The sequence below is a fragment of the Mesorhizobium sp. WSM3873 genome, assembly GCF_001672445.1.
In the GTDB taxonomy this organism is placed as follows: Bacteria; Pseudomonadota; Alphaproteobacteria; order Rhizobiales; family Rhizobiaceae; genus Mesorhizobium.
Genome location: NZ_LYTM01000045.1, coordinates 1 through 111,587, shown reverse-complemented (window position 1 = coordinate 111,587; position 111,587 = coordinate 1). Strand labels below are relative to the sequence as shown.

The window sequence follows — 111,587 nt, the reverse complement described above, 5'->3', positions numbered from 1 at the left end:
CGCCGATGATGGCGATATCTTTCCCTTCTCCCCGGTCACGGGGAGAAGGCGCCCGACGGGCGGATGAAGGGCGGCGCCCCTCTTCGGTCGGCTTGGCATTTCCTTGCACGCTGGCGCTGTCCCTCGTCTGTCTGCCGCCATCTGCTCCGCGTGAACGGGAGCAGAAAGCTATCAGAACGCCGGCAGTTCCGGCCGCGCGGCCAGCGCATCCCTGACGATCTTTTCCACCGCCTTCCGGCGCTCGCCCGACAGCGGCTGGCGCGGCATGCGGACGCGGTCATTGGTACCGATCGCCAGCACTTCGGCAAGCTTGATGTTTTGGACCAGGTAGGTCGAGACATCGAGGTCGAGCAGTGGCCTGAACCAGCGGTAAATCTTCAGCGCTTCCTCGCGGCGGCCTTTTCTCATCAGCTGGGAGATGGCGACGGTCTCACGCGGGAAGGCCGTGACAAGGCCCGCCACCCAGCCGATGGCGCCGACCGACAGCGCCTCGAAGGCGAGGTTGTCGACGCCGGTGAAGAGGTCGTAGCGGTCGCCGAGGCGATTGATGATCTCGGTCGAGCGGCGGATGTCGTCCGACGATTCCTTGATCGCGACGAAGCGCTTGTCGGACGCCAGCTCCTCCATCAGGTCGACAGTGACGTCGACGCGATAGGCGAGCCGGTTGGAGTAGATCATGACAGGCAGGTCGCCGGCCTCCGCGACGGCGCGAAGTGCGGCGACCGTCTCTTCGGCATTGGTGTGGTAGATCGGGCTCGGCACCACCATCAGGCCGTTGGCGCCTTCCTTGGCTGCGCGGCGTGCGATGCTTGCCGCCTCGCGGGTGCCGGGTTCGTTGACCGTCAGAAGCACCGGCTTTGTCCCGGCGACCTTCTGCGCCGTTTTCAAGACTTCGATCTTCTCGTCATGCGACAGCATTGGCCCTTCGCCGAGCGAACCGCAGACGATGATGCCGTCGCAGCCGGCCTCCATCTGCAAGGAGAAGCAACGCTCCATCTCGGCATGATCCAGGCGGTCGTCGGTGGTGAACTTGGTCGTGACTGCAGGGAAAACTCCGGCCCACATGGCTATCTCTCCATCTGATATATCAGCGGTATATTTATTAAGACGCGGGCTGTCAATGCTGAATCCGCTATGATATATGAAAAATATATCAGGAGCTGCCCATTGATATCCGCATTGATATCCAACGACACGAGCGCAGCCTTCGAGCCGGTTGCGACCAGGGCCTATCGTGTGCTGGAGCACATGATCGTCACTCTTGAACTGGCGCCTTCAAGCTTCGTCACCGAAGGCGGGCTGATCGAGCGGCTCGGCTTCGGCCGTACCCCGGTGCGCGAGGCGATCCAGAGGCTGGCCTGGGAAGGCTTACTCGACGTCAGACCACGCGCCGGCATCGCGGTCGCTCCGCTCCACCCCGGCGACTGGCTGCGCGTTATCGATGCCAGGCGCGGCATCGAGGTAGTGCTTGCCCGCTCGGCCGCCCGCTTCGTCACCCGCGAGGCGGCCGACCTGTTTCACGAGGCAGCCCTTGCCATGCAGAAGGCAGTGATCTCAGGCAACGTGCTTTCCTTCATTCAGGCCGACAAGCAACTTGACGAGGCGCTGGCGATCGCCGCCGACAATCCATTCGCGGCGCGCGTGGCGGCGCCCTTGCAGACCCACAGCCGGCGCTTCTGGTTCCGCTACAAGGCGGATACCGGACTCGCCGAATCGGCCGAGCACCACGTCGCGCTGATCCGCTCGATCCTCGACGGCGACGAGGAAGCCGCCGCCAAGGACGCCAAGAAATTGATGGCGCTGCTGCGCCACCACGCCGAGGCGGCCGCGACGCGCTGACCGGAGCGGTTCCGGCTTAACTGAACTGTCCGGTTACGCAGTTCACCCGCCCGGGTGCCGGACCGCGGTGGCCAGCGTGTCCTCCCATCCCTCGCCCGCCGCCAGGATGCAACTCTGGCCCTTAACGTCGGTCATCAGGATGGTCCAGGTTCCGCTCGCCGACACAAACACCTCGAAGATGGCGACGTCTCCACCCACGCCGTAGCCCAGCCGCTTCTCTTCGAACGTCTCTGCCAGCCCCGCGACCAGATCGTCATGACCCCCGCAGAGGACTTGCGCCTGCACCGGGACTGCCGGCAAAGCCATGACGGCGCCGGCGACTGCCGCCTTCACCACTCGGAACGAAAATCTGCGTGCCATGGGCACCTCCTTCGCCGTGGCATTCCGGCAAAAGAGGCACATTCGGCCGCCTCAGTGTGCCGGAACGCTCCAGGCCGGACTCGACGTCGCCATCACGTCACTCCTTCTGGTTTCCGGTCTGTCGCAGGGAGATTTATCACTCCCTGCATTCGATATGGTGAAGCTGCGCCCGGTAGACAAGCGGGCGTTGATGCGGGCGCCGGCGCGGCTTCACTGAACGAGCCGTGGCGCCAGTGAGTGTTAGGCTCCCGGCACGGCTGCCGTGATCGTCGGGCTGTCCCAGCCTTCGCCAACGGACAGAATGCAGCTCTGCCCCTTGGTATCGGAGGCAAGAACGGTCCAACTGCCTTGGTCGGAGACAAAGATCTCGAGCACGACGTTCGGATTGATCAGCCCGCGCCCTGCCTCGCTTTCGTGGAACTTGTCGCCGAGCGCCTTGATGATGTCGGCGCGTGGTGCGCATTGTGCCGCCGCATTGGCCTGGCCGACCGACAGCGCTGCCGCCGCAAGGCACATCGTCGCCATAAGAAATCGTGTCATCCGACACCTCCTCGCGCCAGACGAGAACCCCGGCTGCCACCGGCGCTGTTTGATTGGCCTGCACGCATGGCAGGAATACAGCCTAAGGCGAATGGCGGCCTGTTGGTTCCATCACACGGCGATGGAATCATTAGGAGGTGCGGATGCAGCCTCGACGTGTCTCGTCTGAAATCATGCATCTGAAGTTGCAAGCGACGACCGGGCGAGACGACAAGCTACGCCAAATATCGATGAGGTGAAGGACAACCAGCCTCCTCTGCAAGGCCCCAAACAGAAAGCGCGGGTGCAAACCGCGCTTTCTCACGAGGCTCTCGAAAAACCGTCCGGTCAGTTCATCGTCGGGATGACGAACTCGGCGCCGTCCTTGATGCCTGCCGCGCGCCCGCAGCCGCAACGCGGCAAGGACGCGCGACCGAAAAACCGTCCGGTCAGTTCATCGTCGGGATGACGAATTCGGCGCCGTCCTTGATGCCTGCCGCGCGCCCGCAGCCGCAACACGGCGAGGACGCGCAACCAAAAAACCGTCCGGTCAGTTCATCGTCGGGATGACGAACTCGGCGCCGTCCTTGATGCCGGACGGCCAGCGCGAGGTGACCGTCTTGGTCTTGGTGTAGAAGCGGAACGCGTCCGGGCCGTGCTGGTTGAGGTCGCCGAAGGACGACGCCTTCCAGCCGCCGAAGGTGTAGTAGGCGATCGGCACCGGGATCGGCACGTTGACGCCGACCATGCCGACCTGGACCCTGGAAGCAAAGTCACGCGCGGCGTCGCCGTCGCGGGTGAAGATGGCAACGCCGTTGCCCATCTCGTGGTCGTTGGCGAGATTGATGGCGTTCTCATAGGTCGGCGCGCGCACCACCGAAAGCACCGGCCCGAAGATCTCTTCCTTGTAGATGCGCATCTGCGGCGTCACGTTGTCGAACAGGCAGCCGCCCATGTAGTAGCCATCCTCGTAGCCCTGCATCTTGAAGCCGCGGCCATCGACGACCAGCTTGGCGCCTTCCTTGACACCGATATCGACATAACCCTTGACGCGTTCCAGGGCTTGGCGTGTCACCAGCGGGCCGAAATCGGCCGAGGAGTCGGTCGACGGACCGACCTTCAGGCTTTCGACGCGCGGCACCAGCTTTTCCATCAGCCGGTTCGCGGTGTCGTTGCCGACTGGCACGGCCACCGAGATCGCCATGCAGCGCTCGCCGGCCGAGCCGTAGCCGGCGCCGACCAGCGCGTCGACCGTCTGGTCCATGTCGGCGTCGGGCATGATGATCATGTGGTTCTTGGCGCCGCCGAAGCATTGCACGCGTTTTCCCGCCGCGCAGCCGCGCGCATAGATGTACTGCGCAATCGGCGTTGACCCGACGAAGCCGACGGCTTTGATGTCCGGATCGTCGAGGATGGCGTCGACCACTTCCTTGTCGCCGTTGACCACGTTCAGCACGCCTTCCGGCAGGCCGGCCTCGATGAACAGCTCGGCGATGCGGATCGGCACGCCAGGGTCGCGCTCCGAAGGCTTCAGGATGAAGGCGTTGCCGCAGGCGATCGCCGGCGCGATCTTCCACAGCGGGATCATCGCCGGGAAGTTGAACGGCGTGATGCCGGCGACGACGCCGAGCGGCTGGCGCATCGAATAGGTGTCGATGCCCGGACCGGCGCCGTCGGTGAACTCGCCCTTCATCATATGCGGCGCGCCGATGCAGACCTCGACCACTTCGAGGCCACGCTGGATGTCGCCGCGCGCGTCGGCGATGGTCTTGCCATGCTCGCGCGCCAGGATGTCGGCCAGCTCGTCATAGTCGCGCTGGACCAGTTCGAGAAACTTCATCAGCACGCGCACGCGGCGCTGCGGGTTGGTGGCGCCCCACTTGATCTGCGCGGCCTTGGCGTTCTCGACCGCGGCGCGCAGTTCCTGCGCTGAGGCCAGCGCCACCGTTGCGCGCACCGAGCCGTCCATCGGCTGCATGACGTCCTGCTTGCGGCCGCTGGTGCCGGCGACACGCTTGCCGCCAATGAAATGACCGTACTCGATCATGGGTTCTCTCCCTGTTTTGGTGATGAGGCATTGTCCGCCTTTGCGGCGGCAATGGCAACGCGAGCTAGAACGCAACCGTTGTGCGCGAAATAGACAGCGTCCGGAAGCTGTGCATTAAATGCCGCAAATAGCAGATTGCTGAAAAGGCCGCAGCTTGCGTTCCTTCACACCCCCCTCTGGCCGACCGGCCATCGCCCCCGCAAGGGAGGAGGTTAAGCTCTCATTTTTGCTTTCGCCAATAGCCAACGTCGCAACAAAAGAGCCGGCGACGGAACCGCTGATCTCCCCCCTTGTGGGGGAGATGTCCGGCAGGACAGAGGGGGGCGCGAAGGAACGCGGCTTTGATCGCTGTCACCAAGGTCATCCCCATGAACTGGGATGATGTCCGCATCTTCCTCGCCGTGGCTCGCGCCGGCCAGATCCTCGGCGCGGCAAAACGTCTGGAGCTCAACCACGCCACCGTCTCGCGACGGCTCGCGGCGCTCGAGGAAGCGCTGCGGACGAAACTCTTCCGTCGCCTGACCACCGGCAGCGAGCTGACGCCGGCCGGCGAGCGCTTCCTCGACATCGCCGAGCGCATGGAGAGCGACATGATCGCCGCGCGCTCGACCATCGCCGGCGAGGGCGACGACGTCTCCGGAACGGTGCGCATCGGCGCTCCCGACGGTTTCGGTGTCGCCTTCCTCGCCAAGCGTTTGGGCGAGCTGACGGCGCTCCACCGCGAGCTCACCATCCAGCTGGTGCCGGTGCCGCGCTCCTTCTCCCTGTCGCGGCGCGAGGCCGACATCGCGATTACCGTGGAGCGGCCGACCGAGGGCCGGTTGGTGGCGGGAAAGCTGGTCGACTATACGCTCGGCCTGTTCGCCTCCCGCACCTATGCGGAAGCCAACGGCCTGCCGAAGACAGCAGCCGAGCTCGATCGGCACACGCTGATCGGCTATGTGCCCGACCTCATCGTCAGCCCTTCGCTCGACTATGCCGCGGAGTTCAGCCCGGACTGGCGCACCAGCTTCGCCATCTCGTCAGCACTTGGTCAGGCGGAGGCGGTGCGCTCGGGCGCCGGCATCGGCATCCTGCATACCTTCGTCGCCCGCTCGATGCCGGAGCTGGTGCCGGTAGACATCGTCGCGCCCATCCGCCGCGCCTACTGGTTGGTCTATCACGAATCGGTGAGGCCGCTGCGCCGGGTCCAGCTCGTCGCCAATTTCATCACCAGGGCGGTGGAGCGGGAAAAAGGGTTGTTCGTGTGATGCCGTCCAAAAAGGCCGATCCGCTTTGGAACCGCCATTGAGGCGCATCGAGGACGAAAGAATTCACAACCTCGTCGGCCTCAGCCGCGAACGCCGCCCACATCCCGGCCGGCTTCGTCGGCGCTGTTGCCCATCAGCCCGCAGGTGACGAAACCATAGTGGCCCTCGCGTATCGAAATCGCGATCCTGGCGTGGCCGTAGAAGCCGACTTCGCCGTCGCCGAGGTGGAAATCCATGTCAGCCATCCGCACGGGATAGCCGTCCGGGAATCGCGCCAGCCGGTCGTTGCTGGAACTGCCCGAAGCGCAGGCGGAGCCGACCCGCCTTGCGCTTGCCACAAAATCGGCCAGTGTGGCACCAGTGCTTCGCCATGCCATGGCAGGCGAGGGGAATCTTGGAAGCCGGCGCAGACATGCGAGCCATTCTTGCCATCCTGCCGCTGCTTTGCCTCTCCGGCTGCGCCAATCCGTGGGCCAGGGTTCCCGAAGCTGAACTGCCGAAGCCGATCCGCTATGCGATGGCCCGCCCCTCGCCTTTCGTCTTCGGCAATTATTGCGGTCCCGGAACGCGTACCGGCGATCTCTCGGCCACCCCGGTCGACCGGCTCGATGCCGCCTGCCGGATCCACGATGCCTGCTATATCGCCCGCCACAATCATTGCGATTGCGACGGCGCGCTGATCGCTTCGGCAAGGACGATCCGCGGCGACAAGACGGCGCCAAGGAAGATGCGCGGCGAGGCCGAGCTCTTGATAGCCACCTTCGCGCTTCCGGTCTGCAAGGTCTTTCCGCAGGGCTTCATGCCGCCGCGCGACCCCGCCCAGCTCAAGGTCATGAACGGGGCGACCGGGTGAGACCGGGAGCCGTCGTGACAAGGCTGCTGCTTGGCCTGGCGCTGACCGCGCTCGCCGGATGCGCCGGCATGCCGGGCCGTTCCGCCTGCGCCTTCTTTCCGGGAGACGAAGCCTGCGCGCGTCCGCCCATCTCGGCGGATCGAAGCGGCGCCGAGATCGCCAGCGCCCGCTACTTCGCGGACAATGGCAATGCCGCCTATGAAAAGCGATTCGAGGCGTTGCTGGCCCAAAGCCGAATCGATGCGCTCGACCGCACCAACGGCACCGGCCGCTTCGGCCGTGACTGGCGCGACGTCCACAGTGATCGTTTCCAGGCAACTTATCCGGCGCTGCAACGGTTGGCGAAGCCGCTCGACGGCACTGAGCAGCCGCTCGCACCAGGCAAACCGGGCGAAGGCTATTTCACCGGTCGCTGGCGCATGTCGCGCCAGACGCTTTATCTCGACGCCGCCGCCAGGCCGTCCGCACCCAAGACCTTCAGCTTCTCCGGTCTGCAGGCGCGCTCGGTCGAGATCGTGCTCCGCCAGGCCGGCCGACAGCCTGTCGTGATCGGCGGCAGCTGCGACGGACCGCTGGCGCTGCGCGTCTCGGGCCGGTCGCGCACAATTGCCAAAGGTGCCGCGTTCCATCTCAGCCTGCCGGCGGCCGAGACATCTGCCAGCCTGTTTCCGAGCGAAGCGCTCACCCGCTGCGACCTCACCGTCAGCTCCAGCCTCGCGCCGTCCGGCGCGAAGCTGACCATCCTGCGCGAGGAGGCCGCCGACCCATGGATCACGGCACTCGACAGCCGCTATGATCGTTGTCCGGTGCCAGATCCTGCCGGGCTCGAAGCGCTCGACCGCGCCTTTTATGTCGGTCGCTGGCTGTCGCAGACCTGCGCGCTGCCGCTCGGGTCGCCGACCCTGCTGCGCAAATCGCGCGACGGCTTCAACGCCAAGGTCGAGGCGCTGCTCGGCAAGAAACTGCCCGACAGCGCCTTCGACAAGGCCGATCCCGAACTGCCGCTCGATTTCTCCAACGCGCCGAGACTGAAGCTGATCTACCTGTCGTCGCTGGAGTTCAAGGCCGACTTCTCCGGCCGCATCATGGAGCGGCTGATCCGCCATCACGCGGCGCTCGGCACCAAGGTACGCATCCTGGTCACCGACGTGCTGGAGCGCGACAAGGACGACGCCCTGCTGCATCGGCTGGCGGCGGAGTTTCCCAATGTCCAATTGCAGGAATATCGCTGGCAGGCCGATCACGGCGCGCCGATCGACGAGCAGCTCTCACAGCTGCACAAGACCCATCACATCAAGATGCTGGCGACCCTGGCCGAGGAACCCGGCCGCTCGCGCGTCATCATCGGCGGCCGCAACATCCATGACGGGTTCCTGTTTCACAGGCCGATCGACCTGTCGCGCTACCCTCAGCTGCAGCAATACGGCAAGACCGACGGCTTCTCGCTCAACTACTATTCCAACTGGAGCGACTTCGACATCGAGATCGCCGACCCGGCGACGGTCGAAACGCTGGCCGCGCATTTCTCGACCGTCTGGCTGCGCGATGCCGACACCAACCTGTCACGGCCGTTTTCCATTCCGGTCCGTTCCGGTGGCCATCCGCAAGGCGTGGTGCGGCACTTCATTTCCGTGCCTTACGCGGACGGGCATGCACTGGAAAACTACTTCGTCGAACTGATCGACACCGCCGAGCACCGCATCGAGATCGTCAACCCTTATCTCAACCTGACGCCCAGTCTCGCGAGAGCGTTCGATCGGGCGCTGGCCCGCGGCGTCAAGATCGACGTCGTTGGGCGCATCGATCTCAAGGGCGACATAGGCGGCCGCTTCCTCACCGCGCTCAACAAGCTGTTCGTGGAGAAATATGGCGACCGCATCAGCATCCGCGAATTCAAGGCGCCCGACGTGGTGCTGCATTCCAAGATCATGATGATCGATCAGCGCCTGGTGACAATCTCCTCGGTCAACCTCAACAATCGCAGCTTCGTCCACGACTCGGAAAACGGCATGATGGTGCTCGATCCGGCCTTCTACCGCCGCATGAAGTCGGTCTATGACGACTATCTCGCCCATTCGCAGCCGGTCGCCACCAATGTCACGATCGGCTGGGCTTACCGGCTGCTGTTCAGCAATGGGTGGGTGAAACAGGCCTTTTAAATCAAGCCTTGATGTAGCGGTCCGGGCTGAGGTCGAGCGCGTTGATCTCCGGCACCCGGTTGGAAATGATATCGGCAAGCACTTTCGCCGAGCCGCAGGCCATGGTCCAGCCCAGCGTGCCGTGGCCGGTGTTGAGATAGAGGTTGGACAATTCGCTGCGCCCGACCAGCGGCGGCCCGTCCGGCGTCATCGGCCGCAAGCCGCACCAGAAACTCGCCGCCTTGAGATCGCCGCCGCCCGGAAACAAGTCGCCGACGGAGTGCTCAAGCGTGCGGCGGCGCGATTCATGCAGGCGAAGGTCGAAGCCCGAAATCTCCGCGGTGCCGCCGACGCGGATGCGGTCGCCGAGCCTGGTGATCGCCACCTTGTAAGTCTCGTCCATGATGGTCGATACCGGCGCCGCCGCCGCGTCCGTGATCGGCACCGTGATGGAATAGCCCTTGACCGGATAGACGGGGATCGGCCGTTTCATCTTGCGCATGAAGGGAGCCGAATAGCTGCCAAGCGCCATCACATAGGCGTCCGCCGTTCGCCAGCCCTTGTCGGTGCCGACCTGGACGACGCGGTTCCGGTTCCTGACGACGCGCCGGATGCTCGTGCCGTATTCGAAGGCGACGCCGCGCGCCACGCAAAGCTCGGCCAGCTTGTCGGTGAACATCTTGCAGTCGCCGGTCTCGTCGCCGGGCAGCCTCAGCCCGCCGACGAATTTTTCCCGTACACCGGCCAGCGCCGGCTCGGCCGCGATGCAGCCGTTCCGGTCGAGGAGCTCGTAGGGAACGCCGTATTTTTTCAGCACCTCGACATCGCCGCCGGTACCGTCGAGCTGCTTCTGCCTGCGGAAGAGCTGCAGCGTGCCCTTGGCTCGCTCGTCATAGCTGATGCCGATCGTAGCGCGAAGCGCCTTCAGCGTGTCGCGGCTGTACTCGGCCAAGGGCACCATGCGCGACTTGTTCAGCGCATAGCGCTCGGCCGTGCAGTTGCGCAGCATCTTCAAGAGCCATGTCCACATATGCGGATCGAAGGCTGGCCGCACCACCAGCGGTCCGTATTTCATCAACAGCCATTTGACGGCTTTCACGGGGATGCCGGGCCCGGCCCATGGCGAGGCATAGCCCGGCGACACTTCGCCGGCATTGGCGAAGCTGGTCTCCAGCGCCGGTCCCTGCTGCCGGTCGATCACCGTAACTTCATGGCCGGCCTCGACAAGGAAGTAGGCGGTGGTGATCCCGATCACGCCGCCGCCCAGCACCAGGACTTTCATTCTATGCTCCCTCAAACCGATCATGCCGCCGAAGGGCCGGGATCGTCGCCTTCTGTCTGCCGGATTTTGCCGCCCCCGCCAAGGGGCCAACGATCGCCTGCGGCGCTGTACACCAGCCTCGGGCCAAGGGGTCGCTGTGCGGCAGTCCGAGCCGCCTGGTGCTTGGCCTCCGGCTGGTAGGCCACATCCTCGAGAAGGATGCGCTCGCGGCTGCCGTCGGGGCGCTCGGCCACTACCGACTGGCCCGCCCTCATGCCGAGCAGGCAGAGGCCGCGCCAGGTGCCGAGCGGCAGGCCGAATCCGACAGGAGCGGAGGCGTCGCCCAGCATCAACGTCCTCGTCTCCGGGGTTCCGTCGTTGATCCGGAAGACTACCCGGCTGTTCAGTGTGGCGATGTCGGGCTCGACCATGCCGACCGGGATGATGTTGCTCTCGGCGAGCTTGCGTTCGAGCATCGGCACGATCGCGTCGGCAGAGGCGCGCCGGCGCATCAGCATCGCTTCGAGAACCGCGAGATCCTTCGGCGTGAGGCGATAGATGATCCTGGTCATGGCGCTCTCCGCGACACGGATTGCTCGACCGCGTGGATGGTCGCCGAAAGCACCCGGCCGTCGCGGCTTCGCCAGGAGACTGTGCGGCCGGCACGCGCGCCGATCAGCGCGGTTCCGAGCGGCGTCAGCACCGAGATGCGTTTTTCGGCGATGTCGGCCTCGGCGGGATAGACCAGCGTGACGCGCTGAACGCTTCCTTCCCCGTCGTGAAGCGTCACCGTCGTGCCCATCCGCACGACATCCGCTGGCATCGCCGCTTCGGCGGCGATCCGCGCGCGGTCCATCTCGGCGAGCAGGTCCTCGGCCATCTCGGGCGTCCGCTCGAGAAAGGCTCTGGCAAGGCCGCTGAGCCGGTCGTGGTCCGCGTCGCTGACGACGATCGTGTTTCGTGAACGCGATTGGGTTGTGGCATTCATGGCAAACCTCCTGGATTTGCACGTCGACGAACCGACGCGCGCTGCAGCCCGCTCAAAGGCGGCGACGAAGAGCCGACAGCCGCGAAAGGCTGGCTGGCTCGATGACGATGTCAGGAATTCAAATGCCCCGGCTCGGCGGTCGCCAACACGACCGCGCCGGGGCTACGCTCCCGCGATGGGGCAAACCCTGAAAAAGGTTCTGCTATGGGCGAGGTTGCTCATGCCTCGACCCTTGCCGAGATACACCGGCTTGTCAAGCAAGCCGCCCCTTTCACCCGCCGATGTAGCGGCGGTGAAAGCGCGCACCCAGGCTGGCCAGCACCTCGTAGCCGATGGTTCCGGCATGCGCGGCCGCGTCGTCGAGGCTTTGCGACGGCCCGATGAGCTCGACGAGGTCGCCCTCGCCCAGTTGATCGACCGGAAGCGCTGAAATGTCGAGGACAATGGAATCCATCGATACCCGCCCGACGAAAGGCAGCCGCACGCCCTCGAGCCAGGCGGCCGAGGCGGCGCGCCGGTGCCAGCCATCAGCATAGCCGAGCGAGATTGTCGCCAGCCTGAGCGGTCCGCGCGCCTGATGGGTATGGCCGTAGCCGATGCCGGCGCCGTCATCGACGTTGCGCGTCTGAGCCACCTTCGCCTGCAGCCGCACCACCGGCAGCATCGGGTTCGCCTCGCCCGGCGTCGGATTGATGCCGTAGAGCGCCGCGCCCGGCCGCGCGAGGTCGTGGTGGTAGGCCGATCCGAGAAAGATGCCGGACGAATTGGCAAGCGAGGCCGGCGCCTTGGGCAGCATCCCGCGCAGCCGCTCAAACGCGAGCCGCTGCGCTTCGTTGGCAGGATTGAGCGGCTCGTCGGCGCAGGCGAGATGGCTCATCACCAGGCGGATGTCGATGCCGCCGAAAGCATCCGCCGCGAGCGCCTCGACGTCAGCCGGCGGCATGCCGAGCCGTGACATGCCGCTGTCGACCTGAACAGCGGCCGGCAGCTTTCGGCCGGCGGCAAGCGCCGCTTCACGCCACGCTCTCAACTGAGCGGTGCTGTTGATGACAGGATGAAGCCCAGTCGCGATCGCTTCCGGCTCGGAGCCCGGCGGCAGGCCGTTGAGCACAAAGATCTCATGTCCGGGTCCAAGCGCCTTGCGCAGCGCGATGCCCTCGCCGAGCAGCGCGACGAAGAAGATCTCGCAGCCTTCCTTCATCAGCGCCGATGCCACGCGCGCCGCGCCGAGGCCATAGCCGTCGGCCTTGAGCACGCCGGCGCAGCGCACGCCCGCCAGCCGCGCCTTCAGCCGCCGGTAGTTCTCGCGGATGGCGCCAAGATCGATGGTCAGGATCGCGCCGGCTGCAGTTTCGCCGGACATAAAGCCGCCGGTGGCGGTCGTTTGCGGCAAAGACGTTTTGGTGCCGGTCATCGGGGCAATTGCGTCGGACAAAAACGGGTCACACTTGTTGCGGAGCTGCGTGCTTCTCGACGCCGCCAAAGTGCGCTTGTCGCGCGTCGTTCATGTTTGCCTCTTTGCCTGCGGCGCATCTGCATCAACAAAGCATGATCTCGACTACGGTGCCAACCTCTTCGCTAACCGAACTTAGTTGGAAGCACGCCTGCCAACGCCTAGCGAGCAAGATCCTGGAACGCGGCCACCACCTGCTCGTAGACCTTGCGCTTGAACGGCACGATCAGGTCGGGCAGCTCCCGCATCGGCCGCCACGCCCATTGATCGAACTCGGCCTTGTGGCCGCCGGGCGGCGGATTGATCTCAATCTCGCTCTCGTCGCCCTCGAAGCGGTAGGCGAACCATTTCTGCGTTTGGCCGCGATAGCGGCCCTTGAAGGCGACGCCGACCAGATGCGGCGGCAGGTCGTAATTGATCCAGTGCGGCGCTTCGGCAAGCAGCGACACGCTGCGCATACCGGTCTCCTCGTAAAGCTCCCGCTCCGCCGCCGGGAGCGGCTCCTCGCCCTCGTCGATGCCGCCCTGCGGCATCTGCCAGAGTTTCGTGGTGCCGGAGAATTCGCTGTCCGGCTCGGCGATGCGATGACCGACCCAGACCAGCCCGGCCGGGTTGAGGATCATCAGCCCGACGCAGGGGCGATAGGGCAGCGTTTCAGGATCGATCTTTTTGGCCATCGTTGAGATTTCCAGCCGTTTTGCAGATGCATTCAGGCGAAAGGGTCGGCGTTAGCCTTTTTGCGGATCGATCGCCACCGCCGAAATCGGCACGATCTCGATGCCGCGCTTCTTCGCTTCTGCCACCCAGGACGCAACCGTGTCCACGGTGATATCGAAGGCCGAGCCGATGCCGACGGCGCTGCCCTTGGCGCGTGCCGTCGCCTCGAGGCTGTCCAGCTTCTTGAGGATTTCGCCGCGGTCCTGCACAGCATCGATCGCCATGTCGCCGGCGACGAAAGGAACGCCATCCTTCAGCGCGAGGTCGGGCGCCAGGCTTCGCGCGGAGGAGCCGTCGTCGACATAGGCAAGGCCGCGCTTGCCGAGCTCGGCCATGAACGGTCCCATCGCGTTTGCATCAGCCGAGAAACGCGCGCCCATATAGTTCATGACGCCGGTATAGTTGGTAGTCCTCGACAGCGCCCAGTGCAGGCTCTTCAGGTTCTCGTCCGGACTCGCATCGACCGTCAGCGTGTTGCGTCCCGGATTGACGCCCGGATAATCGAACGGCTCGAGCGGTATCTGCATGACGATCTCATGTCCGCTCTGGCGCGCCGCCTTCATCCAGCGGTCGATGCTGTTGCCCTGCGGCGCGAAAGCCAGCGTCACCTCGGCGGGCAATTTGGCGATCGCGGCCTGCGTGCCGGTCTGGGAGACGGCGAGCCCGCCGATGACGATAGCCACGCGCGCGCCGCGCGCTCCGGACCAGGGCCGCGCATAGACGTCGAACGGTCGCCGGCCATCGGCGGAGCGCACCGGCAGCGGGCCGCTGTCGCTCGCCTCGATCAGCGTCCTGTCGGGAATATGCGCGACCTTGAGATTCTGGCTGAGTGTGGAAGGATCGCGGATGACGATACCGGCCTTCGGCGGACCATCGCCCTCTTCAGACTCGACATGGATGATTTGCGGGCCATCGCTCTTCATCGGCGTGCTCGCATTGGGCTTCGCCGCCGCCACCTCGGCCGGTGCCGGCGTCGGCGCCGGTGCCGGCGCGGGAGCCGGCGCCACGATTACCTTCGGCGTCGAAACGGCCGTCTCTTGCGGTTTGCGGAAGGGTTTTTCACGCAACGCGATCGCACCGGAAATGCCCACTACAGTGAGGACGGCGACCGCCGCGCCAAGCGTGCCGGCGCCGAAGGTGCGCGAGGCAGGGCGCTCTGGCCGGAGCGTCTGTCCGAGCGGGCGTTCGATGTCCTTGCCGATGTCAGCCAAGCCGCATCCCCAGGCCCGTGACGCGGCTGATCGGATCAGCGCAGCTGATCGAATCGTCAGCGCTCACGCGCAAATTCAAAACCTTAGGCGACGCAGCGCCCGTTGCCGAACCACCCTGTCCGCGAATCAAACTGCCGGAACCTCGCGGTCCCGGCAGCATTGCATCGCTTCGGTCGGCCGGCCAGAGCGATCTGCCCCGGCCCTCCCCGTCTTTACTGGTTCAGCACAGCCTTGTCCGGGTTCGGCGGGAAGGCCGGATCGGTCTTTTGGCCGCGCAGCAGCTGTTCGGCATAGATCAGCTGCAGGTCGTCCTTCGGCTCCGGCGGCACATAGGCGGCCGAGCCCGAGCCGGTCGAGCTCTCGTCGGCCCCCTTGATGTGGCCCTTGAGGTCCGATTCGCCGCGGGTCAGATCCCTGCCCTGCAGGTCCGGCGGCAGCGGCTGCTCGACCTTGATGTCGGGCGTGATGCCCTTGCCCTGGATCGACTTGCCCGACGGCGTGTAATAGAGCGCGGTGGTGAGCCTGAGCGCGCCATTCTCGCCGAGCGGGATGATGGTCTGCACCGAACCCTTGCCGAAGGACTGCGTGCCGACGACGGTGGCGCGGCGCAGATCCTGCAGCGCGCCGGCGACGATCTCGGACGCGCTTGCCGAGCCGCCATTGACCAGCACGATCAGCGGCTTGCCGCCGATGTCGTCGTTCTGCTTCGGCTTGGCGTCGAAGCGGGTAACGTCCTTCGGATCGCGGCCGCGGGTCGAGACGATCTCGCCGCGCTTCAGGAAGGCGTCCGACACGCTCACCGCCTGGTCGAGCAGGCCGCCCGGATTGAGGCGCAGGTCGAGTACATAGCCCTTCAGCTTGTCGTTGGGCACCTGCTTCTTGATGTTCTCGATGGCGTTCTCGAGATCGTCATAGGTCTTCTCGGTGAAGGAGGTGATCTTCATGTAGCCGATGTCGTTCTCAACCCGGTATTTCACCGCCTTGACCTTGATGATGTCGCGCACGACCGTCAACTCGATCGGCTTGTCGGCGCCCTGGCGCAGGATGGTGAGCTTGATCGGCGTGTTGACCGGGCCGCGCATCTTCTCGACCGCGTCATTGAGGGTGAGGCCGCGCACCTCCTCGCCGTCGATCTTGGCGATATAGTCGCCGGCAAGCACGCCCGCCTTTGCGGCCGGCGTGTCGTCGATCGGCGTGATCACCTTGACCAGGTCGTTCTCCATCGTGACCTCGATGCCGAGGCCGCCGAACTCGCCCTTGGTCTGCACACGCATATCCTGCGCCTGCTCGGCATTCATGTAGGACGAGTGCGGGTCGAGCGAAGCCAGCATGCCGTTGATGGCGTTCTCGACCAGCGACTTGTCGTCCGGGGGCGTCACATATTGCGCGCGCACGCGCTCGAAGATGTCGCCGAAGATCGCCAGCTGCTTGTAGGTCTCGGAACCCGCAGCATTCGCCGCCGAGCCAGGTGCGCCGTAGACCAGGCTCATTGCCGATGCGCCCATCAGCGCGCCGGCAAACAGAAGCGACAATTTCCGCATCATTTCACGTCCTTCCAGAAAATCGGTCCGCCCACCAGGGGTTCGGATCGACGGGTTTTCCATCCTTGCGGAACTCAACATAGAGTTCCGGCGTCGCATTTCCATTCTGCGAGGCCGAGGTGCTTGCCACCCGGGCCTCTCCCATCGCGCCGATCGGCTCTCCTGCGAGCACCGACTGTCCGGTCGCGACGCTGATTCTGCTCATCCCCGCCAGGACGACATGATACCCGTCGCCCGCATTGAGGATCAAGAGTTGACCATAGGAGCGAAACGGCCCCGCATAAAGAACGTTTCCATCCGCCGGCGCGGTGACGATGGCCCCCGATTGTGTCGCAACCATGTCTCCCTGCATCATTGCGCCATTGCCGTCGTCGGTGCCGAAGCGCCGTTTGATCTTGCCGATGACCGGCAGCGCGATCTGGCCCTGGAGCGCCGCGAACGGGGCGGAAGCGGTTAAACGATTGCCCTCCGGCACCGGCGGCGCGGCGGGTTCCGCCGTCGATGCGGTCGTGTCGGCGTCCGCCGATTTCCGATCGGCCGCCTTGGCCTGGTCGGCCGCCTTGCGCGCCTTGTCGGCCTCGAGCGAGGCGATGAGGTCCTTGAGGCTGCTGGCCTTGTCCGCCAGCTGCTGCGAGCGCTGCCGCTCTGCTGCCAGGGCCGCTTCGGTATCGGCCTGCAGCTTCTGCTTGGCCTCGAGCAGCATGGTCAGTCGTTTCTTTTCCGCCGTCTGCTCGGTGACGGCAGCGGTAAGCCGCCCGCGTTCGGCCTCGATAGAGGCCGTCACCCGGGTCTGTTCCTTGAGATCGGCGAGCAGCCTGTCGGTCTGCTGGCGCAATTCCGGCACCACGGCGCCGAGCAGGATGGCGCTGCGCACCGACGACAACGCGTCCTCCGGCTTGACCAGGATCGCCGGTGGCGGATTGAGCCCCATGCGCTGCAGCGCGCCGAGCACCTCGGCGAGCACGTCGCGCCGCGCCACCAGCGAAGCGTGCAGCTTCTCTTGCTCGGCCTTCAGTCCTTCCAGTTTGGCGCCGATGTCCTCGATGTCCTGGCCGAGCTTCTGCTCGGTCATCGCCGACTGGATCAGCGCCGCACTGATCGAGGCATGGTCTTTCTTGACCGTCGCGACGTCGGCGGCAAGCTTGGCCAGCCGCTCGGAGGACAAGGAGATTTCCTTGGAGACCTGCTCGTATTCGACCCGGCTCTTGTCGGGGTCCGGCGGGACATCGAGCGAATTTTCCGCGGCCATAGCCGGCCCGAGCGCGATCAGCGCGGCGACAAGTGTCAAGCCGCAGCGGCTGCGCCAGGCGCGCGTTCTCGAATTCCAGCCTTCAGACATCAGGCCTCGACTCTATCCGCCGCTTCGTTAACGAACCATCAACCATGTTGGAGCACCCGCAACAACCGTGATGTCGGTTCATTGAGGCGGAAATCGGTGCAAGCGGACGTGATCCCCAGCTTTCGGGGTCACAGCGCGAACGATGACTCACGAGCGGTGATAGGGATGCCCGGCAAGGATGGTGGCGATGCGATAGAGCTGTTCGCCGAGCATGACGCGCACCAGCTGATGCGGCCAGGTCAGCGCTCCGAACGACAACACCAGATCGGCCTCTTCGCGCAAGGATTTGTGATGGCCGTCCGCGCCGCCGATCGCGATGACCAGCGCCTTGCGGCCGCTGTCGCGCAACTGGCCGATGCGGGCCGCCAGGTCCTCCGAGGACAGCGCCTTGCCGCGTTCGTCGAGCAGGAACAGCACGTTGCCTTGCTGCAGCTGACCCTGCAGCTTCTGGCCCTCCTCGCGGCGACGTTCGTCGGCGCTCTGGCCGCGGCTCTCGGATGTCTCGACAATGCCGGCAAATTCCAGCCCGACCGCGGGCCCGCTCTTGGCGAAGCGCTCGAAATAGCGGTCGGCGAGCTCTCTCTCGGGGCCGGTCTTCATCCGGCCCACGGCATGAACGGTGATCTTCATCCTCGCCTCGGCGAGCTCTCGATCGGCGCCGGACCGGAACGGTCACGGCCCGCGATACGGCTCAGTGCAAGGTCTCTTCCTCGAGATCCGGCGCCTGCCACATCTTTTCGAGATTGTAGAATTCGCGGACTTCGGGACGGAAGACATGGACGATGATGTCGCCGGAATCGATCAGGACCCAGTCGGCGCTGGCCAGCCCTTCGACACGCGCCATGCCGAGACCGGCATCCTTGAGCGCCTTGAGGAGATGGTCGGCGACAGCCGAGACATGGCGGTGCGATCGGCCCGATGCGACGACCATATAGTCGCCGAGGCTCGATTTACCCTGGATGTCGATTGAGACGATGTTTTCGGCCTTGGAGTCTTCCAGACTGGCAAGGACTGTCTTGATGGCGAGGGAGGCAGCATCGCTTCCGCTGATCCCGGCCGGCGAAGGCACGATATCGGCCTTCTTCCGCAGTGCTGTTCTCAGTGTGTTTCCTTTCCCAGTAAGAACAACCAAATCACCCGGCAAATCAGGTGACCCTGCTTAGATAGGCAGAGTTCCATTGCAGTTTCAAGACGGGCGCGCTCTCAGGGCGGCCTCGGCAGGCCGGACAGGCCCTCGGAAGGCTGAAAAGAGCGGAACCCCTGCGCGCCGCATGGGTTATCGGCACACCGGACAAAGGGGATTCCCAACCATGCCAATCGACCCGCAGAGCGCCCTCATCACGATTCAAGCCGGGCTTGCGCAGCTCAGCTCGCTGATAGTCTCCTATTCCTTCTCGGCAATCGGTGCTGTGATCCTTTTGGTTGTCGGCTACCTCGTTGCCGGCCTTGCCGAGCGATCGATCTATGCCGGGCTCGGTCATATTCACGGCTTTGACGAGACGCTGCGCCACTTCTTCTCCCAGGTCGTCCGCTACGGCATCCTGATCCTGGTCGTTATCATGGTGCTCGGCCAGTTTGGCGTGCAGACGGCTTCGATCATCGCCGCGATCGGCGCTGCCGGTCTGGCGATCGGCCTTGCACTGCAAGGTACGCTGCAGAACATCGCCGCCGGCATCATGCTGCTTGCGCTGAGGCCCTTCCGCATCGGCGAATATGTGGAGGTCGGTGCGATCGCCGGCACAATCGAGGAGATCGGCCTGTTCGCGACCAAGCTGCGCACTGTCGAAGGCATCTACATCCTGGCGCCCAACCAAACGCTGTGGAACCAGCCGGTGCGGAATTTCACCCGCAACGGCGTCAGACGCACCGATATCAGCTTGAGCATCGGTTCATGGAACGACATCGACCGCGGGCAGAAGACGCTGCTTGCCATCGCCAATGCCGAGAAGCGCATCCGGCGCGAGCCGGCGCCGATCGCCTTCATCGCAGGGCTTGGCGAGAGCACGGTTTCACTGACCCTGCGCTACTGGACTTCAGCGGCCGACTATTTCGCCACCCAGATCGACTTGACCAAACGCGCCAAGCTGGCCTTCGACAACGAGGGCATTTCGATCCCCCTGCCGCCGCCCGAGATACCGTCCCAGGAAGTCCGCAAGCAATAATCTCGTCAGTCCTTGGCCGGCTTTGCCGGCTCCTCCGGCGCGAAGGCGAGCTCCACCGGCAGGGGCGTCTGCGCCGACATCGGCGCGAAGCTGCCGGTTGCGGCAGCAGGCATTGGTCGCGCCGCAAACACCCGCCACAGCACGAACAGGCAGAACGCGGAAGCGATGGCGATGCCGACATAGATGAAGGTCCCGGTGCCGAAGACGGCGGAAAGCGCCGTCACGATGCCGGGTACGATGAAGCCGGACAGCGACCAGGCAAAGAGCAGCGAACTCGACAGCGCCAGCAGCTCTTCCTTCCTGGCGCGATCGGCGGCGTGGGCGCTGGACAGCGAATAGATCGATTCCGATGCACCGTCCCAGATCAGGTAGATCGCCACCAGGGCCATCAGCGCGCCGCCGTCGAAGGCGATGGCGAGCAGGCTCGCCGCCACCGCCAGCGCCGCCGTGCCCGCCAGCACATAGCGGCGGTCGGTACGGTCCGAGAGCCAGCCGAGCGGTATCTGCAGGATCAGCGTGCCGACCGGCATCGCCGACAAGAGCAGCGCCACCTCTGCCTGGCTGTAACCCTTGGCGGTGGCGTGGATCGGCGCAAAACCGGAAATGATCATCGACAGGCCGCCCACCGCCAGCATGCCGACGACGCCGACTGGCGAGATCCTCCACGCTTGGCCGAGCGCCACCGAAGCGGCCTGCGGCGCGGGCGGCTGGGCAAGCCGCGTCATGCCCACCGGCAGGATGGACAGCGCGGTGAAGGCGATGCCGATCAGCGGCGCCGCCGCCGTCTGGATGTCGATCGCGGCGAGCGTCGCATAACCGACGCCCAATCCGGCGATATAGGCGACGTAGAACACCGCCATCACCCGGCCGCGTATGGCGTTCGGCAGGGCGTCGTTGAGCCAGCTCTGCGCGACGATGAAAAGGCCGCATATGGCGAAGCCGTAGAGCGCCCGCGCCGCGATCCACAGCAGCGGCATCGGTCCGGCGCCGATCGCCACGTTGGAGAGCGCGATCAGCGCCGAAAGCACCATGAACGCGCGGGCATGGCCGACCCGGCGCACCAAGGGTCCGGTCAGGATGCAGCCGGCGAGCCCGCCGGCCGAAAGGCCGGTGACGATCAGTCCGGCCCAGGTCGGATCGAAACCATCGGCGCCGAGCCGCACCGGAATGAAGGCGAACATCAGGCCGTTGCCGATCGCGATCAGCGCCATCGACACGATGACGCTGGCAATGGCAATCAGCGGCGCCGATTGTCCGGGATCGGTTTGAGTTTGCTTCAGCATGCCCTCGCAGCTTGGCTGATCGGAATGCGATAGGCCGCCGTAAAAGCGACATCGCTCGGCCCCTTGTGAAAGAAGGGTGGCCTCAGCCCTTCGCCGCCTTGCGGATCGCGGTGGAGGAAAGCGACGAGCGCGGGCCGTGGATGAAGGTCCAGGCCGGCGCTCGCATGCGGGCGAGCAGCGGCGCGTCGCCTTCGTCGACGCGGGCATAGTCGAAGGTCTTGGCGACGACCGAGGACAGAAAGGAGAGCGTGGCGCCCGGTCGGTCGATGACCGCGATCGGGAAGGTCAGCACGATCTCGCGCCAGCGCTGCCAGCGATGGAAGTCGCGTAAGGAATCCGCGCCCATGATCCAGACGAAGTCGACGCCTGGATTGCGCGCCTTGACCAGCGCCAGCGTGTCCGCGGTATAGCGGACATGCTGCGCCGCCTCGAAGGCAGTGACCTTGATCTTCGGATTCCTGGCGATCTTTTCGGACAGCACGATGCGCTCGGCGAGCGGCGCCAGCTCGCGCGCGCTTTTCAGCGGATTGCCGGGCGTCACGATCCACCAGAGCTGGTCGAGGGCCAGCCTTCTCAGCGCAATCTCGGCGACCAGCGCGTGGCCCGCATGCGGCGGGTTGAACGAGCCGCCGAACAGGCCGACGGCCAGCCCTTTGCCGGCATGCGGCATGTGGAGATAGGGCGCGGGGACGGGCTGCTCGGGCTGGGAAAGCATGACGCTAGGCACCCCCCTCTGCCCTGCCGGGCATCCTCCCCGCAAGGGGGGAGATTGGCAGCTCCTTCGCAGTCGCAAATCTTGCAGTGTTGGCGACTGGCGAAACCGGGAAAATCAGCTGATCTCCCCCCTTGCGGGGAGGATGCCCGGCAGGCGGGAGGGGGGAGCCTAGGCGCAAGCTTCAGCCTCTTGGGGCAAGCGACATCAAGGCCTCACCTGCCCCGACCCGCGCACGCGGTACTTGAACGAGGTCAGTTGCTCGACGCCGACCGGTCCGCGCGCATGCATCTTGCCGGTGGCGATGCCGATCTCGGCGCCCATGCCGAACTCGCCGCCGTCGGCGAACTGTGTCGAGGCATTGTGCAACAAAATCGCCGAGTCGATCTCGCTGAAGAATGTTTCGACCGTTTGCGCATCCTCGGCGACGATCGCCTCGGTGTGATGCGAGGAGAAGGTCCCGATATGCTCGATCGCGCCGGCCACGCCGTCGACCAGCTTCACCGCGATGATCGCGTCGAGATATTCCGTCACCCAGTCGGCGTCGGTCGCCGGGCTGGCGTCGGCAAAGGCTTTCATCACCTCGACCTCTGCATGGACCTCACAGCCGGCGGCGCGCAGGGCCTCCAGGATCGGCACCAGATGCGTGGACGCGACCGCACGGTCGACGAGCAGCGTCTCGGCGGCGCCGCACACGCCGGTGCGCCGCATCTTGGCGTTGACGGCGATCTGGACCGCCATGTCGAGCTTCGCCGAACGATCGACATAGAGATGGCAGATGCCTTCGAGATGGGCAAAGACCGGCACGCGCGCCTCGGTCTGCACGCGCCCGACCAGGCTCTTGCCGCCGCGGGGGATGATGACGTCGAGATTGCCGGCTAGGCCCTTGAGCATCTCGCCGACCGCGGCGCGGTCGGTGGTCGGCACCAATTGGATGGCGTCTTGCGGCAGGCCGGCTGCCTTCAGCCCTTCGACCATGCAGGCATGGATAGCCGACGACGAATTGATCGAATCCGAGCCGCCGCGCAGGATCACGGGATTGCCGGCTTTCAGGCAGAGCGCGCCGGCATCGGCCGTCACGTTCGGGCGGCTTTCATAGATGACGCCGATGACGCCGAGCGGCGTGCGCACGCGCTCGATATGGAGGCCGTTCGGCCGGTCCCATTCGGCAATCACCTCGCCGACCGGATCCTTGAGCGCCGCGATCTCGCGAATGCCGTCGGCCATCCCCTTGATACGTGAGGGGTTGAGTTTCAGCCGGTCCATGAAGGAACCGGACAGCCCGGCTTCCTCGCCATTCGACATATCGATGGCGTTAGCCTCTAGGATCGCCTGCTCGTTGCGCAGAATGGCGGCGGCCATGGCGGCTAAGGCGTCGTTCTTGACCTTGGTCGATGCGACGGCCAACGGTCGGGCAGCAGCGCGCGCCTTGCCGCCTATCTGTGCCATCAAACTGGCTACATCTTGGCCTTGGTGTTTGTCCAACATTTGACCGCTCCGGTGAAGCTGGTGGATTTACACGCGGCTGGGCCTCGCGGCAATGGCTGCAAAGTTGGGGGAGGCAGCATGAAGGGCGCCATAATCCTCGTTGTTCTGGGCGCGATGTTCGTGCCGACCGGGCTGCGCGCGGCCGATTACTGCGACGACAAGATCGAACCCGGCGAAAGCCCCGATGGCAAGGCTATGACCATGATGAGTTCCATGTTCTCCATCGGACTCGCCGAGCGCTATTGCGGCGCACCACCGATGCCGCTTTCCCAAATCTTTGTCGTTGTTGAGGAGGCCCACGGGTGCGGTCCGCGCGCACGACTCGAGGCGAAATTCAAGAAAACGCTGGACGAAGGCGGGTCGAAGATAACGACAACCGCCGAACTCGTCCGCGAGATGCTATCAGAAGGCGGGAGCGATCTCCCTCAGGCCGAAGTAGATCGACAAGCCAAGGCTGCCATTGAAACCGAGATGGGCGGTTGCAGTGAGCTTGTGAAAATGCAGCGAGAATTTCAGGAGAGATACCGCAATCCACCCCAATGGCCACCGAAGCCCGAGAAGTAGCGACCATAAATCAATGGACCGCGTCTCAGTTGGCGGCGCCGCTTACCACAAGGTCGTCGCGGTGGATCATCGCCGAACGCGCCTCGTAGCCGAGCACGTTTTCGATCTCGGCCGTCTTCAAACCCGCGATCCTTACGGCATCGGCGGCATCATAGGCAACCAGCCCGCGCGCGATCTCGCGGCCCTCGGGCGACAGGATCGCGACCGTGTCGCCGCGCGAGAAATTGCCGCTGACGAGCTTGACGCCGGCCGGCAGCAGCGACTTGCCCGATTTCAGCGCGCCGACAGCGCCGGCATCGACGGTGAGCCTCCCGGCCGGCTCCAACTGTCCCGCGATCCAGGTCTTGTAGCCCTTCACCGGGTTGGCGCTGGGTTTGAAGAAGGTGGCGCGCTCGCCGCGCTCGATCGCCATCAGCGGCGACAGGCGCGTGCCGGCGGTGATGATCATCGCGGTGCCGGCGGCGTTGGCGATCTTGCCGGCGTCGAGTTTCGTCCGCATGCCGCCGCGCGAGAGTTCCGAAGCGGCGGCGCCCGCCATCGCCTCGATATCCGGCGTGATGCGCTCGACCACCGGAATGAACTTGGCTTGCGGGTCCTTGGCCGGCGGCGCCGTATAGAGCCCGTCGATGTCGGAAAGCAGCACCAGAAGATCGGCGCCCATCATCGTCGCCACCCGCGCCGCCAGCCGGTCGTTGTCGCCATAACGGATTTCGGAGGTCGCGACCGTGTCGTTCTCGTTGATGACCGGCACCGCCTTCATCTTGAGCAAGGTCGAGATCGTGGCGCGGGCGTTAAGGTAGCGGCGGCGCTCCTCGGTATCGCCGAGGGTCAACAGAATCTGCCCGGATTTGAGCCCGTCCCTGCCCAGCGCATCCGACCAGGCGCCCGCAAGTGCGATCTGGCCGACGGCCGCCGCCGCCTGGCTTTCCTCGAGCTTCAGCGCGCGTTTGCCGAGCCCGAGAATGGTGCGGCCGAGCGCGATGGCGCCCGAGGAGACGACGAGCACCTCCGCGCCGGCATTGGCGAGCACCGCGATGTCTGCGGCTAAAGAGGTCAGCCAATCGCGCTTCAGGCCGGTTGCGCGGTCGACGAGCAGCGCCGAGCCGATCTTCACGGTTATGCGCCGGTATGATTTCAGCGATTTCATGGGTTTTGCCGCCAGCGCGTATCGACTGGAGCGGGAACGGCATCGCGTGCCTCGGCGACCACCGCCATCAGCGCGCGCTGCACAGCCTCGACGCCTTCGCCGGTGACGGCTGACAACAGCATCGGCGCGCGGCCGGCGGCGCGTTTCAGAGAGGCAGCCTTCTTCTTGCGGGCGTCCGCGTCGAGGATGTCGACCTGGCTGAGGGCGATGATCTCAGGCTTGTCGGCCAGCCCATGGCCATAGGCTTCGAGCTCGGCGCGCACGGTCTTGTAGGCCTTGCCGGGATTTTCCTCCTGCGCCGAGACGAGATGGAGCAGGACGCGCGTGCGCTCGACATGGCCGAGGAAGCGGTCGCCGATGCCGACGCCCTCATGCGCGCCCTCGATCAGGCCGGGGATGTCGGCCAGCACGAATTCGCGACCGTCGATGCGGGCGACGCCGAGGCCGGGATAGAGCGTGGTGAAGGGATAGTCGGCGATCTTCGGCTTGGCGGCGGTGACGGCCGCAAGGAAGGTCGACTTGCCGGCGTTGGGCAGGCCGACAAGGCCGGCATCGGCGATCAGCTTGAGCCGCAGCCAGATGCTCAACTCCTCGCCCGGCTGGCCGGGATTGGCGCGGCGCGGCGCCTGGTTGGTCGAGGTCTTGAAATGCTGGTTGCCGAAGCCGCCATTGCCGCCCTTGGCGAGCAGAAAGCGTTGGCCGACCTCGGTCAAATCGCAGATCAGCGTCTCATTGTCCTCGGCGAATACCTGGGTGCCGGCCGGCACTTTCAGCGTCGCGTCGGCGCCCTTGGCGCCCGTCATGTTGCGGCCCATGCCGTGCATGCCGGTCTTGGCCTTGAAATGCTGCTGGTAGCGGTAGTCGATCAGTGTGTTCAAGCCATCGACGGCTTCGACCCAGACATCGCCGCCGCGGCCACCGTCGCCGCCGTCCGGACCGCCGAACTCGATGAATTTCTCGCGGCGGAACGACATCGATCCGGCACCACCGTCGCCGGACCGGATGTAAACTCGGGCTTGGTCGAGGAATTTCATCGGATTTTCAGGTTTCTGCTATTGCGCTTGCGGGATTGCTCTAAACCAAGGTGGAGCCAAGGGCGAGGCCCGTTTGCAACTAAAGCGCCGGATGCACTTTAGCCAGGGGCGCGGTAGCACTGTTCGCGGGCGAGACCGGGAGGCGCGAATGAAGCTTGTCACCTACAACATCCAGTATGGCATCGGCCTCGACGGCAAATACGATGTCGGCCGCATCGCCGACGCGGTGCGCGGCGCCGATGTCATCGCCCTGCAGGAAGTCACCCGCAACAACCCGCGCAACGGCGACCGCGACATGGTGGCCGAGATCGGCGAGGCGCTGCCGGACTATTTTGTCGCCTATGCCAGCAATTTCGAGGTCAATATCGGCTCGCGCCTGGATGCCGGCCGCGCCGTCACCCGCACCTTCCAGCTCGGCAATATGGTGCTGTCGAAGACGCCCATTCATCTGTCGCGTAATCTCCTTCTGCCGCGCAGCCGCAGCCTGGAGCGGATGAACTTCCAGCGCGGCGCGCTGGAGGCGCTAATCGAGACGCCGCTCGGCTTCATCCGCTTCTACTCCACCCATCTCGACCACCGCAGCCCCGTCGAGCGTCAGAGCCAAATCCGTTTCCTGCGCCAGCGCCTGCTCAACTACGCGCTGGAAGGCGGCGGCCTTTCCGGCATTCCCGAAATCGGCCTGCCGGACCTGCCCTATCCGGAAGCCTTCATCGTCATGGGCGACTTCAACATGCTGCCCGGATCGCCCGAATATGTCGAACTCGCCGGACGTCCGGACCATGAATTCGGCATGCCGCTCACCGCCGATCTCGCCGTCGATGTCGCCCAGCGCCTGGAGGTTTCCGGCCTCTTCACCTGGATCGACCCCAATCGACCCAATGATGCGGGCCGCCACAAATGCATCGACTACGTCTTCACCAGCGCTTCGCTCGCCGGCTCGCTGAAGCGCCTGTGGGCCGACCCGCAGGCGCGCGGATCGGACCACCTGCCGGTCTGGGTCGAATTGGGTTGAGTCGTCTTTGAGCGCCGACGCCTATGCGTGTTGCTATTCAGGTCAGGCTGAGCCGAAAATCACGGCTTCCGAGAACCGGAGCGGAGCGTACTGAAAGTACGCGAGCACCGGAAGCGCAGGAAACCGTCATTTGCGGGCCGGCCTCACCTGAATTTCAACATGCCTAGAAGTGCACCCAGTTGCGCAGGCTCGTCCAGGTCTTGCGGTCCAGCCGGTAGCGCTCGACCGGCACCTGGCCGGCGACGATCGAGTTCAGCATGCCCTGGCCGGCATACTGAAAGCCGCACTTGTGGATGACGCGGCGCGATGCCGGATTGATGACCCTGGTCGAGGCATGCAGCACCTGGATCGAGGTCTTCTGGAAGGCAAGGTCGACCAGCGCGTGCGCCGCCTCGGTCGCATAGCCGCGCTTCCAGTAAGGCTCGCCGATCCAGTAGCCCAGCTCCAGCCCGCGATCGGTGGTATTCAACCCCGCGCAGCCGACGAAAGTGCCGGTTCCGGCGAGCGTCAGCGCATAGGCGATGCCGGCGCGGCGCGACGAGGCCATGGCGAGGAAGGCGCGGGCCTCGGCTTCGCCGTAAGGATGCGGCATGCGGGCCAGCATTTCGGCGACGTGACGGTTGTCGGCCAGAGCGACGAGTTGCGCGAGATCGCTCTCGCGCGGAGCGCGCATGACCAGGCGCTCGGTGGCGAGCACCGGGCAATCGATCGCGTAACTTTCGTCTTCGGTGTCTTCCGCTTCGGCAACCATTTTAGTCCTCCAGGGCAAAGAAAAATGAAAAAGGAGAGATGGAAGCCCATCTCTCCTGATCCTTTTCCTGGCCTGGCCAGACACCGGTTCCCGAGATGGGCGCCGGTGTTATGGTGCGGAACCGGCTACTCCGCTGCTTTGGTGATCGGGTTTACCGAGACGTAGGTTCGGCCGTTGGCTTTTTTGTTGAAGGTGACTGCGCCGGCTTCGAGCGCAAAAAGGGTGTGGTCCGTGCCCATGCCAACGTTGGTGCCCGGATGCCATTGCGTGCCGCGCTGACGAATGATGATGTTGCCGGCGACGACGGCTTCGCCACCGAACTTTTTCACGCCGAGACGCTTGGAGTGCGAATCGCGACCGTTGCGCGACGAACCGCCAGCTTTCTTGTGTGCCATCTAACTAACTCCGATGCGCCCTGAGGCGCTTGAATGGTCTTATGAACGCGTTCGCGTTCCGTTTCAAGTGCGTACCGGCGACGATTATCGCCGACCGTCCTTACTTCTTTTTCGCCAGCTCCTTGGCCTGCTCGCGCCAATCCTTGATCTGGTCGGCGCTGAACGGCATGTGCTCGTCGATCTTGGCGACATCCTTCTCGGTCAGCTTGGCCAGCTGCGCAAAGGTGACGATGCCCTGCTCGGCGAGATCCTTCGCCGCGACGGGACCGATGCCCTTGATCACGGTCAAATCGTCCGGCTCGCCCTTCGGTGCCTTGAACAGCGGCGCGGCCTTGGCCTCTTCGCTGGCGGGAGCTTCCTTGGGGGCGGCCTCTGCCTTGGCTTCCTTCTTGGCCTTGGCCTCCTTCGGAGCGGCTTCGGCCTTCGCCTCGGCGGCGACGTCTGCCTTGGCTTCGGGCGCCTTGGCCTCAGCCTTGGCGGTGGCCTTCTTCGACGGCTTGGCGCCGCCCAGCAGGATCTCGGAGATCCGGACGGTGGTCAGAAGCTGGCGGTGGCCGATCTTGCGGCGCGAATTCTGGCGGCGGCGCTTCTTGAAAGCGATGACGGTGCGGTTCTTGCCCTGCTCGACGACTTCCGCCGTGACCAGAGCGCCATCGACGAACGGCGCGCCGAAGGTGACATTCTCACCCTCGCCATGCGCGAGAACAGTGCCGATCTCGACGATCTCGCCGACCTTGGCTTCGACTTTCTCGATCTTGAGCAGATCGTTGGCGGCGACGCGATACTGCTTGCCGCCCGTTTTGATGACTGCGAACATTTTTTGCCTTTCGCTGTTCGGTCGGCCTCGATGAACCGCTTCAGGCGGTTCGGCCGTCTTTTTGTCAGTCTGCGGGTTCAAAAAACAAGCGGCGCGGAGAAGCCCCACGCCGGATGCGGGCTGTCCCTAACCGAAGGTCGCAAGGAAGTCAAGGCAAGCGGCCCCTGCTCCTGGAGCATGCCGCGGGGCGCGCGCCGGTCCGTCGCCTCGCCGACGCTTTTTTCAACAAGCGGGAAATCGGTCGACCAGGGCCTTGTAACTGCGGCGGTCAGCCGTTATCTAGTGCGCCGCGCCGGCAAACGGCCGACCATGACCTCGCGGAGAGGTGGCAGAGTGGTCGAATGCACCGCACTCGAAATGCGGCATACTCGCAAGGGTATCGGGGGTTCGAATCCCTCCCTCTCCGCCACGACCTCCAACAACTATCTGAAACTCAGAACGGCGGCATTGCGGCCCTTAGCGACTTCTGCCCCGGTTAAACTGAACACGATGCGGAAGGGCACTAAGGCCGCGCGGGCTCTCCCGATGCAGCCTGGACGCGTAGACCGACCCCTCCCCCGGGCCTGCCCCGCCGGGCAGCTCGGGAGGCTTTCCGGGTCGGCTACAAAAGGCGTCGTTTTTCGAATCTTTGACGAAATGGACAAACGGATTCGGTTGACCGTTTTTCAGGGCCGATGGGCGACAAGCACTCAACTTGCAACGGCCGAAACCCCTTTAGGCTGCTCCGTAGCTTTGCGCCCCTGGGGCCGATCCCAAGTCCTGAGCCGCGAAATCTTGTAGACTGCGGCTGGCGGCACGTTCTGCAATGTCCGGCCTATGCGCGTGGCACGCAATTCCAATCCCTCCAGAATGGGACGCGGCACGGGACAGCGTGGACCATAGGTAAACTGATAGAAAGCGCTTCCGGGCCGCAGCAGTGAAAAGGCGCCACCCAGGATCGCGATGACCTTGTGGTCAGGCATGCTCAGAAGCGGTAGGCCGCTGATGACGGCTCCGGCTGCCCCTCTTTGAAGCGAGATGTCTCCGATGGCAGCCGCGTCCATCTGCAATACCCGCACCCGAGGAAAACGGGACTGGAGATGCTGTGCGAACTCCGCCCCGTACTCAACCAAGGTCAAGTCTTCTGGCCGCACGCCGCGCTCCAGCAGCCGCGAGGTGAAAACACCGGTGCCGGGTCCAAGTTCGACTACCAGCCCGGTCTCCGCGGTTATATCCTGCGTCATGATCCTCGCAAGCGCCTTGCCAGAAGGCGCGACTGCTGCCACGCGGAGCGGAGCGCTCAGCCAGGTTCTGAAGAACATCCAAAAATCGTGGCGCATCTTGCACACCTTTGGAAGCCGGAGCTTCGCTCACGTCGATGAATCCCTAGGCGGGTGTTAGCACTGGCGAAAAGGATGCTGATTAGCGCCAGGCGCCATTCGACTCGTGACTCGCGCCAATCCAAGCAAGTCGACAGATCACAGATGGGACAAATGCCTCCGGCCGTAGACCGCCAATCATCTCAGGCTAGTGCAAGCTGGTGCCACCAGGTCCCGACGCTCGACCCATATTCAGTTCGCGCCACCTATTGGGGGTAGTGCCTTCCCAGTCGCGGAAGGCACGATAGAATGAACTCGTGTCCTGGTAGCCGAGCAGGCAAGCGACCTCGTTGATGTCGGCAGAGGCATCGGCCAGAAGCTGGCGGCCCAGCTCGTGTCTTGCTTCCACCAGGAGTTCACGAAAGGTGGTGCCTTCCTCGGTGATACGGCGTTGCAGCGTTCGTTCGCTGAGGCCGAGATCGGTTGCAATGCCGGACAGTTCCGGCCGGCCGCTGGCCAGGTTCCTTTTCAGGACCATCTTCACCTGCTCGCGGATCGAACTGAGCGCCTGGAGTTCACCCAGGGCGGATGCAAGCGCCGGCGTGAGAATTTCCAAAAGCTCTGGATTGTGTCCCGGAAACGGACGGTTCAGATCGCTGCTTTTCAAGATCAGCACGTCACGCGGCGCGCCGTAGCGGATGGGACAGGAAAAGTAAGAGCTGAGAACGTCGCTGTTGGGATCGGCACGGGTGAGTTCGACCAGGACAGGCGCCAGGTTCTGCCCGGTTCCGCGCCGGCCCAGTTCGAGCAGAAACGCGAACGTAATGTCGACGGCAATGGCCGGCTCCGGCTCCGTCGCATAGAACCACTCGCTCGTGATCGCCACCTCGCCCCTTGTTTCGGAGATATGCAGCTGTTCGGGCGTGCAGAGTCTCTTGAACCTGGCGATCCTCGACAATCCGTCGCGGTAATCCCGCGCGTGGAATGCGGCCAAAGTAGACGGCGGATGGACGGCGGTATCGGCACTCTTGACCAACCTGATGCCGACCCCGGGGTCGGAGGTGAGTTCTTCCAGGGCCTTGAAAATCGCGAAGTACTGGTGCGTCGTCACCAGACTTTGTGGGTTCAAGTGCAGCGTCGCCGGCAGCCGCGCCTGCCTCAGCACGGCAGCGGCCGGAAGCCCGAGGCCTTCGATCGCCCGCCACAACGCCTGCGGGACCTTGCATTTGTCAGCAGGAGCTGCGCCCATGACCTGTTCTCCTGTACTCCACATCGTCGACGGGCCGCCGCCAAGCGGCCCATCCCGGTCTTGTTTATCGCATTTGGCTCATGATGATCCGGTCGAACATGCGGTCGCCGAACCATTTGCGGATAGCGATCATAGGCTTGGCGTATTTGCCGGCAGCGTAACGGGTCTTAGGCTTGCGCGCCCGGACGGCCTCCGAAACCACATCGGCAATAACGCCCGGGTTGGTGCCGCGGCCGTGGCCATAGGTGTCCCGCGTTGTCTTGGCGACCGCTTGGGAAACCTTGGCATAGGCGCTGCTTGCCGACCGCTTGACCAGGCCATCGGCGACGACATCGCCAAAGCCCGTCTCGATCAGGCCCGGCTCGACGACGACGACCTTGATGCCGAAGGGGGCTAGCTCGAGCCTCAGGCTGTCCGACCAGCCCTCAAGCGCATGTTTGGTGGCATGGTACCACGCGCCGAGAAGCGTATAGATCTTGCCGCCCATCGAGGTGATGTTGACGATGGTTCCAGCGCCCTTCTTGCGCATGGCCGGCAGCAGGAGCTGGGTCAGCCGGGCGGGACCGAAAACATTGACCTCGAACTGGTAGCGAGCCTCATCGATCGTCACGTCTTCCACCGGCCCGTAAAGACCAAAACCGGCGTTGTTGACGAGAACGTCGACACCGCCGGACTGGGCGAGTATCGTTTCCACGGCGGCCTCGATGTCGGCATTCACTGAAATGTCCATGCGCACCGGAATGGCGCCAAGCTTGGCAAGATCGGCCATTTTGTCGACGGTGCGGGCGGCGACATAGACCTTGAAGCCGTCCTTGATCAGACGCCGGGCGATTTCCTTGCCCATGCCAGAGGATGCGCCAGTGACGAGCGCGGTTCTGTTTGCTTTCTTAGCCATTTGATTTGTGCCTTTCCTATTTGATGTTGAATTCTGGGGCAAAAGGGGTCGGCACGCATTGGCGATCGCTGCCACGGTACTTGCAATTTCCGCCAACCTCTGGGCGGCAGCCGCCGTGGCTCACGAGGGTGCGGCGACGGGCAGCGACAACCCAAGCTCCGACAAGTGCGGGAGTTGGGCGGCCCGGCATTTTGCGGGGCCAGCCAACTCCCATCCACTGCCGTCAGACGCGATGGAAGGTGCGCGTCTGGCCGAGGGCCGGAAGGCCGATGTAGCCCCTGAGGTTCATCTTGCCGTTCTTGATCCGCACCTCGCAGTTGTAGGTGCGCCCCGAAGAGCCGTCATAGAGGGAGCCGCCCGTCCAGGCACCGTCATCCCAATGGAGGCCGGTGATGAAGACGGCATTCTTCATCGAGCGCGAACGCAGCGCCGGATTCGGGTTCTTGGTGTCGTTCTTGAAGGTCACGCCGTCGGCCTCGACCAGCTGGTTGCCATAGAGGAGACGGGCTTGGAATTCGGAGCCGGTCTTGAACGTCTCGAGCTTCACGCTGCCGTCGTCCGCCTGCCAGGTGCCAATGATTGCATCAGACGACGCCTGCTGGGCGTGAGCCGCAGGCGCGGCGGGCAGAAGTGTGGCGCCTACAAAAATGGCCAAGGCGCCGCGGCGGGAGAAATTGTTCAGATCCATCTATTTTTCCTTTGTGTGGGATTGGCGGTGCCGGCAGCCGGCACGGATCGGACGACCCGTTTGTCGACCGTTCGCGAGATCCAGTTTTCTCATCTTTGCGAGACTGGATGAGAGTAAGCTAAACCGGCGTTGCGCCTCGATCAGTCGCGGGCGGCGCCATTTTACTGACGCCTGGCGCCATGTTCGGTGGAAGAACGCTTGCCGCTACCGTTCGCAGAGCCGGCGATCGCTCGTCGGCGCTGCGCGCTTGGCGAAGGAGCGCGACAGTCGCCCTCAGCAATATCCGAAATAGGCCATCAGCTCCTGGCCCTCACCTGCCTCGAAACGCGAGGCGAATTCCGCAGGCAGCTTCGATCGCCAGCCGCCCCTGTAGTCGGTGATCGGTTGGTTGACCTGCGTCGAACGGCGAGCCGAATGCGCCGTGCGAACTCTTCTTGCCCTTCCCCAGACGACCGGATGCCGGTGATAGTCCAGGATGGCAGCATCGAAAGCCACACCCATGAAGCGGCATAGCCGTTCGATGGAAAGCGCAGGCGACTCGATAAAGTCCTCGTAGCGCCACAGCATGGCTCCGCCCCTCTCGACGCAGAGCATCGAGGCCCTGCTGTCCGCGACCCACCTTTGGAAAGCTCTGTCGAAATCGCCCTCGTAGCGCTGCCCGAGCGATGTCACGACATCGCGGCCGTCGCGCGTCACCACAATGAAACGGGCGTCCGGGATCGTCTCGCGTATCTGACGGGTGTAATGAATATGCCCGGGGGTTTTCTCGACCCAGACGCTCCGGCGCGAAATCGCCGCCTCAAGCAAAAGCAAGCTTAGCTTGGTCCATCTGGCGCCTTTGTCCGAGACAAAAGCGCTTGTCTCCCGCGGGACACTGAAGACATCCGGATGCGCTGCCAATATCCGAGCGAGCAAGGTCGACCCGGTATGACCGCAACCACAGATGAATATTGAGGCCCTCGGCTTTGGAATAAGCCGTACCACACCCTTGTTCACAATTCTTGTTCCCCCGGAAAGACTTTATTCGAACTGTTTGCCTCGAAGATTGCAACAGGAATGTTTCCACAGGAACGGCGTGGAACCACGATCGGCGCCGTTCACATTTCAGCGTGCGGCGTATCGGGTGTATCGATGAAGCGCACGCGCTTGCCGCCGCGGCCTGCCGGGACGTGCTCGGCCAAGGCCTCGACGGCAGCAGCGCGCGATGCTTCAGCTGGCGCTGAGCTTCTTCAGCTGGCGCACGCTGGTGCGCGAGGCCGGCTTGCAGCCCTTGGACGCTGTGAGAACCATGATCGGGGCCATCCAGGGCGCAACTTGAGAGCGGGCGTTGCGCGTCGGCTGCGGGCAATCATCGTTTGAATGCGTGATCCGGTTTGTAGGTTGGGCCGGACGAGCGTGATGCGCCGGCCGATGTGCCTCAACCTGATCCGCCGGATTGATGCGCTGCAATCGCGCTCAAGAAGACCTCGCCGAATTCCTTGAGCTTGGCTTCGCCGACGCCGTTCACCTCGGCGAAGGCAGCGAGGTCGCGCGGGCAGCGCTCGGCCATGTCGATCAGCGTGCGGTCGGAGAAAACGACATAGGCCGGGACCTGGCGTTCCTTCGCCAGGCGCAGCCGCAGCGCCTTGAGCGTGGCGAGCAGCGCGGCGTCCAGGTCTTCGGCGTCCGCCGCGGCCTGGGCCGAACGCGCCTTGTCGCGTAGGGAACGGTGCCGCGTCTCGACGCGATACTCGAAGGCGATCTCGCCGCGGCCGAGCGCGCGGCCGCTCTCGGAAATGGCAAGGCCGCCATAGCCGTCCGGGTCCGGCACCAGGTACCCGCCCGCCACAAGCTGGCGGATCAGCGACAGCCACGCGGGTCGCTTGTGCGCCGCGCCGGTGCCGAAGCTGGCAAGCCTTTGATGACCCCGGGCCAGCACTTTCTCGGTCTCGTGGCCGAGCAGGATGTCGACGATGTGCGAGGCCCCGAACCGCTCGCCGGTTTGCGCGACGGCCGAAAGAATGATGCGCGCCTCGACGCTGCCGTCTGCGCGCGGCGCCTGGCTGAGGCAGTTGTCGCAATTGCCGCAAGGCGAGGCGCCTTCGCCGAAATAGCCAAGCAGGACCTGGCGCCGGCATTGCGCCGTCTCACAATAGCCGATCAGCGTGTCCAGTCGGCCATGCGAGCGCCTCTTGTGCTCCGGCGAGGCATCCTCGTCGTCGATGAACAGGCGGCGCGTGCGGATGTCGCCGAGGCCGTAGAGCATATGCGCCTCGGCCGGCCGCCCGTCGCGGCCGGCACGGCCGATCTCCTGGTAATAGGCCTCGAGGCTCGCCGGCAGGTCGGTGTGGAAGACATAGGCAACGTCCGGCTTGTCGATGCCCATGCCGAAGGCGATGGTCGCCACCATGACCACGCCGGACAGCGTCATGAAAGCGTTTTGGTTCGCGTCCCGCGCCTCCTTGCTCATGCCGGCATGGTAAGCGAGCGCGGTGACGCCGTTCTTTTCGAGGAAGGCCGCCATCTCCTCTGTCTTCCTGCGCGACAGGCAATAGACGATGCCGCTCTGCCCCGCATGGCGTTCGACGAAACGCAGCAGCTGGCGCTTGCTGTCCTGCTTCGGCTCGATGGCAAGCTTGATGTTCGGCCGGTCGAAGCCCAGCACCAGCGTGTCGACACGGTCGGCAAACAGCCGCGCCGAAATGTCGGTGCGCGTCGTTTCGTCCGCGGTCGCGGTCAGCGCGATCATCGGCACTTTCGGAAAGAGGTCGCGCAGCCGCGCAAGGTCCTCATATTCGCGCCGAAAGGCTGGCCCCCATTGCGAGATGCAATGCGCCTCGTCGACGGCGATCAGCCGGATGTCGAGCCTGGCCAGCGCGTCGAGCATCCGCTCGGTCATCAGCCGCTCCGGCGCCAGATAGAGCAGACGCGTCTGGCCCGATGCGACGCGGCGCCACGCCGCGACATTGGCATCGCGATCCAGCGAGGAGTTGATCGTATCGGCGGCGACGCCGGCGAGCCGCAGCGCCGCGACCTGGTCCTGCATCAGCGCCACCAACGGCGAGACGACGATGGTGAGCCCGCCAAGGACCAGCGCCGGAACCTGGTAGCAGAGCGACTTGCCGGCGCCGGTCGGCATGACCGCCAGCACGTGGCGGCCGCACAGCAGCGCCTCTATCACGTCGGCCTGACCGGGCCGAAAATCGTCGAAGCCGAACACGTCCTTCAGCACGCGCCGCTTCGGATCGCGTCCCTCCGCCGCAATGCCCGCCACCGATGCCCGCCCCGCCATCGCGTTTTGCATTGAGAGTGATTCCCGGTTTCGGCTGAGGTCACGTTCTTAAGGCGCGGATCGCCCGAACGCCATCGCCACCCGTGCTGTCCGCCGTTTTTGCCTGCCGGCGCCGCCGTCTCTGCCGGAGGTGTCGGCTCCTTCCTGCGCCGCAACCCGGCGATACTGAGATGGCAGGGCAAGGCGGTCGGCAGTGTCCACTGAGCCGAGGTTAGCAAAGGCAGGGCGCGTTAGACTTCAAGCCGGCTCCATAGATCCGCAATCGATTTTCGCAGCCCGGCAGCCCGGAGTTCCCCCGGTCGGATTTCGGCCAGCGCGATGCCGCTCTCGCCCGCAATGGCATAGAGCAGCCAGGTCCGGCCATCCTCCTCGAAAATGGCCGGATCGCGCAGCCCGTTCTCCTTGCTTCTTGCCACGCCCGCCTTGCTGCGGCGAACCGGCAGGCCGGCGCCCTCGTAGTCGGTGCCGGGTCTCAGGAATTCGGTCCTGCCGCGCACGACCCAGCGCAGCCACTCCTTGGAAAGGTCGATGCTGCCGTAAATCACGCGCTCCGGCGCGTCGCCCTTGCGCGTATAATAGACAATCAGCAAATCCCCGTTCTTCTGCACTGCCACATGCCGTGGCCGGACCCGGCCCGAGCCCGGCAGCACGACCGGCCCTTCCTCGAAACCGGAAAGACCATCGATCGAACGGCGAAGCCTGATGCTGCCGGTGCCGAAAAGCCCATACCACCAGCCGTCGTGCCGAAATATCCGCGCATAGAACGGCCCTAGCGCCTGGGGACTGGGGTTGAAGTAAAGGCCGTCGACCGATGTCGCCGCAAAGGTCGTCTGCTCGCGGCCATGTCGCTCAGGGCCGTGAAAATACATGACGATGCGTCGGGTCTGCTCGTCGACATGCACGTCGGGAGAGGCGATGTGATCCCTCAGAAAAGGACACTCGCCAAGCGAAAGCACGCCGCCCGGGTGAACCCGCCAAGGGCCTTGCAGCGTATCTGAATAGGCTAGACGGATGTAGGTGCCGTTGTGATGCGCGAAATAGAGGTGATACGTTCCGAGCCGGCCGGTCGCCCAGGCCGGCATCCTCACCAGCGATGGGCCGTTTATGCTGGCTCCCTCATCGCCCGGCAGCATATCGGGCGTAATCAAAGGTCCGCGCCGTTCGGCTGAAAGACCGAGCATCGACGTCATGCGTTTGCCCACTCCGGCATGTCATAGCCGAACTCGTCACAGAACCCTCTCAGCCGGGCGAGGAAGGCGGGGGGCAGGGCTTTGAGATAGGCAAGGTATTCCTCGTTCCGTTCCCACTTCTTGAGCGATGTTGCCCGTATCGGGTTACCGGCATCCTCGCTGAAGCGGATACGCGGCCTGAGGTCGAATGCTCGCGCGATCCTCTCCTGGACCTCGTCCGGCCGAGCGATCATGTCCTCGTAACGGACATAGACGATCGCGCGCTCCGGCTGCGCCTTTCTCAGCCGCAGCAAGGCCTCGTACTCGGCCAGCCAGCGTTCGGAGGTGACATGGTATCGGCGCTCCGCCCTGCTTTCCGGATGCGAGCTGGTGAGCACGTCGAAAGGATGGCGAACGCAATAGATCAGGCCAATGGCGGCGGGCAATTTCGCCAGATGCATATGACCCCGATCCGTGCGCTTGACGACAAGGTTGGTTTCGGAGCGGTCCAACATATCCAGCTGGGTGTATTTCGCTTCGGCTCGATGGACGAAGGTGTCCTCGAAACACCCCATCAGGCGCTGGGTCAGCGTCGTTCCGCTGCGCGCGCAGCCGGCAATGAATATCTTCTTGTAAGGCGCCGAGCGTCCAGCAAACCAAAGCCGCCACAGCCGCTTCACATCCAGCGCCAAGCGCCGAACCTCTCTGATCGGCCGCCTGATGGCCTTGCGCAAAAAGGCTTCTGATTTTCGTGCGACGTCCATTTCCGACTTCCGCTCCCGCCGGCTTAGTTCATCCGTTGCCAAAGCTGCGGCGCGCCGTCTCTTTGGCCGATATGCCGGCAGAGTGCCAGTCCTCTTCGTTAAACCTATCTTCACCATGTTGCGGCACCGTTGTCGTCCTGCGGCAATGTTTGAGTACCGCGGCGGCGCCACGAGCGCCCAGGCAATAAACTCGCGCCTCACGGCGCCGGCTTCGCGCCGGGTTTTTCTTTGGCAACAGGAATATCGCTATAGGAAGTCGGCCCGATAAGGCGCAAAACTGTCGACCAGCCGCCCCGCTTCCAGCGCCCTGACGCCGTGCACCAGGTTGGACGGCACGATGAAGCTGCTTCCCGCTGCCAGGATCTCTGACTTGTCGTCGATGGTGACTTCGAAGCGGCCTTCGGCGACATAGCTTGCCTGGACGTGCGGATGCGAATGCAGCGCGCCGAGGCCGCCCTTGTTGAAGGCGAATTCGACCATCATCAGTTCGGCCGTGTGCACCAGCACGCGCCGTCTGTTGCCGTCGGGCGTCGGCTCCCAGGCTTTTTCGCCGGCATGTGAAAAGAGAGGCGTCATCGCTTAGCTTCCGTTCGAAATTGGCAGAATGGTCACCGCGCCAGCCAGCCGCCGTCCACCGGCATCACCGCGCCATGCATGTAGTCCGACGCGGGCGCGAGCAGGAAAACGGCCGCGTCGCCGATGTCGCCCGGCCGGCCCCAGCGCCCCGCGGGAATGCGTCCGAGGATGGCGGCGCTGCGGTCGGGGTCGGCGCGCAAGGCTTCGGTGTTGTTGGTTTCGATATAGCCCGGCGCGATGCCGTTGACGTTTATGCCTTTCGCCGCCCATTCGCAGGCGAGCAGCCTCGTGAGGCCAAGCACACCATGTTTCGAAGCGGTGTAGGAGGCGACGCGGATGCCGCCCTGGAAGCTCAGCACCGAGCCTATGTTGACGATCTTGCCGCGCCGCCCGGGCTCGGCCAGCACGCGTCTGGCAAAACTCTGGCAAAGCCGGAAGACCGTCTTCAAATTGATGTCCATCACCTCGTCCCAGTCGGCTTCGGTCAGATCGACCGCGTCGGCGCGTCGTATGATGCCGGCATTGTTGACCAAGCCGTCGAGCGGTCCCTTCTCGTCCCATATCCGGTCGAGCATGACGGCAGCCGCGGCAGGATCGCCGAGATCGGCGGCCACGGTTTCGAACTGGCCACCAATGGCCGCGATCTTCTCCACGGTTTCATCCATCGCCGAGCGGCCGACGCCGATGACGGCGCCGCCGGCGCGCGCGACCGACACTGCAATGCCTTGGCCGATGCCGGTGTTGGCGCCGGTGACGAGGATGCGTTTTCCCGCAAGGCTGAAGGCGAAAAGATCGCTCACTTGAGCTGGTCCATCGTCAGCTGGTCGACGTCGGTATAATCGACATTGTCGCCAGCCATGGCCCAGATGAAAGCGCCGGTGTGTGTCTGGTCCATCTCTACCTTGCTCGAATGATTATCCGGTCGACGCAGCCGCCACGGACTTTGCGTAATAGGCCTGCCGCGCCTGCAGGCGCTCGCGGTAGCGCTGCTGGCTCGAGGTGAGATGTGCCCGCATCGCCTCGCGCGCGGCTTCGGCGTCGCCCGCCGAAATCGCGTTGAGGATCACCAGATGCTCCCGTTGCAGGCCACGCTGGTACTCGTCGGACTGGACGAGCTCGGCCGACCAGGGCGAGGTTACGTCGCAGGGAATGGCGCGGCGGCCGAGCACGTCGAGCATCTCGACATAGAACGGGTTATTGGTGGCGCTGGCGATTGCCCTATGGAAGGCGAGATCCGCCGGACCGGTCGGCTGGCTGGCGAGCAGAAGCCGCTCGAACTCGAAGAAAGCCTCCTGGATCGCCGCCTCTTGCGCCGCGTTGCGGCGGATGGCGGCAAGGCCGGCCGATTCGATCTCGATCGCCAGCCGCACCTCGAGCACGTTGAGCGCGATCGAATCCTTGGCGCCCATGTCGGCGGCCAAAACGCCGAGCGTGGTGGAGATGTGTTCTGTGACGAAGACGCCGGCGCCCTGCCGCGCCTCGACGAGGCCGTCGGCGGCAAGCTTTGCCAGCGCCTCGCGAATGACGGTGCGGCTGACGCCGAAGGTTTCCGTGAGTTGCCCTTCGGTCGGCAGCTTGTGCCCGGGCGGGATCTCGCCCGCCAACAGCTGCTTGCGGATCGCCGCGACCACCGTTTCCGACAGCTTCGGCTTCCGTTCGACCCTGAAATCCGTCGTGGGCCCGGCCACGTCGCACTCCCCTATCTGAACGCCCTATTCGAGGACGCCTACTTGAAGACACTTGGCAACCACAGCGAGATCGCGGGAATATACGTCACCAGCGCCAGAACCACGATACCCGCGCCGTAGAACGGCCAGTTCGAGCGTATCGCTTCCCAGACCGTGATCTTGCCGAACTTCATGCCCTTCAAATCCTGGCGCCCGGCTCAGAGCCGGTACGCCTTCTTGGCAAGCGTGTAGGCAAGCTCGCGCGCCAGCTCATGCGCTTCCTCCTCGCGCAGCCGATGTTCGGCGACGAGCCGCGCCAGGAAGGCACAGTCGACACGCCGCGCGACGTCGTGGCGCGCCGGGATCGATGGAAAGGCGCGCGTGTCGTCGTTGAAGCCGACCGTATTGTAGAAGCCCGCCGTCTCGGTGGTCATCTCGCGGAAGCGGCGCATGCCTTCCGGGCTGTCGTGGAACCACCAGGCCGGCCCAAGCTTCAGCGCCGGATAGACGCCGGCGAGCGGCGCCAGCTCGCGCGCATAGCTCGTCTCGTCGAGCGTGAACAGAATGATCGTCAGGTCTCGCTCCAGCCCGACGCAGTCGAGCAGCGGCTTCAGCGCCGTCACATAGTCGGTCCGGGTCGGGATATCGAAACCCTTGTCGCGGCCGAATTTCTGGAAAACAGCCGGCGAATGATTGCGCCACGACCCGGGATGGATCTGCATTACCAGCCCATCGTCGCGACTCATCTTGGCCATCTCGGTCAGCATCTGGGCGCGGAACAGTTTTCGCTCGCGCTCGTCCTCCGAACCGCGGCGGATGCTGTCGAACAGCTCCTGCGCCGCCGTGTCGGAAAGATTGGCGGTGTCGGCGGTCGGATGGCCGTGATCGGACGAGGTGGCGCCGAATTCCTTGAAATAGGCGCGGCGCTTTCGGTGCGCCTCGAGATAGCCGGCCCATGTGCCGGTGTCGCATCCGGTGATTTCGCCCAGGCGATCGAGATTGGCTAGAAACCCTTCGAGGTCGGGATCGACCACGGCGTCCGGCCGGTAGGCGGTAACGACGCGGCCCTGCCAACCGCTGTCACGGATCATCCGATGCCATTTGAGATCGTCGAGCGCCCCTTCGGTGGTGGCGATCACCTCGATGTTGAAGCGCTCGAACAGCGCCCGCGGCCGATAGTCGGCGCGCTGAAGAAGCGCGGCGATCGTGTCGTAGCACCGATCAGCGGTGCTGGCGTTGAGCGGTTCGTCGATGCCGAACAGGTGCTCGAACACATGGTCGAGCCAGAGCCGGGTCGGCGTGCCGCGGAAGAGATAGTAATGCTCGGCAAAGCGCCGCCAGATCGTTCTGCCGTCGGTCTCGACCGGCACTCCGTCGAGCGTCGGCACGCCGAGCTTTTCCAGCGGCACGCCCTGGCTGAACAGCATGCGGAAAATGTAGTGGTCCGGGACGATCAGGAGCTGCGCGGGGTCGGGAAAGGGCTCGTTGAACGCATACCAGCGCGGGTCCGTGTGGCCATGCGGGCTGACGATCGGCAGGTCCTTGACGCCTGCATGAAGGGCGCGAGCCAGCGTTCGCGTTTCCGGCGCGAACAACAGGTCCGGATCAGTCAATGCAGCCACTTCGCTCCTCCCAGGCTGCCCCATTGGTGGATTAGCAAACAACATTGTCAACATACAAAAACCAGCCAGTTGTATGATGACTTTTGCATAAGGCCCGGCCATTGTACCGGGCAGCGGCGGGTGCTACGCCGCTGCCGCCATTCCTGCCAGGCTCGACGCGCCGATCGGAGACTTCAAACCAATGAACAGCCGTCTGTCGAACGCCTCGATCACGCAGCTGCCGGGCGCAATCGCCATACCCCGCTACGATCGCGGCGCCGTGACGCCCGGCATCGTCCATCTCGGCGTCGGCGCCTTCCATCGCGCTCATCAGGCGGCCTATGTCGACGCCTCCCTGGCTGATGGCGATACAGGTTGGGGCATCATTGGCGTCTCGCTGCGCAGTCCCGACACACGCGATGCGCTGTCGCCGCAGGACGGTCTCTACACGCTGGCGGTGAGGGAAAGCGCCGGCGAGCAGTTGCAGATCATCGGCTCGATCGTGTCGTTGCTGGTGGCGCCCGAAGATCCGGACGCCGTGCTTACCGCGCTCACCGATCCGCGCACCCGCATCGTCACGCTGACCATCACCGAAAAGGCCTATCTGAGGGCCGCCGACGGCAGCCTAGACGAAACTCATCCCGATATCGTCCACGATCTGGGAAACCCCGGATCGCCCAGGACGGCGCATGGTTTCCTGGCCGAGGCGCTTGCGCGCCGCCGCGCCGCCGGCACGCCGCCCTTCACGGTGCTGTGCTGCGACAACCTTCCGGCCAACGGCGCCACGCTGCACAAGCTGTTGCTCGAGTTTGCCAAGCTGCGCGACTTACGACTCGCTCGACAGGGCGATGCCGGGCTCGCTCGACAGGGCGATGCCGAACTCGCCCGCCATGTCGCCGGCGAAGTGGCCTTCCCGTCTTCCATGGTCGATCGCATCGTGCCGGCGACCACCGACGCCGACCGCGCCCGCATCGCCGGCGAGCTTGGCCTCCAGGATGCCTGGCCGGTGGTGACCGAGCCGTTCTGCCAATGGGTGATTGAGGACCGTTTCCCCACCGGGCGGCCGGCCTGGGAGAGATTCGGCGTCACCATGGTCGAGGATGTCGGTCCCTTCGAGGACATGAAGCTGAGGCTGCTCAACGGCGCGCATTCCGGCATCGCCTATCTTGGCCTGCTCAGCGGCCACACCACCGTCGACCGCGCCTTCGCCGACCCGTCGATCCGACGGTTTGTCGACGCATTGTGGGCCGAAGCCGTGCCGACGCTGCCTGAGGATGCAGGCCTCGATACGGCCGCCTATACGGCCGAGCTCGCCCAGCGCTTCTCCAACACCGCGCTTGCTCATCGCACCGCGCAGATCGCCAATGACGGCAGCCAGAAACTGCCGCAGCGCATCGTCGCGTCAGCCATCGAATGCCTCGAAGCCGGGACCGAGTTCGTACACCTGACGCTGGTGGTCACCGCCTGGATCGCCGCATGCGCCGCGCGCGGTGGCAGCTTGCCGGAGGGCCATTTCACCGATCCACTCGATACCGCCCTCAGCGACATCTTCGCCCGGATTCTGCCGACGGCGGAGATGACGGAGGCCGTGTTCGACCTCGCCGGCTTTGCCAAAGCTCATCCGGAGCGACAGAAGTTGATCGAGTCTGTCGCCACTCATCTCGTCCATTTCAAGCAGGGCGGTCCGAAGCTGGCGCTCGCGGCGATCGGCATCGGCAAAGAACCGCTCCAGCTGGCCGAATAGCGCGTCTGTACCGAGACTACTCGCCCGACCGTTCACGACCTGCCGTGTGGCATAGTCGGCCCCCGTTCGAGTTTCAGAACAGGCGCACTGCCTTGCCGACGAGATTAGAGCGGCTCGCCGTTTGCATGAAACGGCACGACACCCTGACAAGCAGGGCGGACCGTCTCCCAAACGAGAAAACGAGAAAACGGGGCAAACAAAAAAGCGGGGCAAGCCCCGGGGCAAGCCCGCTCTCTTTCAGTCCATCGTAAGAGGCCGCCGTCAGGCCGGCAGCAGCGCGCCTTCCAACGTGGTGAGCTGGCTGAGAAACTGCTCGGCCTTGCTGCGGGCCTCGTCGTCCTTGGCGTCGGCGGCGTCTTCCCTGGCTTCCTGGATGCGGCGGGCGAGATCAGCGCGGTCGATGTCGCCGACGGCGACCGCCGATTCGGCCAGCAGCGTGCAGCCGGAGGGCAGGATGTCGGCGAAGCCGCCGAACACGACGTAGCGCTCTTCCTTGCCTGCCGCGGTTTTCACCGTGACGACGCCGGGCTTGATCGTGGTCATGACCGGAGCGTGCTGCGCCATCACGGTCATCTCGCCTTCGGCGCCCGGGATGACGACGGACTCGACCTGCTCGGAAACGAGCAGCCGCTCCGGCGAGACCAGTTCGAACTTGAAAGCTTCAGCCATGCCAATCTAGCGAGTAGGGAATAGCGGGTAGCGAGTAGTGAAAAACTCGGCCGGCCCACTGATCCCTATTCGCTACTCCCTATTCGCTATTCGCTTCTTTACGCCGCTTCAGCCGCCAGGCGCTGCGCCTTCTCGACCGCTTCCTCGATGCCGCCGACCATGTAGAAGGCGGCTTCGGGCAGATGGTCGTAATCTCCGGCGCAAAGGCCCTTGAAGCCCTTGATGGTGTCGGCGAGGTCGACCAGCTTGCCCGGCGAGCCCGTGAACACTTCGGCGACGAAGAACGGCTGCGACAGGAAGCGCTCGATCTTGCGGGCGCGGGCAACGGTCTGCTTGTCCTCTTCCGACAGCTCGTCCATGCCAAGGATGGCGATGATGTCCTGCAGCGACTTGTAGCGCTGCAGGATCGACTGCACCTGGCGGGCGACCTGGTAGTGCTCCTCGCCGACGACCATCGGGTCGAGCATACGCGAGGTCGAGTCGAGCGGATCAACGGCCGGGTAGATGCCCTTTTCCGAGATCGCGCGGTTGAGCACGGTCGTGGCGTCGAGGTGGGCGAAGGACGTGGCCGGCGCCGGGTCGGTCAAGTCGTCGGCCGGAACGTAGATGGCCTGCACCGAGGTGATCGAACCCTTGGTCGTGGTCGTGATGCGCTCCTGCAGCGCGCCCATGTCGGTGGCGAGCGTCGGCTGATAGCCCACGGCCGAGGGGATGCGGCCGAGCAGCGCCGACACTTCCGATCCCGCCTGAGTGAAGCGGAAGATGTTGTCGACGAAGAACAGCACGTCCTGGCCCTGGTCGCGGAAATACTCGGCGACGGTGAGGCCGGTCAGGCCGACGCGGGCGCGCGCGCCCGGCGGCTCGTTCATCTGGCCGTACACCAGCGCGGCCTTCGAGCCCTGGCCGCCGCCCTTCTTGTTGACGCCCGATTCGATAAACTCGTGATAGAGGTCGTTGCCTTCGCGGGTGCGCTCGCCGACGCCGGCGAACACCGAGAAGCCGCCGTGGGCCTTGGCGACGTTGTTGATCAGCTCCTGGATCAGCACGGTCTTGCCGACGCCGGCGCCGCCGAACAGGCCGATCTTGCCGCCGCGGGCATAAGGCGCCAGCAGGTCGAGAACCTTGATGCCGGTGACCAGGATCTGCGCTTCGGTCGACTGGTCGACATAGGCCGGAGCCGGCTGGTGGATGGCGCGCATTTCGACGGCGTCGACGGGGCCGGCCTCGTCGACCGGCTCGCCGATGACGTTGATGATGCGGCCGAGCATGCCCGGGCCGACCGGCACCGAAATCGGTCCGCCGGTGTCATAGACATCCTGGCCGCGCACGAGACCTTCGGTCGAGTCCATGGCGATGCAGCGCACGGTGTTCTCGCCGAGATGCTGGGCGACTTCGAGGACCAGGCGGTTGCCGACATTGTCGGTTTCCAGCGCATTCAGAATGGCCGGCAAATGATCTTCGAACTGGACGTCGACGACGGCGCCGATGACCTGGCGCACCTTGCCGGCGGCGCCGACCCGCTTCGCCGCAACGCTGGCCGCCTTCGCCGGAGCCGCTGCCTTGGCCGGAGCGGCCGCCTTCTTGGCCGGAGCGGCATTCGCGGCTGCTGCCGGAGCCTTTGCCGCCTTGGGGGCCGGTGCCGCCTTGGCGGCGGTCTTCGGGGTAGCTGCTTTCGCCATCGTCTTTGCCCTTTTCGTCTGTCTGTTGCTCACGCCGTCTGCCGCGAGGTCGATGGCCTCGGCGGCGGGGCGCGCCTAGAGCGCCTCGGCGCCCGAAATGATTTCGATGAGTTCCTTGGTGATCTGCGCCTGCCGCTGGCGATTGTAGGTGATCGACAGCCTGTTGATCATGTCGCCGGCGTTGCGCGTCGCATTGTCCATCGCGCTCATCTTAGCGCCCATCTCGCCGGCCGCGTTTTCCAGCAGCGCGCGGAAGATCTGCACCGCGATGTTGCGCGGGATGAGGTCGGAGAGGATCTCGCCCGGCTCCGGCTCGTATTCGTAGACGGCCGTGGCGCCGTTGCTCGTCTCGGCAGCGGCGGAAGCCGGGGCCGCCGGGATGATCTGCTGCGCCGTCGGAATCTGGCTGATCACCGACTTGAACTGCGAATAGAACAGCGTGCAGACGTCGAAGCCGCCCTGGTTGAACAGGTTGATCACCTTGCGCGCGATCGCATCGGCATTGACGAAGCCGAGCGTCTTGACCTCGCGCAGGTCGACGCGCTCGAGGATCAGCGAGCCGTACTCGCGGCGCAGGATGTCAAAACCCTTCTTGCCGACGCAGATGATCTTGACCTGCTTGCCGTCGGCGAGAAGCTTACGAATATGCTCGCGGGCCAGGCGCGCGATCTGGGAATTGAAGCCGCCGCACAGGCCGCGCTCGGCGGTGCAGACGATGAGCAGATGCACGTCGTCCCTGCCGGTGCCCGTCATCAGCGCCGGGGCATCGCCGCCGCCGCCGATCGCCTGGGTGATGTTGGCCAGCACCGCCCCCATCCGCTCGGAATAGGGACGCGCCGCTTCGGCCGCTTCCTGCGCGCGACGCAGCTTCGCCGCGGCGACCATCTGCATCGCCTTGGTGATCTTCTGCGTCGCCTTGACCGAGGCGATACGGTTACGAAGGTCTTTTAATGAAGGCATGCTTCAAACCTGATCCCGTGCGTCCGGCTGCTCGTTAAGCGAAGGTCTTGGCGAAGGCGTCGATCTCGGCCTTGAGCTTGCCGCGCAGGTCGTCCGACAGCGCCTTCTCCTTGCGGATGCCGTCGAGCACGTCCTTGCCGGCCGAGCGCATGTGGCTGAGCAGGCCATGCTCGAACTTGCCGACCTGGTTCAGCGCCAGCTTGTCGAGATAGCCATTGACGCCGGCGAAGATCACCGCGACCTGCTCTTCGGTCTTGAGCGGCGAGAACTGCGGCTGCTTCAGGAGCTCCGTCAGGCGCGAACCGCGATTGAGCAGACGCTGGGTGGCGGCGTCGAGGTCGGAGCCGAACTGCGCGAAGGCCGCCATTTCGCGGTACTGCGCGAGCTCGCCCTTGATCGAGCCGGCGACCTGCTTCATCGCCTTGACCTGCGCCGAGGAGCCGACGCGCGACACCGACAGACCGACGTTCACCGCCGGGCGGATGCCCTGGAAGAAGAGGTTGGTCTCGAGGAAGATCTGGCCGTCGGTGATCGAGATCACGTTGGTCGGGATGTAGGCCGACACGTCGTTGGCCTGCGTCTCGATGATCGGCAGCGCGGTCAGCGAGCCGTTGCCATTATCGTCATTGAGCTTCGCGGCGCGCTCCAGCAGGCGCGAATGCAGATAGAACACGTCGCCCGGATAGGCTTCGCGACCCGGCGGGCGGCGCAGCAGCAGTGACATCTGGCGGTAGGCGACGGCCTGCTTCGACAGGTCGTCATAGCTGATGAGGGCATGCATGCCGTTGTCGCGGAAATATTCGCCCATGGTGCAGCCGGCGAACGGCGCCAGGAACTGCATCGGCGCCGGATCCGACGCAGTCGCGGCGATGATGATGGAGTAGTCGAGCGCGCCGCGCTCCTCCAGCACCTTGACGAACTGCGCGACGGTCGAGCGCTTCTGGCCGACGGCGACGTAGACGCAGTAGAGCTTCTCCTTCTCCGGGCCGTTGTCGTGCACCGACTTCTGGTTCAGCATCGTGTCGAGGATGATGGCGGTCTTACCGGTCTGACGGTCGCCGATGACCAGCTCGCGCTGACCGCGGCCGACCGGGATCAGCGCGTCGATGGCCTTGAGGCCGGTCGACATCGGCTCATGCACCGACTTGCGCGGAATGATGCCGGGCGCCTTGACGTCGACGCGGCGGCGTTCGGTCGCCTGGATCGGGCCCTTGCCGTCGATCGGATTGCCGAGCGCGTCGACCACGCGGCCGAGCAGGCCGGGACCGACCGGAACATCGACGATGGCGCCGGTGCGCTTGACGGTGTCGCCTTCCTTGATGTCACGGTCGTTGCCGAAGATGACGACGCCGACATTATCGGCTTCGAGGTTCAGCGCCATGCCGCGGATGCCGCCCGGGAATTCGACCATCTCGCCGGCCTGGACGTTGTCGAGCCCGTAGACGCGGGCAATGCCGTCACCGACGGACAGAACCTGGCCGACTTCGGAGACCTCGGCCTCCTTGCCGAAATTCTTGATCTGGTCTTTCAGAATTGCGGAAATTTCCGCGGCGCGGATGTCCATCAGCCGACCTCTTTCAGTGCAAGCTTGAGCGAATTGAGTTTGGTTTTGAGCGACGTATCGATCTGGCGCGAGCCCATCTTGACGATCAAGCCGCCGAGCAGCGACGGGTCGACGGTCATGGCGATGGCCACGTCCTTGCCGGCGATGCCCGTCAGCGTCGCCTTGAGTTCGGCCTGCTGCGCATCCGTCAGCGCATGCGCGGAGGTGACTTCGGCGGACGCCTCGCCGCGGTGGTCGGCGGCAATCTGGCGGAACGCCTTGATCATGCCGGGCACGGCGAACAGGCGGCGGTTGCGGGCGACGACGCGCAGGAAATTGCCGACGAGGCCGGTGATGTTGGCTCTAGAGATGATCGCGCCGATCGCCTTGGCCTGATCGTCGCTGGAGAACACCGGGCTGTTGATGAGCCGGGCAAGGACGGCGCTGCCGTTGAGCATCGCCTCGAAATCGTTGAGGTCGGCCTCGACCTGGGCGACCGAATTTTCCTGCAGCGCGAGCTCGAACAGCGAGCTTGCATAGCGCTCTGCGACAGCTGAGATTGGCGATGACGATTGGGCCACGGACCGTCTTTTCTCTTGTCTGACAGGCCGCAGATTGTTGGCGCGAGCGAAAACTCTGGCTAAATCTTTGACCTTACTGCGATTTTTCCAAGCACGGAGGGATGGCTTCCGCTATCCCCGGCCGAAAGTCGATTGCCGTCTAGCACAGGCCTTTTGAGACCGCAATGCATCGTCCGGCATGGTTTTCAGGCACTTTTGTCGCATCAGGCGGCGAAGGCCGAGCCTGAGCGGCGGATTAGTCACGAATTCACGGCACGAAGCCGAAGGCGAAGGCAAGCGGCAGCGCCGCCAGGGCCAATTCAACCACGATGGAAGCCCAGTTGAAAGGTGTGTTGGCGCCGTCCGACATCATCGACAAAAGCCGGCCGAAAGCGGTGAACAGCCATGAGAAGCCGAGCGCCATATAGAGCAGCGGCTGCGCGAGCAGGATGCAGCACAGGCTGACGCCGAGGTAGAAGCCCGACATGCGGCCGCGCCCTTCGGCGATCGCCGCCGCTTTCTCCGGCTTCGCTTGCAGGCGCAGGATGCGGAAGGCGAGGTTCGGCGCCAGGAACAGGACGAGGCCGATGAGCAGCGTCACGACGGCGCTCGACCATGCCAGCCACTCGCCCTGGCTCGCCGGCCACGAAAACGCGAACTCCATCTGATCCCCCTCGGAAAGTCTTGTTCTGAAATTGCCGGCATTCTAGCCGAGGAAAATCCGCGCGCCAGATGGCGGCCGGCACATTTGAAAAGACGCAAGAGAAGAAGCGTCAGAAGAGCGCCCGATCAGGACAATGCGAACTCGATCGCTGCCTCGGCATGGATGCGCGTGGTGTCGAACACCGGCATGTCGAAATCGCCCTGGCCGATCAGCATGGTGATCTCGGTGCAGCCCATGATGAGGCCGTCGATCTTTTCGTCGCGCCGCAGACGGCCGACTTCCTCGACATAAGCGGACTTCGAGTCGGCTTTGACGATACCCTGGCAGAGCTCATCATAGATAATCCGGTGCACCATGTCGCGGCCGGCCTGGCCGGGCACGACCGGCTGCAGGCCGTATTTGTCGGCGAGCCGTCCTTTGTAGAAATCCTGCTCCATGGTGAAGCGTGTCGCTAGCAGCGCCGACCGCTTCACGCCTGCGGCGACAACAGCGTGTCCGGTTGCGTCGGCGATATGGATGAGCGGAATCGAGATGGCCGCCTGCACCGTGTCGGCGAGTTTGTGCATGGTGTTGGTGCAGATCACCAGGCCCTCGGCGCCGCCGGCCTCCAGCTTTCGCGCGGCTTTCACCAGAAGGACGCCGGCGCCGTCCCAGTCGCCGGCATGCTGGCGTTCGGCGATCTCGGCGAAGTCGAACGACCACAGGAGCAGCTTCGCCGAATGCAGCCCGCCCAGCCGCTCGCGCACGATCTCGTTGAGCAGTCGGTAGTAGATCGCCGTCGATTCCCAGCTCATGCCGCCGATAAGGCCGAGGGTTTTCATAAAGCGAGCACTCCGTTGGGGCAGTCTTTCTCGCTTATAGGAAGCTCTGCGGGTCGATGTCGACCTGCACCCTGACGGAGCCGCGCAGCTTCGGCCCCTCCGCCAGCATGGCTCGAATAAAACCCTGCATGTCGGCGCGCCGCTCGCCCTGGACAAGCAAGCGGAAGCGGTGGCGGCCGCCGATCAGCGACAGCGGCGCCTCGGCCGGTCCGAGCACGAAGAGATCGGAGGCTGTAGGCGCCGCGCGCCGCAAGCCCCGCGCATGGCTTTCGGCCTCCCCTCGCGTCGCGGCACTGACGATGATGCCGGCGAGCCGGCCGAACGGTGGCAGTGCGGCCCGCTCGCGCTCGGCGATTTCGCGCTCGTAAAAAGCTTCCGAATCACCGGAGACGATCGCCCGCATCACCGGATGGTCGGGCTGGTAGGTCTGCAGCAGGCCGAGGCTCTTCTTGCCGGTGCGGCCGGCGCGCCCGGTCACCTGGCTGAGCAGCTGGAAGGTACGCTCTGCGGCGCGCGGATCGCCATTGGCGAGGCCGAGGTCGGCGTCGACCACGCCGACCAGCGTCATGCCGGGGAAGTTGTGACCCTTGGCGACGAGCTGCGTGCCGATCACGATATCGGCCTCGCCATTGGCGACGGCCTCGAGCTCGAGCCGCAGCCGGCGCACGCCGCCCAAGAGATCGGACGACAATACGATCGTGCGGGCTTCCGGGAAATGCGCCACCACTTCCTCGGCGATGCGCTCGACGCCCGGCCCGCAGGCGACCAGATGATCGAGCGTGCCGCATTCCGGGCAGGCTTCCGGCCGCCGCTCATTGTGGCCGCAATGATGGCAAACGAGCTGGCCGCGAAAGCGATGCTCGACCAGCCAGGCCGAGCAGACCGGGCAGCCGAAGCGATGGCCGCAGACGCGGCAGAGCGTCAGCGGCGCATAGCCGCGCCGGTTGAGAAAGAGCAGCGACTGCTCTCGTCTCTCCAGCGTGCGCTGCATCTGCTCCAGAAGGAGAGGCGACAGGAAACCGCCGCGCGCCGGCGGCGCGCGCCGCATGTCGATCGATTTCAGGTCGGGGAGCGCTGCCTCGGCAAAACGCGCCGACAGCACCGCGCGGTGATAGCGGCCCTGGCTGGCGTTGACCCGGCTCTCGACCGACGGCGTCGCCGAGGCGAGCACGACCGGGAAAGCGCCGATATGGCCGCGCACCACCGCCATGTCGCGCGCATTATAGAAGACGCGGTCTTCTTGCTTGTAAGCCGGGTCATGCTCCTCGTCGACAACAATCAGGCCTAGCTCCTTGAACGGCAAAAACAGCGCCGAACGCGCCCCGGCGACGACGCGCACGCCACCCTCCGCCACCTGCCGCCAGACGCGTTCGCGCATCCGGGGCGGCAGGTCCGAATGCCACTCCGCCGGTTTGGCGCCGAAGCGGTCCTGGAAGCGTTCGAGAAAAGCGTGCGTCAGCGCGATCTCCGGCAGCAGGATCAGCACCTGCTTGCCCTTGTCGAGCGCCGCCGCCACCGCCTCGAAATAGACTTCCGTCTTGCCCGATCCGGTGACGCCGTCGAGCAGGGTGACGTTGAAGGCGTCGGCGGCGATCGCCGCGCGCAGCTTCTCGGCCGCCGCCTTCTGGTCCGGCATCAAATCCGGCACGGCATGGCCCGGATCGGGTGCGGCGACCACCGGCCTTGGCGGGATCATCACCGTCTCGAACACGCCTTGTGCCCTCAAGCCATCGACGACGGTCGAGGAGACACCCGCCGCATGGGCGAGACCGGAGCGCGTCCAGGCAAGCCCGCCTTCGGCCGTCTCCAGCACGCGGCGTCGCGCGTCGGTCAATCGGTCGGGCTCGGCAAGCGTGCGCTGCAGGCCTTCGATCCACGGCTCCGGGTCGAAAGCTTCCGGCGCCCTCAACAACATCCGCGCCACCATGCCGGGCGCCGACAGCGTGTATTGGGCGATCCAGTCGACGAAACGGCGCATGGCCTTGTCGATCGGCGGGCAGTCGAAGACCTCCTCAATCGGCCGCAGCTTTTTCGGATCGACGGATTCGACGACGGCGTCCCAGACGATGCCGGCGACCTGCCGCGGCCCTAGCGGCACGCGCACGATCGAGCCCGGCACCACGCGCATGCCTGGCGGCACGGCATAAGTGTAGGGCCGTTCGGCCGGCATCGGCACCAGCACCGGCGCGGCCGCGACAAAGGGCGAATCTTCGATCATCGGGCGTGACCTTGCCCCGACTTTGCTCTAGATCAAAGGGGACCCCCGCATCTGCCTGGCCGGCGTCAGGCAATCCCCAAGGAGACAGCCATGAAGTTTTTTGTCGATACCGCTGACATCAAGGAAATTAAGGAGCTGCACGATCTGGGGCTGCTCGATGGCGTCACCACCAACCCGTCGCTGATCCTGAAATCGGGCGGCAAGATCGCCGAGGTCACCAAGCAGATCTGCGACATTGTCGAAGGCCCGGTCTCGGCCGAGGTCGTGGCGACCGAGTACAAGCAGATGATGGCCGAGGCCGAGGTGCTGGCCAAGATCGCACCGAATGTGGCCATCAAGGTGCCGCTGACGCTGGATGGTCTGAAGGCCTGCAAGACGATCCGCACCGAGATGAACCGCATGGTCAACGTCACGCTCTGCTTCTCGGCCAACCAGGCGCTGCTTGCCGCCAAGGCCGGCGCCTCCTTCATCTCGCCCTTCGTCGGCCGCATCGACGACACCGGCTCGGACGGCATGGAGCTGATCTCGGAAATCCGCACCATCTACGACAATTACGATTTCAAGACCGAGATCCTGACCGCTTCCGTGCGTACGGTGAACCACGTCAAGCAGGCGGCTTTGATCGGCGCCGATATCGTGACCGCGCCGCCGGCGACGTTGAAGGCGCTGGTCAACCATCCGCTCACCGACAAGGGCCTCGCCGCCTTCCTCGCAGACTGGGCCAAGACCGGCCAGAAGATTGGCTGAGGCCGGAGAGCAGACAACAAAAGGCCGGGGGTAACCTGGCCTTTTTTATTGCCTCGAATAGGGGAATAGCGCGGCGGCGCCCAGAGACCAGCTCAGGCCTTCTTGCCATTCTTGGCCAGGTCCTGGGCGATCGCCAGCCTGAGCAGATCGGCGAGCTCGCGGGCGGCGCGGTTCTCGGCGTCGATCTGCGCCCGGTAGGCCGCAAACTCCTGGCGCGGCCGGTCGAAGGAGGAAGGAATCGAGCGCTTGCCGAGCGCGACCACAGTGCCGGTCGCGGCGTCTCTGAGCACATAATTGGCGGTGAGGGTCACGGTGCCCGCCGTCGGCTCGTCCTCTTCGGTCTGCACCTGAACGATGGCCGCCGACTCGACAAGCTCGGTGACGCCGAGGTCGAGCGTATAGGCAGGCGATGCCGGCTCGCCCGAGCCCTGGCCGAAAGCGAAGATCAGGTTGTTGCGCACCTGCTGTGCAGGGCGGGTGCTGACCGGCTTGATCGAGATCGAGGCCAACTCGGCGGCGGCCCCGACCTGCGAGCCGGCGGTGAGCGGCGCGCTGGAATAGAGCGGCCGCACCGTGCAGGCGGAGACCAGTGCCAGCGAGGCGACCAGGCCGCTGAGAGCAGCGCGGCGCAGCAAACGCGCCGCCTGTGACTTTTCCGGATCAGGCAACGACATTGACGATCCTCTGCGGGACGATGATCACCTTGCGCGGGGCTTTACCATCGAGCGCTTTCTGCACGAAGTCGAGAGCCAGCACCGCTTTTTCGACGGCACCTTGATCCGCGTCGCGGGCAATTGTCAAATCCCCGCGCTTCTTGCCGTTGACCTGCACCGGCAGCATGATCTCGTTGTCGACGACCAAGGCCGGATCGTAGGCGGGCCACGGCCGTTCGGCGACCATCTCGGTGCCGCCCAACGCCTCCCAGCATTCCTCGGCCAGATGCGGCATCACCGGCGCGATCACATGCACCAGGATCTCGACGGCCTCGCGGCAGGCGCCCTTCAGCGCCGCGTCAGCCTTGCCTTCGGCGACGTCGTTGAGCGGCACGGCCAGCGCATTGGCAAGCTCGTAGATGCGGGCGATAGCCCGGTTGAAGCCGAGCTTCTCGATGTCCTCGCCGATCGCCTTAAGGATCTTGTGCGCGGCCTTGGAAACGGCACCTGCCTCGCCTTCGCTCGCCGCGGCCGGCTTCACGTCGGCAAGCTGTTCGGCCGCGATCTGCACCAGGCGCCAGACGCGCTGCACGAAGCGATGCGCGCCGGCGGCACCTTCGTCGGTCCATTCGACGTCGCGCTCCGGCGGCGAGTCCGACAGCATGAACCAGCGCGCGGTATCGGCCCCGTAGCCGTCGGTGATCTCCTCCGGACTCACCGTGTTCTTCTTCGATTTCGACATCTTCTCGAGCGCGCCGATCGTCGCTTCCTCGCCGGTCGCGATCTCGATGGCGCGGCGCTTGCCGCCGGCATCCTCGATCCTGACCTCGCTCGGCGACAGCCAGCGCCCATTTGTCGACGGACCGCCGACGCGGTAGGTCTCGTGCACCACCATGCCTTGCGTGAACAGGCCCTTGAACGGCTCGGCGAGGTTCAAATGGCCGGTCTCGCGCATGGCACGTGTGAAGAAGCGCGAATAGAGCAGATGCAGGATCGCGTGCTCGATGCCGCCGATATACTGGTCCACCGCCAGCCACTCGTCCGCCGCCTTCGGCTCGGTCGGCTCGTTTGCCCAGGGGGCGGTGAAGCGCGCGAAATACCACGACGAATCGACGAACGTATCCATCGTGTCGGTCTCGCGCCGCGCGTCGCGCCCGCATTGCGGGCATTTCACGTGACGCCATGTCGGATGCCGATCGAGCGGATTGCCCGGACGGTCGAACTCGATGTCGTCAGGCAGTTTCACCGGCAGATCGGCCTTCGGCACCGGCACCACGCCGCAGGCCTCGCAGTGGATCATCGGGATCGGGCAGCCCCAGTAGCGCTGGCGCGAGATGCCCCAATCGCGCAGGCGGAAATTCACCTTCCGCTCTGCCATCGGCCGGCCGCCGATCGTCCTCTGTTCGAGCAGCTTCGCCACCTCGTCGAACGCGCGCTGCGGCTTCATGCCGTCGAGGAAGCGCGAATTGATCATCACGCCGTCGTCGACATAGGCCTCCTCGATGATCTGGAAAGTCTTGGCGTCGCCGTCTTCCGGCATCACTACCGGGACTACGGGCAGGCCGTATTTGTTGGCGAAGTCGAGGTCGCGCTGATCGCCCGACGGGCAGCCGAAGATGGCGCCCGTGCCATACTCCATCAGCACGAAATTCGCGACATAGACAGGCAGCGTCCAGCTGTCGTCGAAAGGATGGACGACGCGGATGCCGGTATCGAAACCCTTTTTTTCCGCCGTCTCAAGCGCCGCCACCGAGGTGCCCATATGGCGGACCTCGTCGATGAACTTGGCCAGCGCCGGATTGTTCTCGGCGGCTTGTTTGGCCAGCGGATGATCCGCCGCGACCGCCATGAAGGAGGCGCCGAAGATGGTGTCCGGCCTGGTCGTGTAGACTTCCAGCTCGTGCATGTCGCCGCCGATCTTGGCAGAGCTTGCAGCCGCCAGCGGCCAGCGGATCAGCAGCCCTTCCGAGCGGCCGATCCAGTTATGCTGCATCAGCTTGACCTTTTCAGGCCATTCCTCCAGCAGGTTGAGCGACTCCAAGAGGTCCTGCGCGAAATCGGTGATCTTGAAGAACCACTGCGTCAACTCGCGCTGCTCGACCAGCGCGCCCGAGCGCCAGCCGCGGCCGTCGATGACCTGCTCGTTGGCGAGCACCGTCATGTCTGCCGGGTCCCAATTGACCTTGGAGGATTTGCGCGTCACCAGCCCCTTCTCGACGAAGTCGAGGAACAGCATCTGCTGGCGGTGGTAGTAGTCGACGTCGCAGGTCGCGAATTCGCGCGCCCAGTCGAGCGACAGGCCCATCATCTTGAGCTGCTCGCGCATGACGGCGATGTTTTCGTAGGTCCAGTCCTTGGGATGGACCTTGTTCTGCATCGCTGCGTTCTCGGCCGGCATGCCGAAGGCGTCCCAACCCATCGGGTGCAGCACGTTGAAGCCCCTGGCCCGCTTGTAGCGCGCGACGACGTCGCCCATCGTATAGTTGCGGGTGTGGCCGATATGGATCTTCCCCGAGGGATAAGGGAACATCTCGAGCACGTAGTATTTCGGCTTCGGGTCCTCGTTCCTGGCCTCGAACAGCTTCTTTTCGGCCCAGGCCTTCTGCCATTTGGGCTCTGACGTGCGCGGATTGTATCGTTCGGTTGCCATCGGATGTTTTTCACTTAAAAGCGGGTGCGCGGCGCTGGGCAAGCCGGCAGCCGAGACAATGTCGTCGCGGTGTTCACCATGGATTGCCAGACCCGTCAACTGTGGCGATCCGGCGTTGGTGCTAAAACTATGGGCAGGATATGGACATGACGAGCCCCGTCGAACAGCTTCGCGCGGTCAAGGCGAAGATCGCAAGCGCCGAACGCGAGGCAAAGCGTGAGCCCGGCGCCGTCATGCTCGTCGCGGTCTCGAAGACCTTCGCGGCCGAAGATATCCGCCCGGTCATCGAGGCGGGCCAGCGTGTTTTCGGCGAGAACCGCGTGCAGGAAGCTCAAGGTAAATGGCCGGCGCTGAAAGCGGCGTTTCCCGACATCGAGCTGCACCTGATCGGGCCGCTGCAATCCAACAAGACGAAGGAAGCGGTGGCGCTTTTCGATGTCATCGAGACCGTCGATCGCGAGAAGATCGCCGCCGAGCTTGCCAAGGAGACCGCCAGGCAAGGCCTGGCGCCGAAACTCTATGTCCAGGTCAACACCGGCTCCGAGCCGCAGAAGGCCGGCATCGAGCCGCGCGACGCGGTCGCCTTCGTCAAACGCTGCCGCGACGTGCACGGCCTCGCCATTGAGGGCCTGATGTGCATTCCGCCGGCGGACGAGAATCCGGGCCCGCATTTCGCGCTTTTGGAAAAGATCGCCCGCGAGGCCGGCGTCGCGAAGCTCTCGATGGGCATGTCCGGCGATTACGAGACCGGGATCGCCTTTGGCGCAACCGGCGTCAGGCTGGGCTCGGCGATCTTCGGCAGTCGCTAAGCGCCTCGACACCTCCGTAACGATCTTGTTACCGACCCGACAATGATAACGCTTTCGCCGGCGCTTGAAATGAAGCGGGCCGTTCCTATTCCCCCGTCGTCATTCAGCTTGGCGGAACACAATGCTCGGGGCCACGTCATTACGGCCGTCCCTATCAGGGCAAGCGTGAACGTTTGCGATTAGCTGCAGCTCCTTGCTCCGCCCGGGGATAACGAGTAATGGGCGTTTCCGCCAAACGTTCGACGTCCAGAGAACCTCTGCGCCGCTCAGTGCAGCACGAACTCCCCGTCCACTTTCCGCCACTCGTTCGGCGCGATCAGCTTCTGGTGCGTGTACGTCACCGAATGCAGCGGGCCGTCGAGCTTGGTCTTCCAGAATTCGATGAAGCGGATCAGCACCGGAAACTCCGGCGCGATGTCGTAATCCTGCCAGATATAGCTTTGCAGCAGATGTGGATGGTCTGGGAAGTGATAAAGGATCTTGGCCGTGGTCAGCCCATAGCCGCTGAGCATCAAGTCCATTTCGAGATGATGGCGCATTGCCGTCCTCAGTTGATTCTCCTTTCCTCCCAACGCGAAACTCTGCGCCTCGTTGCTTAACCGTCTATTGATTTTCGCACATCAGACCCAAGTTTTCCATCGGAAAAACAGACGGTTAGCAGCCCTAGGGCGAGAGTGCTGACAGGCGTTTGGACTTGCCCCTGCGTCATCCCGCCGCGCGAATCCAACGTCTAATATTGCCGTCACGGCGGAACTGTTAATAATGCCGCGAATTCACGGCTGCTTCGCCGTGATGCCGTCGGCACATCAAGCCGGCGGAGCGGTTTCGGAGGAAAGCTAGAAAATGTCCGATGTCCATGTCCACCGCGTCCAGCCGGCGTGGAAGAAAAACGCGCTGATCGACAACGACACCTATCTCAAATGGTATGCCGACAGCGTGAAGAACCCGGACAAGTTTTGGGGCAAGCACGGCAAGCGCATCGACTGGTTCAAGCCCTTCACCAAGGTCAAGAACACTTCCTTCGACGGCAAGGTCTCGATCAAGTGGTTCGAGGACGGCCAGACCAACGTTTCCTACAACTGCATCGACCGGCATCTGAAGAAGCGCGGCAACCAGACCGCCATCATCTGGGAAGGCGACAATCCCTACGATGACAGGAAGATCACCTATAGCGAGCTCTATGCGCATGTCTGCCGCTTCGCCAATGTGCTGAAGAAGCACGGCGTCAAGAAGGGCGACCGCGTCACCATCTACATGCCGATGATCCCGGAAACGGCTTACGCGATGCTTGCCTGCACGCGCATCGGGGCCATCCATTCGGTCGTCTTCGGCGGCTTCTCCCCGGACGCACTCGCCGGCCGCATCGACGACTGCAAGTCGACCATCGTCATCACCGCCGACGAGGGCCTGCGCGGCGGCAAGCCGATTGCGCTGAAGGACAACACCGACAAGGCCATCGACATCGCCGCCAAGGCCGGCACCAAGGTGGAAAAAGTGGTGGTGGTGCGACGCACCGGCGGCAAGACCGGCTGGGTGCCGGGCCGCGACGTCTGGTACCATGACGAGGCCGCGACCGTTAAAGCCGACTGCAAACCCGAGAAGATGAAGGCGGAGGACCCGTTGTTTATCCTCTATACCTCGGGCTCGACCGGCAAGCCGAAAGGCGTGCTGCACACCACCGCCGGCTATCTCGTCTATGTTTCGATGACGCACCAGTATGTCTTCGATTACCATGACGGCGACATCTACTGGTGCACCGCCGATGTCGGCTGGGTCACCGGCCACAGCTACATCGTCTATGGCCCTTTGGCCAACGGCGCCACGACGCTGATGTTCGAGGGCGTGCCGAACTACCCGTCGCAGTCGCGCTTCTGGGAAGTCGTCGACAAACACCAGGTCAACATCTTCTACACCGCGCCGACGGCGCTGCGCGCCCTGATGGGCGCCGGCGATTCCCATGTGAAGAAGACCTCGCGCAAGTCGCTGCGCGTGCTGGGCACGGTCGGCGAGCCGATCAATCCGGAAGCCTGGGAGTGGTATTTCAACGTCGTCGGCAACGCCAAGGTGCCGATCGTCGACACATGGTGGCAGACCGAGACCGGCGGCATCCTGATCACGCCGCTGCCGGGCGCCACCGACCTTAAGGCCGGCTCGGCGACACGGCCCTTCTTCGGCGTCAAGCCGCAGCTGGTCGATGGCGAAGGCAAGGTGCTGGAAGGCGCGGCCGACGGCAATCTCTGCATCACCGATTCCTGGCCCGGCCAGATGCGCACCGTCTATGGCGATCACGACCGTTTCGTGCAGACCTATTTCTCGACCTACAAGGGCAAATACTTCACCGGCGACGGCTGCCGCCGTGACGCCGACGGCTACTACTGGATCACCGGCCGCGTCGACGACGTCATCAACGTTTCAGGCCACCGCATGGGCACGGCGGAAGTTGAATCGGCGCTGGTCAGCCACGACAAGGTCTCGGAAGCCGCCGTCGTCGGCTATCCGCACGACATCAAGGGTCAGGGAATCTACTGCTACGTCACGCTGATGTCCGGCACGACGTCGAGCGAGGATCTGCGCAAGGAGCTTGTCGCCCATGTCCGCAAGGAGATCGGCGCCATCGCAACGCCCGACAAGATCCAGTTCGCGCCGGGCCTGCCCAAGACCCGTTCGGGCAAGATCATGCGGCGCATCCTGCGCAAGATCGCCGAGGACGATTACGGCGCGCTCGGCGACACCTCGACGCTCGCCGATCCGGCCGTGGTCGACGATCTCGTTGCCAACCGACAGAATAAAAGGGCCTGATGAACGCGCAGGCCGCACTCGGCACCATCAGCCAGCTCTGGCGCTATCCGGCGAGCTCGCTCGCCGGCGAGCGGCTGGACGCCATCTCCGTCGGCACGTCGACTGTCGACGGCGACCGGCTGTTCGGCCTGGTCGATGCGTCGGATGGCGAGATCGCCAGGCCGGACCGCGGACCGAAATGGCACAAGGTGCCGCTGATCCGCACCCGGCTGACCGAAGACCGCCGGCTCGAAGTGGCCTTGCCCGGCGGCGACTGGCTGCCGGCGCCCGACCCGGAAAGCGACCGGGTTCTTTCCGGATTTCTTGGCTTCGACGCCTCGATCCGGCCTTACTTCCGCGAGCACGCGCCGGGCTATGTCGGCCCGCTGACGGCCGAGCGATACAGCAGGACGCCGATCCATCTGCTCACCACCGCCTCGCTGGCGCGGCTGAAGGCGCTGCATCCGCAAGGCGTGCCAGATTCGCGCCGCTTCCGCCCCAACATCGTCGTCGACATGGAGCCGGTGGAAGGCTCCTTCCCGGAGACGGAATGGCTCGGCCGCAAGCTCGCGATCGGCGATCTGCTGCTCACGATCTCCGAGCCCTGCCGCCGCTGCGGCTTCACCATCATCGCCCAGGACGGCTTCGACAACGACCCCGGCATCCTGCGCAACCTGGTCCGCTACAACGCCCACAATATCGGCGTTTATTGCACCGTCGACCGGCCGGCACGCGTCGAGATCGGCGCGGAAGTGCGGTTCGCCTGACCTGCCTGTCCCTACCGGTACAAATCCTCACGCGTCGGCGGCAGGCCGCTTGGTCCGCGCGCGCGCTTGGTGGCGACCGTCTGGAAAATCTGCGCCGAGGCGCGTTCGAAGGCGATCGAGCAGCCGGTGAGATAGAGCAGCCATAGCCGAGCTTTCGCCTCGCCGACCTCGGCGATCGCCTCGTCGAAGCGCGCATGGAGACGCTCGGCCCACAGCCGGCAGGTGCGCTGATAATGCTCGCGAAGGTTCTCGACATCATGGACGAGGAAGCCACGCGCCTCGAGATTGCCGAGCGTCATGCCGATCGTGTCGAGCTCTCCGCCTGGGAAAATGTATTTGATCAGCGCCTTGTATTCCGGGCCCTTGCGCAACGTCTTGCGGATGTCGCCCTTGCTGCGCCTGGTGATGGCGTGGTGCAGATAGACGCCGCCGGGCTTGAGCAGACGATGGACGGCCGAAAAATAGGCGTCGTGATTGGCGATACCCAGATGCTCGAACATGCCGATGGACGATATCTTGTCGAACGCGCCGGAGAGCTCGGCGTAGGATTTGATCTCGATGGTGATGCGGTCCTCGAGACCCTCGGCGCGGATGCGCTCGCGGGCAAGCTGCGTCTGGGCCCGCGACAACGAGACGCCATGGCCGACGACGCCGTAATGCTTCGCCGCGTGGATCAGCATCGCGCCCCAGCCACAGCCGATATCGAGCAGCCTTTCGCCGGGCTTCAGCCTGAGCTTGCGGCAGATATGGTCCAGCTTGTCGACTTGCGCCTGGTCGATGCCGTTGGCGAAATCCTTGAAATACCCACAGCTATAGACCATGCGCTCGTCAAGGAAGAGCCGGTAGAAGGCATTCGAGATGTCGTAGTGATGCTGGATCGCTTCCTTGTTCGACCCGCTGACATAGGGGTTGCGGCCGGAGAGGTCGCTGCGCGCCGTCATCTGTTTTCGCGAGAACAGCACCACCGGCAGGTCGCGCAGGATCTCCAGCTTGGGCAATGATCTGAGCTTCGTCTTGAGCCTGCCCTGCGAGGGCACGGCGTAGAAGTCGAACAGCGTGCCCTCTTCGATGTCGACGGTCTTGGAAATCCACATCTCGACAAGCGTCGAGAAGGCAGGACGCCGCACCAGTTGCCAGACGATGTCCTGATCGTTGATGGCAAGCACCGGACCGCCGGCGGGCCCGATCCGCTCGCCGGTCCAAAGCCTGACCGCAAAACCCGGCTTCAACGTCTCGACGACCCTGCGTACGATCCGCGCGGCTCTGTCGGCGGCGTCCATTCCCACCTCCCAATAGGCGAACCCCGCCCTCGAGCGCCACTGTCGTCCACCGGCCCGTCGACCGCAATCCCGATCTGTTGCGCAAAAGCATCGCGCGAGGATGATCCTCACCAGATGCACGGCCATTCCGTAGCGTCATCTTGTGTTTTGCCGCGACGCACCCCATCATTTGGCTGTGTTCAACAAACCGAAAGGAGGTGATCCGATGTCGAGTGATTTCGTTTTCCATAACGTGAGCTCAGCGGATTGCACTTCCGGGAAGCAGTCTTCCCGTTAAGGCGCGAGACGCGCGGCAGGTGACCCGAAGGGGTCGCCGCCAGGAGCCGCGTCATGGACGGAAACACGGAAGGCCGCCTGCTTCGTCAAGAAGCGGCGGCCTTTTCCTTTTCTCGCGGCCTGCCCTGTGGGTCAGCGATTGATGGTGAGCTTCTCGATATTGCGGGTGATCTGATCGAAGGCATCTGACAGTTCGGCGCCCGTGGCGGCCTCGTAAAAATGCTTCAGCGACGACGTGTCGTCGGCCGCACAGTCCTTCAATACGGATCTCGCTTGATCCCTCTCCGTCGTCGTCATCGACGGATCGTTGAGATCGAAGCCGATGGTGAAAACCTCTATGCCGTCGTGCTTCATATTCTCGCAAATGGCTTCGGCATTGGCGCGCGATCTCCGGCCCTCGTCGTCGGACGCGGACGTGCCGCGCCCGCGGGCAAAGGCGGTGTTGAACTGGCCATCCGTCATCAGGATGGCGATCTTTGCCACTTTCTTCGGATCGAAATTCGCCGGACCGGCGCCCAGGCGGGCATCGGCGATGGCCGAACGCCAGGACGGCGAAAGCATGTAATAGCCCCATTGCGCGGCAATGCCACCTGCCGTCACGCCCGCAGCTTGGAAATGACCGATGGCCGTGAGCAGCGTGTTCTGATCGGCCGTCAGCGGAACCAGCGCCGCGGATGGACACACTTTCATGCGGTAGTCGCGGTTGACCTTGGCCTGATAGGTCCTGCCATTGTTGTCCTGCCGCAGCGTATACGGGCCGTCGGACGAATAATCGGCATAGCCGTCCTTGTCCTTGCGTTCAGTGGCGCATTTGTCAGGCGCGGTCGTCACGGAAACGGCAAGGGGCGCATCGATCGGCGGCGGCAGCTTCGGTCCGGTCGACGTCTCGACGAAGACGGTGTCGGCGAGGCCGCCAGTGTTGACGGCCTCGGCATAGGGGACGATCGCCACCCGGACCCGAGGCTCGCTGGGATCCCGGTTCTGTCCGAGGAGATCCTTGACCGTCTGCGACGCGGCCGCCTGCAGGTCGCCGATCTTATTGGTCTTGGCGCGCTTGTTGGCCGCCATGGAACCGGTGATGTCGAGCATCAGCGCCACCTCGATCTTCTTGTCCGAATAGAGCGCGGTGGTCGAGGCGGCGACACGCTGCATATCGCCAACGCTGAACAGCGGAAAATAGAGGCCGACATCGGCATGCGCATTCACCTGCACGGTCTTCGATGTCCTGTCGATGGTGAGCTTGTCGAGCACGATCTGGTCGGCCTGCAAGATGCCGGCCGCGCTGTTGGCGTCGAGAAATGCCTGTACCGATGCGTTGGCATCGGCTTCCTTGATGATGCCTAGGGTGAGATCGCGTGCCGTCGAAGTCACAGCGGCATCGACGACGCTCTGCAGACTCGATCTCGCATTGTAGACCTGCGCGATATTGACTGCGAATCCCACCCCCAGCGCCAGCACCGATGCGGCAGCCCCAAACAGAACCGCGAAATTGCCTCCGCGATCCCGCGCAAAGCCGTCCACCCCACGAGCGAGACCTTTCAACTGCCGCATCCTCACCCCCGCCTGCTGCGGCTTCGGTGCCGCTCAACGGAAGCGCTGCAGGATTTCGGCCAGACACGGCCACCCTTCTGTTCGAAGGCGCGGAGCGACAGTTAACTCATTGTTTTTGCTGGAACACGGCAGACAGGAAGGTGAATGGCGGGTAAAATGGAAACGCAATAGGGAAATGCCGTTCATAAAGCGCTTACCATGAGTGGCGGAGCGATTGCGGCCCTTCCCGCTTCGGCACAGCGCGCCCTGTGCCAAAGCGGGTCAGCGCTGGTGCTGGCGCCGCAGTGAAACAGCCGCCTGGCTTAGGCGAGCATCTGGGCGCTCGCGGTCCTGTCGATGCCGTGATGCGGCGGCTTGAACAGGTTGCCTTCCTGCTCATAGGTCCACACCTTGAACAGGGTAAGCCGATGCGGGCCGAAGCTGTGCAGCAGCGGCACGTCGGTGGCGTCGCGGCCGCGCGCGATCACGACGCGGCCGATCCTTGGACGATTGTGGCGCGGATCGAACGCGTACCATTTCCCGTCGAGGAACACTTCCATCCAGGCTGAGAAATCCATCGGCGCCGGATCGGCCGGCACGCCGATGTCGCCGAGATAGCCGTTCACATAGCGCGCTGGAATGTTCATCGCGCGGCAGAGCGCGATCGCGAGATGCGCGAAGTCGCGGCAAACGCCGACGCGCTCCTCATGCGCCTGCGCCGCCGTGCGGGTGGCGCGGGCATAGCCGTAGCCGAACGAAAGCCGGCTATGGACATAGTCGACGATCGCCTGCGCGCGCGCCCAGCCGGGCGGCAGGTGGCCGAACAGCTCCCAGGCGAGGTTGCTGAGGTGGTCGGTTTCGCAATAGCGGCTGCCGAGCAGGTAGACGAGCACCTCGTCCGGCAGCTCGGCCACCGGCATTTCGCGCGCCAGCGTGTTGATCTCGTCGGCCTCGCCGCTGTCCTCGACCACCCCATCAAAGAGGATGCGAAAACCGCCGGCCGGCGCCGTGAAGCGGCGGCAGATATTGCCATGGCTGTCGCGATAGGTGGTCGTCGGCACCGAAGGCGAGGTGAGAAAGCGCGTCTGCCGCTTAATGTCGGCATGGCGATCCGGGTGGATGTCGAGAAGCGCGATGATCGGCGTCGCGGCATCGCATTCGATGGCGATTTCGTAGCCGAGCCTGATCAGCATCACTTCCCCTTGTAGGTGGTCTTGCCCTTGTTGGTGGTCTTGCCCTTGTTGGTGGTCTTGCAAGACTGGTTGGAGAACGCCGCAATGAGGAGCGTTGTTCCGGCGGCGAGTCGAAATGCCGGCATGCGCCTTTGCAGGCTCCGCTTCGGAGGTTAGGATAGCGGCGCGTTTCGCGCTCCCCGAAAACGATTCCCCAGGATATCCGATGTACCCAGGCAGAAAGTTTGCCGCTTTCCTTTTCGACATGGACGGCACGGTCCTCAATTCGATCGCCGCGGCGGAACGCGTGTGGACCAAGTGGGCTCGCCGTCACGGCCTCGACGTCGCGAGCTTCCTGCCGACGATCCACGGCAAGCGCGCGATCGAGACCATCGCCGCGCTGAAGCTTCCCGGCGTCGATCCCGTCGTGGAAGCCGATGCGCTGCTCGAGGCCGAGGCGGCCGACCTCGAGGGCATCGTTCCGATTCCGGGTGCTGTGGCGTTTCTCAAGTCGCTGCCGCCGGAGCGCTGGGCGGTCGTCACCTCGGCGCCGCGGGAACTCGCGCTGCTGCGTATGGCGGCGGCCGGCATTCCGGTGCCGGCCATCATGGTCTCGGCCGAGGACGTCACCCGCGGCAAGCCGGCGCCCGACTGTTTTCTTTTGGCGGCAAAGCGTCTCGGCGTCGAGGCGCGCGATTGCCTCGTCTTCGAGGATGCCCCGGCCGGCATCGCCGCGGGCGAAGCCTCCGGCGCCTCGGTGATGGTGATCAGCGCCACGCATGTCCATCCGGTCGTGACGCAGCACGCCAGCATCGCCACCTACGATGCCCTCGGCGTCGCCACGGACGACAATGGCTGGATGATCATCGAGCCGCAGCGCGACGCGGCCTGACGTATGTCGCGGTGTGCAGCGGTTTTGCGAAGACGGCAGCACAAACAAGCACTTAAAGCGCGTCGCCTGAATCCGCTTCAGCGCGACGCGCATCGAGTGTCATTAGAAATCGGTGGCCAGGCCCTTCACCTCCCAGTCGCCGTAGCGCCCGGGTTCCTTGCCGCCGCGGCCGCCGAGCTCTTTCGGCAGGCGGGCTTCCGCCTCGCGGTATGCCTTCCGCCGGGCTTCGGCTTCCGCCAATGCGCGCTGCGCCTCAAGGGTCAGCGTCCTTTGCGGCTTGTCGCCTTCGGCGGCTTCGGTTTTGTTGGGTTGTTCGGTCATGCGATGCTTCCTGCCGATTGAAACGGGGACCGGCCTTTCCCATGATATAGCTATGACAATGGCAGGATCGACCCCTATTCGCCACCACGCCAGACGGAAGAGACGATGAATACGCTTCGCACCGCCATGCTCCTTGCCGCGATGACCGCGCTGTTCATGGGCGTCGGCTTTCTGATCGGCGGCACCGGCGGCATGGTGATCGCCTTGCTGTTCGCCGCCGGCATGAACCTGTTCAGCTACTGGAATGCCGACAAGATGGTGCTGTCGATGAACCGCGCCGTCGAGGTCGACGAGAGGAACGCTCCCGAATATTATGCGATCGTTGAGGCGCTGGCCAAGCAGGCGGGCCTGCCGATGCCGAAGACCTATCTGATCGACAGTCCGCAGCCGAACGCCTTCGCCACTGGCCGCAATCCCGAAAACGCCGCTGTGGCCGCATCGACCGGCCTGCTGGAGCGGCTCAGCCACGAAGAGGTAGCGGCGGTGATGGCGCATGAACTCGCCCATGTGCAGCATCGCGACACGCTCACCATGACGATTGTCGCCACGCTTGCCGGCGCGATCTCGATGCTCGGCAATTTCGCCTTCTTCTTCGGCGGCAGCCGCGAAAACAACAATCCGCTGGGCTTCGTCGGCGTGCTTGTCGCCATGCTCGTTGCGCCCTTTGCCGCCATGATCGTGCAAATGGCGGTGAGCCGCACCCGCGAATACGAGGCCGACCGGCGCGGCGCCGAAATTTGCGGAAATCCGTTGTGGCTCGCCTCGGCGCTCGACAAGATCGCGCGCGGCGCCGAGCGCATTCCCAATCCGGATGCCGAGCGCAATCCGGCGATGGCACATCTGTTCATCATCAATCCGTTGCACGGTGAGCGCATGGACAATCTGTTCTCGACCCACCCGAGCACAGAGAACCGCATCGCCGCCCTGCAGCAGATGGCGCGCGAGATGAGCGGTGCCGCCCAAGCCGCGCGGCGCGAAGCCCCTGCGCCAGGCCAGCCGGACGAGCCGCAGGCAGGGCCATGGAGCCAGCCGGCCGAGCCGGAGCGGCCGAAGCCCAATCCCTGGGGTCGCAACCCGACCGGCCCTCGCGGCGGAGGATCCAAAGGTCCGTGGTCGTGAGCGGAGCGAAGCGCCGACCGCAAACCCAAGGCAGAGGTGACGCAAGTGCGAGCGAAACGGTCGCCGGCCTCGCGGCGCGCAAGGCGGCCGCCCGCCTGCTTGCCGCCGTCATCGATGCCCATACCCCGCTCGACGGCCTGACCGACAACGAGCACGGCCACCCGCAATACAAGGCGCTCGACCAACGCGACCGCGCATTGGTGCGCGCCATTCTGGTCACGGCGCTGCGCCACCGCATGACCATTGCCGGACTGCTTGCAAGGCGTCTGGAAAGGCCGTTGCCGGCAAACGCCACCGTGCTCTCGCACATCCTGCACGTGGCCGCCGCGCAGATCCTGTTTCTCGACATCCCCGACAGCGCCGCCGTCGACCTCGCCGTCACCCACGCCAAGTCCGACCCACGCACGCTGCGTTTCTCCGGTCTCGTCAACGGCGTGCTGCGCTCGCTGGCGCGTGCCAAGGGCGCCGAGCTGGCGCCGACGCTCGCCGCGACGACCGAGGCGCCCCAGTGGTTCGCAGACCGACTGGCCACAGCCTATGGCGCCGCCAGGGCGGAGGCCATTCTTGCCGCCCATCGCCATGAGGCTCCGGTCGATTTCACCGTTAAAACCGACCCTTCGCTCTGGGCGGAGAAGCTGGGCGGCATCGTGCTGCCGACCGGCACGGTGCGCGTCGAGAAGCTGCAGACCGGCGTCACCGATCTGCCCGGCTTCGCCGAGGGCGCCTGGTGGGTGCAGGATGCGGCGGCAGCCCTGCCCGCGCGCCTTTTCGGCGCCATCGAGGGACAACGCATCGCCGATCTTTGCGCCGCGCCCGGCGGCAAGACGGCCCAGCTGATCCTCGCCGGCGCGAACGTCACCGCCGTCGACAGTTCAAAGAACCGGCTGGCCAGGCTGGGTGAGAACCTAAAACGCCTCGGCCTTTCGGCCGAACTGGCGCACACCGACCTGCTCGACTACCGGCCGGCGGAGCCGTTCGACGCCGTGCTGCTCGACGCGCCCTGCTCCTCGACCGGCACCGTGCGCCGGCATCCCGACGTGCCGTGGACCAAAACCATGGCCGATGTCGAGAAGCTCGCCACGCTGCAGCGGCGCCTGCTCGCTCACGCCGTCACTCTCGTCAAACCGGGCGGACGGCTCGTCTTTTCCAATTGCTCGCTCGACCCGATCGAGGGCGAGGAGCTTTATCGCGTCTTCCTTGCCGGAACTCGCGGCGTGATCGCCGATCCGATCCAAGCGGGTGAATTCGCCGGCTTCGATCCCTTCCTCACGCCCGATGGCACGCTGCGCACCACCCCCGCCGATTTGGTGCTGAATTCACCGGGGGTTTCGGGGCTCGACGGCTTCTTTGCCGCCCGGATGAGAAGGACGATTTAGGACGTTATTGCATAAATCTTGCCGACTTTTTTAGCGACGCCCAGGTCATGGCCGCGTGAAGGGGTTCACTTCGGCGAAATCCGCCTTCGCATAAGTTCTTGAATCATATAAGCTTGTGCTTAGGGGCTGACGACTATCAGGAGGGGTTTTGGCACTTGCTGCCGGCAGCACGACGCGTCTTTGGACGCTTGTCGCGAGGGAGTTCTGGCGCAAAACGCGCCGGCGCCTTCGTGCCGGTCCTATCTATCGCTGGCGTTATTCCGGCCGCACGCCCGAGCGCGTCCTCATCGCGCCGCCGGATCTGAGGCTCGCCGACCCGCAGATCGCGCTCGAAATCTACTATGGCCGCTATCCGCTGTCCGGCCACATGGTCGAGACCGGCGGCAAATCGCCTTTCCAGATCAATGTGCCCAATCGCGGCTGGCAAAAGTCGCTGCACGGCTTCCGCTGGCTGCGCCATATGCGCGCCGCAGGCACCGAGCTCGCCGCCGCCAATGCTCGCGCCCTGGTCTCGGACTGGATCGTCATGCACGGCAACCAGATATCGGGCGTCGCCTGGGAGCCTGGCACGACAGCCAAGCGGGTGATTGCCTGGCTGCAGCATTCCTCGGTCGTGCTGCAAGGCGCCGAATTCCCGTTCTACCGCGCCTTCCTCAAATCGCTCGCCATGCAGATCCGCTATCTCAGATCGATGGCGCGCGAGATGCCGGACGGCAAGGACAGGCTGCGCGCTCGCATCGCGCTCGCCTTCTCCACCCTGTCGCTACCCGCGCCGGCCTCGGCGCTGCGCGCCGCCACGCGCAACCTGGCCGAGGAGCTCGACCACCAGATCCTGCCGGACGGCGGTCACATCTCGCGCAACCCGATGACGGTGCTGGAATTGCTGGCCGACCTTCTGCCGTTGCGCCAGACCTATGCCAACCAGGCCGAGGCGCCGCCGCCGGCGCTGATCAACGCCATCGACCGCATGCTGCCGGCGCTGCGCTTCTTCCGCCACCAGGACGGCAGCCTTGCCCGCTTCAACGGCATGGGCGCCACCATCCACGATCGCATCGCCACCATCCTGCGTCATGACGACACGGTCGGCGCGCCGCTGCTGCACGCGCCCCATTCCGGCTATGAGCGCCTGTCGATGGGCGGCGTCACGGTGATCGCCGACACCGGCCTGCCGCCGCCTGTCGACATCTCCAACGCGGCGCATGCCGGCTGCCTCGCCTTCGAGCTTTCTTCCGGGCGCCAGCATTTCATCGTCAACGCAGGCATCGATACCTATGGCGCCGCCGAATTCCGGCCGCTCGCCCGCGCCACCGCCGCGCATTCGACAGCCACCGTCAACGACACGTCCTCGGCGCGCTTCAGTCACTCGTTGCGGGTCAGCGACCTGCTCGGCTCGCCGCTGATCGGCGGCCCGCAGCACCTGCCCTGCAAGCGCATCGACCAGAAGGGTGTGCAGGGCTTTGTCGCGCGCCACGACGGCTATGCCGCGCGCTTCGGCTTGCTGCACGAGCGGGAGCTGAAGCTGGCGGAGAACGGCAATGTGCTGACCGGCCGCGACCGCTTCCTTCGTCCCGGAGGTGCGGCGATCCGCAACAATGGCCGCGACTTCGTCACCGTGCGCTTCCATATCCATCCCGACATCGGCCTGCTGCACGACGAGCAGGACCGCCTGACCCTGGCGGCCGCCCAGGGCGACACCTGGGTGTTCACTTGTGCCGAAGTGGCGCCGGAAATCGAGGAATCGATCTATTTCGCCGGGCTCGGCGGACCGCGCCGCAGCCGGCAGATCGTGCTTGCCTTCAAGGCCTCGGAGATCGCCGAGGTGCACTGGCAGCTGACGCGCGCCGCCGTCGCCGGCTATCCCGAGAACAACTGATTCGCGGCCAAGGAACCCGAGTTGCGCGCTTGATTTCCGAGCCTCATATGCTACGGCCCGCGAACGTTCCCAACCAGCCTTGAAAGGCCGCCAGCCATGGCCGTCCCCGCCAAGAACATTCCGGCGCCCGACCTCGTTCCGATTCGCCGCGCGCTGCTTTCTGTTTTCGACAAGACCGGTTTGATCGACTTTGCCAAAGCCCTTGCCGCCGCCGGCGTCGAGCTGGTCTCCACCGGCGGCACCGCGAAGGAGATCGCCGGGGCCGGCCTGGCCGTACGCGATGTTTCGGAGCTGACCGGCTTTCCCGAGATCATGGACGGTCGCGTCAAGACCTTGCATCCCTCGGTGCATGGCGCCCTGCTCGGCGTGCGCGACGACCCCGAGCACGCGAAAGCGATGCACGACCACCACATCCAGCCGATCGACCTCGTCGTGTCCAACCTCTACCCGTTCGAGGAGGTCCGCCGCTCCGGCGCCGGCTACGCCTCGATCGTGGAAAACATCGACATCGGCGGCCCGGCGATGATCCGCGCCTCGGCCAAGAACCACGCCTATGTCGCCATCGTCACCGACCCTGCCGACTATGCATCGGTGCTCAACGCGCTCGAGATGAATCTCGGCTCGCTGTCGCTCGATTTCCGCAAGAAGCTGGCGGCGAAGGCCTTTGCCCGCACCGCGACCTACGATGCGGCGATCTCCGGCTGGTTTGCCGACACGCTCGAAATCGAGCATCCGACCTGGCGGGCTTTCGGCGGCCGTCTCGACCAGGTGATGCGCTATGGCGAGAACCCGCATCAAGGCGCCGGCTTCTATCTCTCCGGCGACAAGCGCCCGGGCGTCGCGACCGCCAGGCAGCTGCAGGGCAAGCAGCTTTCCTACAACAACATCAACGATACCGACGCCGCCTTCGAGCTGGTCGGTGAATTCGATCCGACCCGATCGGCGGCGATAGCCATCATCAAGCACGCCAACCCGTGTGGTGTTGCCGAGGGCGCGACGCTGAAAGCGGCTTACGCCAAGGCGCTGGCCTGCGATCCGGTCTCGGCCTTTGGCGGCATCGTCGCCATGAACCGCATGCTCGACGCCGAGGCAGCGGAAGAGATCGTGAAGACCTTCACCGAGGTCATCATCGCGCCCGACGCCACCGATGAGGCCGCGGCGATCGTAGCGGCGAAGAAGAACTTGCGCCTTCTGGTCACCGGCGGCCTGCCCGACCCGCGCGCCGCCGGCACGGTCGCCAAATCGGTCGCCGGCGGGCTGCTGGTGCAAAGCCGCGACGATGCGGTGGTCGACGACCTCGAGCTCAAGGTGGTGACGAAACGCGCGCCGACTCCGGCCGAGATGGCCGACCTTAAATTTGCCTTCCGCGTCGCCAAGCACGTCAAGTCGAACGCCATCGTCTACGTCAAGGACGGCTCGACCGTCGGCATCGGCGCCGGCCAGATGAGCCGCGTCGATTCCTCGCGCATCGCCGCCCGCAAGGCGCTCGACGCTGCCGAGGCGGCTGGCCTGGCCGAGCCGCTGACCAGGGGTTCGGTCGTCGCTTCCGACGCCTTCTTCCCCTTCGCCGACGGCCTGCTGTCGGCCATCGAGGCCGGCGCCACGGCCGTGATCCAGCCCGGCGGCTCGATGCGCGACGAGGACGTGATCGCCGCCGCCGACGAGCACGGCATCGCCATGGTGTTCACCGGCGTGCGGCACTTCAGGCATTGAGTGCCACTACCCTCCCCTCGATGGGGAGGGTCGGTGCGCTCGCCTGCGAGCGCACCGGGGCGGGGTGATGGCGCCGACCCCACCCCGCTCCGCTTCGCGGATCGACCCTCCCCACAAGGGGGAGGGTAAATCACTCCACCGGCTTGTCCGCCGGATATGGCGTCCTGACCAGGATTGCCATGCCGAGGCCGAGGAACAGCGCGATCACCGCCATGCCGAGCCGTGCCGAGCCGCTGGCCAGCGTGATCGTCGACACCAGGAACGGCGCCAGGAAGCTCGTTGCCCTGCCGGCCAGCGCGTAGATGCCGAAATAGCGGCCGGACTCGGCGGCCGTGACGCTGCGCGCCATGTAGGAGCGCGAGGAGGCCTGCACCGGCCCGAAGGCGAGCCCGATCAGCAGGCCGTAGAGGATGTAGGCCTTTTCGGCCGCGGTGCCGAAGAGGCCGCCGGAATCGGTGGTGGGCAGTTGTATTAGGCCGAGCAGCGTGAAGCCTGGCCCGGTCGACACGACGCCGATCGTAGCCAGCAAAAGCAGCATCAGCGCAAACATCACCACGGCCTTCGAGCCGAGCGCGGTGTCGAGGCGCGCGGCGATCCAGCAGCCGAAGATCGCGACGACGTTGAGGATGATGCCGAACATGCCGATCTCGGTGATCGACCAGTTGAACATGCCGGCGGCAAAGGTGCCGCCGAGCGCCAGGAGCGCGTTGACGCCGTCCTGATAGATCATGCGGGCGACGAGGAAGCGGAAGATGCCGACGCGCTTGCGCACCTCGAAGAGCGTGGACTTCAATTCCGACAGGCCCTCGCGCACCGCCGGGCCCATTGAAAGCCCTTTGATGGCGTCCGGCGTGAAGATGAACATCGGCAGGATGAACAGGAAGTACCATCCGGCCGACATCGGCCCGGTGAAGCGCGCGTCCTCCCCAAGCTTAGGATCGAGCCCGAACAGCGGGTCGAGGCCGATGATCGTCTTGCCGGTTTCCAGATTGCCGGCCAGGAACAGCACCACGAAGATCAAGGCCACCATGCCGCCGAGATAGCCGAGCCCCCAGGCGATGTTGGAGATCTTGCCGATATCCTCCTTCGGCACCAGGCGCGGCATCATGGAATCGTTGAAGACGGTGGAGAATTCCGCGGCCACGGAGGCGAGCGAGAAGAGCAGCACGATCAGGAACAGGCTGGAGCCGGGCGCGGCGAACCAAAGCAGCGTAAGGCTGACGATCTTGACCGCCGCGAAGGAGGCGATCCATGGCTTGCGCGGCCCGGTCTGGTCGGCAATCGAGCCGAGCACCGGCGAAAGCACCGCAATGACGAGACCCGCGGCAGCGATGCCGTAACCCCAGGCCGCCTGCCCGGTTGTGGGGTCGCTCGCCATGCGCGAGACGAAGTATGGCCCGAAGATGAAGGTGGTGACGACGGTGAAGAAAGGTTGCGCCGCCCAGTCGAAGAACATCCAGCCCCAGATGCCGCGCCCCGTTGCCCGCTGCACTGCTACTTCGGCCATGTCCCCTCCGGCATCGTCCGCTCGCCCCGCGATCCGCGCATGTCTGCATGTTTTCGGGCGGCGATGCAAATGAACAAGCACGGCGCCGCCGCTCATTGGCTTGCGCGTTCCACTCCGCGTCAGCGGGAAAAAGAGCGCCGGCCGCGACCTCTTCCTTCTGGGAAGTCGCACCTCAGGTCCGCATGGGGGTCGGCGCTGCCTCCCACCCCGCTGCTTCGCAGCGACCCTCCCCGCAAGGGGGAGGGTAAACCTACATCCCCGTCAGGTCGCTCATCAGGCCGGACGCCACTGACAGCCGAGACACGGTGATGTCGCCGCCTTCGGTCAGCGCCTGCAGCCTCTCGCGGATTCGCCCGACCTGCTCGCCGCCTGCTTCCAGCCAGGCCGCCACCGGATCCACCGCCTGGCCGTGGGCGGTGAGCGCCGCGACCGCGATGCCGCGTCTTGCGGCGCCGATCGTGTCGGTCGCGCGCGATAGCGCCAGCTGGTCGTAATAGTCCGGCGGCATGATCGAGCGCGCGGCCTCCTCGACGCGTGGAATGCGAAAAGCGTCGCTGACGGCGAAGAAGGCCCTGGCGGCGCTGACGATATCGGCATTGGCCGTGCGTGCGGTGAGCGCGATGTCCGGGATCAGGTCGCTCACCTCGGCCAGCGCCAGCTTTTCGGCAAGTTTGTCGGGCGCGCCGCCCTCAGTCAGGTCATGGCGCCGCGCCTCGATCCGCTCGCGCGAGAAGGCCGGCAGCAGCGAGATGAGCTTCGGCTCCAAAGCCTTGCGCGCTTCCTGCAAGTCGGCGATACGCTGGCCGAGCCGTGCGGAGGATAGGTCGTTCTTCAGGTACCAGCCGCTGGTCATGAAGATGAGCCGGCTGACTGCCTGGTAGAGATCGAGCTGCGTCTGGCCGTCGATTTGGTTGTCGAGGGCATCGATCTCCTTGTAGAGCCAAGGCAGCGCGAAACCGTCGCGCACCAGGGCGAAAGTGCGCACGACGGCGCCCGCGGTGCAGCCCGTGGCTTCCTGCAGCCGGTTGACGAAGGACGGCCCGCCGCGATTGACGAGATCGTTGGCGACGACGCGCGCGATGATCTCGCGCCGCAGCCGGTGGTCACGGATCTCGCCGGCGAATTTCTTCGCCATCCGCTCCGGGAAATAGCCCATCAGATCGCGGTCGAAATGCGGATCGTCCGGCACGTCGCTGGCGACGATGTCGGAGAAGAGCACGATCTTGGCATAGGCAAGCAGCACGCCGAGCTCGGCCCTGGTCAGCGGCTCGCCGCGAGCCTCGCGCTCGGCGAGCGCCGCCGGCGAAGGCAGCGTCTCGACGGCGCGGTCGAGCAGGCCGCGCGCTTCGAGCGCCGTCATGAAGCGCGCCTGGTGCGCGATGTCGGCCAGCCCGCGCTTGCGCGCCAGCGACAGCGCCAGCGTCTGTTGGTAGTTGTTGGAAAGCACCAGCGTGCTCACCTCGTCGGTCATCTCGGCAAGCAGCTTGTTGCGCGCCTGCCTCGCCAGCGAGCCTTTGCGCATGGCCGACGCCAGCGCGATCTTGATGTTGACCTCGACGTCCGAGCAGTTGACGCCGCCCGAATTGTCGATGGCATCGGAATTGCAGCGGCCGCCCTTAATGCCGAACTCGATACGCGCCCGCTGCGTGACGCCGAGATTGGCGCCCTCGCCGATGACCTTGGCGCGCACGTCGAGCGCGGTGACGCGGATGGCGTCGTTGGCGCGGTCGCCGACATCGGCATTGGTCTCGCCGGAGCCCCGGACATAGGTGCCGATGCCGCCGAACCACAAAAGATCGACGGGCGCCTTGAGGATGGCGTTCATGATCTCGACCGGCGTTGCCGTGGACTTGGCGAGGCCGATCGCGGCGGCCGCCGCTGGCGGCAGCGTTATCGACTTCAGGCTGCGCGAGACGATGACGCCGCCTTCCGACAGCTTTGACTTGTCATAGTCCTGCCACGACGAGCGCGGCAGCCCGAACATGCGCTGGCGCTCGGCCAGCGAGGCCGCCATGTCCGGGTCGGGGTCGATGAAGATGTCGCGGTGGTCGAAGGCGGCGATCAGCTTGGTTGCCGGTGACAGGAGCATGCCGTTGCCGAACACGTCGCCCGACATGTCGCCGACGCCGACGACCGTGAAGGGCTCGGTCTGGATGTCGCGGTTCATCTCGCGGAAATGCCGCTTCACCGCTTCCCAGGCGCCCTTGGCGGTGATGCCCATCTTCTTGTGGTCGTAGCCGGCCGAGCCGCCGCTGGCAAAGGCGTCGTCCAGCCAGAAATTGTGCGTCTCCGAAATGGCGTTGGCCGTATCGGAGAAGGTCGCCGTGCCCTTGTCGGCGGCAACGACGAAATAGGGATCGTCCTGGTCGCGCCGCACCACGCCGGCCGGCGGGATGATGCCGTCGACACCGATATTGTCGGTGATCGAAAGCAGGCTGGAGACGAAATTCTTGTAGGCCGAAGTGCCGGCCTCGAAGATGGCGTCGCGGCCGGCGCTCATTGGCAGTTTCTTCGGATAGAAGCCGCCCTTCGCGCCGACCGGCACGATGACCGCGTTCTTGACCTGCTGCGCCTTGACCAGACCCAGCACCTCGGTGCGGTAGTCCTGGGCGCGGTCGGACCAGCGCAAGCCGCCGCGCGCCACCGGGCCGAAGCGCAGGTGCACGCCCTCGACCTCCGAGCCGTAGACGAAGATCTCGCGCCAGGGCCGCGGCGCCGGCAGCCCGTCGACTGCCTGCGAATCCAGCTTGATCGCCAGCGACTGTCCTTTGTCTTTCGTATCGGTAACGAAATGATTTGTGCGCAGCGAGGCTTCGATCAGGTTGAGGTAACGACGGATGATGGTGTCGTCATCGATGTTGGGCACCTCTTCCAGCGCGTCCTTGATCTTGGCCTTGAGGTGCTTGGCGGCGACCACGCCCTCGGTCTCGGCCGTAGGGCCAAGGCGGGCAACGAACAGCTGATGCAGGCCGCGCGCGATCTCCGGATAGCGGTTGAGCGCGGCGGCGATGAAATCCTGGCTCTGCGGGATACCGGCCTGCTGCAAATAGCGGCCGTAGGCGCGCAGGATCGTGATTTCGCCCGACCAGAGACCCGCGGTCTGGGCAAGGCCGTTGTAGCCGTCATTGTCGACGTCGCCGCGCCAGACCGACAGGAAGGCATCCTCGAACAGCGCGCCGTCGCCGAGGTCGATCGGCTTGCCGTAGCTGTTCTCCAGCTCCATGTCGTGGATGAACACCATGCCGGAGGCTTCGTCGCCGACCTCGAAGGTGCGCTCGCTGATGACGCGGAAGCCGATATTCTCCAGCACCGGCACGCGCCGCGACAGCGCCACCGGACTGCCGTGGTGATAGATCTTCAGCGCCGCCTGGTGCGGCTTCTGGTCGGCATGGCGGTAATAGTCGATGGCGATCGGATTGGCCGCATCGATCCTGGCGATGCGACCTGCGTCGGCCAGCGCCACGGCCGGCGAGAACGAATCGCGATAGCTTTCCGAAAAGCGCGAGGCAATGGCCGTGAGCGTTGCATCCGCGCCGGATTCCGACACTGCTTCGCGCAGCGCATCGTCCCAGGTGCGCACGATGTCGCGGATCGCTGCCTCGATCGTTGTCGGCTCGACCTTTGGCGTCTTGCCGCCGGAACGGCCGATGATGAAATGCACACGCGCCAGCCCGCCTTCCGGGAAGGCCGGATAATATGCCGACAGCCGGCCCTGGAATACCGTCTTCAGGTAGGTGCCGATCTTCTCGCGCACGACGCTGTCGTAGCGGTCGCGCGGCACGAAGACGAGAATCGAGACGAACCGGTCGAACTGGTCGACCCGCACCAGCGCCCTGACGCGCGGCCGTTCGACCAGCCCCAGGATGGCTTCGGCGTGCTTCCTGAGGATCGGCACCGGAACCTGGAACAGCTCGTCGCGCGGATAGCTCTCCAGCACGTTGATCAGCGCCTTGCCGGAATGGTCATGTGGATTGAAGCCGGACTTGGCGATGACCGTCTCGGCCTTCGAGCGCAGATAGGGGATCTTCATCACCGAACGCGTGTAGGCGGTCGAGGTGAACAGGCCGACGATGCGCAGCTCGCCTGAAAGCACGCCCTTGGCGGTGTAGGTTTTGACCCCGATATAGTCGAGATAGATGCGCCGGTGCACCAGGGACTTGGCATTGGCCTTGGTGACGATCAGCGGTTCCGGCCCATGCAGGAAGGCGCGGATTTCCGGCGTTGTCGACACCGCCTCGGTGCCGCGCCTGAGAACCAGGACGTCGGGATCCGCGAGGATGCCGAGGCCGGGTTTGTCGGCGCGCTCCAGCATGCCGCTCTTCTCGCCGCCGGTGTAGTTGAACTCGCGCATGCCAAGGAAGGTGAAATTGTCGTCTCGCAGCCATTCGAGGAAGGCGATCGCCTCGGTGACATGCGCCTTGTCGAGCGGCACCGGCGCGTAGCGGAATTCCGAGATGGCCTGATCGAGCCGGGCAAGCATCGGCTTCCAATCGGCGACGGCGGCGCGCACCTGGTCCAGCAGCTTCTTCAGGCGGCCGGCCAGGGCTTCGGCCTGATCGGCCGAAAGGCGGCCGATATGGACGTGGACGACGCTCAGCCGGTCATGGCTGGTTTCGCCCTTGACGGAGCCGCCGTCACCGAGGATCTCCTCGATGCCGCTCTTGCCGTGCCGGACGACGATGACGGGATGGGTGACCAAAAGCGGCTCGCCGGCGCTCTCGGTGATCTCGCCGAGGATGGAATCGAACAGGAACGGCATGTTGTCGTTGACGACGGTGATGACCGTCATCGGCCGGCCCTGGCGCGTCACGCCGGAATCCACGTCTATGGCAATGATGCAATCGCCCTTTCTGTGCCTGGCGACCGCCCGGCCGGCGAGATCGGCGGCGCGTTCGAGGTCGGCGACGTCATAGGCGGCGATGTCTTCGGCCGGCGTGCGGGCGAGGAGATAGTCGGCGAGCCTGCCGGGCTTTTCGCCTGCCCTTGCCGCGCCTCCTTTTGCCGTGCTGGTCTTTTTCGGCTGGCTTGCGGTTTTCAGGCTGGCCATGATGTGAAGTCCCTCCCGTCACATGCTTTTGGGTCTATGGTAGCAGATGAGCGCTATTTGGCGACAAAGGTTTGACGACGCTTTAAGAAAATCGAACCGACGCTCACCCTGCGAGGAGAACGGATATGACCGACAGGATTACGGCGCTCGACCTGGCCCGGGCGGAGCTGAGCGAAGCGACGAAGGCTTATTTCGCCAAATGCGAGGAAAAGCTCGGCCTCGTGCCCAACGTGCTTCTGGCCTACGCCTTCGACGAGAAGAAGCTGCGCGCCTTCACCGACATGTACAACGAGCTGATGCTGGGCGAGTCCGGCCTGTCGAAGCTGGAGCGCGAGATGATCGCGGTCGCCGTTTCCTCGATCAACCAGTGCTACTACTGCCTGACCGCGCATGGCGCGGCGGTGCGCCAGCTTTCCGGTGAGCCCGCTCTTGGCGAGATGATGGTGATGAATTTCCGCGCCGCCGGCTTGCCCGAAAGGGAGACGGCGATGCTGGAATTCGCGGTCAAGCTGACGGAGGAGCCGGCCAAGATCGTCGAGGGCGACCGCGCCGCGTTGCGACAGGTGGGCTTCAGTGATCGCGACATCTGGGACATCGCCTCGACTGCCGCCTTCTTCAACATGTCGAACCGGGTGGCCGCTGCGGTCGACATGCGACCGAACCCCGAATACCACGCCATGGCAAGGTGAGGCTCACCGGCCTCACATTAGCAACGTCGAATTTCTCGTTGCCCGCCCCGCCGTTTGGGTCGATGATCAACGATTGCGGCGTAGCCGCATATCGGATTGCGGCGTAGCCGCATACCGCCAGGCGGCGCTGCCGCATCCCGGCTCGACGCTGCCGAAAAGGGAGGAGAACATGGCGAAATTTCTCTATGTCTATCACGGCTCCGGCAAGATGCCGACCGAGGAGGCCGAGCGCAAAGCTGCGATGGATGCCTGGACCGGCTGGTACGACAAGCTGGGTTCGGCCGTGATCGACGGCGGCAATCCTGTCGGCATGTCGAGAACGGTGCTGCCCGGCGGCGTGGTCGAGAACAATGGCGGCAGCAATCCAACCGCCGGCTACACGATCGTCGAAGCGAAGGATATCGACGATGCCGTCGCCAAGGCCAGGGATTGTCCGATCCTGATGAACCCGGCCTTCAGCGTCGAGGTCGCGCCGATCATCGAGATGATGTAGCGCCAAAGCGCCCGAAGGTCGTCACATTGAAACACGGCGGGCGGCATACTCTTGCCCGCCCGCCGTCGCACGGCTAGAAGAGCCGATCCTTTTCCGATTTCGAGTTTCACTTTGCCTCAGTAACCGCCGGTCTCGTCTACTCCCGAAAGCACCGCAGGCGCGCTTTGGCGGCACCTGCATTCATTTCATGTGTTCTTCAGGCGGCGGCGCGAGACCGGTTTGGCATTGCTGAGCCGCCGTCGCGCAATCGCGCGGGGCCTGATTTTCATCCGCTACAGCCTTTCGCCACACCGTGCCCGCATGGGCATCTCGGACATTGCCGCGCTGACGGACTTCCCGACGGGAAGGGCCTATCGGCATGTCTCGAACTTTGCGCATTCGCTGGGTGATCGCGCCCGCGGTCGCGCCTCGACCTCTCATCAACTGCAATCGCTGCGGCGGCGTCAAACCTTATCAATGCAGCGGAAAGTTCCGCGTCAACGCCAACGGCAAGCGCATCGATGCCTGGCTGATCTATCGCTGCACCGACTGCAACAATTCCTGGAACCGCACCATTTTTGAGCGATGCAACCGTCGCGACATCGCACCGGCGCTGCTGGCTGCACTGGAGCGCAACGATCCGACGCTGGTCCGCCACTATGGCTTCGATGCCGTGGCGCTCAGAAATCGGCTCGGGCGGATCGAAGAATCTCCCGAAGTCACGGTGCGAAAGGAGCTGCTGGATGGCAGGCCGGAAGGCGCGACGGCGCTTTGGCTTGAGCTTCGGCTCGACGCCGCAACGCCCTTGCGGCTTGACCGCTTGCTCGCCGGCGAGCTCGGCATCTCCCGGTCGAGGCTGCAGGCCTGGGAAGCGCGGCGGTTGCTCGCCATCGAACCGTGCGGCGCCAAAGCCCTGCGCAGGCCGGTGCGCGACGGCATGGTGGTACGCGTCGACCTCTCCGGCGAGACCGGCCGTGACGCTGTCGTTTCGGCCGCATGTGCATGAAGTGAAAAGAGAGGGAGCGCTGCCCCCTCCCTTGAGTAACTGCCTGGGCTAAAACCCTACGCCGCGCCCATCACCTTGGCCGACTTCTCGAAGCGCTTGCGCTCGTTCGGGTCGAGATAGAGCTTCCTGAGCCGAATGGTCTTCGGCGTCACCTCGACCAGCTCGTCGTCCTGGATCCAGGCCAGCGCGCGTTCCAGCGTCATGCGGACCGGCGGCGTCAGCTTCACCGCCTCGTCCTTGCCGGCGGCGCGGATGTTGGTGAGCTTCTTGCCCTTCAGCACGTTCACTTCCAGGTCATTGTCGCGGGAATGGATGCCGATGATCATGCCCTGGTAGACCTTGACGCCCGGATCGATGATCATCGGGCCGCGGTCCTCCAGGTTCCACATCGCATAGGCGACCGACTCACCCTGTTCGTTGGAGATCAGCACGCCATTGGTGCGGCCGGGCAGCTCGCCCTTGTACGGCTCATAGGCATGAAACAGCCGGTTCATCACGGCGGTGCCGCGCGTGTCGGTCAACAGCTCCGACTGATAGCCGATCAGGCCGCGGGTCGGCGCGTGGAAGACAAGGCGCTGGCGGTTGCCGCCGGAGGGGCGCAGCTCGACCATCTCGGCCTTGCGTTCCGACATCTTCTGCACGACCACGCCGGCGTGCTCCTCGTCGACGTCGATGACGACTTCCTCGACCGGCTCCAGCAACTGGCCGTCATCGCCCTTCTGCATGACGACCCGCGGGCGCGACACGGCGATCTCGAAGCCTTCGCGGCGCATCGTCTCGATCAGCACGGCAAGCTGCAACTCGCCGCGACCGGAGACGAAGAAGGAATCCTTCTCCGGCGATTCCTCGATCTTGAGCGCCACATTCCCTTCGGCCTCGCGCAGCAGCCGGTCGCGGATGACGCGGCTGGTCACCTTGTCGCCCTCGGTGCCGGCAAGCGGACTGTCGTTGACGAGGAAGGACATGGTCACCGTCGGCGGGTCGATCGGCTGCGCATGCAGCGGCTCGCTCACGCTCGGATCGCAGAAGGTGTCGGCGACGGTGCCCTTCGACAGGCCGGCGATGGCGACGATGTCCCCCGCCTGGGCTTCCTCGATCGGCTGGCGCTCGAGCCCGCGGAAGGCGAGGATTTTCGAGATCCGTCCGGTCTCGATCTGCGTGCCGTCATGGTGCAGCACCTTGACCGCCTGGTTTGGCTTCAGCGAGCCCGACTCGATGCGGCCGGTGATGATGCGGCCGAGGAACGGATTGGCCTCGAGGATGGTGCCGATCATGCGGAACGGACCGGGATGCACCGTCGGCGCCGGCACATGCTTGACGACGAGATCGAACAGTGGCGCAAGGCCCTGGTCCTTCGGGCCTTCCGGATTTTCCGACACCCAGCCGTCGCGGCCCGAGCCGTAGAGGATCGGGAAGTCGAGCTGTTCGTCGGTCGCATCGAGCGCCGCGAACAGGTCGAACACCTCGTTGACCACCTCGATGTGACGGGCGTCAGGCCGGTCGATCTTGTTGATGACGACGATCGGCCGCAGACCTACCTTCAGCGCCTTGCCGACGACGAACTTGGTCTGCGGCATCGGCCCTTCGGCGGCGTCGACGAGCACGATCGCCGAATCCACCATCGACAGGATGCGCTCGACCTCGCCGCCGAAGTCGGCGTGTCCGGGCGTGTCGACGATATTGATGCGGGTGCCCTTCCAGTCGACCGAGGTCGCCTTGGCCAGGATGGTGATGCCGCGTTCTTTTTCGAGGTCGTTGGAGTCCATGGCGCGCTCGGCGACGCGCTGGTTTTCGCGGAAGGCGCCGGACTGTTTCAGGAGTTGGTCGACGAGCGTGGTTTTCCCATGGTCGACATGCGCGATGATCGCGATATTGCGGAGGTTCATTGTCTGGTCTCGGGAGCGTTGCAGGCAGCAGGCCCGAAAGCGCCGCCTTTTTTGGTTGGGCGGCTCATACAAGGTTTTTCGCAATTGCGAAAGGGGAGGCCCCGCCCCAAATAAATGGTCACTGATTCTTAAACGTCTTGGTGTGAACTGATTCTGTTAACCAAGGCGGAACCTTTGAGGGGCCGGGCAATTTCATGTTCATGACCGATCAGATGTCCAGATTGCGTCCGGTTTTCGCGTGGGGAGCGCTTGGCGTGCTTGTCGCGGCTGGCGCCGCACAGTCGGCGGCTGCCCTGAGAGAAGCCGACCCCTCGGCCCCTGATGCCAAAACCGCGCAGCAGATGTTTGCCGACGCCCCGGACGGGGTCGACCCGATCGTCACCGGCCCGGTCAGCGCCGCCTTCAAGCAGCGCCAGAAGGCAGCCAACTGCGACACCGCCGTCTGGCCGAACATTCCCGCGACCTGCTATCCGGAATAATATTGCGACGGCTACCTAACAAAGGCGGCACTCCGGCACACCCCCTGTGCCCTGCCGGACTGTCCGGCAGGAAATAGGGGGGTGCCTCGTCCCGACCCTAAGCCGACCGCACCGGATCGAGCGTGACCTTGTAGAGCTCGTTGTCGTCGCGATCCATCAGCCGCACCGTTAGTTGCTCGGTGGCGCCGGAAATGTCGACCAGGCCGAAGAACTGCAGGCCCGCTGATGGCGGCAGGTTCTGGCCCTGCTCGGCGCTCGGCGCCTTGATGAACTTCAGCTCGGGCCCGAAGGTCATGTCGAGATCGTTGGGACCGAAGGTGCCGGCGTGGATCGGGCCGGAGACGAATTCCCAGAACGGGTTGAAATCCTGGAACTGCGCCTTGTCCGGATTGTAGTAATGCGCCGCCGTATAGTGGACGTCGGCGGTCAGCCACACCGTGTTGGTGATGCCGGCGTTCTTGATGTAGCGCAGCAGGTCGGCGAACTCGAGCTCGCGGCCTTTTGGCGTGCCATTGTCGCCGTTGCTGACCGCCTCGGCGCCGGCCTTTTTGGCCGCGTCGTTCCAGACGACGAGGCCGAGCGGCATGTCGGCGGCGATGATTTTCCAGGTCGCCTTGGAATTCGCCAGCTCGCGCTTCAGCCACTGCGTCTGCTGCTCGCCGAGCATGCGCGACTTCGGCGTCAGCGTGTCCTCCATGTCGGGGCCGTTCGGGCCGCGATAGGAGCGCATGTCGAGGAAGAACACGTCGAGCAGCGGCCCGTGGGCGATCTTGCGGTAGACGCGTCCCGGTTCCGAAGGCTCGTAGCGGATGGTCGTCATTTCATGGAAGGCGCGCGCCGCGCGGGCCGCCAGCACATGGATGGATTTTTCCGTGTAGCGGTTGTCGGCCGTCAGGTCCTTCGAATCCGACCAGTTGTTCACCACCTCGTGGTCGTCCCACTGGTAGAAGGTCGGGCAGATGGCGCTAAGCGCGAGCACGTGCTTGTCCATCATGTTGTACTTCCACTGGTCGCGATACTCGTCCAGCGTTTCGGCGACCTTGCGCTTGCCGTCGATCATGACGACGTTCTTCCACTTGCCGCCGCCGGGCAGGTCGACCTCGTCCTTCATGGCGCCGTCGGCATAGATCGTGTCGCCGGAATGGAGGAAGAAGTCAGGCGTGTGCTTGGCGATGGTGGAGTAGGTCTTCATGCCGGTCTCGTCGATGCCCCAGCCCTGGCCGGCGGTGTCGCCCGACCACGCGAAGCGCACGTCGCGCTTCGACGCCGGCGCGGTGCGGAAACGGCCGACGATCGGCTCGGAGACGGCGTTGATGTCGGAAAGATCGGCGGCCGTCATCCGGTAGAAAATGTCCTGGTCGGCGGCGAGGTCGGTGAGCAGCCGCTTCACCGTATAGTCGCTGGCGGGCGAGGTATCGAGCGGCGCCAGCCTGACGGCGTCGGCGAAGCTTTCGGTGGTCGACACTTCGTACATCACGCGCGCCGGCCTGTCGGTGCGGGTCCAGATCACGCCGGAGGTGGCGTCGATATCGCCGGACTGGACGCCGTGGGTGAAGGCCGGGCGCTGATTGGCGCGCGAATAGTAAGGCAACGCGAGACCGGAGGCGCCGACTAGGCCAAAGGCGCTGGCCGAGGTGACGAAAGCGCGGCGGGTTAACGAGAGCTTGTTCATGGCTGTCTCCGGATGGCGTTGAACGGGACCGCAACCCTCCGGCCTCAATGTTTCAGGCGCATATCGGAACCATGAAATTTTGATAACAGGTCACATCTCTCCCTTCTCCTCTTGCGGGAGAAGGGGAAGTCGCGCTTTAGGCCGCCTGCGGTTCCGGCTCAAAAGCCGGCTTGCTCGTGTTGATCAAGAGCGAAATACAGGCCGCGGCTATGCCGGTCATGCCGGCGATCAGGAAGGCAAGCTCGTAATTGCCCTGCAATTCGCGCATCGTGCCGCCGAAGGCCGCCGCCGCCGCGGCGCCCACCTGGTGGCCGGCGACGATCCAGCCGAACACGATCGGGCCGCTGCGGTCGCCGAAAGCTTCGTTGGCGAGCCTGAGCGTCGGCGGCACGGTGGCGATCCAGTCTAGCCCATAGAGCACGGCGAAGATGATCAGGCTGACGGCCGAGAACCCGGAATAGGGCAGATAGATCAGCGACAGGCCGCGCACGGCATAATAGACGCCAAGCAGCTTGCGCGGATCGAAACGGTCGGTGAGCCAGCCGGACAGCGTCGTGCCGATCAGGTCGAAAATGCCCATCATCGACAATAGCCCGGCTGCCTGCACCTCGCCGATGCCCATGTCGCCGCAAAAGGCGATGAGATGCGTGCCGACGAGGCCGTTTGTGGTGAAACCGCAGACAAAGAATGTGGCGAACAGGTACCAGAACACCCTGGTTCCCGCGGCACGGCGCAACGTGTTCAGCGTATGCGCCAGGAAATTGCCTTGCGCGGCCGGCGACACCGGCGGCACGTCGTCGGCATCGGCGCCATAACGCACCTGGCCGATGGAAGCCGGGCGCTCCGGCACCAGCAGAAAGACCAGCGGCACGAGAGCCGCCGTGGCAATGGCGATGGCAACGGCGACCGGCTTCCAACCTCCCGACTGAGCCAGCGAGGCGAGCAGCGGCAGGAACACCAGCAGGCCGGTCGCGCTGGAGGCGGACATCAGCCCCATCACCAGGCCGCGATTGGTCTTGAACCAGCGATTGACGATGGTGGCGCCGAGCACGGTCGCGACCGCGCCCGAGCCGATGCCCGAAAATACCCCCCATGTGATCAGCAGATGCCACGGCTTGGTCATCAGCAGGCTGAGCGCTGTGGAGCCCGACATGATCAGCAGCGCGGCAAGCAGTGTGCGGCGTAGCCCGATCCGCTCCATCAACGCCGCGGCAAATGGCCCGGTGAGGCCATAGAGGAAGATGCCGACCGCGGCGGCAAGCGAGACGACATCGCGCCGCCAGCCGAAGCTCTCTTCCAGCGGCAGCATCATGACCGCCGGCGCGGAACGGAGACCGGCGGCGATCAGCAGGCAGAAGAAGATGACTGCGACGACGACGAAGGCGTAGCGCTGGCCAAAGGGGCGGGAATGAGTTATCATGTTACTGACCGGTACGTTGCAATGGAGCGGCGCCATTCATACGTACCGGTCAGTAACATTGTCAAGCGAGTTTGTTGAATGCCATCGGACAAAAAAATTGAAGCGTCGATCAGCGGAGCCGGCACGGCGCCGGCGCCGAAGGCTGCCGACAAGATCCTCGACGTGGCGCGCGACCTGTTCTATCGCGAAGGCATCCGGGCGATCGGCGTCGATGAGATCGTCAGGCGCGCCGGCGTCACCAAGCCCAGCCTGTACCGGACCTTCCCGTCCAAGGACGAACTCGCCGCTTCCTATCTGCGCAAGTACGACCTCGAATTCTGGCAGCGGTTCGACGAGGCCGTGGACGCGCATCCTGGCAATGCGCGCGCGCAGATCATCGCTTTCCTCACTCGCGTCGGCAAACGCACGCAGAGGCCGGACTATCGCGGCTGCGGCATGACCAATGCGGCGGTCGAATATCCCGAGCACGGCCATCCTGCGCGGGTGGTGAGCGAGAACAACAAGCAGGAATTGCGCCGGCGCCTGCGCGCCATGGCGGCCGCGATGGGTGCGAGTGATTCCGAGACGCTCGGCGATGGGCTGCTGCTGCTGATCGAGGGCGCCTATATCAGCGGCCAATTGTTCGGCCTCGGCGGACCGGCGGCATCAGTCGCCCGCAACGCCGATCTGCTGATTGAAGCCAGCTTGAAGAAATAGTGGTCCGCACCGTCCGACTGCCCAGTTCCGGGCGTCGGTGGCCTAGACAATTGACCCTTCGCGCCAACCCAGCTTCCTAGGTTCACGCGGGTTTTAACGCTACGCTGCTGCACCAAACGGAGGTCTTCGGATGCGCGCCTGGCTTGCTCTTACTGCCTTTGTCATCCTTGGTGGCTCGGCCCATGCCGGCGACATTTCCAGTGCCTATACCGACCTCGACTGGAAGAAGGACTGCGTGACCTACGCGCAATCGGAAGAAGGCGACGGCGACTGGGCGAACCTCGCCTGCGCGGGCTATCGCGGCTATCCGGTGCTGATCGGCTATGACGACGCGCGCGAGTCCGTCTACTACGGTTTTCCCTCCGACGACATGACCGCCATCTGGGAGAGTTTCTCCGGGTTCAACACCGCTGGCCCGAAGATCGAGTGGCGCATCGAAACCAATGGCGACAAGGCGGTGCCCTTCGCCGTCATTCATCGGCGCGAGATCAGCAATCCCGAAAACGACAACAAGCCGACCGAGGTGCTGGTCGTCGCCAAGGTCGCGCAGCCGGAGGAGCATGAGGGCTGCACAATCGGCCTCGTGCTCGCCACCGGCAATCCTCAGGCCAACGATCAGGCGCGCAAGCTCGCCGATCAAAGGGCGAAGGGTTTTGCTTGCGGCAAGGACAAGCGCGAGGTGATCGGCAACGTGCCGGACTTTGGGCGAGTAGATAACTAGAAATTAGAGGGTGTTCGACGAGTGCGAGACGGCGAAGGTTGCGCATTCGTCATCCTTGGGCGGAGCAAGGAGCGAAGCGACGCGGCGCAGACCCAAGGATCCATGCCGTTACATCAAGGCGTTGCCACGGTGCAGTAATTCCGTTCCGTAACGATCTTTCGCGCGACCTCACGGCATGGATCCCAGGGTCTCCGCGACGGAGCTGCGCTCCTGCTTCGCCCTGGGATGACGACGTTGAGGGCTTCGCCCAAGCCCCATCGCCCAGGCGTTGGCTGCCGCTTACCTACTTGACCGCCTTCGCCCGTTCGATCGCCTCGACGATCATCTTCTTGGCATAGTTGGAATCGTGCCAGCCCTCGATCTTGACCCATTTGCCGGGCTCGAGATCCTTGTAGTGCTCGAAGAAGTGCTGCACCTGCTGGCGGGTGATTTCCGGCAGGTGCGTGTATTCGGTGACATTCTCGTAGCGCAGCGTCAGCTTCGGCGAGGGAACCGCGATCACCTTCTCGTCCTGGCCGGCATTGTCTTCCATGATCAAGACGCCGATCGGCCGCACATTGATGACGCAGCCCGGCACCAGCGCGCGCGTGTTGCAGACGAGCACGTCGATCGGGTCGCCGTCGCCGGAGAGAGTGTGCGGCACGAAGCCGTAATTGCCGGGATAGCGCATCGAGGTGTGCAGGAAGCGGTCGACGAACAGCGTGCCGGCCTCCTTGTCCATCTCGTACTTGATCGGCTCGCCGCCGATCGGCACCTCGATGATGACGTTGATGTCCTCTGGCGGATTCTTCCCCGTTGGTACGGCTTCGATGCGCATGCTCAAATCCCTCTCTCGATTTGTGAGATCGATAGCGGGCGGCGCTTCATGGTGCAATGCGGCGAATAGCACTGGACGCTAATGGAAGCGCACAGTTTGTGATGGATTGTAACCCAATGCATGTCGCCCAAGACTGCGCAGCGGTTTTGGGCGAACGATATGTATCAAACGAAGACTTGAAGCACGTCACCGCAAACGCGTTTTAAGTGGCGGCCATCATTCCCAGACGAAGGCAACCTTCTTCAGCGCCTTCTGCTCGAAGACCTCGACGCCTTCGGCGACGTCGCGGCCGCCATTGCCGGCATAAAAGGCCAGCGCATTGTAATTGTCTTCCAGCGCCCACACCACCAGGCCTCTGAGGCCGTGGTCGGCAAGGCGCGTCCGCGCCGCCTTGAACAGCCTGCTGCCAAGGCCGATGCCCTGATATTCCGGACGCAGGTAAAGCTCGTAGATCTCGCCTTGCTGCCTGAGCTCGCGGGCGCGGTTCCTGCCGATCGTGGCATAGCCGGCGATCGTGCCCCCGATCTCGACCACCAGCACGGTAGCTGCCTTGCGAATTGCGTTCGCCCACCAATCGGGGCCGCGGCGATTGATCATGGCCGTCAGCGTGCGATGCGGGATGATGCCGGAATAGGCGCCGCGCCATGCCTCCTGGTGCACGTCCGCGATAGCTGTTGCATCGCGAGGGTCGGCTTTCCGGATGTCGATCGTCAGCGTGTTCATGATTTGTTAATCATAAACCCGCTTGGCCCGACTGCAAAGAGTCCCGCGCTGTCGCGCCCGCGCTTTCTCACAAATGAGCTTGGCGGCATCGGAGGCACCGAAAACCAACCCTCACCCGGCCCCGGCAGAGCAGATTTTCAGCAAGTTCCGTCAGATCTCGACGAGATGGTCATCCAATTCATTGGTGTCGCCGGCGGTAACCGGGAAATGCTCGGCCAGCACCGCGCCGACCGCTTCGATCGCCTTGGCGAAACCGTCGGCGAGTCGATCGTCGCCCGCGTGCTTCGTCAGGTCCCGCACCACGCCATCCCAGACATGCTGGCCGACCTTGGCATCGATGCCGCTGTCGGCCACCACCTCGGCATAGCGCTCGGCGATGGAGACGAAGATCAGCACGCCCGTCCTCGCCTGGGTGCGGTGGACGTTGCGGGCGAGAAATTGCTTCATCGCATTGGCATGCGCCGCCTGGTAGCGCAGCCGTTTCGGCACGAGGTGAATGCGCAAGCCGGGCAGCGCCCAGAGGAGCGCGAGCATGCAGCCAAACGCCAGAAGCTGAGCAAGCACGAAATGCGGCAAACGGATGGTCAGCCACAAGGCTTCCAGCCCGTAGGCCACTGCGAGGCTGACGACAATCGTGGCGAGCGCCGCCGCGAACGCAGCCGGGAAGAAATAGCCGTCGCTGGACCCCGCGACGACGCAGTATATCTCGCCGTCGGTCCTTGCTTCCGCGGCACGGATGGCCTCGGCGATGCGGTCATGGTCCTCGGGACTGATCGGTCGCGTTGCCATGGTTTCTCACCAGCTTCCAGAGGAGCCGCCGCCGCCCGACGAACCGCCGCCGCCGGAAAACCCGCCACCGCCGCCACCGGAGGACCAGCCTCCACCGCCCGACGACCAGCCGCCGCCACCGGACGACCATCCGCCGGATGATCGCCGGCTGGGCTCGAAGGTCATGCCGAGCCAGCGGTAGCGGCCGGGCCCGATCTTCTGGCCGAAGATCGGCGGCAGCACCGTCAGCGCGATGCCGCCGAAGAAGATCAGCGCCCATATGGTGATGAAGATGGCGAAGAACAGGTCGTCGGAGTTGAACGGCGCCTGCTCGTTGCGCTTGCCGCGCGCCTCCAGCTCCTCCGGATTACCCTCCAGCACCATGATGATGTCGTCGACGGCCTTGCTGATGCCGCCGGAGAAGTCTCCGGCGCGGAAGGCCGGCACCATGTCGTTTTCGATGATCAGCTTGGTGTGCAGGTCGGTCAGCGTGCCTTCCAGCCCATAGCCGACCTCGATGCGCATCTTGCGATCGTTCGGCGCAACCAGGAGAAGAACACCATTGTTCTCTTTGGCCTGGCCGAGCTTCCAGAAGCGGAACAGCCGGTTGGCGTAGGGCTCGATCTCCTCGCCGCCGAGGGTGGGGATGGTCGCGACGACGATCTGGTCGGAGCCTTTCTTCTCGAAATCGGCGAGTCTCTGGGTCAGCGCCGCGCGCGTGCCGGCATCAATAATGCCGGCATTGTCGACCACGCGGCCGGTGAGCGGGGGCAGGTCGGCGGCAAGGGCGGCGATGGGGAAGAGGAGGCAGAAAAGAACGCCAAGGAAGCTGAGGTAAGCGTTCCTTCGCGCCCCCCTCTGTCCTGCCGGACATCTCCCCCACTTGGGGGGAGATTGGATATCGCGTCCACCCTCGCCACTCTCCAACGTTGGAAGCGGAGATACAGCGGTCGAGCTGCCAATCTCCCCCCTTGCGGGGGAGATATCCGGCAGGACAGAGGGGGGCGCGAAGGAACGCAAGGCCTGCAAGCTCGATTAAATTTCAGTCGCGCCGCTCACCCGCCCTGCTTGGTGCTCGTGCCGAAATCCACCTTCGGCACCTGCATCTTGTCTTCCTCTACGGTGAAGTTCGCAAACGGCTCATTGCCGCGGAACCAGAATGTCGCCCACAGCACCGACGGGAAGGTCCTCAGTGTCAGATTGTACTCCCTGACCGCCTGGATGTAGTCGCGACGCGCCACCGCGATGCGGTTCTCGGTCCCTTCGAGCTGCGCCTGCAGCGCGAGGAAATTCTGGTTGGCCTTGAGGTCGGGATAGTTTTCCGAGACCGCGATCAACCGCGACAGCGCGCCCGTCAGCCCGGCCTGGGCATCCTGAAATTTTTTGAGGGCTTCCGGATCCTTCAGCGTCTCCGGCGTCACCGTGATCTGCGTCGCCTTGGCGCGCGCCTGGACCACCGCGTCGAGCGTGTCCTTCTCGTGCGAGGCATAGCCCTTCACCGTCTCGACCAGGTTGGGGATCAGGTCGGCGCGGCGCTGATACTGATTGAGCACCTCGCTCCAGGCTGCCCTGGCATTCTCCTCCGCCGTCGGGATGGTATTGTAGCCGCAGCCGGCAAGCAGCGGCAGCACGAAGGCCATCATCAGCAAGGCCGGCAAATTGCGGAAAGCGGAGGGTAGAAGAAGGCGCTCGGCGAACATGATTGGTCCCCTCGACAGAAGTTGTGATGCGAAGCATTACCACAATCCGTGCGCAAGAAAACGACCCGGTGATGACGCAGCCTTGGTCCGGCCGCTCGCCCCCTGTGAATACGCGATCGAACAGGCTAAGCTCCGGGCCGGAAAGGACATTCTCCATGGCCGAGCGCCGGGACGACGAGAATGAATCGCGCCGCATCCTTGAGCGCGTGGCGCGCGAAACGACGCCGGGCGGCGCTTCCTTCGTCGCCCGCACCGCGAAGGACGCACGCGACCACGTGACCGCGGCCGATGCCGACCGCTCCGATCCGATCGAAGTTTGGGGCACCCGCATTGGCCGAACGCTCGGCCTCATCATCGCCATTGGGCTGTTGGTCTGGCTGGTGTATGCCGCCACGCAGGGTGGCTAGGAACCGAATTTCATGATTGCTGAAAAAACCGACGCGCCGCGCGCGGTCATCGTCATCTCCAGCCATGTCGCCCGCGGCTCGGTCGGCAACCGCGCCGCGGTCTTCGCGCTGGAGACGCTGGGTTTCCCGGTCTGGGCGGTGCCGACCGTGATCCTGCCCTGGCACCCAGGCCACAGCCGCGCCACCCGCATCGTGCCGCCGCTCGATCAGTTCAAGGCGCTGATGGCCGATCTCGAGCGCGCGCCGTGGTTGGGCGAGGTGAGCGCGGTGCTCTCGGGCTATCTCGGTGAGGCCGGCCAGGCGGAGGCCGTCGCTTCGCTGGTTGCGGCCGTCAAGGCGAGGACGCAGGATGCCCTTTATGTCTGCGACCCGGTGATGGGCGATTCGGGCGGGCTCTATGTGCCGGAGCCGACGGCCGTCGCGCTGCGAGACCGGCTGATGCCGATAGCCGACATCGCCACGCCCAACCGCTACGAGCTCGAATGGATGGCCGGCGCGCCGCTGCCCGACATCAAGTCGGTGACGGCGGCCGCCCTGCACGCCGGTCCCTACACCATGCTGGTCACCTCGGCACCCTCGATGATGGCGGGCGGCACCGGTAACTTCCTCCTCGACGACCGACAGGCGCTGCTTGCCGAGCACCGCCTGATCGAGAAGCCGCCGAACGGGTTGGGCGACCTGACGGCCGCCGTCTATCTCGCCCGCATCCTTTCCGGCCAGCCGGCGGCGAAGGCGCTGCAGTCGACCACGGCCGCCGTCTACGAGATCCTGGCGCGCACGGCGAAACGCGGCGGCGACGAGCTGCAGCTCGAGACGGACGCGCAGAGCCTGTCGCATCCGATGGCCATGGTGCAGCTTCGCCATCTCCTTCACCCCGGGCGGGACAAGCGGGCGTGACGCCAGGCGGCGGCGTGCTGGCCGGCGTCGACGGCTGCAAGGCCGGCTGGATCGCCGTCCATCGCGAACCTGGCGCGCCGCCATCGGCATCGGTCTTCGCGACTTTCGAGGCTCTGCTACACGCCCTGCCCGACGCCACGATCGCCGTTGACATGCCTATCGGCCTGCCTGATTTTTCCAGCCGCGGCGGTCGCGGGCCGGAGGCGCTGGTGCGGCCGCTGCTCGGAGCACGGCAGTCGAGCGTCTTTGCCATACCATCGCGCGCAGCGCTCTACGCCGATACCGGCAACTTCACCACGGTCGAAGCCTGGTATGCCGCGCACCGGCGGGCAAGCGAGGTGGCGATGACGACTTCCAATCCGCCGCGCGGCGTTTCCATCCAGGCCTTCGGCATTTTTTCGAAGATCCGCGAGATCGATCAGCTGTTGATCGCGCGACCGGATTTGCGCGGCCGCATCTTCGAATCGCACCCGGAAGTCGCCTTCTGCCGGCTAAACGACGGCACCGCGATGATCCTGCCCAAGAAGATCAAGGGCGCTATCAACCCGGCCGGCATGGAGGAGCGCAAGGCGCTGCTTTCCCGGCAAGGCTACGACAAGACCTTCCTCGACCAGGCCCCGCCGAAGGGTGCCGCCGGCGACGACTTCCTCGACGCGGCCGCCATGATGTTGATCGCAGGCCGCATCGCCAGCGGCGAGGCGCGGCCCTCGCCCGATCCGCCGCTTGCCGACCGCTTCGGCATTCAGATCGCCATCTGGGCATGACCGATCGGTGCGGCCGGCATGCGTTTGCGACGCCGCCATCCGCAATTCGGCATTGCCCGCGACCGGCTTTTGCCGCTAGAGGCTTTTGTCGATCGCAACGAGCTGCCGCCCCAAACCCTCGGAAAGGCTCTAGCCGCCAATGCCTCACCTTCCCGAACATCTGCTGACCGGCTATCGCAACTTCATGAGCGGCCGCTATCCCGCCGAAAGCGACCGCTACCGCTCGCTGGCGCGCGAGGGCCAGGCGCCCGAGACCATGATCGTCGCCTGCTGCGATTCCCGCTCGGCCCCCGAAGCGATCTTCGATGCCGGGCCGGGCGAGCTCTTCGTGCTGCGCAATGTCGGCAATCTCGTGCCGCCCTATGAGCCGGACGGCGAGTTCCACTCGACCTCTGCCGCGCTCGAGTTCGCCGTGCAGAGCCTGAAGGTTAAGAACATCGTGGTGATGGGCCATGGCCGCTGCGGCGGCATCCGCGCCGCGCTCGATACCAATTTTGCGCCGCTGTCGCCCGGCGATTTCATCGGCAAATGGATGAGCCTGATCGCGCCGGCTGCCGAGACCGTCTCGTCCAGCACCTTCATGACAGCGACCGAGCGCCAGACGGCGCTGGAGCGCATCTCGATCCGCTATTCGATCGCCAATCTCAGGACATTCCCTTGCGTTTCGATCCTCGAGGGCAAGGGCAAGCTTACCCTGCACGGCGCCTGGTTCGACATCTCGACCGGCGAGCTCTGGGTGATGAACAAGGAGACCGGCGATTTCGAGCGGCCGGAGCTTTGATAGAGGGCTGATGGAGCGGATCTGGTGTAGGTTTCTCCTTGCGGCAGCGCTGCTGCTGTCCGCGACGATCAGCGCCAGCGCCGATGACAGCGCCGTCATCGATCGTTGGTATTCGGCACTCCTGGTCGCCGACCGCACCGAACTGTCCGAATTGCTTTCTGAAGAGGTGCACATGAAGCTCGACGATGTCGGCGTCGTCCAGGACAAGCAGGAATTCCTCGCGTCGATCGACGAATGGCAAGGCGCGGTTGCCGGCGCCGCCATTCGCCATCGCATCGAGAAGAGCAAAAAGGGCGAGACCACGGTGCTCGCCTGCTACGATTTCCCCGAGAACGACACGCTGATGCGCGAGACCTTCACCGTCGTCGGCGGCCGCATCACCGCCAGCACCCAGACGGCGGTCGCGCAGGACTGCAGCGCCTACTGATCCTGTTGTTGCGCGGTGCCGAGCACCGCCCTACATCGGGATAACCCGCCTGCATTCAGCCCCACCAAAAGCGCCTATGGATTTGCCCATGTCAAAGACCGTCGACCTCGCCGCCCATCCGCTGACGCTTTGGCAAGGCCCGCTCGGCCTGCCCGATTTCACCCGCATCGGCGACAATGATTTCGGGCCGGTCTTCGACGCGGCGCTGGCAGCGCACCAGGCTGAGATCGACGCGATCGCCGGCAACAGCGAGGCGGCAACGATCGAAAACACGCTGGCTGCACTTGATCTCGCCGGCGAGCCGCTCGACCATGTCTCGTCGATCTTCTGGTGTCGTGCCGGCGCCCACACCAACGACACCATCCAGCAGCTGGAGCGCGAGATTTCGCCCAAGATGTCGCGGCACTTCTCCGCGATCTCGATGAACGAGAAGCTGTTTGCCCGCATCGACGACCTCTACCAGCGCCGCGACAGGCTGAGCCTCGATCCCGAGACGTTGCGTGTGCTGGAAAAGACCTGGAAAGGCTTCGTCCGCTCCGGTGCGAAGCTCGATGCGGAAGGCAAGAAGCGGCTGGCGGCAATCAACGAGGAACTCTCCTCGCTCGGCACCAAATTCGGCCAGAATGTGCTGGCCGACGAACGCGACTGGGCGCTGTTCCTCGACGAGGCTGATCTCGTCGGCCTGCCGGATTTCTTGAAGAGCTCGATGGCCGAGGCGGCCGAGATGCGTGGCCAGAAAGGTCGCTATGCGGTGACGCTGTCGCGCTCGATCTACGAGCCGTTCTCGACCTTCTCGGAGCGCCGCGACCTGCGCGAGATCGCCTTCCGCGCCTTCATCATGCGTGGCCAGAATGGCGGCGCAAGCGACAATACCGATGTGGTGCGCGACATGCTGAAGCTGCGCGCCGAGAAGGCGAGGCTGCTCGGCTATGAGTCTTTCGCGGCGCTTAAGCTCGACGACACGATGGCGAAGACGCCGAAGGCGGTGCACAACCTGCTCGATCCGGTCTGGGAAAAGGCGCTGGAAAAGGCGGCCGCCGATCAGAAGCAGCTGGAGCGGCTGGCCACCGAGGCCGGCAGCAACGAACAATTCGCGGCATGGGACTGGCGCTTCTACCAGGAGAAGCTGCGCGCCGAGAAATTCGCCTTCGACGAGGCCGAGCTGAAGCCCTACCTGCAGCTCGAGCGCGTCATCGACGCCTGCTTCGACGTCGCGACCAAGCTGTTCGGCATCAGCTTCGAAGAGAAGAAGGGCATTGCCGCCTGGCATCCCGACGCGCGCGTCTTCGTGGTCAAGAACGCGGACGGCAGCGAGCGCGGCCTGTTTCTGGCGGATTACTTCGCGCGACCCTCGAAACGCTCCGGCGCCTGGATGAGCGCGCTGAAATCCGGCTACAAACTTGGGAAAGGCGCGAAGCCCGTCATCTACAACATCATGAACTTCGCCAAGCCGCCGGCCGGCGAGCAGGCCCTTCTCTCCGTCGACGAAGCAAAGACGCTGTTTCACGAATTCGGTCACGCGCTGCACGGCATGCTGACCGACGTCACCTGGCCGTCGGTCTCCGGCACCTCGGTCAGCCGCGACTTCGTCGAACTGCCCTCGCAGCTCTATGAGCATTGGCTGACGGTGCCGGCGGTGCTGGAAAAGCATGCGCTGCACGTCAAGACCGGCAAGCCGATGCCGAAGGACCTGCTGGACAAGATGCTCGCCGCCCGCACCTTCGGCGCCGGCTTCGCCACGGTCGAGTTCACCGCCTCGGCGCTGATCGACATGGCTTATCACGCAAGGCCGGACGCGCCGGCCGAGCCGCTTCCGTTCGAGGCCGAAACGCTGGAAAAGCTGCATATGCCCGACACCATCGCCATGCGTCATCGCACCCCGCATTTCGGTCATATCTTCGCCGGCGAGGGCTATTCAGCCGGCTACTATTCCTACATGTGGTCGGAGGTGCTGGACGCCGACGCCTTTTCCGCCTTCGAGGAAACAGGCGATCCCTTCAACCCGGAACTGGCCGAGCGGCTGAGGAAGAACATCTACGCCGCCGGCGGCTCCAAGGACCCGGAAGAGCTTTACACGGCCTTCCGTGGGAAAATGCCTTCGCCCGAGGCGATGATGGTGAAAAGAGGGTTGGTGTAGCGCCAGCAAATCTCCCCCTTCAGGGGGAGATGTCGCCGAAGGCGACAGAGGGGGTCACCCGACCGCCGCGACGCCTTCAAAAGGTCGGCGCTTCACGCGCGGCAACCCCCTCTGGCCGCTTAGCGGCCATCTCGGGGGGAGATCATCGGCGCCACGGATCCTTCACCCTCGGCCATATCGGTCTCGTCAGCTTCCTGTAATCCGTCGCCGCCGGATTGCTGGGATAAGAACTCGGCGCCGCGACATAGATGATCTCGGCGGCGATCGGCGCGAAGCCGGCGTAGAAATGGTTGGTCGACTTGATCAGCAGGATGTCCTTTGACATCGGATCGACGCCGATATTGGAAAAGATGTCCGGCTCGAAGGTCTGGGTGCGGTTGGTGTTGAGGATGACGTCGACCTCGGTGTCCTCGATGCGAACCACCGCAGCCGGCCCAAGCGTCACCCGGCTCGGCCCGAAGCTTTGCCAGCCCTCGCTGACGGCCTTGAGCACCGTGACGCGCGCGTCGATCGGCTCGCCGGCCTGCGGCCCGGCCTTGCCGCCGAAGCGCAGGTCGATGACGGCGCCATCGCCGGCCGCCTGGCAGAAGGTCACCGCGATCGGATCCCAGATCGTGGCGACGCCGACACTGTCGATCCCGCGCGCCAGCAATTCGGAAAGCACGATGGTGCCGTCGCCCGGCACGCCTCCGCCCGGATTGTCCCAGATATCGGCGATCACCACCGGCTTGTCCTTCTGTGCCGCACGCACGGCAAGCGCCCGCTCGATGCCGGCGGAGGCGGAGAGCATCGTCATCGCCGTCTTTTCGCGCAGCGCATAGAGCTCGCGTCCCAGCGTCTCGGCGAGTTGGTCGCCTTTTTCCTTGTCGTTGTCGGTGACGACCAGGATGCGCGTTCCCATCTCCGGCACGTCGGCGGCCATGAAGCCGTGGATGACCGAGACCGACAGCACGCCGTCCTTGCCGTGCAGCGCTTTGATCTTATCGACGAAAGAGCGCATCGGCTCGCGGCTGGTCGGCAGCACCTGGATCATGCGGCAATCGAAGGTCGAGATCACCGGCTTGATTTCGCCCCGCGCCGCGGCAAGGCCGAGCTCGACCACATGCTCGCCGCGCTCATAGAAATCGGTGTGCGGGAATTCGAGGAAATAGGCCATGATGTCGGAGGCCGCGACGCGCTTGGGCGTCAGATGGCTGTGCGGATCGAATTCCGAGGCGATCACCACCTTCGGCCCGACGATTGCGCGCACACGCTCCAGCAGGTCGCCCTCGCAGTCGTCATAGCCCTGCGCCACCATCGCGCCGTGCAGGCCGAGGATCACCGCATCGACCGGCAGGGCGGCACTGAGCTGGTCGAGGATCTCGTCGCGCAGCGCCTCAAAAGTCTGCCGCTGCACCAGCCCGCCGGGTTCCGCCCAGGTGGCGGTGCCCTCGATGACCGTCAGGTCTTCGCTCGTCGCGCGCCGGCGCAGCGCCACGATCGGCGAGGAGCACAGCGTCGGCGTCTCCGGATGTTTTCCCGGGCCGGCATAGAAGGCCATCTCGAACGAGGCCCGGTCGGTCGGCACCGGCGAGAAGGTGTTGGTTTCCGTCGCCAGGGAGGCGGTGAAGATGCGCATCAAAACTCCGTGGACTGTTTGTTTTTGGCAATTCCCAAGGGAAAACCGCTGCACAGTTTTCCTGGAATTGCCGGGATTGCTATTTGACCGCTCCTAATGCCAGCCCGCGGACCAGGTAGCGCTGGAGCCAGATGAAGAGGATCGCCACCGGCAGCGTCGCCAGCAGCGTGGCCGCCATGACATGGTGCCATTCGATCGTGTAGCGCCCGGCGACCAGCGAGAAAACCTGGATCGGCAGCGTGTAGCTTTCCTGGCTGCGCAACATTGTGAGCGCCACGACGAACTCGTTCCAGGCGTTGATGAAGGTGAAGATCGCCGTCACAGCGATTGCCGGCAGGCAAAGCGGCAGGAACACTTTTCGCAGCGTCAGCCAGCGGCCGGCCCCTTCCATCCAGGCGGCCTCCTCGAGGTCGCGCGGAATGGTGTCGAAATAGCTCTGCAGCATCCAGACGGTGAAGGCGACGTTGAAGGCCATGTAGATGAAGCCGAGTGCCGTCGTGCTCTCGACCAGCCCCCAGGCGGCCATCAGCCTGAACAGGCCAAGCACCAGCACGATCGGCGAGATCATCTGCGAGATCAGAAGGAACTGGCGGAACGCGCCATAACCGGCAAAGCGGAAGCGCGACATGGCATAGGCCGCCGGCACCGAGATCAGGATGGCGCCGATCGTGGCGAGCGCCGAGACATAGAGCGAATTGAGAAGCGCCTGGCCGAAACCGGTCGCCACCCACATATCGGCGAAATTCGACCAGCGGAATTCGCTCGGCCACCATGTTGGCGTCAGCACTTCGGTCCGCGGCTTGACCGCGGTGAGGAACATCACCGCGAAGGGGAAGATCGTCACCACGATCAATGGCGCAAGCAGCAGCCAGGCGATGATCGAGCGTTTCAGCTTGCCGTTTCTCATGCGCGTTGCTCCCGCATGGCGAGCCGCACATAGATCATGGTGAAGATGAGCAGGATGACGAACATCACCAGCGACACCGCCGAAGCCTCGCCCAGCTTGCCGATGCGGAAGGCGAGCTTGTAGAGATGGGTGACCAATATGTCGGTGGAGTTCGCCGGTCCCCCTTGAGTCATCACCCAGATGATCGGGAAGGAGTTGAAGACGTAGATCGTGTTGAGCACGATCGCGATGTTGATGAACGGTTTTAGGAGCGGAAAGGTGATCTCGCGGAACTGCTGTAAGGGGGTCGCGCCCTCCAGCGCCGCGGCTTCGTAGAGATCGTCGGGGATCGACGACAGGCCGCCGAGGAAGATCGTGGTGGTGAACGGCACCGTCACCAGAATGCCGATCAGCACCTGCATCGGGAAGGCGGTCTCGGCGCTCGCCAGCCACTGGATGTTCTGGCTGATCAGGCCGAGCTTCATCAGCCCCGAGTTCAGCATGCCGCTTTCGCCGTTGAGGGCCCAGCGCCATACCACCGCCGTCATGGTGAGCGACACCGCCCAGGGCAGCATGATGATGACGCGGGCCAGCCCACGGCCGTAGAAGTCGGTATTGAGGATGATCGCCACCGGGATCGACAAGAGCAGCGCCCCGCCGACCACCAGCACGGTCCATAGGCCGGTGCGCCACAGGGCGGCGACAAAATCGGGATCGGCAGCAAGCGCCCGGAAATTGGCCAGTCCGCTGAAGTCGCGCAGCTGGCCAAAGCGATTCACGTCATGCGTCGAGATCTGCACGAGATCCCAGACGGGCCAGAAGATCACCACCGCCGCCAGCAAAAGGCTGGGAAGCGTCAGCAGATACGGCACGATACGGCTTTGCATCTGCTGGCTTGCACCGCGTTGCGGGTAGATGGCAGTGGCATTGGTGCTCAAGGCACGTCCCCGCATTCGAATTTCGCTGGCCTGCCGGCTTGGCTGTCGTTCTTCCTGGGCAATTGCTTCAGGATTTGCATTCCTCGCCGGCGTTTGAGCCGACATCGATGATTGTCCTTGCCTGAACCGATTGCCCGGTCGTTCTTAAACCGCGCCCATTCTCCTGGGATTGCCACACCGGACAGATGTGGCGCGCCCCGACGGGGTGGGGCGCGCCACGGGCGCAGGGAGATACGCCCTATTTCTTCAGTACGCCGTTGGCCTTGTCTGCCGCCTCCTTCAAAGCGGCCTCCGGCTCGGCGCTGCCGAGATAGATCTTCTGCATGGCGTCGGAAGTGATCTGGGCGATTTCTTCCCAGCCCGGGATGACCGGCGCGAAGCGAGCGTCGGGCAACAGCGCGGTGAAGGCGGCGAGGTCGGCGTTGTTGACGTAATAGTCCATCTTCGCCTCTTCCTTGTTCACGGGCAGGAAGCCTTCGCCTTGCGTGAACTTGGCGCGCTGCTCCTTGGTGAACAGGAAGTCGAGCAGCTTCCAGGCCTCGTCCTTGTTCTTGGAGTTCTTGAACATGATTATGGAATCGGTGACGCCATAGGTGCCGCGCGCGCCGGTCGGCCCGGCCGGAATGGCGGCGACGCCGTATTTCAGGCTCGGTGCCTCTTCCTTGATCTGGTTGGAGAGGAATGGCGCGGTGATCATCATGCCGACCTTGCCCTGCTTGAACAGGTTCTGCACGTCCTCGCGGTTGTTGGAGGTCACGCCAGGCTCGGTCAGGCCCTCGTCGATCATCGACTTGTAAAGCTTGGCCGCTTCAAGCGCGCCCGGCGTGCTCAGGCCCGACGTGCCGTCCTTGTTGAGGATCTCGGTGCCGAATGACCACATCGCGTAGTAGTAATAGACGTCCGTCTCGATCTCCTTGCCTTGCAGGCCGTAGCCGAAGGCGCCGACCGCCTTGATCTTGCGCGCGTCCTCCTGCAACTCGGTCCAGGTTGCCGGCGGCTTGGCTATGCCGGCCTTCTCGAACAACTCCTTGTTGTAATACATGGCACGCGCCGAGGCGGCGATCGGCAGGCCATAGGTATGGCCGTTCATGATCGAGGGCTGCAGGAAGGTGTCTATGAAGCGGTCCTTGAACTCGGGCTTAATGTAGCTATCGAGCGGCTCGGCGACGTCTTGCTGCACGAAGTCGATCAGCCAGCGCGTGCCGATGATCGACAGATCTGCATTGGTGCCGGCAGTGATGTCGGTGGTCAGCTTCTGCAGGAGCACGTCCCACGGCACCACTTCATATTTGATGGTGATGCCGGGATTGGCCGCCTCGAACTCCTTCTTCACCTCTTCGAAATAGGGGCCGGTCTTGGCGCTGTATTCGGCGACGGTGACGCGCACCTCGCCCGCATCGGCCGGCGCGGCAAGCGCCAGCATGCTCATTCCGGCCAACAGGCCGACAGTCCATTTCGCAAGGCTCATCTGATCTCCTCCCATGATGCGCATTCGCGCCTGGCCCGGTGGGCACAGGATTTATGTTACTTTCCTACATTATCGATGGTTTTCGGGGAAGCAAGCAGTTTATCATGTTGCTTAATTACATTTCGTTGAGTAGCGTTCTCTCCCTGTCTGAAGAGGCGAGGAGCACTGATCGTGGTGTCGCAGGGCGATTTCGAGGGCAAGACAATTGTCGTCACCGGCGCCGGCGGGGGTCTTGGCTCGGCGATCGTGGCGCTGATGGACGAGCGCGGCGGCCGCATCGTCGGCTGCGACCAGTCGGCCGAGGCGCTGACCAGCCCGTACATCGCCTCGTGCCACGTTTTCAACCTGCTCGACCGCACCTCGATCGAAGCGGCGATCTCAAGCCTGCTCGACAAGGACGGCGTGCCGGATATCCTTGTCAACAATGCCGGCTGGACGCGCGCCGAGACGCTGAAAGCGTTGACGCCGGACAGAATAGAACAGGAGCTCGACCTCAACCTCGCCGGCGTGATGAGTTTCGCCGATCCGCTGGTCAAGGCGATGGCCGCGCGCGGCTCGGGCAGCGTCGTCTTCATCTCCTCGGTCAACGCCATCGCGCATTTCGGCAATCCGGCCTATGCCGCCGCCAAGGCCGGCATCAACGCTTACGCCAAGTCGATCGCCGTCGAACTTGGCCGCAGCGGCGTGCGCGCCAACGTCGTCTGCCCTGGCTCGATCCGCACCGCCGCCTGGGATCATCGCCTGGCTAAGGATCCCGAGATCCTCGGCCGGCTGAAGCGGCTCTATCCGCTCGGCCGCATCGTGAATGCGTCGGAAGTGGCCGAGGCCGTGGCTTTCCTTGCTTCCGACCGCGCATCCGGCATAACGGGCGCCGTGGTGCCGGTGGACGCCGGACTGACAGCCGGCTACCTGCCTTTCATCGACGACATTTTGGGAGCGTGACCATGACCGATGTCCAGTTTCGCAACCTGTCGAAATCCTTCGGCCAGCATAAAATCCTCGAGGACATCAACCTCGAGATCAAGAGCGGCGAGTTCGTCGTGCTGGTTGGTCCGTCCGGCTGCGGCAAGTCCACGCTCCTGCGCATGCTGGCCGGGCTGGAGACGATCTCCTCCGGTGATCTCGTGATCAGCGGCACCCGTGCCAACGACCTGCCGCCGCAGAAGCGCAACATCGCCATGGTCTTCCAGTCCTATGCCCTGTTCCCGCATCTGAGGGCCGCCGACAATATCGGCTTCGGCCCGAAGATCCGCGGCGAGACGCGTGCCGCGATCGACGACAAGGTGAAGAAAGCGTCCGGCGTGCTCAACCTCTTCTCCTATCTCGACCGCTATCCCAGGCAGTTGTCCGGCGGCCAGCGTCAGCGCGTCGCCATGGGCCGCGCCATCGTGCGTGAGCCCTCCGTCTTTCTGTTCGATGAGCCGCTCTCCAATCTCGACGCGCAGTTGCGCGTGCAGATGCGCACCGAGATCAAGGCGCTGCACCAGCGGCTGAAATCGACCATCGTCTACGTCACCCACGACCAGATCGAGGCCATGACCATGGCCGACCGCATCGTCGTGATGGATCGTGGCCGCATCCAACAGGTCGGACAGCCGCTCGAACTCTACGACCGGCCGGCCAACAAGTTCGTCGCCGGCTTCATCGGCTCGCCGTCGATGAGTTTTGTTTCCGGCGCGCTGAAGACCGCCGACGCCAAGTCCTGGTTCGAGACCAAAGGCGGCGGCCGGCTGGCGCTTGCCGGCAAGACAGCGTCCGGCGGCGACACGGTCGAGGCGGGCATCCGCCCCGAGCATTTCATCATCGGCGCGCGTGACGATGCCATCGCCATCGACGTCGACGTGGTCGAGCCGACCGGCTCAGAGACCCATGTCTATGGCTCGATCGGCGACGATACGGTACGCGCCGTGTTCCGCGACCGGCTGCAGGTGAAGCCGGGTGACCGGCTGCCGGTGAGCGTCGACCCGCGCAACATCCATCTCTTCGACAAGGCGACGGGCCTGCCGCTGTGAGATGAAAGGATGAAGACCCCGGCCGACATCATCACCCGCCTGCAACTGATGTCGCAGGACGGCACCAAATCGGACCGCCGGCTGGCCGGCTTGGTGCTTTCCGATCTCGATTTCGCCTCCAAGGCAGCGATTTCGGAGATTGCCGCGCGTGTCGGCGTCAGCGAGCCGACCGTCACCCGCTTCTGCCGCAATCTCGGCTGCGAGGGCCTGCGCGATTTCAAATTCTATTTGGCGCAGGCGATCGCCATCGGCGGTCAGTACCTGTCGCCGGAACCGCTCAGCCGCGACGCGCGCGAGCAGCGCATCGCTTCCGCCATTACCGAGGCAGCGGTCGCCGCCATCCAGCGCGCCAGCGAAAATCTCGACATGACGACGCTGATGGCTGTCGGCGCCCGCATCGCCGGTTCCGGCAATGTGCTGTGCATCGGCTCCGGCGGCATCTCCTCGATGATGGCGACGGAGATGCAAAATCGGCTGTTCCGGCTGGGCCTCTCGGCGCTCGCCCAGGTCGACGGCCAGTTACAGCGCATGTATGCGGCGGTCGCGACACCGGAGACGACGCTGGTCGCCTTCTCGGTCTCGGGCTATGCCCGCTCGGTCATCGAGGCGGTCGAGGTCGCGCAGCAATATGGCGCAGCCACCGTCGCCATCACCGCGCCCGATTCGGCTTTGGCCAAGGTCGCCGACACGGTCATCCAGCTGCAGTCTTTCGAGGACGGCAATATCTACAAGCCGACCTCGTCGCGCTACGCGCTGCTTGCCATTCTCGACATGATCGCCACCACTGTGGCGGAATCGCGCGGGCCGAAGGTGCTGGAGAACCTGCGCCGCATCAAGCAGAGCGTGAACACGCTGAAGGTCGACGATCCGAAGCTGCCGCTGGGAGATTGAAGCGCCGGCGCTGAACTGCCGATCGCCACGAGTGGGAACCCAAGCAGAGGAAATGTCCGGCAGGACAAAGGCGGGCGCCGGCCCGCCTACCTCTCAAGTTTGGATTACCCGGAAAGCGCCTCGACGCTCTTCGCCAGTTCGGCCGCATCACCCCCTATCCGCAGCGTCTTCAGCCGGGACGTGCCCCCAGCCACTACCGAAACCGCCGATCCCGGCACGCCAAGCGCCTTCGCCACCATCCGCTCCAGCGCCGTATTGGCGGCGCCGTTCTCCGGCACCGCGCGCACACGGGCCTTGAGATGGCTGCGCCCGTCGGCGGCCATCTCAATGCCTTCGATCCGATCCACCGCCGCCTTCGGCGTCAGCCGCACGAAAAGGTCGATGCCGTCGTCGCGCGGACGGAACGGCGAGGCCATGGAACAGCCTTAAGCGACCCAGGAGAAGACGGTGGTGATCAAAAACTGGCGGATGAAGAAGATGATCAAAAGAAGAATGATCGGCGAGATGTCGATGCCGCCAAGATCGGGCATGTAGCGACGGATCGGCCGCAGCGCCGGCTCGGTCAGACGGTAAAGCATATTGCCGACGGTGCCGACGAACTGGTTGCGCGAGTTGACGACGTTGAAGGCATAGAGCCAGGAAAAGATCGCCGAGGCGATGATGATCCACCAGTAGATATCAAGCGCCATGACGATGGTTTGAATAAGGGCGATCATGCCGGTCTCCAAATTGTCGCCGACATGTAGCCATTGCGCGCGGAACCGGCAAGACCCGGCCGTTTCGGCGCTCGATGCCGGGCAGCCGTTTCGCCTTGACATCAAACCGCCGCGACCGATACAAGCCGATCCGCTGGAACGGGGCTGTAGCTCAGCTGGGAGAGCGCATCGTTCGCAATGATGAGGTCAGGGGTTCGATCCCCCTCAGCTCCACCAGCCGAAAGCAGGGGCGGGCTCTGGGCCCGCCAGTCGCTCAGTCATCCCAATCGTCCCAATTGTCTTCATCCTGCCGCGGATAGCTGGGGATGACGCGGACAATCGGCCGCCGGCGCTCGTAGCGCCAGTAATACTCGTCCGACGGCTGCGGCTCGTAGGTGCGATAGATCGGCCGGTAGTGCCGCTCGCGCTTCCAATGCTTGTGCTTCTTGTGCGGGCGCACGCAATAGCCGTCTTCGGTCAGGTACGCGCATGTCACATGCGCCTGCTGCACGAGGCCGTCTCCAGCCGGGATACCGATCATCGGCGCCGCCTGAACCGCGGGCGCCAGCGCCAGCATGGTGCCGGCAAGGGTAAGGACGGACAATTTCATCGACCTCTCCATCGTCTCGAATTGGGCGGCCGAAAGACCTTCGGATTCAGGACGATTTGCGGCGACCAGCATCACTTTTCTTTCCCGCCGCACATATGAGCGTCAGATCATGTTTCCACTAGCATCCTGCGTCCTGCACGCCGGCGGCTCTGTTTCCAGGTCACGAATTGGCAACGAGAAGCCATCTTCCGCGTCATTCCCACGAAACAGACGGGGCGCATTCGGTTGGGCGTCCCGCCGCCGACGTATCCGCCATCCCAACGGAGGAAGTATCAATGTCAGTGGTGGGAATCCTGCTCCATCTCGGCCGAGCCATCATCCATGCGCACAACAACGCCAAGGTCAGGAACCTGATGGACGCCTCGCCGCCCGAAACCCGCAGAGACATGGGCCGGCAAGTTTCACCCGGCGCCTCCGAAAAAGAGCACGGCGCCATTCATCCCGGCGGACGCTAAGGCACTTCCAGGACAAGTGCGAATTGGACGCTCCGCGTGGCCGGTATTGCCCGATCATCTGGAGACCGCCGTCGCTTTGCGATTGCGCTGTCGCGCATAGGCCACGCAGGCGTCCACCGTGCTGACGCAGAGCGCATCGATGCTGTTGGGCAAATTGTTGTCGCCGGCATAGGTCACTTCCGCGACACGGCCGCCGAGCATGCGAATCTGCGTGTTGCAATAGCCGCCGGGCGCGACGTTGACGGACCCTCCAACCGCGGGGATAGCGCCCAGGGCCATGGTCGGCACCGCGATGTTGAGGTTGCCGCGCTGCACGCTGCGCTGATAGGTCCAGATCTGGCCGGAAGGTCCCACATCGGCGGTCGCGGTCGGAAAGCCGGCGCACATGCGGACATCGGCCTCGCTGAGGCCGACCATTTCCCGGCGGGCGGCGGCCGTGGTGGCATCCTCTTTCGCGACCCGCGACGTATCGTCGGGGATGACGCAGGACGACAGGATGGAGATGCCTGCCGCAACAAGGGCAAGTTTTCGAATGCGCAAAGATGTCATGCCGTCGGTCGGAGTTGCGTGCCGCCCCAGCGCCTCTTGCCTACCTAGGCAAGCGGGCAAGGGCGTCAACCCGTCGAGGTCCGCGAATTCCGGGCAAAGGCGAGGGCGCCTATCGCTCCATGCGCTCACGTCACCCGCAAATAGCTCGTCATGCCCGTCTTCTGGTGCTCGATGATGTGGCAGTGGAGCAGCCAGTCGCCGGGGTTGTCGGCGACAAAGCCCAGCTGCACCTTCTCGTCGGGCTGGATCAGATAGGTGTCGGAGATAAGCGGCTGGACCGCGCGCGTCGAGGACGACAGCACCTTGAAGCTCATGCCGTGCAGGTGGATCGGGTGCGCGTGCGGCGTCAGGTTTTCCATGTCGATGATGTAGCTTTGGCCGAGTTTCAGCTCGGCCAGCGGCGCGGTCGGGTCCGGCGTGTCGCCCGGCCACGGCACTTTGTTGATCGCCCAGAAACTATAGCCGAGCGACCCACAGATGCTGTCGGCCGCGACATTTTCGGCCGTGGCGCTCAGCGCCAGCGGAATGCGCCTCGCGGCGGCGACGTCCACCTCCGCCACCGGATTGGGCTCGAGCGGGCCGAGATCGCGAAGATCGCGCTTGAGCGATTGGCCGACCGCACGCAGTGTCGCCAGAACCTTTGGCTTCGTGCCCCTGACATCCCGCAGGCTGACGATCGCGCCTTCGTCGTCGGGCATGCGGATGGCAAGCTCCAGCCGTTGTCCGGGCCCGAGCTGCAGGGCGTCGGGCGCAAAGCGCTGCGGCACCGGATTGCCGTCGAGCGCGATGACGGCGGCCTCGGCGCCGTCGACGCGGAAGCCATAGATGCGCGTGACGTCGGTGATGGCGGCCCGCAGCCGCACCAGCCCGCCGGCCGGCGCGTCATATTGCGGCTGGTCGAGCCAGTTGGCCGTGCGCACCGTGCCATAGGTGCCGCTGCGCGCCGCATCGCGCGGCCGGAACTGCGCGATGAACTGGCCGTCATCGCCGAGGCGCCAGTCGCGCAGATTGAGCGCCACTTCGGCATCGAAGGCAGGATCGTTCGGGTTTTCCACCACGATGACGCCGGTCAGCCCATGGCCCATCTGTTCCAGCGTGTTGCAATGCGGGTGATACCAGAAGGTGCCGGCGTCTGGCGGCGCGAAGGCGTAGTCGAAATGATCGCCCTGATACACATAGGGCTGGATCACGAACGGCACGCCGTCCATCTTGTTGGGAACGCGGATGCCATGCCAGTGGATGGTAGTCGGGTCGTCGATGCCGTTGACGAGCCGCGCAGCGAATGGCTTGCCTTTCTTCATCCTGATGACCGGCGGCGGGCCGGCCTCGCCATAGGTCAGGACATTCTTCGTTGGCGCGCCGGCCATCAGCTGCGCTGCAATGCCTGCAGTCTTCAAGATCAGCGGTTCGGGTTTCGCCCAGCCGGCTAACTTGCCGGCGGTCGAGAGGCCGATGCCGGCGGCGCCGGCCGCCGCGGCGCCCTGCAGGAGTCTGCGGCGTGTGAAGACCGACATTGAGAATCCGAAATGGGTGAGTGGCGGCTTCAGGCTCTACCACCATTCGCGCATATCCCGAAACGGACAGATCGCCGCTCCCGAAAGCCAAATCGAATCCCAGGCTGAATGCGGCAGGCAGTGATCCTGATCAATCTCCTACGGCGGCGAAATGTCCGCCGCCGCAATCCTTGAGCACCAGTTTCGGCACGCTCTCCCCGATCCGCCGCGTCGCGCTTGGAATTTCGCGCTCGAGACGGGCAAAGCGTGTCCGGCGCAATGACGGATCGGGAACAGGCACGGCCTCGATCAGCCGCCGCGTATAGGGATGGCGCGGATTGGAGAACACCTGGTCGCGACTGCCGATCTCGACGATCTGGCCGAGATACATGACGGCGACACGATCCGAGACGTTTTCGACCACCGCCATGTCGTGCGAGATGAACAGATAGGCGACGCCGAATTCGCGCTGCAGCTCCTTCAGGAGATCGAGCACGCGCGCTTGCACCGAAACGTCGAGCGCCGAAACGCTCTCGTCGGCGATGATCAGCTTCGGCCTCAGCGCGAGCGCCCGCGCGATGCAGATGCGTTGGCGCTGGCCGCCCGAGAATTCATGCGGATAAAGCTCCATCTGCTCAGACGACAGACCGACCCGCTCGAACAGCGCTGCCACGCGTTCCCGCCGTTCTTCCTTCGAGCCGATGCCGTGGATCAGCAACGGCTCCGCCACCAGTTCGCCGACGCGCATGCGCGGATCGAGCGAGGCATAAGGATCCTGAAAGACCATCTGCACGTCGCGCCGCACCGCCTTGCGCTCGTCGCGCCCGAGGCGGGACAATTCTCGTCCGCCGATCGTCACGCCGCCGCTATAAGGAACGAGGCCGGCCAGCGCCTTGGCGGTGGTCGACTTGCCGCAGCCGGATTCGCCGACCAGCGCCAGCGTCTCGTTCGGCGCGATCGAGAAGCTGATGCCCTCGACGGCATGCACCCTTCGGTTGACGCGGCCGAAGAAGCCGCCACGCAGATCGAAGCGGACATGCAGGTCTTTCACGACCGCCACCTTGTCTTGCATTGCCGCCATGTCGGACTCGCCGGAAGCCCGGCGTCGCGCGCCCGAGCCGATGCGCGGAACGGCGGCAAGAAGCTCGCGCGTATACGCGGCTTGCGGCCTCGCAAAAATAGCCGATGTCGTCCCCTCTTCGACCATGCGGCCGTTGCGCATGACGATCACCCGATCGGCCATTTCGGCGACGACGCCCATGTCGTGGGTGATCAGGATCACGCTGGTGCCGTGCTGGCGCTGCAGGTCGCGCAGCAGTTCAAGCACCTCGCCCTGCACGGTCACGTCGAGCGCCGTCGTCGGCTCGTCGGCGATCAGCACGGCGGGTTCGAGCGCCAGCGCCATCGCGATCATCACCCGCTGGCGCATGCCGCCGGACAGCTCGTGCGGAAATTGTTTCAGCCGGCTTTCGGCCTCGGAGATGCGCACCGCCTTCAGCGCCGCGACCGCGCGCAGCTTAGCCTCCGTGTGGGATACACCGGTATGCGCCTCGATCGATTCGGTGAGCTGCCGGCCGATCGACAGCACCGGATTGAGCGAGGTCATCGGCTCCTGGAAGATCATGGCGATGCGGTCGCCGCGAATGTCGCGCATGCGCCGTTCGTCGAGCACCGTCAGCTCGACGGCACTGCCATCCTTATCGCGAAGCCGGATCGTGCCGGCGGCGATGCGGCCGGCCGGCTGCGGCAGCAATTGCATGATTGCCAGCGCGGTCATCGACTTGCCGGAGCCGGACTCGCCGGCGATGCACAGCGTCTCGCCGCGTTTGAGAGACAGCGACAGGCCGGATACCACCTCGCGCTCGCCATCCTCGCCGCGCACGCTGACGCTGAGGCCGGCGATTTCCAGCACCGCCTCGCCGGCCAGCGCTGATGGAACTTCGCGAACGCTTTGAGTCATTGCTCTCCCCGAGCAAGTCGGAGCGCCGGTCCCCACCCGGACCTTTGGTCCGACCTCCCGACGACGGGGAGGTACGGCGCTGGCGTTTTACCCTCCCTCTTGTGGGGAGGGTCGCTGCGAAGC

General features: G+C 64.6%; 107 protein-coding genes and 2 tRNA genes (1 of these 109 running past the window's edge). 35 read left to right on the top strand and 74 right to left on the bottom strand.

The features are described 5' to 3' along the window. Together A9K71_RS23460 and A9K71_RS23455 are read right to left on the bottom strand one after the other, a co-directional pair. Positions 1 to 109 carry the start of an FAD-dependent oxidoreductase gene (locus A9K71_RS23460; RefSeq protein ID WP_067001663.1) on the bottom strand. Its footprint begins 1,208 nt before the window's first position, so 109 of the gene's 1,317 nt are visible here — the first part of the coding sequence; it begins with the start codon at positions 107 to 109; its stop codon lies off the left edge, out of view. 62 nt (positions 110 to 171) lie between these two features. Then, a complete protein-coding gene (locus A9K71_RS23455) occupies positions 172 to 1,065 on the bottom strand; it encodes a dihydrodipicolinate synthase family protein (RefSeq protein WP_067001660.1) in 894 nt (297 codons plus the stop codon). A 114-nt stretch (positions 1,066 to 1,179) separates the two neighbouring features. Between A9K71_RS23455 and A9K71_RS23450 the strand changes: the two genes are divergently transcribed. Next, positions 1,180 to 1,839: a GntR family transcriptional regulator gene (locus A9K71_RS23450; protein WP_067001657.1), complete on the top strand. Its 660-nt coding sequence runs from the start codon at positions 1,180 to 1,182 to the stop codon at positions 1,837 to 1,839. Positions 1,840 to 1,881: 42 nt separating this feature from the next. Here the strand turns inward: A9K71_RS23450 and A9K71_RS23445 are convergent, their stop codons facing one another. From A9K71_RS23445 to A9K71_RS23425, 4 genes are all read right to left on the bottom strand, one after another. Continuing rightward, on the bottom strand, positions 1,882 to 2,199 hold the full coding sequence (locus A9K71_RS23445; RefSeq protein WP_067001654.1) for a hypothetical protein: 318 nt from the start codon (positions 2,197 to 2,199) through the stop codon (positions 1,882 to 1,884). Between the two features lie 240 nt (positions 2,200 to 2,439). Beyond that, positions 2,440 to 2,739 (bottom strand): hypothetical protein, encoded by a 300-nt coding sequence (locus A9K71_RS23435; RefSeq protein WP_067001648.1) that lies wholly within the window; start codon positions 2,737 to 2,739, stop codon positions 2,440 to 2,442. Between the two features lie 327 nt (positions 2,740 to 3,066). Further along, a complete protein-coding gene (locus A9K71_RS23430; protein WP_067001645.1) occupies positions 3,067 to 3,252 on the bottom strand; it encodes a hypothetical protein in 186 nt (61 codons plus the stop codon). A gap of 16 nt (positions 3,253 to 3,268) precedes the next feature. Further along, positions 3,269 to 4,765: a CoA-acylating methylmalonate-semialdehyde dehydrogenase gene (locus tag A9K71_RS23425; protein WP_067001642.1), complete on the bottom strand. Its 1,497-nt coding sequence runs from the start codon at positions 4,763 to 4,765 to the stop codon at positions 3,269 to 3,271. Positions 4,766 to 5,133: 368 nt separating this feature from the next. On the opposite strand from A9K71_RS23425, the gene A9K71_RS23420 reads away from it, so the two are divergent. Continuing rightward, complete coding sequence (locus tag A9K71_RS23420; protein ID WP_067002181.1) at positions 5,134 to 6,015, top strand: LysR family transcriptional regulator; 882 nt, start codon at positions 5,134 to 5,136, stop codon at positions 6,013 to 6,015. 80 nt (positions 6,016 to 6,095) lie between these two features. On the opposite strand, the gene A9K71_RS31765 is transcribed toward A9K71_RS23420, so the two are convergent. Beyond that, entirely contained in the window at positions 6,096 to 6,251 is a 156-nt protein-coding gene (locus tag A9K71_RS31765; protein WP_156752754.1) for a hypothetical protein, read from the bottom strand. Between the two features lie 176 nt (positions 6,252 to 6,427). On the opposite strand from A9K71_RS31765, the gene A9K71_RS23410 reads away from it, so the two are divergent. Together A9K71_RS23410 and A9K71_RS23405 are read left to right on the top strand one after the other, a co-directional pair. Next, entirely contained in the window at positions 6,428 to 6,868 is a 441-nt protein-coding gene (locus tag A9K71_RS23410) for a hypothetical protein (protein WP_067002179.1), read from the top strand. 68 nt (positions 6,869 to 6,936) lie between these two features. After that, the gene (locus tag A9K71_RS23405) at positions 6,937 to 9,027 is read left to right on the top strand and encodes a phosphatidylserine/phosphatidylglycerophosphate/cardiolipin synthase family protein (protein ID WP_082980679.1); all 2,091 of its coding nucleotides are present in this window, start codon (positions 6,937 to 6,939) and stop codon (positions 9,025 to 9,027) included. A 1-nt stretch (position 9,028) separates the two neighbouring features. Here A9K71_RS23405 and A9K71_RS23400 read toward each other — a convergent pair whose 3' ends face one another. The 10 genes from A9K71_RS23400 to rsfS form a co-directional block, all read right to left on the bottom strand. Further along, complete coding sequence (locus A9K71_RS23400; protein WP_067001632.1) at positions 9,029 to 10,288, bottom strand: D-amino acid dehydrogenase; 1,260 nt, start codon at positions 10,286 to 10,288, stop codon at positions 9,029 to 9,031. A gap of 20 nt (positions 10,289 to 10,308) precedes the next feature. Next, positions 10,309 to 10,839, bottom strand: coding sequence for a hypothetical protein (locus tag A9K71_RS23395; RefSeq protein WP_067001627.1), 531 nt, complete (start codon positions 10,837 to 10,839; stop codon positions 10,309 to 10,311). Next, positions 10,836 to 11,255 (bottom strand): nucleoside diphosphate kinase regulator, encoded by a 420-nt coding sequence (gene rnk / locus A9K71_RS23390; RefSeq protein ID WP_067001623.1) that lies wholly within the window; start codon positions 11,253 to 11,255, stop codon positions 10,836 to 10,838. The genes A9K71_RS23395 and rnk overlap by 4 nt, the downstream gene beginning before the upstream one ends. Before the next feature lie 271 nt (positions 11,256 to 11,526). Further along, on the bottom strand, positions 11,527 to 12,618 hold the full coding sequence (gene alr / locus A9K71_RS23385) for an alanine racemase (RefSeq protein ID WP_156752757.1): 1,092 nt from the start codon (positions 12,616 to 12,618) through the stop codon (positions 11,527 to 11,529). A 251-nt stretch (positions 12,619 to 12,869) separates the two neighbouring features. Further along, a complete protein-coding gene (locus A9K71_RS23380; protein ID WP_067001616.1) occupies positions 12,870 to 13,385 on the bottom strand; it encodes an RNA pyrophosphohydrolase in 516 nt (171 codons plus the stop codon). Between the two features lie 51 nt (positions 13,386 to 13,436). Then, positions 13,437 to 14,636 (bottom strand): divergent polysaccharide deacetylase family protein, encoded by a 1,200-nt coding sequence (locus A9K71_RS23375; RefSeq protein ID WP_067001613.1) that lies wholly within the window; start codon positions 14,634 to 14,636, stop codon positions 13,437 to 13,439. Positions 14,637 to 14,848: 212 nt separating this feature from the next. Then, a complete protein-coding gene (locus A9K71_RS23370; protein WP_067001610.1) occupies positions 14,849 to 16,180 on the bottom strand; it encodes a S41 family peptidase in 1,332 nt (443 codons plus the stop codon). A 1-nt stretch (position 16,181) separates the two neighbouring features. After that, entirely contained in the window at positions 16,182 to 17,516 is a 1,335-nt protein-coding gene (locus A9K71_RS23365) for a murein hydrolase activator EnvC (RefSeq protein WP_067001607.1), read from the bottom strand. 147 nt (positions 17,517 to 17,663) lie between these two features. Further along, complete coding sequence (gene rlmH / locus A9K71_RS23360) at positions 17,664 to 18,146, bottom strand: 23S rRNA (pseudouridine(1915)-N(3))-methyltransferase RlmH (protein WP_067001603.1); 483 nt, start codon at positions 18,144 to 18,146, stop codon at positions 17,664 to 17,666. A gap of 61 nt (positions 18,147 to 18,207) precedes the next feature. Next, on the bottom strand, positions 18,208 to 18,585 hold the full coding sequence (gene rsfS / locus A9K71_RS23355) for a ribosome silencing factor (RefSeq protein ID WP_059189846.1): 378 nt from the start codon (positions 18,583 to 18,585) through the stop codon (positions 18,208 to 18,210). Positions 18,586 to 18,826: 241 nt separating this feature from the next. Between rsfS and A9K71_RS23350 the strand changes: the two genes are divergently transcribed. Beyond that, positions 18,827 to 19,678 carry a mechanosensitive ion channel domain-containing protein gene (locus tag A9K71_RS23350; RefSeq protein WP_067001600.1) on the top strand — a complete coding sequence of 284 codons (852 nt, stop codon included), beginning with the start codon at positions 18,827 to 18,829 and terminating at the stop codon, positions 19,676 to 19,678. A gap of 5 nt (positions 19,679 to 19,683) precedes the next feature. Here the strand turns inward: A9K71_RS23350 and A9K71_RS23345 are convergent, their stop codons facing one another. From A9K71_RS23345 to A9K71_RS23335, 3 genes are all read right to left on the bottom strand, one after another. Further along, the gene (locus A9K71_RS23345) at positions 19,684 to 20,961 is read right to left on the bottom strand and encodes an MFS transporter (RefSeq protein ID WP_067001597.1); all 1,278 of its coding nucleotides are present in this window, start codon (positions 20,959 to 20,961) and stop codon (positions 19,684 to 19,686) included. Positions 20,962 to 21,043: 82 nt separating this feature from the next. Further along, positions 21,044 to 21,631 (bottom strand): nicotinate-nucleotide adenylyltransferase, encoded by a 588-nt coding sequence (locus A9K71_RS23340; protein ID WP_067001594.1) that lies wholly within the window; start codon positions 21,629 to 21,631, stop codon positions 21,044 to 21,046. Between the two features lie 249 nt (positions 21,632 to 21,880). Then, positions 21,881 to 23,161: a glutamate-5-semialdehyde dehydrogenase gene (locus tag A9K71_RS23335; protein WP_067001591.1), complete on the bottom strand. Its 1,281-nt coding sequence runs from the start codon at positions 23,159 to 23,161 to the stop codon at positions 21,881 to 21,883. Between the two features lie 78 nt (positions 23,162 to 23,239). Here A9K71_RS23335 and A9K71_RS23330 point away from each other — a divergent pair, with 78 nt between their 5' ends. Further along, positions 23,240 to 23,725, top strand: coding sequence for a hypothetical protein (locus tag A9K71_RS23330; protein WP_067001588.1), 486 nt, complete (start codon positions 23,240 to 23,242; stop codon positions 23,723 to 23,725). Positions 23,726 to 23,750: 25 nt separating this feature from the next. Here the strand turns inward: A9K71_RS23330 and proB are convergent, their stop codons facing one another. Both proB and obgE read right to left on the bottom strand, forming a co-directional pair. Beyond that, positions 23,751 to 24,872, bottom strand: coding sequence for a glutamate 5-kinase (gene proB, locus A9K71_RS23325; protein WP_067001585.1), 1,122 nt, complete (start codon positions 24,870 to 24,872; stop codon positions 23,751 to 23,753). Next, entirely contained in the window at positions 24,869 to 25,906 is a 1,038-nt protein-coding gene (obgE, locus tag A9K71_RS23320) for a GTPase ObgE (protein ID WP_067001582.1), read from the bottom strand. The genes proB and obgE overlap by 4 nt, the downstream gene beginning before the upstream one ends. Positions 25,907 to 26,054: 148 nt before the next feature. On the opposite strand from obgE, the gene A9K71_RS23315 reads away from it, so the two are divergent. After that, positions 26,055 to 26,918, top strand: coding sequence for an endonuclease/exonuclease/phosphatase family protein (locus tag A9K71_RS23315; RefSeq protein ID WP_067001579.1), 864 nt, complete (start codon positions 26,055 to 26,057; stop codon positions 26,916 to 26,918). Positions 26,919 to 27,081: 163 nt separating this feature from the next. Here A9K71_RS23315 and A9K71_RS23310 read toward each other — a convergent pair whose 3' ends face one another. The 3 genes from A9K71_RS23310 to rplU all read right to left on the bottom strand — a co-directional run bounded on the left by A9K71_RS23310 (position 27,082) and on the right by rplU (position 28,881). After that, the gene (locus A9K71_RS23310; protein ID WP_067001577.1) at positions 27,082 to 27,669 is read right to left on the bottom strand and encodes a GNAT family protein; all 588 of its coding nucleotides are present in this window, start codon (positions 27,667 to 27,669) and stop codon (positions 27,082 to 27,084) included. A 125-nt stretch (positions 27,670 to 27,794) separates the two neighbouring features. After that, positions 27,795 to 28,064 (bottom strand): 50S ribosomal protein L27, encoded by a 270-nt coding sequence (rpmA, locus tag A9K71_RS23305; RefSeq protein ID WP_040991608.1) that lies wholly within the window; start codon positions 28,062 to 28,064, stop codon positions 27,795 to 27,797. Positions 28,065 to 28,164: 100 nt separating this feature from the next. Then, positions 28,165 to 28,881 carry a 50S ribosomal protein L21 gene (gene rplU / locus A9K71_RS23300; protein ID WP_067001574.1) on the bottom strand — a complete coding sequence of 239 codons (717 nt, stop codon included), beginning with the start codon at positions 28,879 to 28,881 and terminating at the stop codon, positions 28,165 to 28,167. 319 nt (positions 28,882 to 29,200) lie between these two features. Here rplU and A9K71_RS23295 point away from each other — a divergent pair. Further along, a tRNA-Ser gene (locus tag A9K71_RS23295) sits at positions 29,201 to 29,290 on the top strand. Positions 29,291 to 29,570: 280 nt separating this feature from the next. Here A9K71_RS23295 and A9K71_RS23290 read toward each other — a convergent pair. The 13 genes from A9K71_RS23290 to uxaC all read right to left on the bottom strand — a co-directional run bounded on the left by A9K71_RS23290 (position 29,571) and on the right by uxaC (position 42,080). Continuing rightward, complete coding sequence (locus A9K71_RS23290; protein WP_067001571.1) at positions 29,571 to 30,200, bottom strand: methyltransferase domain-containing protein; 630 nt, start codon at positions 30,198 to 30,200, stop codon at positions 29,571 to 29,573. Positions 30,201 to 30,387: 187 nt separating this feature from the next. Then, on the bottom strand, positions 30,388 to 31,428 hold the full coding sequence (locus tag A9K71_RS23285) for an AraC family transcriptional regulator (protein ID WP_067001568.1): 1,041 nt from the start codon (positions 31,426 to 31,428) through the stop codon (positions 30,388 to 30,390). A 64-nt stretch (positions 31,429 to 31,492) separates the two neighbouring features. After that, on the bottom strand, positions 31,493 to 32,323 hold the full coding sequence (locus tag A9K71_RS23280) for an oxidoreductase (protein WP_067001565.1): 831 nt from the start codon (positions 32,321 to 32,323) through the stop codon (positions 31,493 to 31,495). A 223-nt stretch (positions 32,324 to 32,546) separates the two neighbouring features. Next, positions 32,547 to 33,011 carry a DUF2147 domain-containing protein gene (locus A9K71_RS23275; RefSeq protein WP_067001562.1) on the bottom strand — a complete coding sequence of 155 codons (465 nt, stop codon included), beginning with the start codon at positions 33,009 to 33,011 and terminating at the stop codon, positions 32,547 to 32,549. A 273-nt stretch (positions 33,012 to 33,284) separates the two neighbouring features. After that, the gene (locus A9K71_RS23270; RefSeq protein ID WP_348627013.1) at positions 33,285 to 33,824 is read right to left on the bottom strand and encodes a sulfotransferase; all 540 of its coding nucleotides are present in this window, start codon (positions 33,822 to 33,824) and stop codon (positions 33,285 to 33,287) included. A gap of 604 nt (positions 33,825 to 34,428) precedes the next feature. Further along, entirely contained in the window at positions 34,429 to 36,294 is a 1,866-nt protein-coding gene (gene recQ, locus A9K71_RS23265) for a DNA helicase RecQ (RefSeq protein WP_245299746.1), read from the bottom strand. A gap of 218 nt (positions 36,295 to 36,512) precedes the next feature. Beyond that, positions 36,513 to 37,472, bottom strand: a complete 960-nt coding sequence (locus A9K71_RS23260; protein WP_067001554.1) for a hypothetical protein — start codon at positions 37,470 to 37,472, stop codon at positions 36,513 to 36,515. Continuing rightward, a complete protein-coding gene (locus A9K71_RS23255; protein ID WP_245299744.1) occupies positions 37,469 to 38,416 on the bottom strand; it encodes a sulfotransferase in 948 nt (315 codons plus the stop codon). The genes A9K71_RS23260 and A9K71_RS23255 overlap by 4 nt, the downstream gene beginning before the upstream one ends. Positions 38,417 to 38,461: 45 nt before the next feature. Next, positions 38,462 to 38,791, bottom strand: coding sequence for a cupin domain-containing protein (locus A9K71_RS23250; protein WP_067001548.1), 330 nt, complete (start codon positions 38,789 to 38,791; stop codon positions 38,462 to 38,464). Positions 38,792 to 38,823: 32 nt separating this feature from the next. Then, positions 38,824 to 39,591, bottom strand: coding sequence for a 2-dehydro-3-deoxy-D-gluconate 5-dehydrogenase KduD (kduD, locus tag A9K71_RS23245; RefSeq protein ID WP_067001545.1), 768 nt, complete (start codon positions 39,589 to 39,591; stop codon positions 38,824 to 38,826). Positions 39,592 to 39,705: 114 nt separating this feature from the next. Beyond that, complete coding sequence (locus A9K71_RS23240) at positions 39,706 to 40,479, bottom strand: FadR/GntR family transcriptional regulator (protein ID WP_067001542.1); 774 nt, start codon at positions 40,477 to 40,479, stop codon at positions 39,706 to 39,708. A 38-nt stretch (positions 40,480 to 40,517) separates the two neighbouring features. Then, complete coding sequence (locus A9K71_RS32960; RefSeq protein WP_280940578.1) at positions 40,518 to 40,652, bottom strand: hypothetical protein; 135 nt, start codon at positions 40,650 to 40,652, stop codon at positions 40,518 to 40,520. 24 nt (positions 40,653 to 40,676) lie between these two features. After that, the gene (gene uxaC, locus A9K71_RS23235) at positions 40,677 to 42,080 is read right to left on the bottom strand and encodes a glucuronate isomerase (protein WP_067001539.1); all 1,404 of its coding nucleotides are present in this window, start codon (positions 42,078 to 42,080) and stop codon (positions 40,677 to 40,679) included. 181 nt (positions 42,081 to 42,261) lie between these two features. On the opposite strand from uxaC, the gene A9K71_RS23230 reads away from it, so the two are divergent. Then, positions 42,262 to 43,803, top strand: coding sequence for a mannitol dehydrogenase family protein (locus tag A9K71_RS23230; protein WP_067001536.1), 1,542 nt, complete (start codon positions 42,262 to 42,264; stop codon positions 43,801 to 43,803). Between the two features lie 261 nt (positions 43,804 to 44,064). On the opposite strand, the gene A9K71_RS23225 is transcribed toward A9K71_RS23230, so the two are convergent. From A9K71_RS23225 to A9K71_RS23190, 8 genes are all read right to left on the bottom strand, one after another. Further along, positions 44,065 to 44,472, bottom strand: a complete 408-nt coding sequence (locus A9K71_RS23225; protein ID WP_067001534.1) for a F0F1 ATP synthase subunit epsilon — start codon at positions 44,470 to 44,472, stop codon at positions 44,065 to 44,067. Between the two features lie 98 nt (positions 44,473 to 44,570). Continuing rightward, a complete protein-coding gene (atpD, locus tag A9K71_RS23220; protein ID WP_067002177.1) occupies positions 44,571 to 46,151 on the bottom strand; it encodes a F0F1 ATP synthase subunit beta in 1,581 nt (526 codons plus the stop codon). Positions 46,152 to 46,226: 75 nt separating this feature from the next. Beyond that, positions 46,227 to 47,111: a F0F1 ATP synthase subunit gamma gene (locus A9K71_RS23215; protein ID WP_067001531.1), complete on the bottom strand. Its 885-nt coding sequence runs from the start codon at positions 47,109 to 47,111 to the stop codon at positions 46,227 to 46,229. A 34-nt stretch (positions 47,112 to 47,145) separates the two neighbouring features. Next, positions 47,146 to 48,675 carry a F0F1 ATP synthase subunit alpha gene (atpA, locus tag A9K71_RS23210; RefSeq protein ID WP_067001528.1) on the bottom strand — a complete coding sequence of 510 codons (1,530 nt, stop codon included), beginning with the start codon at positions 48,673 to 48,675 and terminating at the stop codon, positions 47,146 to 47,148. Then, complete coding sequence (locus tag A9K71_RS23205; RefSeq protein WP_067001525.1) at positions 48,675 to 49,235, bottom strand: F0F1 ATP synthase subunit delta; 561 nt, start codon at positions 49,233 to 49,235, stop codon at positions 48,675 to 48,677. The genes atpA and A9K71_RS23205 overlap by 1 nt, the downstream gene beginning before the upstream one ends. Before the next feature lie 247 nt (positions 49,236 to 49,482). Beyond that, on the bottom strand, positions 49,483 to 49,878 hold the full coding sequence (locus A9K71_RS23200) for a DUF4345 family protein (RefSeq protein ID WP_067001523.1): 396 nt from the start codon (positions 49,876 to 49,878) through the stop codon (positions 49,483 to 49,485). A gap of 125 nt (positions 49,879 to 50,003) precedes the next feature. Beyond that, positions 50,004 to 50,699 carry an aspartate/glutamate racemase family protein gene (locus A9K71_RS23195; RefSeq protein ID WP_067001519.1) on the bottom strand — a complete coding sequence of 232 codons (696 nt, stop codon included), beginning with the start codon at positions 50,697 to 50,699 and terminating at the stop codon, positions 50,004 to 50,006. Between the two features lie 34 nt (positions 50,700 to 50,733). Beyond that, a complete protein-coding gene (locus tag A9K71_RS23190) occupies positions 50,734 to 52,917 on the bottom strand; it encodes a primosomal protein N' (RefSeq protein ID WP_067001517.1) in 2,184 nt (727 codons plus the stop codon). A gap of 90 nt (positions 52,918 to 53,007) precedes the next feature. Here A9K71_RS23190 and fsa point away from each other — a divergent pair, with 90 nt between their 5' ends. Continuing rightward, entirely contained in the window at positions 53,008 to 53,664 is a 657-nt protein-coding gene (gene fsa / locus A9K71_RS23185) for a fructose-6-phosphate aldolase (RefSeq protein WP_067001514.1), read from the top strand. 92 nt (positions 53,665 to 53,756) lie between these two features. Here fsa and lptE read toward each other — a convergent pair whose 3' ends face one another. Then, entirely contained in the window at positions 53,757 to 54,338 is a 582-nt protein-coding gene (gene lptE / locus A9K71_RS23180) for an LPS assembly lipoprotein LptE (RefSeq protein WP_067001511.1), read from the bottom strand. Further along, positions 54,325 to 56,967, bottom strand: coding sequence for a leucine--tRNA ligase (gene leuS / locus A9K71_RS23175; RefSeq protein WP_067001508.1), 2,643 nt, complete (start codon positions 56,965 to 56,967; stop codon positions 54,325 to 54,327). The genes lptE and leuS overlap by 14 nt, the downstream gene beginning before the upstream one ends. A 146-nt stretch (positions 56,968 to 57,113) precedes the next feature. On the opposite strand from leuS, the gene A9K71_RS23170 reads away from it, so the two are divergent. Next, a complete protein-coding gene (locus A9K71_RS23170; protein WP_067002175.1) occupies positions 57,114 to 57,776 on the top strand; it encodes a YggS family pyridoxal phosphate-dependent enzyme in 663 nt (220 codons plus the stop codon). Positions 57,777 to 58,042: 266 nt separating this feature from the next. Here the strand turns inward: A9K71_RS23170 and A9K71_RS23165 are convergent, their stop codons facing one another. Beyond that, complete coding sequence (locus A9K71_RS23165) at positions 58,043 to 58,315, bottom strand: aspartate-semialdehyde dehydrogenase (protein ID WP_067001506.1); 273 nt, start codon at positions 58,313 to 58,315, stop codon at positions 58,043 to 58,045. A 304-nt stretch (positions 58,316 to 58,619) separates the two neighbouring features. Between A9K71_RS23165 and acs the strand changes: the two genes are divergently transcribed. Next, positions 58,620 to 60,575 (top strand): acetate--CoA ligase, encoded by a 1,956-nt coding sequence (gene acs / locus A9K71_RS23160; protein WP_067001503.1) that lies wholly within the window; start codon positions 58,620 to 58,622, stop codon positions 60,573 to 60,575. Continuing rightward, positions 60,575 to 61,321 carry an MOSC N-terminal beta barrel domain-containing protein gene (locus tag A9K71_RS23155; protein ID WP_067001501.1) on the top strand — a complete coding sequence of 249 codons (747 nt, stop codon included), beginning with the start codon at positions 60,575 to 60,577 and terminating at the stop codon, positions 61,319 to 61,321. Before acs ends, A9K71_RS23155 begins: the two co-directional genes overlap by 1 nt. 11 nt (positions 61,322 to 61,332) lie before the next feature. Here A9K71_RS23155 and A9K71_RS23150 read toward each other — a convergent pair whose 3' ends face one another. The 4 genes from A9K71_RS23150 to A9K71_RS32955 form a co-directional block, all read right to left on the bottom strand. Beyond that, positions 61,333 to 62,601 (bottom strand): cyclopropane-fatty-acyl-phospholipid synthase family protein, encoded by a 1,269-nt coding sequence (locus A9K71_RS23150; protein ID WP_067001498.1) that lies wholly within the window; start codon positions 62,599 to 62,601, stop codon positions 61,333 to 61,335. 408 nt (positions 62,602 to 63,009) lie between these two features. Beyond that, the gene (locus A9K71_RS23145; protein ID WP_067001495.1) at positions 63,010 to 64,428 is read right to left on the bottom strand and encodes a pilus assembly protein; all 1,419 of its coding nucleotides are present in this window, start codon (positions 64,426 to 64,428) and stop codon (positions 63,010 to 63,012) included. A 302-nt stretch (positions 64,429 to 64,730) separates the two neighbouring features. Further along, on the bottom strand, positions 64,731 to 65,600 hold the full coding sequence (locus A9K71_RS23140) for a transglutaminase family protein (RefSeq protein WP_067001492.1): 870 nt from the start codon (positions 65,598 to 65,600) through the stop codon (positions 64,731 to 64,733). Next, positions 65,600 to 65,725 (bottom strand): hypothetical protein, encoded by a 126-nt coding sequence (locus tag A9K71_RS32955; RefSeq protein WP_280940572.1) that lies wholly within the window; start codon positions 65,723 to 65,725, stop codon positions 65,600 to 65,602. Before A9K71_RS32955 ends, A9K71_RS23140 begins: the two co-directional genes overlap by 1 nt. An 80-nt stretch (positions 65,726 to 65,805) precedes the next feature. On the opposite strand from A9K71_RS32955, the gene A9K71_RS23135 reads away from it, so the two are divergent. After that, entirely contained in the window at positions 65,806 to 66,471 is a 666-nt protein-coding gene (locus tag A9K71_RS23135) for an HAD-IA family hydrolase (RefSeq protein ID WP_067001487.1), read from the top strand. Positions 66,472 to 66,573: 102 nt separating this feature from the next. Here the strand turns inward: A9K71_RS23135 and A9K71_RS23130 are convergent, their stop codons facing one another. Then, positions 66,574 to 66,792, bottom strand: a complete 219-nt coding sequence (locus A9K71_RS23130) for a DUF1674 domain-containing protein (protein WP_067001484.1) — start codon at positions 66,790 to 66,792, stop codon at positions 66,574 to 66,576. Between the two features lie 105 nt (positions 66,793 to 66,897). Here A9K71_RS23130 and htpX point away from each other — a divergent pair, with 105 nt between their 5' ends. The 4 genes from htpX to purH all read left to right on the top strand — a co-directional run bounded on the left by htpX (position 66,898) and on the right by purH (position 72,873). Then, a complete protein-coding gene (gene htpX / locus A9K71_RS23125; RefSeq protein ID WP_067001483.1) occupies positions 66,898 to 67,911 on the top strand; it encodes a zinc metalloprotease HtpX in 1,014 nt (337 codons plus the stop codon). Beyond that, positions 67,902 to 69,287 (top strand): RsmB/NOP family class I SAM-dependent RNA methyltransferase, encoded by a 1,386-nt coding sequence (locus A9K71_RS23120; RefSeq protein ID WP_245299742.1) that lies wholly within the window; start codon positions 67,902 to 67,904, stop codon positions 69,285 to 69,287. Before htpX ends, A9K71_RS23120 begins: the two co-directional genes overlap by 10 nt. A 148-nt stretch (positions 69,288 to 69,435) precedes the next feature. Continuing rightward, positions 69,436 to 71,160, top strand: coding sequence for a heparinase II/III family protein (locus A9K71_RS23115; protein ID WP_067001480.1), 1,725 nt, complete (start codon positions 69,436 to 69,438; stop codon positions 71,158 to 71,160). Between the two features lie 96 nt (positions 71,161 to 71,256). Next, positions 71,257 to 72,873, top strand: coding sequence for a bifunctional phosphoribosylaminoimidazolecarboxamide formyltransferase/IMP cyclohydrolase (gene purH / locus A9K71_RS23110; RefSeq protein WP_067001477.1), 1,617 nt, complete (start codon positions 71,257 to 71,259; stop codon positions 72,871 to 72,873). 130 nt (positions 72,874 to 73,003) lie between these two features. On the opposite strand, the gene A9K71_RS23105 is transcribed toward purH, so the two are convergent. Continuing rightward, complete coding sequence (locus tag A9K71_RS23105) at positions 73,004 to 74,380, bottom strand: MFS transporter (RefSeq protein ID WP_067001474.1); 1,377 nt, start codon at positions 74,378 to 74,380, stop codon at positions 73,004 to 73,006. Positions 74,381 to 74,630: 250 nt separating this feature from the next. Next, the gene (locus A9K71_RS23100) at positions 74,631 to 79,427 is read right to left on the bottom strand and encodes an NAD-glutamate dehydrogenase (RefSeq protein WP_067001471.1); all 4,797 of its coding nucleotides are present in this window, start codon (positions 79,425 to 79,427) and stop codon (positions 74,631 to 74,633) included. Between the two features lie 125 nt (positions 79,428 to 79,552). Here A9K71_RS23100 and A9K71_RS23095 point away from each other — a divergent pair, with 125 nt between their 5' ends. From A9K71_RS23095 to A9K71_RS23085, 3 genes are all read left to right on the top strand, one after another. After that, positions 79,553 to 80,116, top strand: a complete 564-nt coding sequence (locus A9K71_RS23095; RefSeq protein ID WP_067001468.1) for a peroxidase-related enzyme — start codon at positions 79,553 to 79,555, stop codon at positions 80,114 to 80,116. Positions 80,117 to 80,285: 169 nt separating this feature from the next. Further along, positions 80,286 to 80,609, top strand: a complete 324-nt coding sequence (locus A9K71_RS23090; RefSeq protein WP_067002171.1) for a hypothetical protein — start codon at positions 80,286 to 80,288, stop codon at positions 80,607 to 80,609. Positions 80,610 to 80,967: 358 nt separating this feature from the next. Next, positions 80,968 to 81,594: a DUF1062 domain-containing protein gene (locus A9K71_RS23085; protein ID WP_067001466.1), complete on the top strand. Its 627-nt coding sequence runs from the start codon at positions 80,968 to 80,970 to the stop codon at positions 81,592 to 81,594. Between the two features lie 56 nt (positions 81,595 to 81,650). Here the strand turns inward: A9K71_RS23085 and typA are convergent, their stop codons facing one another. Beyond that, complete coding sequence (typA, locus tag A9K71_RS23080) at positions 81,651 to 83,480, bottom strand: translational GTPase TypA (RefSeq protein ID WP_067001463.1); 1,830 nt, start codon at positions 83,478 to 83,480, stop codon at positions 81,651 to 81,653. A 194-nt stretch (positions 83,481 to 83,674) separates the two neighbouring features. On the opposite strand from typA, the gene A9K71_RS23075 reads away from it, so the two are divergent. Further along, positions 83,675 to 83,959, top strand: a complete 285-nt coding sequence (locus A9K71_RS23075) for a hypothetical protein (protein WP_245299740.1) — start codon at positions 83,675 to 83,677, stop codon at positions 83,957 to 83,959. 97 nt (positions 83,960 to 84,056) lie between these two features. On the opposite strand, the gene A9K71_RS23070 is transcribed toward A9K71_RS23075, so the two are convergent. After that, a complete protein-coding gene (locus tag A9K71_RS23070; protein ID WP_067001460.1) occupies positions 84,057 to 85,631 on the bottom strand; it encodes an alkaline phosphatase in 1,575 nt (524 codons plus the stop codon). A 136-nt stretch (positions 85,632 to 85,767) separates the two neighbouring features. Further along, positions 85,768 to 87,051, bottom strand: a complete 1,284-nt coding sequence (locus A9K71_RS23065; protein ID WP_067001457.1) for an MFS transporter — start codon at positions 87,049 to 87,051, stop codon at positions 85,768 to 85,770. A gap of 78 nt (positions 87,052 to 87,129) precedes the next feature. Here A9K71_RS23065 and A9K71_RS23060 point away from each other — a divergent pair, with 78 nt between their 5' ends. Further along, the gene (locus tag A9K71_RS23060) at positions 87,130 to 87,747 is read left to right on the top strand and encodes a TetR/AcrR family transcriptional regulator (protein ID WP_067001453.1); all 618 of its coding nucleotides are present in this window, start codon (positions 87,130 to 87,132) and stop codon (positions 87,745 to 87,747) included. 130 nt (positions 87,748 to 87,877) lie between these two features. Further along, positions 87,878 to 88,468, top strand: coding sequence for a hypothetical protein (locus A9K71_RS23055; RefSeq protein ID WP_067001450.1), 591 nt, complete (start codon positions 87,878 to 87,880; stop codon positions 88,466 to 88,468). Between the two features lie 283 nt (positions 88,469 to 88,751). On the opposite strand, the gene ppa is transcribed toward A9K71_RS23055, so the two are convergent. The 5 genes from ppa to A9K71_RS23030 all read right to left on the bottom strand — a co-directional run bounded on the left by ppa (position 88,752) and on the right by A9K71_RS23030 (position 92,476). Further along, the gene (gene ppa, locus A9K71_RS23050) at positions 88,752 to 89,285 is read right to left on the bottom strand and encodes an inorganic diphosphatase (protein ID WP_067001447.1); all 534 of its coding nucleotides are present in this window, start codon (positions 89,283 to 89,285) and stop codon (positions 88,752 to 88,754) included. Positions 89,286 to 89,501: 216 nt separating this feature from the next. Then, positions 89,502 to 90,008, bottom strand: a complete 507-nt coding sequence (locus A9K71_RS23045; protein WP_067001444.1) for a GNAT family N-acetyltransferase — start codon at positions 90,006 to 90,008, stop codon at positions 89,502 to 89,504. A gap of 150 nt (positions 90,009 to 90,158) precedes the next feature. Further along, positions 90,159 to 90,797 carry a TPM domain-containing protein gene (locus A9K71_RS23040; protein ID WP_067001441.1) on the bottom strand — a complete coding sequence of 213 codons (639 nt, stop codon included), beginning with the start codon at positions 90,795 to 90,797 and terminating at the stop codon, positions 90,159 to 90,161. Between the two features lie 6 nt (positions 90,798 to 90,803). Beyond that, on the bottom strand, positions 90,804 to 91,676 hold the full coding sequence (locus tag A9K71_RS23035) for a YgcG family protein (protein WP_067002165.1): 873 nt from the start codon (positions 91,674 to 91,676) through the stop codon (positions 90,804 to 90,806). Between the two features lie 155 nt (positions 91,677 to 91,831). Then, positions 91,832 to 92,476 carry a LemA family protein gene (locus tag A9K71_RS23030; protein WP_067001437.1) on the bottom strand — a complete coding sequence of 215 codons (645 nt, stop codon included), beginning with the start codon at positions 92,474 to 92,476 and terminating at the stop codon, positions 91,832 to 91,834. 155 nt (positions 92,477 to 92,631) lie between these two features. Between A9K71_RS23030 and A9K71_RS23025 the strand changes: the two genes are divergently transcribed. The 6 genes from A9K71_RS23025 (at position 92,632) to A9K71_RS23000 (ending at position 97,889) form a co-directional block, all read left to right on the top strand. Further along, positions 92,632 to 92,883 carry a hypothetical protein gene (locus A9K71_RS23025; protein WP_067001435.1) on the top strand — a complete coding sequence of 84 codons (252 nt, stop codon included), beginning with the start codon at positions 92,632 to 92,634 and terminating at the stop codon, positions 92,881 to 92,883. A gap of 12 nt (positions 92,884 to 92,895) precedes the next feature. After that, entirely contained in the window at positions 92,896 to 93,780 is an 885-nt protein-coding gene (pdxY, locus tag A9K71_RS23020; protein WP_067001433.1) for a pyridoxal kinase PdxY, read from the top strand. Beyond that, entirely contained in the window at positions 93,777 to 94,544 is a 768-nt protein-coding gene (locus tag A9K71_RS23015; RefSeq protein ID WP_067001430.1) for a DUF429 domain-containing protein, read from the top strand. Before pdxY ends, A9K71_RS23015 begins: the two co-directional genes overlap by 4 nt. Before the next feature lie 139 nt (positions 94,545 to 94,683). Continuing rightward, on the top strand, positions 94,684 to 95,325 hold the full coding sequence (locus A9K71_RS23010; protein WP_067001427.1) for a carbonic anhydrase: 642 nt from the start codon (positions 94,684 to 94,686) through the stop codon (positions 95,323 to 95,325). Between the two features lie 10 nt (positions 95,326 to 95,335). Beyond that, positions 95,336 to 95,752, top strand: a complete 417-nt coding sequence (locus A9K71_RS23005) for a hypothetical protein (RefSeq protein ID WP_067001424.1) — start codon at positions 95,336 to 95,338, stop codon at positions 95,750 to 95,752. An 82-nt stretch (positions 95,753 to 95,834) separates the two neighbouring features. Then, complete coding sequence (locus A9K71_RS23000; protein ID WP_067002163.1) at positions 95,835 to 97,889, top strand: M3 family metallopeptidase; 2,055 nt, start codon at positions 95,835 to 95,837, stop codon at positions 97,887 to 97,889. Positions 97,890 to 98,031: 142 nt separating this feature from the next. Here A9K71_RS23000 and A9K71_RS22995 read toward each other — a convergent pair whose 3' ends face one another. The 4 genes from A9K71_RS22995 to A9K71_RS22980 form a co-directional block, all read right to left on the bottom strand. Beyond that, positions 98,032 to 99,507 carry a M81 family metallopeptidase gene (locus A9K71_RS22995; protein WP_067001421.1) on the bottom strand — a complete coding sequence of 492 codons (1,476 nt, stop codon included), beginning with the start codon at positions 99,505 to 99,507 and terminating at the stop codon, positions 98,032 to 98,034. 79 nt (positions 99,508 to 99,586) lie between these two features. Next, positions 99,587 to 100,414: a carbohydrate ABC transporter permease gene (locus A9K71_RS22990; protein WP_067001418.1), complete on the bottom strand. Its 828-nt coding sequence runs from the start codon at positions 100,412 to 100,414 to the stop codon at positions 99,587 to 99,589. Next, positions 100,411 to 101,280 (bottom strand): sugar ABC transporter permease, encoded by an 870-nt coding sequence (locus A9K71_RS22985; RefSeq protein ID WP_067002161.1) that lies wholly within the window; start codon positions 101,278 to 101,280, stop codon positions 100,411 to 100,413. The genes A9K71_RS22990 and A9K71_RS22985 overlap by 4 nt, the downstream gene beginning before the upstream one ends. 289 nt (positions 101,281 to 101,569) lie before the next feature. Then, positions 101,570 to 102,799, bottom strand: coding sequence for a sugar ABC transporter substrate-binding protein (locus tag A9K71_RS22980; protein WP_067002159.1), 1,230 nt, complete (start codon positions 102,797 to 102,799; stop codon positions 101,570 to 101,572). A 171-nt stretch (positions 102,800 to 102,970) separates the two neighbouring features. Here A9K71_RS22980 and A9K71_RS22975 point away from each other — a divergent pair, with 171 nt between their 5' ends. From A9K71_RS22975 to A9K71_RS22965, 3 genes are read left to right on the top strand one after another with little or no spacing between them, the layout of a single operon-like run. Then, the gene (locus A9K71_RS22975; RefSeq protein WP_067001415.1) at positions 102,971 to 103,741 is read left to right on the top strand and encodes an SDR family oxidoreductase; all 771 of its coding nucleotides are present in this window, start codon (positions 102,971 to 102,973) and stop codon (positions 103,739 to 103,741) included. Positions 103,742 to 103,743: 2 nt separating this feature from the next. Beyond that, complete coding sequence (gene ugpC / locus A9K71_RS22970; RefSeq protein WP_067001413.1) at positions 103,744 to 104,811, top strand: sn-glycerol-3-phosphate ABC transporter ATP-binding protein UgpC; 1,068 nt, start codon at positions 103,744 to 103,746, stop codon at positions 104,809 to 104,811. A 9-nt stretch (positions 104,812 to 104,820) separates the two neighbouring features. Next, positions 104,821 to 105,702, top strand: coding sequence for a MurR/RpiR family transcriptional regulator (locus A9K71_RS22965; protein WP_067001412.1), 882 nt, complete (start codon positions 104,821 to 104,823; stop codon positions 105,700 to 105,702). Positions 105,703 to 105,806: 104 nt separating this feature from the next. On the opposite strand, the gene A9K71_RS22960 is transcribed toward A9K71_RS22965, so the two are convergent. Both A9K71_RS22960 and A9K71_RS22955 read right to left on the bottom strand, forming a co-directional pair. Beyond that, positions 105,807 to 106,118, bottom strand: a complete 312-nt coding sequence (locus tag A9K71_RS22960; RefSeq protein ID WP_067001410.1) for a DUF167 family protein — start codon at positions 106,116 to 106,118, stop codon at positions 105,807 to 105,809. A gap of 9 nt (positions 106,119 to 106,127) precedes the next feature. Next, the gene (locus A9K71_RS22955) at positions 106,128 to 106,418 is read right to left on the bottom strand and encodes a YggT family protein (protein WP_067002157.1); all 291 of its coding nucleotides are present in this window, start codon (positions 106,416 to 106,418) and stop codon (positions 106,128 to 106,130) included. Between the two features lie 140 nt (positions 106,419 to 106,558). Between A9K71_RS22955 and A9K71_RS22950 the strand changes: the two genes are divergently transcribed. Continuing rightward, positions 106,559 to 106,634, top strand: a tRNA-Ala gene (locus A9K71_RS22950). Between the two features lie 37 nt (positions 106,635 to 106,671). Here A9K71_RS22950 and A9K71_RS22945 read toward each other — a convergent pair. Continuing rightward, entirely contained in the window at positions 106,672 to 107,007 is a 336-nt protein-coding gene (locus A9K71_RS22945; RefSeq protein WP_143749108.1) for a hypothetical protein, read from the bottom strand. A 275-nt stretch (positions 107,008 to 107,282) separates the two neighbouring features. Here A9K71_RS22945 and A9K71_RS22940 point away from each other — a divergent pair, with 275 nt between their 5' ends. After that, positions 107,283 to 107,462 carry a hypothetical protein gene (locus A9K71_RS22940; protein ID WP_067001405.1) on the top strand — a complete coding sequence of 60 codons (180 nt, stop codon included), beginning with the start codon at positions 107,283 to 107,285 and terminating at the stop codon, positions 107,460 to 107,462. Between the two features lie 54 nt (positions 107,463 to 107,516). Here the strand turns inward: A9K71_RS22940 and A9K71_RS22935 are convergent, their stop codons facing one another. The 3 genes from A9K71_RS22935 to A9K71_RS22925 form a co-directional block, all read right to left on the bottom strand. After that, positions 107,517 to 108,011 carry a hypothetical protein gene (locus tag A9K71_RS22935; RefSeq protein WP_067001403.1) on the bottom strand — a complete coding sequence of 165 codons (495 nt, stop codon included), beginning with the start codon at positions 108,009 to 108,011 and terminating at the stop codon, positions 107,517 to 107,519. A gap of 125 nt (positions 108,012 to 108,136) precedes the next feature. Further along, on the bottom strand, positions 108,137 to 109,525 hold the full coding sequence (locus tag A9K71_RS22930; RefSeq protein WP_067001399.1) for a multicopper oxidase family protein: 1,389 nt from the start codon (positions 109,523 to 109,525) through the stop codon (positions 108,137 to 108,139). Between the two features lie 130 nt (positions 109,526 to 109,655). Beyond that, positions 109,656 to 111,464 carry an ABC transporter ATP-binding protein gene (locus A9K71_RS22925; RefSeq protein ID WP_067001396.1) on the bottom strand — a complete coding sequence of 603 codons (1,809 nt, stop codon included), beginning with the start codon at positions 111,462 to 111,464 and terminating at the stop codon, positions 109,656 to 109,658. Positions 111,465 to 111,587: the final 123 nt, after the last annotated feature.

What these genes read in the sequence shown, in the direction of transcription:
- rpmA (WP_040991608.1), bottom strand. Translation starts at nt 28,064, where the DNA reads ATGGCACACAAGAAAGCTGGCGGTTCGTCGCGCAACGGTCGCGATTCG.
- A9K71_RS23200 (WP_067001523.1), bottom strand. Translation starts at nt 49,878, where the DNA reads ATGGAGTTCGCGTTTTCGTGGCCGGCGAGCCAGGGCGAGTGGCTGGCA.
- A9K71_RS23055 (WP_067001450.1), top strand. Translation starts at nt 87,878, where the DNA reads ATGCGCGCCTGGCTTGCTCTTACTGCCTTTGTCATCCTTGGTGGCTCG.
- A9K71_RS23380 (WP_067001616.1), bottom strand. Translation starts at nt 13,385, where the DNA reads ATGGCCAAAAAGATCGATCCTGAAACGCTGCCCTATCGCCCCTGCGTC.
- A9K71_RS22965 (WP_067001412.1), top strand. Translation starts at nt 104,821, where the DNA reads ATGAAGACCCCGGCCGACATCATCACCCGCCTGCAACTGATGTCGCAG.
- A9K71_RS23095 (WP_067001468.1), top strand. Translation starts at nt 79,553, where the DNA reads ATGACCGACAGGATTACGGCGCTCGACCTGGCCCGGGCGGAGCTGAGC.
- purH (WP_067001477.1), top strand. Translation starts at nt 71,257, where the DNA reads ATGGCCGTCCCCGCCAAGAACATTCCGGCGCCCGACCTCGTTCCGATT.
- A9K71_RS23145 (WP_067001495.1), bottom strand. Translation starts at nt 64,428, where the DNA reads ATGCGGCAGTTGAAAGGTCTCGCTCGTGGGGTGGACGGCTTTGCGCGG.
- A9K71_RS22980 (WP_067002159.1), bottom strand. Translation starts at nt 102,799, where the DNA reads ATGAGCCTTGCGAAATGGACTGTCGGCCTGTTGGCCGGAATGAGCATG.
- A9K71_RS22925 (WP_067001396.1), bottom strand. Translation starts at nt 111,464, where the DNA reads ATGACTCAAAGCGTTCGCGAAGTTCCATCAGCGCTGGCCGGCGAGGCG.
- A9K71_RS23350 (WP_067001600.1), top strand. Translation starts at nt 18,827, where the DNA reads ATGCCAATCGACCCGCAGAGCGCCCTCATCACGATTCAAGCCGGGCTT.
- A9K71_RS23010 (WP_067001427.1), top strand. Translation starts at nt 94,684, where the DNA reads ATGCCTCACCTTCCCGAACATCTGCTGACCGGCTATCGCAACTTCATG.
- A9K71_RS23455 (WP_067001660.1), bottom strand. Translation starts at nt 1,065, where the DNA reads ATGTGGGCCGGAGTTTTCCCTGCAGTCACGACCAAGTTCACCACCGAC.
- fsa (WP_067001514.1), top strand. Translation starts at nt 53,008, where the DNA reads ATGAAGTTTTTTGTCGATACCGCTGACATCAAGGAAATTAAGGAGCTG.
- A9K71_RS23090 (WP_067002171.1), top strand. Translation starts at nt 80,286, where the DNA reads ATGGCGAAATTTCTCTATGTCTATCACGGCTCCGGCAAGATGCCGACC.
- A9K71_RS23155 (WP_067001501.1), top strand. Translation starts at nt 60,575, where the DNA reads ATGAACGCGCAGGCCGCACTCGGCACCATCAGCCAGCTCTGGCGCTAT.
- A9K71_RS32955 (WP_280940572.1), bottom strand. Translation starts at nt 65,725, where the DNA reads ATGCCGGCATTTCGACTCGCCGCCGGAACAACGCTCCTCATTGCGGCG.
- A9K71_RS23420 (WP_067002181.1), top strand. Translation starts at nt 5,134, where the DNA reads ATGAACTGGGATGATGTCCGCATCTTCCTCGCCGTGGCTCGCGCCGGC.
- A9K71_RS22990 (WP_067001418.1), bottom strand. Translation starts at nt 100,414, where the DNA reads ATGAGAAACGGCAAGCTGAAACGCTCGATCATCGCCTGGCTGCTGCTT.
- A9K71_RS23335 (WP_067001591.1), bottom strand. Translation starts at nt 23,161, where the DNA reads ATGTTGGACAAACACCAAGGCCAAGATGTAGCCAGTTTGATGGCACAG.
- A9K71_RS23190 (WP_067001517.1), bottom strand. Translation starts at nt 52,917, where the DNA reads ATGATCGAAGATTCGCCCTTTGTCGCGGCCGCGCCGGTGCTGGTGCCG.
- A9K71_RS23045 (WP_067001444.1), bottom strand. Translation starts at nt 90,008, where the DNA reads ATGAACACGCTGACGATCGACATCCGGAAAGCCGACCCTCGCGATGCA.
- alr (WP_156752757.1), bottom strand. Translation starts at nt 12,618, where the DNA reads ATGTCCGGCGAAACTGCAGCCGGCGCGATCCTGACCATCGATCTTGGC.
- A9K71_RS23075 (WP_245299740.1), top strand. Translation starts at nt 83,675, where the DNA reads ATGTTCATGACCGATCAGATGTCCAGATTGCGTCCGGTTTTCGCGTGG.
- A9K71_RS23260 (WP_067001554.1), bottom strand. Translation starts at nt 37,472, where the DNA reads ATGACGTCGATGCTCGGTCTTTCAGCCGAACGGCGCGGACCTTTGATT.
- A9K71_RS23100 (WP_067001471.1), bottom strand. Translation starts at nt 79,427, where the DNA reads ATGGCCAGCCTGAAAACCGCAAGCCAGCCGAAAAAGACCAGCACGGCA.
- rplU (WP_067001574.1), bottom strand. Translation starts at nt 28,881, where the DNA reads ATGTTCGCAGTCATCAAAACGGGCGGCAAGCAGTATCGCGTCGCCGCC.
- A9K71_RS23005 (WP_067001424.1), top strand. Translation starts at nt 95,336, where the DNA reads ATGGAGCGGATCTGGTGTAGGTTTCTCCTTGCGGCAGCGCTGCTGCTG.
- rlmH (WP_067001603.1), bottom strand. Translation starts at nt 18,146, where the DNA reads ATGAAGATCACCGTTCATGCCGTGGGCCGGATGAAGACCGGCCCCGAG.
- htpX (WP_067001483.1), top strand. Translation starts at nt 66,898, where the DNA reads ATGAATACGCTTCGCACCGCCATGCTCCTTGCCGCGATGACCGCGCTG.
- A9K71_RS23025 (WP_067001435.1), top strand. Translation starts at nt 92,632, where the DNA reads ATGGCCGAGCGCCGGGACGACGAGAATGAATCGCGCCGCATCCTTGAG.
- A9K71_RS23310 (WP_067001577.1), bottom strand. Translation starts at nt 27,669, where the DNA reads ATGGTTGCCGAAGCGGAAGACACCGAAGACGAAAGTTACGCGATCGAT.
- A9K71_RS23315 (WP_067001579.1), top strand. Translation starts at nt 26,055, where the DNA reads ATGAAGCTTGTCACCTACAACATCCAGTATGGCATCGGCCTCGACGGC.
- acs (WP_067001503.1), top strand. Translation starts at nt 58,620, where the DNA reads ATGTCCGATGTCCATGTCCACCGCGTCCAGCCGGCGTGGAAGAAAAAC.
- A9K71_RS23330 (WP_067001588.1), top strand. Translation starts at nt 23,240, where the DNA reads ATGAAGGGCGCCATAATCCTCGTTGTTCTGGGCGCGATGTTCGTGCCG.
- ugpC (WP_067001413.1), top strand. Translation starts at nt 103,744, where the DNA reads ATGACCGATGTCCAGTTTCGCAACCTGTCGAAATCCTTCGGCCAGCAT.
- A9K71_RS23230 (WP_067001536.1), top strand. Translation starts at nt 42,262, where the DNA reads ATGAACAGCCGTCTGTCGAACGCCTCGATCACGCAGCTGCCGGGCGCA.
- A9K71_RS22985 (WP_067002161.1), bottom strand. Translation starts at nt 101,280, where the DNA reads ATGCAAAGCCGTATCGTGCCGTATCTGCTGACGCTTCCCAGCCTTTTG.
- A9K71_RS23445 (WP_067001654.1), bottom strand. Translation starts at nt 2,199, where the DNA reads ATGGCACGCAGATTTTCGTTCCGAGTGGTGAAGGCGGCAGTCGCCGGC.
- A9K71_RS22940 (WP_067001405.1), top strand. Translation starts at nt 107,283, where the DNA reads ATGTCAGTGGTGGGAATCCTGCTCCATCTCGGCCGAGCCATCATCCAT.
- A9K71_RS23280 (WP_067001565.1), bottom strand. Translation starts at nt 32,323, where the DNA reads ATGGCTAAGAAAGCAAACAGAACCGCGCTCGTCACTGGCGCATCCTCT.
- A9K71_RS23410 (WP_067002179.1), top strand. Translation starts at nt 6,428, where the DNA reads ATGCGAGCCATTCTTGCCATCCTGCCGCTGCTTTGCCTCTCCGGCTGC.
- A9K71_RS23425 (WP_067001642.1), bottom strand. Translation starts at nt 4,765, where the DNA reads ATGATCGAGTACGGTCATTTCATTGGCGGCAAGCGTGTCGCCGGCACC.
- A9K71_RS23435 (WP_067001648.1), bottom strand. Translation starts at nt 2,739, where the DNA reads ATGACACGATTTCTTATGGCGACGATGTGCCTTGCGGCGGCAGCGCTG.
- A9K71_RS23370 (WP_067001610.1), bottom strand. Translation starts at nt 16,180, where the DNA reads ATGATGCGGAAATTGTCGCTTCTGTTTGCCGGCGCGCTGATGGGCGCA.
- A9K71_RS23215 (WP_067001531.1), bottom strand. Translation starts at nt 47,111, where the DNA reads ATGCCTTCATTAAAAGACCTTCGTAACCGTATCGCCTCGGTCAAGGCG.
- A9K71_RS23340 (WP_067001594.1), bottom strand. Translation starts at nt 21,631, where the DNA reads ATGCCGCATGCCGGCAAAGGGCTGGCCGTCGGCCTGTTCGGCGGCTCG.
- atpA (WP_067001528.1), bottom strand. Translation starts at nt 48,675, where the DNA reads ATGGACATCCGCGCCGCGGAAATTTCCGCAATTCTGAAAGACCAGATC.
- A9K71_RS23225 (WP_067001534.1), bottom strand. Translation starts at nt 44,472, where the DNA reads ATGGCTGAAGCTTTCAAGTTCGAACTGGTCTCGCCGGAGCGGCTGCTC.
- A9K71_RS23400 (WP_067001632.1), bottom strand. Translation starts at nt 10,288, where the DNA reads ATGAAAGTCCTGGTGCTGGGCGGCGGCGTGATCGGGATCACCACCGCC.
- A9K71_RS23285 (WP_067001568.1), bottom strand. Translation starts at nt 31,428, where the DNA reads ATGGGCGCAGCTCCTGCTGACAAATGCAAGGTCCCGCAGGCGTTGTGG.
- A9K71_RS23365 (WP_067001607.1), bottom strand. Translation starts at nt 17,516, where the DNA reads ATGTCTGAAGGCTGGAATTCGAGAACGCGCGCCTGGCGCAGCCGCTGC.
- lptE (WP_067001511.1), bottom strand. Translation starts at nt 54,338, where the DNA reads ATGTCGTTGCCTGATCCGGAAAAGTCACAGGCGGCGCGTTTGCTGCGC.
- A9K71_RS22955 (WP_067002157.1), bottom strand. Translation starts at nt 106,418, where the DNA reads ATGATCGCCCTTATTCAAACCATCGTCATGGCGCTTGATATCTACTGG.
- atpD (WP_067002177.1), bottom strand. Translation starts at nt 46,151, where the DNA reads ATGGCGAAAGCAGCTACCCCGAAGACCGCCGCCAAGGCGGCACCGGCC.
- A9K71_RS22930 (WP_067001399.1), bottom strand. Translation starts at nt 109,525, where the DNA reads ATGTCGGTCTTCACACGCCGCAGACTCCTGCAGGGCGCCGCGGCGGCC.
- A9K71_RS32960 (WP_280940578.1), bottom strand. Translation starts at nt 40,652, where the DNA reads ATGAAGTTCGGCAAGATCACGGTCTGGGAAGCGATACGCTCGAACTGG.
- A9K71_RS22945 (WP_143749108.1), bottom strand. Translation starts at nt 107,007, where the DNA reads ATGAAATTGTCCGTCCTTACCCTTGCCGGCACCATGCTGGCGCTGGCG.
- A9K71_RS23070 (WP_067001460.1), bottom strand. Translation starts at nt 85,631, where the DNA reads ATGAACAAGCTCTCGTTAACCCGCCGCGCTTTCGTCACCTCGGCCAGC.
- A9K71_RS23345 (WP_067001597.1), bottom strand. Translation starts at nt 20,961, where the DNA reads ATGCTGAAGCAAACTCAAACCGATCCCGGACAATCGGCGCCGCTGATT.
- proB (WP_067001585.1), bottom strand. Translation starts at nt 24,872, where the DNA reads ATGAAATCGCTGAAATCATACCGGCGCATAACCGTGAAGATCGGCTCG.
- A9K71_RS22960 (WP_067001410.1), bottom strand. Translation starts at nt 106,118, where the DNA reads ATGGCCTCGCCGTTCCGTCCGCGCGACGACGGCATCGACCTTTTCGTG.
- A9K71_RS23165 (WP_067001506.1), bottom strand. Translation starts at nt 58,315, where the DNA reads ATGCGCCATCATCTCGAAATGGACTTGATGCTCAGCGGCTATGGGCTG.
- A9K71_RS23290 (WP_067001571.1), bottom strand. Translation starts at nt 30,200, where the DNA reads ATGCGCCACGATTTTTGGATGTTCTTCAGAACCTGGCTGAGCGCTCCG.
- A9K71_RS31765 (WP_156752754.1), bottom strand. Translation starts at nt 6,251, where the DNA reads ATGGATTTCCACCTCGGCGACGGCGAAGTCGGCTTCTACGGCCACGCC.
- A9K71_RS23060 (WP_067001453.1), top strand. Translation starts at nt 87,130, where the DNA reads ATGCCATCGGACAAAAAAATTGAAGCGTCGATCAGCGGAGCCGGCACG.
- A9K71_RS23130 (WP_067001484.1), bottom strand. Translation starts at nt 66,792, where the DNA reads ATGACCGAACAACCCAACAAAACCGAAGCCGCCGAAGGCGACAAGCCG.
- A9K71_RS23170 (WP_067002175.1), top strand. Translation starts at nt 57,114, where the DNA reads ATGACGAGCCCCGTCGAACAGCTTCGCGCGGTCAAGGCGAAGATCGCA.
- A9K71_RS23195 (WP_067001519.1), bottom strand. Translation starts at nt 50,699, where the DNA reads ATGAAAACCCTCGGCCTTATCGGCGGCATGAGCTGGGAATCGACGGCG.
- recQ (WP_245299746.1), bottom strand. Translation starts at nt 36,294, where the DNA reads ATGCAAAACGCGATGGCGGGGCGGGCATCGGTGGCGGGCATTGCGGCG.
- A9K71_RS23105 (WP_067001474.1), bottom strand. Translation starts at nt 74,380, where the DNA reads ATGGCCGAAGTAGCAGTGCAGCGGGCAACGGGGCGCGGCATCTGGGGC.
- rnk (WP_067001623.1), bottom strand. Translation starts at nt 11,255, where the DNA reads ATGAATGCCACAACCCAATCGCGTTCACGAAACACGATCGTCGTCAGC.
- A9K71_RS23275 (WP_067001562.1), bottom strand. Translation starts at nt 33,011, where the DNA reads ATGGATCTGAACAATTTCTCCCGCCGCGGCGCCTTGGCCATTTTTGTA.
- A9K71_RS23250 (WP_067001548.1), bottom strand. Translation starts at nt 38,791, where the DNA reads ATGACGCCTCTCTTTTCACATGCCGGCGAAAAAGCCTGGGAGCCGACG.
- A9K71_RS23135 (WP_067001487.1), top strand. Translation starts at nt 65,806, where the DNA reads ATGTACCCAGGCAGAAAGTTTGCCGCTTTCCTTTTCGACATGGACGGC.
- obgE (WP_067001582.1), bottom strand. Translation starts at nt 25,906, where the DNA reads ATGAAATTCCTCGACCAAGCCCGAGTTTACATCCGGTCCGGCGACGGT.
- leuS (WP_067001508.1), bottom strand. Translation starts at nt 56,967, where the DNA reads ATGGCAACCGAACGATACAATCCGCGCACGTCAGAGCCCAAATGGCAG.
- A9K71_RS23140 (WP_067001492.1), bottom strand. Translation starts at nt 65,600, where the DNA reads ATGCTGATCAGGCTCGGCTACGAAATCGCCATCGAATGCGATGCCGCG.
- A9K71_RS22995 (WP_067001421.1), bottom strand. Translation starts at nt 99,507, where the DNA reads ATGCGCATCTTCACCGCCTCCCTGGCGACGGAAACCAACACCTTCTCG.
- ppa (WP_067001447.1), bottom strand. Translation starts at nt 89,285, where the DNA reads ATGCGCATCGAAGCCGTACCAACGGGGAAGAATCCGCCAGAGGACATC.
- A9K71_RS22935 (WP_067001403.1), bottom strand. Translation starts at nt 108,011, where the DNA reads ATGACATCTTTGCGCATTCGAAAACTTGCCCTTGTTGCGGCAGGCATC.
- A9K71_RS23085 (WP_067001466.1), top strand. Translation starts at nt 80,968, where the DNA reads ATGTCTCGAACTTTGCGCATTCGCTGGGTGATCGCGCCCGCGGTCGCG.
- A9K71_RS23040 (WP_067001441.1), bottom strand. Translation starts at nt 90,797, where the DNA reads ATGGCAACGCGACCGATCAGTCCCGAGGACCATGACCGCATCGCCGAG.
- A9K71_RS23065 (WP_067001457.1), bottom strand. Translation starts at nt 87,051, where the DNA reads ATGATAACTCATTCCCGCCCCTTTGGCCAGCGCTACGCCTTCGTCGTC.
- A9K71_RS23030 (WP_067001437.1), bottom strand. Translation starts at nt 92,476, where the DNA reads ATGTTCGCCGAGCGCCTTCTTCTACCCTCCGCTTTCCGCAATTTGCCG.
- pdxY (WP_067001433.1), top strand. Translation starts at nt 92,896, where the DNA reads ATGATTGCTGAAAAAACCGACGCGCCGCGCGCGGTCATCGTCATCTCC.
- typA (WP_067001463.1), bottom strand. Translation starts at nt 83,480, where the DNA reads ATGAACCTCCGCAATATCGCGATCATCGCGCATGTCGACCATGGGAAA.
- A9K71_RS23395 (WP_067001627.1), bottom strand. Translation starts at nt 10,839, where the DNA reads ATGACCAGGATCATCTATCGCCTCACGCCGAAGGATCTCGCGGTTCTC.
- A9K71_RS23150 (WP_067001498.1), bottom strand. Translation starts at nt 62,601, where the DNA reads ATGGACGCCGCCGACAGAGCCGCGCGGATCGTACGCAGGGTCGTCGAG.
- A9K71_RS23405 (WP_082980679.1), top strand. Translation starts at nt 6,937, where the DNA reads ATGCCGGGCCGTTCCGCCTGCGCCTTCTTTCCGGGAGACGAAGCCTGC.